The sequence below is a fragment of the Nocardia cyriacigeorgica GUH-2 genome (assembly GCF_000284035.1).
GTDB classification, from domain to species: Bacteria; Actinomycetota; Actinomycetes; order Mycobacteriales; family Mycobacteriaceae; genus Nocardia; species Nocardia cyriacigeorgica_B.
The window spans coordinates 57672-173014 of the sequence record NC_016887.1; the positions used below are offsets into that span (position 1 = coordinate 57672).

106 protein-coding genes and 1 tRNA gene (2 of these 107 cut by a window edge) are annotated in these 115343 nt (G+C 67.8%); 60 read left to right on the forward strand and 47 right to left on the reverse strand.

Translation table 11 applies throughout. The annotated features are described in order from the left end of the window. From gltB to NOCYR_RS00250, 3 genes are all read left to right on the forward strand, one after another. Nucleotides 1-2337: the 3' portion of a glutamate synthase large subunit gene (gene gltB / locus NOCYR_RS00240; protein ID WP_048832469.1), read on the forward strand. The gene continues 2313 nt to the left of window position 1, outside the view; 2337 of the gene's 4650 nt are visible here — the last part of the coding sequence; its start codon lies off the left edge, out of view; it ends in the stop codon at nucleotides 2335-2337. Then, nucleotides 2330-3799 (forward strand): glutamate synthase subunit beta, encoded by a 1470-nt coding sequence (locus tag NOCYR_RS00245; RefSeq protein ID WP_014348349.1) that lies wholly within the window; start codon nucleotides 2330-2332, stop codon nucleotides 3797-3799. Before gltB ends, NOCYR_RS00245 begins: the two co-directional genes overlap by 8 nt. Nucleotides 3800-3906: 107 nt before the next feature. Next, nucleotides 3907-4143, forward strand: a complete 237-nt coding sequence (locus NOCYR_RS00250) for a FitA-like ribbon-helix-helix domain-containing protein (protein ID WP_048833813.1) — start codon at nucleotides 3907-3909, stop codon at nucleotides 4141-4143. A gap of 73 nt (nucleotides 4144-4216) precedes the next feature. Here the strand turns inward: NOCYR_RS00250 and NOCYR_RS00255 are convergent, their stop codons facing one another. Continuing rightward, nucleotides 4217-4912, reverse strand: a complete 696-nt coding sequence (locus tag NOCYR_RS00255) for a hypothetical protein (protein ID WP_231856006.1) — start codon at nucleotides 4910-4912, stop codon at nucleotides 4217-4219. Nucleotides 4913-5330: 418 nt separating this feature from the next. On the opposite strand from NOCYR_RS00255, the gene NOCYR_RS00260 reads away from it, so the two are divergent. From NOCYR_RS00260 to NOCYR_RS00290, 8 genes are all read left to right on the forward strand, one after another. Then, on the forward strand, nucleotides 5331-6095 hold the full coding sequence (locus NOCYR_RS00260; RefSeq protein WP_148280484.1) for a hypothetical protein: 765 nt from the start codon (nucleotides 5331-5333) through the stop codon (nucleotides 6093-6095). Next, nucleotides 6096-6410 (forward strand): hypothetical protein, encoded by a 315-nt coding sequence (locus tag NOCYR_RS30095; RefSeq protein WP_014348353.1) that lies wholly within the window; start codon nucleotides 6096-6098, stop codon nucleotides 6408-6410. It begins immediately after the preceding gene. Nucleotides 6411-6423: 13 nt separating this feature from the next. Next, on the forward strand, nucleotides 6424-7317 hold the full coding sequence (locus NOCYR_RS00265) for a hypothetical protein (RefSeq protein ID WP_014348354.1): 894 nt from the start codon (nucleotides 6424-6426) through the stop codon (nucleotides 7315-7317). Nucleotides 7318-7517: 200 nt separating this feature from the next. Continuing rightward, complete coding sequence (locus NOCYR_RS00270) at nucleotides 7518-7883, forward strand: hypothetical protein (protein ID WP_148280485.1); 366 nt, start codon at nucleotides 7518-7520, stop codon at nucleotides 7881-7883. Between the two features lie 207 nt (nucleotides 7884-8090). Continuing rightward, nucleotides 8091-8717, forward strand: a complete 627-nt coding sequence (locus tag NOCYR_RS00275; RefSeq protein ID WP_148280486.1) for a DUF3558 domain-containing protein — start codon at nucleotides 8091-8093, stop codon at nucleotides 8715-8717. A gap of 48 nt (nucleotides 8718-8765) precedes the next feature. Next, nucleotides 8766-9257: a hypothetical protein gene (locus tag NOCYR_RS00280; protein ID WP_014348357.1), complete on the forward strand. Its 492-nt coding sequence runs from the start codon at nucleotides 8766-8768 to the stop codon at nucleotides 9255-9257. Between the two features lie 13 nt (nucleotides 9258-9270). Beyond that, entirely contained in the window at nucleotides 9271-10521 is a 1251-nt protein-coding gene (locus NOCYR_RS29560) for a hypothetical protein (RefSeq protein WP_014348358.1), read from the forward strand. An 87-nt stretch (nucleotides 10522-10608) separates the two neighbouring features. Next, nucleotides 10609-11364 (forward strand): ESX secretion-associated protein EspG, encoded by a 756-nt coding sequence (locus NOCYR_RS00290; protein WP_081505256.1) that lies wholly within the window; start codon nucleotides 10609-10611, stop codon nucleotides 11362-11364. A 32-nt stretch (nucleotides 11365-11396) separates the two neighbouring features. On the opposite strand, the gene NOCYR_RS00295 is transcribed toward NOCYR_RS00290, so the two are convergent. Together NOCYR_RS00295 and NOCYR_RS00300 are read right to left on the reverse strand one after the other, a co-directional pair. Beyond that, nucleotides 11397-11615 (reverse strand): hypothetical protein, encoded by a 219-nt coding sequence (locus NOCYR_RS00295; protein WP_048832477.1) that lies wholly within the window; start codon nucleotides 11613-11615, stop codon nucleotides 11397-11399. Nucleotides 11616-11658: 43 nt separating this feature from the next. Next, a complete protein-coding gene (locus tag NOCYR_RS00300; protein ID WP_014348360.1) occupies nucleotides 11659-12138 on the reverse strand; it encodes a hypothetical protein in 480 nt (159 codons plus the stop codon). Between the two features lie 267 nt (nucleotides 12139-12405). On the opposite strand from NOCYR_RS00300, the gene NOCYR_RS00305 reads away from it, so the two are divergent. Further along, the gene (locus tag NOCYR_RS00305; protein ID WP_048832479.1) at nucleotides 12406-13287 is read left to right on the forward strand and encodes a helix-turn-helix domain-containing protein; all 882 of its coding nucleotides are present in this window, start codon (nucleotides 12406-12408) and stop codon (nucleotides 13285-13287) included. Further along, on the forward strand, nucleotides 13284-13496 hold the full coding sequence (locus NOCYR_RS00310; RefSeq protein ID WP_014348362.1) for a DUF397 domain-containing protein: 213 nt from the start codon (nucleotides 13284-13286) through the stop codon (nucleotides 13494-13496). The genes NOCYR_RS00305 and NOCYR_RS00310 overlap by 4 nt, the downstream gene beginning before the upstream one ends. Before the next feature lie 90 nt (nucleotides 13497-13586). On the opposite strand, the gene NOCYR_RS00315 is transcribed toward NOCYR_RS00310, so the two are convergent. Beyond that, the gene (locus NOCYR_RS00315; protein WP_014348363.1) at nucleotides 13587-14252 is read right to left on the reverse strand and encodes a hypothetical protein; all 666 of its coding nucleotides are present in this window, start codon (nucleotides 14250-14252) and stop codon (nucleotides 13587-13589) included. A 543-nt stretch (nucleotides 14253-14795) separates the two neighbouring features. Between NOCYR_RS00315 and NOCYR_RS30965 the strand changes: the two genes are divergently transcribed. From NOCYR_RS30965 to NOCYR_RS00340, 4 genes are all read left to right on the forward strand, one after another. Beyond that, entirely contained in the window at nucleotides 14796-15089 is a 294-nt protein-coding gene (locus NOCYR_RS30965; RefSeq protein WP_048832482.1) for a ribbon-helix-helix protein, CopG family, read from the forward strand. Next, nucleotides 15086-15505: a type II toxin-antitoxin system VapC family toxin gene (locus tag NOCYR_RS00330; RefSeq protein WP_014348364.1), complete on the forward strand. Its 420-nt coding sequence runs from the start codon at nucleotides 15086-15088 to the stop codon at nucleotides 15503-15505. Before NOCYR_RS30965 ends, NOCYR_RS00330 begins: the two co-directional genes overlap by 4 nt. 86 nt (nucleotides 15506-15591) lie before the next feature. Further along, nucleotides 15592-16203, forward strand: a complete 612-nt coding sequence (locus NOCYR_RS00335) for a histidine phosphatase family protein (protein ID WP_048833814.1) — start codon at nucleotides 15592-15594, stop codon at nucleotides 16201-16203. Between the two features lie 257 nt (nucleotides 16204-16460). Continuing rightward, a complete protein-coding gene (locus tag NOCYR_RS00340; RefSeq protein WP_048832484.1) occupies nucleotides 16461-16787 on the forward strand; it encodes a hypothetical protein in 327 nt (108 codons plus the stop codon). A 127-nt stretch (nucleotides 16788-16914) separates the two neighbouring features. On the opposite strand, the gene NOCYR_RS00345 is transcribed toward NOCYR_RS00340, so the two are convergent. The 3 genes from NOCYR_RS00345 to lysX form a co-directional block, all read right to left on the reverse strand. After that, nucleotides 16915-17817: a cutinase family protein gene (locus tag NOCYR_RS00345; RefSeq protein WP_048832486.1), complete on the reverse strand. Its 903-nt coding sequence runs from the start codon at nucleotides 17815-17817 to the stop codon at nucleotides 16915-16917. A 289-nt stretch (nucleotides 17818-18106) separates the two neighbouring features. Continuing rightward, nucleotides 18107-18466, reverse strand: coding sequence for a hypothetical protein (locus NOCYR_RS30100; protein WP_014348367.1), 360 nt, complete (start codon nucleotides 18464-18466; stop codon nucleotides 18107-18109). A gap of 108 nt (nucleotides 18467-18574) precedes the next feature. Next, nucleotides 18575-21898 (reverse strand): bifunctional lysylphosphatidylglycerol synthetase/lysine--tRNA ligase LysX, encoded by a 3324-nt coding sequence (lysX, locus tag NOCYR_RS00355; protein WP_048832489.1) that lies wholly within the window; start codon nucleotides 21896-21898, stop codon nucleotides 18575-18577. Between the two features lie 148 nt (nucleotides 21899-22046). Between lysX and NOCYR_RS00360 the strand changes: the two genes are divergently transcribed. Beyond that, complete coding sequence (locus tag NOCYR_RS00360; RefSeq protein WP_014348369.1) at nucleotides 22047-22265, forward strand: RNA-binding S4 domain-containing protein; 219 nt, start codon at nucleotides 22047-22049, stop codon at nucleotides 22263-22265. Between the two features lie 9 nt (nucleotides 22266-22274). On the opposite strand, the gene rraA is transcribed toward NOCYR_RS00360, so the two are convergent. The 8 genes from rraA to NOCYR_RS00400 form a co-directional block, all read right to left on the reverse strand. Then, nucleotides 22275-22763 carry a ribonuclease E activity regulator RraA gene (rraA, locus tag NOCYR_RS00365; RefSeq protein ID WP_014348370.1) on the reverse strand — a complete coding sequence of 163 codons (489 nt, stop codon included), beginning with the start codon at nucleotides 22761-22763 and terminating at the stop codon, nucleotides 22275-22277. A gap of 82 nt (nucleotides 22764-22845) precedes the next feature. After that, nucleotides 22846-23211, reverse strand: a complete 366-nt coding sequence (locus NOCYR_RS00370) for a DUF5313 family protein (RefSeq protein WP_014348371.1) — start codon at nucleotides 23209-23211, stop codon at nucleotides 22846-22848. Nucleotides 23212-23342: 131 nt separating this feature from the next. Further along, entirely contained in the window at nucleotides 23343-23816 is a 474-nt protein-coding gene (locus NOCYR_RS00375) for an SRPBCC family protein (protein WP_014348372.1), read from the reverse strand. A 34-nt stretch (nucleotides 23817-23850) separates the two neighbouring features. Next, entirely contained in the window at nucleotides 23851-24777 is a 927-nt protein-coding gene (locus NOCYR_RS00380; protein WP_014348373.1) for a copper resistance D family protein, read from the reverse strand. Then, complete coding sequence (locus NOCYR_RS00385; protein ID WP_014348374.1) at nucleotides 24774-25337, reverse strand: copper resistance CopC family protein; 564 nt, start codon at nucleotides 25335-25337, stop codon at nucleotides 24774-24776. The genes NOCYR_RS00380 and NOCYR_RS00385 overlap by 4 nt, the downstream gene beginning before the upstream one ends. Beyond that, the gene (locus tag NOCYR_RS00390; protein WP_014348375.1) at nucleotides 25334-26014 is read right to left on the reverse strand and encodes a YcnI family protein; all 681 of its coding nucleotides are present in this window, start codon (nucleotides 26012-26014) and stop codon (nucleotides 25334-25336) included. The genes NOCYR_RS00385 and NOCYR_RS00390 overlap by 4 nt, the downstream gene beginning before the upstream one ends. A gap of 36 nt (nucleotides 26015-26050) precedes the next feature. Continuing rightward, on the reverse strand, nucleotides 26051-26602 hold the full coding sequence (locus NOCYR_RS00395; protein WP_014348376.1) for a hypothetical protein: 552 nt from the start codon (nucleotides 26600-26602) through the stop codon (nucleotides 26051-26053). A 13-nt stretch (nucleotides 26603-26615) separates the two neighbouring features. Beyond that, on the reverse strand, nucleotides 26616-27248 hold the full coding sequence (locus NOCYR_RS00400) for a DUF6474 family protein (protein ID WP_014348377.1): 633 nt from the start codon (nucleotides 27246-27248) through the stop codon (nucleotides 26616-26618). Between the two features lie 314 nt (nucleotides 27249-27562). On the opposite strand from NOCYR_RS00400, the gene NOCYR_RS00405 reads away from it, so the two are divergent. The 3 genes from NOCYR_RS00405 (at nucleotide 27563) to NOCYR_RS28050 (ending at nucleotide 31989) form a co-directional block, all read left to right on the forward strand. After that, on the forward strand, nucleotides 27563-29200 hold the full coding sequence (locus NOCYR_RS00405) for a TM0106 family RecB-like putative nuclease (RefSeq protein WP_228793158.1): 1638 nt from the start codon (nucleotides 27563-27565) through the stop codon (nucleotides 29198-29200). Next, complete coding sequence (gene htpG / locus NOCYR_RS00410; RefSeq protein WP_014348379.1) at nucleotides 29197-31155, forward strand: molecular chaperone HtpG; 1959 nt, start codon at nucleotides 29197-29199, stop codon at nucleotides 31153-31155. Before NOCYR_RS00405 ends, htpG begins: the two co-directional genes overlap by 4 nt. A 291-nt stretch (nucleotides 31156-31446) precedes the next feature. After that, a complete protein-coding gene (locus NOCYR_RS28050; protein WP_081505258.1) occupies nucleotides 31447-31989 on the forward strand; it encodes a hypothetical protein in 543 nt (180 codons plus the stop codon). 221 nt (nucleotides 31990-32210) lie between these two features. Here NOCYR_RS28050 and NOCYR_RS00425 read toward each other — a convergent pair whose 3' ends face one another. Further along, nucleotides 32211-32978, reverse strand: a complete 768-nt coding sequence (locus tag NOCYR_RS00425) for an SDR family NAD(P)-dependent oxidoreductase (protein ID WP_014348381.1) — start codon at nucleotides 32976-32978, stop codon at nucleotides 32211-32213. Nucleotides 32979-33134: 156 nt separating this feature from the next. Here NOCYR_RS00425 and NOCYR_RS00430 point away from each other — a divergent pair, with 156 nt between their 5' ends. Beyond that, complete coding sequence (locus tag NOCYR_RS00430) at nucleotides 33135-34031, forward strand: SDR family NAD(P)-dependent oxidoreductase (protein WP_048832494.1); 897 nt, start codon at nucleotides 33135-33137, stop codon at nucleotides 34029-34031. Between the two features lie 6 nt (nucleotides 34032-34037). Continuing rightward, entirely contained in the window at nucleotides 34038-34691 is a 654-nt protein-coding gene (locus tag NOCYR_RS00435) for a TetR/AcrR family transcriptional regulator (protein ID WP_014348383.1), read from the forward strand. 55 nt (nucleotides 34692-34746) lie between these two features. Here the strand turns inward: NOCYR_RS00435 and NOCYR_RS00440 are convergent, their stop codons facing one another. From NOCYR_RS00440 to NOCYR_RS00455, 4 genes are all read right to left on the reverse strand, one after another. Next, complete coding sequence (locus NOCYR_RS00440; RefSeq protein WP_014348384.1) at nucleotides 34747-35481, reverse strand: TMEM165/GDT1 family protein; 735 nt, start codon at nucleotides 35479-35481, stop codon at nucleotides 34747-34749. Between the two features lie 293 nt (nucleotides 35482-35774). Next, on the reverse strand, nucleotides 35775-36302 hold the full coding sequence (locus NOCYR_RS00445) for a hypothetical protein (protein ID WP_014348385.1): 528 nt from the start codon (nucleotides 36300-36302) through the stop codon (nucleotides 35775-35777). Between the two features lie 201 nt (nucleotides 36303-36503). Next, nucleotides 36504-37127, reverse strand: a complete 624-nt coding sequence (locus NOCYR_RS00450) for a superoxide dismutase (RefSeq protein WP_014348386.1) — start codon at nucleotides 37125-37127, stop codon at nucleotides 36504-36506. Between the two features lie 343 nt (nucleotides 37128-37470). Beyond that, nucleotides 37471-38082 carry a hypothetical protein gene (locus NOCYR_RS00455; RefSeq protein ID WP_048832496.1) on the reverse strand — a complete coding sequence of 204 codons (612 nt, stop codon included), beginning with the start codon at nucleotides 38080-38082 and terminating at the stop codon, nucleotides 37471-37473. Nucleotides 38083-38555: 473 nt separating this feature from the next. Here NOCYR_RS00455 and NOCYR_RS00460 point away from each other — a divergent pair, with 473 nt between their 5' ends. The 4 genes from NOCYR_RS00460 to NOCYR_RS00475 all read left to right on the forward strand — a co-directional run bounded on the left by NOCYR_RS00460 (nucleotide 38556) and on the right by NOCYR_RS00475 (nucleotide 41889). Next, complete coding sequence (locus NOCYR_RS00460) at nucleotides 38556-38927, forward strand: rhodanese-like domain-containing protein (protein WP_014348388.1); 372 nt, start codon at nucleotides 38556-38558, stop codon at nucleotides 38925-38927. Nucleotides 38928-39045: 118 nt separating this feature from the next. Next, the gene (locus NOCYR_RS00465) at nucleotides 39046-40062 is read left to right on the forward strand and encodes a DUF4328 domain-containing protein (protein WP_014348389.1); all 1017 of its coding nucleotides are present in this window, start codon (nucleotides 39046-39048) and stop codon (nucleotides 40060-40062) included. Beyond that, nucleotides 40059-40826, forward strand: coding sequence for a glycerophosphodiester phosphodiesterase (locus NOCYR_RS00470; protein WP_014348390.1), 768 nt, complete (start codon nucleotides 40059-40061; stop codon nucleotides 40824-40826). The genes NOCYR_RS00465 and NOCYR_RS00470 overlap by 4 nt, the downstream gene beginning before the upstream one ends. 142 nt (nucleotides 40827-40968) lie before the next feature. After that, the gene (locus NOCYR_RS00475; RefSeq protein ID WP_014348391.1) at nucleotides 40969-41889 is read left to right on the forward strand and encodes a DUF5926 family protein; all 921 of its coding nucleotides are present in this window, start codon (nucleotides 40969-40971) and stop codon (nucleotides 41887-41889) included. A gap of 366 nt (nucleotides 41890-42255) precedes the next feature. On the opposite strand, the gene NOCYR_RS00480 is transcribed toward NOCYR_RS00475, so the two are convergent. From NOCYR_RS00480 to NOCYR_RS00500, 5 genes are all read right to left on the reverse strand, one after another. Further along, entirely contained in the window at nucleotides 42256-42804 is a 549-nt protein-coding gene (locus NOCYR_RS00480; RefSeq protein WP_014348392.1) for a ferritin, read from the reverse strand. Between the two features lie 71 nt (nucleotides 42805-42875). Next, a complete protein-coding gene (locus NOCYR_RS00485) occupies nucleotides 42876-43427 on the reverse strand; it encodes a ferritin (RefSeq protein WP_014348393.1) in 552 nt (183 codons plus the stop codon). Between the two features lie 10 nt (nucleotides 43428-43437). Then, on the reverse strand, nucleotides 43438-44670 hold the full coding sequence (locus tag NOCYR_RS00490) for an LCP family protein (protein ID WP_014348394.1): 1233 nt from the start codon (nucleotides 44668-44670) through the stop codon (nucleotides 43438-43440). Nucleotides 44671-45172: 502 nt separating this feature from the next. Next, a complete protein-coding gene (locus tag NOCYR_RS00495) occupies nucleotides 45173-45961 on the reverse strand; it encodes a CPBP family intramembrane glutamic endopeptidase (protein ID WP_014348395.1) in 789 nt (262 codons plus the stop codon). Between the two features lie 38 nt (nucleotides 45962-45999). Further along, nucleotides 46000-46758: a DUF2470 domain-containing protein gene (locus NOCYR_RS00500; RefSeq protein ID WP_014348396.1), complete on the reverse strand. Its 759-nt coding sequence runs from the start codon at nucleotides 46756-46758 to the stop codon at nucleotides 46000-46002. Nucleotides 46759-46872: 114 nt separating this feature from the next. Here NOCYR_RS00500 and NOCYR_RS00505 point away from each other — a divergent pair, with 114 nt between their 5' ends. The 3 genes from NOCYR_RS00505 (at nucleotide 46873) to NOCYR_RS00515 (ending at nucleotide 48922) form a co-directional block, all read left to right on the forward strand. Next, nucleotides 46873-47280, forward strand: coding sequence for a hypothetical protein (locus NOCYR_RS00505; protein WP_014348397.1), 408 nt, complete (start codon nucleotides 46873-46875; stop codon nucleotides 47278-47280). Nucleotides 47281-47348: 68 nt separating this feature from the next. Next, nucleotides 47349-48263, forward strand: a complete 915-nt coding sequence (gene pheA, locus NOCYR_RS00510) for a prephenate dehydratase (protein WP_048832501.1) — start codon at nucleotides 47349-47351, stop codon at nucleotides 48261-48263. Continuing rightward, a complete protein-coding gene (locus NOCYR_RS00515; protein WP_014348399.1) occupies nucleotides 48260-48922 on the forward strand; it encodes a histidine phosphatase family protein in 663 nt (220 codons plus the stop codon). The genes pheA and NOCYR_RS00515 overlap by 4 nt, the downstream gene beginning before the upstream one ends. A gap of 241 nt (nucleotides 48923-49163) precedes the next feature. On the opposite strand, the gene NOCYR_RS00520 is transcribed toward NOCYR_RS00515, so the two are convergent. The 6 genes from NOCYR_RS00520 to NOCYR_RS00545 form a co-directional block, all read right to left on the reverse strand. Then, nucleotides 49164-49994 carry an ESX secretion-associated protein EspG gene (locus NOCYR_RS00520; protein WP_014348400.1) on the reverse strand — a complete coding sequence of 277 codons (831 nt, stop codon included), beginning with the start codon at nucleotides 49992-49994 and terminating at the stop codon, nucleotides 49164-49166. Beyond that, a complete protein-coding gene (locus NOCYR_RS00525; protein ID WP_014348401.1) occupies nucleotides 49991-51157 on the reverse strand; it encodes a PPE domain-containing protein in 1167 nt (388 codons plus the stop codon). Before NOCYR_RS00525 ends, NOCYR_RS00520 begins: the two co-directional genes overlap by 4 nt. Nucleotides 51158-51204: 47 nt before the next feature. Next, on the reverse strand, nucleotides 51205-51537 hold the full coding sequence (locus tag NOCYR_RS00530; RefSeq protein ID WP_014348402.1) for a PE family protein: 333 nt from the start codon (nucleotides 51535-51537) through the stop codon (nucleotides 51205-51207). 172 nt (nucleotides 51538-51709) lie between these two features. After that, a complete protein-coding gene (locus NOCYR_RS00535; protein WP_014348403.1) occupies nucleotides 51710-52060 on the reverse strand; it encodes a metallopeptidase family protein in 351 nt (116 codons plus the stop codon). Between the two features lie 17 nt (nucleotides 52061-52077). Further along, nucleotides 52078-53313, reverse strand: coding sequence for a septum formation family protein (locus NOCYR_RS00540; RefSeq protein WP_014348404.1), 1236 nt, complete (start codon nucleotides 53311-53313; stop codon nucleotides 52078-52080). A 234-nt stretch (nucleotides 53314-53547) separates the two neighbouring features. Further along, complete coding sequence (locus tag NOCYR_RS00545; RefSeq protein ID WP_014348405.1) at nucleotides 53548-55254, reverse strand: aldehyde dehydrogenase family protein; 1707 nt, start codon at nucleotides 55252-55254, stop codon at nucleotides 53548-53550. A 125-nt stretch (nucleotides 55255-55379) separates the two neighbouring features. Between NOCYR_RS00545 and serS the strand changes: the two genes are divergently transcribed. The 5 genes from serS (at nucleotide 55380) to NOCYR_RS00570 (ending at nucleotide 61278) form a co-directional block, all read left to right on the forward strand. After that, a complete protein-coding gene (gene serS, locus NOCYR_RS00550; RefSeq protein ID WP_014348406.1) occupies nucleotides 55380-56642 on the forward strand; it encodes a serine--tRNA ligase in 1263 nt (420 codons plus the stop codon). A gap of 174 nt (nucleotides 56643-56816) precedes the next feature. Further along, nucleotides 56817-58568 (forward strand): putative bifunctional diguanylate cyclase/phosphodiesterase, encoded by a 1752-nt coding sequence (locus NOCYR_RS00555; RefSeq protein WP_231856007.1) that lies wholly within the window; start codon nucleotides 56817-56819, stop codon nucleotides 58566-58568. A gap of 103 nt (nucleotides 58569-58671) precedes the next feature. Then, complete coding sequence (locus tag NOCYR_RS00560) at nucleotides 58672-60012, forward strand: MFS transporter (RefSeq protein ID WP_014348408.1); 1341 nt, start codon at nucleotides 58672-58674, stop codon at nucleotides 60010-60012. Between the two features lie 78 nt (nucleotides 60013-60090). Then, the gene (locus tag NOCYR_RS00565) at nucleotides 60091-60297 is read left to right on the forward strand and encodes a hypothetical protein (protein WP_048832504.1); all 207 of its coding nucleotides are present in this window, start codon (nucleotides 60091-60093) and stop codon (nucleotides 60295-60297) included. Nucleotides 60298-60306: 9 nt separating this feature from the next. Further along, nucleotides 60307-61278: a DMT family transporter gene (locus NOCYR_RS00570; protein WP_014348409.1), complete on the forward strand. Its 972-nt coding sequence runs from the start codon at nucleotides 60307-60309 to the stop codon at nucleotides 61276-61278. Nucleotides 61279-61401: 123 nt separating this feature from the next. On the opposite strand, the gene NOCYR_RS00575 is transcribed toward NOCYR_RS00570, so the two are convergent. Both NOCYR_RS00575 and NOCYR_RS00580 read right to left on the reverse strand, forming a co-directional pair. Beyond that, entirely contained in the window at nucleotides 61402-62940 is a 1539-nt protein-coding gene (locus NOCYR_RS00575; RefSeq protein WP_014348410.1) for a Rieske 2Fe-2S domain-containing protein, read from the reverse strand. Nucleotides 62941-63001: 61 nt separating this feature from the next. Next, nucleotides 63002-63952 (reverse strand): hypothetical protein, encoded by a 951-nt coding sequence (locus tag NOCYR_RS00580; protein ID WP_231856008.1) that lies wholly within the window; start codon nucleotides 63950-63952, stop codon nucleotides 63002-63004. A gap of 99 nt (nucleotides 63953-64051) precedes the next feature. Between NOCYR_RS00580 and NOCYR_RS00585 the strand changes: the two genes are divergently transcribed. Next, entirely contained in the window at nucleotides 64052-64813 is a 762-nt protein-coding gene (locus NOCYR_RS00585; protein ID WP_014348412.1) for a lysophospholipid acyltransferase family protein, read from the forward strand. A 107-nt stretch (nucleotides 64814-64920) separates the two neighbouring features. Beyond that, nucleotides 64921-64993 (forward strand) — tRNA-Gly (locus tag NOCYR_RS00590). 59 nt (nucleotides 64994-65052) lie between these two features. On the opposite strand, the gene NOCYR_RS00595 is transcribed toward NOCYR_RS00590, so the two are convergent. The 6 genes from NOCYR_RS00595 to NOCYR_RS00620 all read right to left on the reverse strand — a co-directional run bounded on the left by NOCYR_RS00595 (nucleotide 65053) and on the right by NOCYR_RS00620 (nucleotide 71715). Then, entirely contained in the window at nucleotides 65053-67305 is a 2253-nt protein-coding gene (locus tag NOCYR_RS00595) for a heavy metal translocating P-type ATPase (RefSeq protein WP_014348413.1), read from the reverse strand. Between the two features lie 69 nt (nucleotides 67306-67374). Beyond that, nucleotides 67375-68307, reverse strand: a complete 933-nt coding sequence (locus NOCYR_RS00600; RefSeq protein WP_014348414.1) for a hypothetical protein — start codon at nucleotides 68305-68307, stop codon at nucleotides 67375-67377. 53 nt (nucleotides 68308-68360) lie between these two features. After that, entirely contained in the window at nucleotides 68361-68564 is a 204-nt protein-coding gene (locus NOCYR_RS00605) for a heavy-metal-associated domain-containing protein (RefSeq protein ID WP_014348415.1), read from the reverse strand. 72 nt (nucleotides 68565-68636) lie between these two features. Next, the gene (locus NOCYR_RS00610) at nucleotides 68637-70055 is read right to left on the reverse strand and encodes an MFS transporter (RefSeq protein ID WP_014348416.1); all 1419 of its coding nucleotides are present in this window, start codon (nucleotides 70053-70055) and stop codon (nucleotides 68637-68639) included. A 173-nt stretch (nucleotides 70056-70228) separates the two neighbouring features. Next, a complete protein-coding gene (locus NOCYR_RS00615) occupies nucleotides 70229-70948 on the reverse strand; it encodes a sterol desaturase family protein (RefSeq protein ID WP_014348417.1) in 720 nt (239 codons plus the stop codon). A 20-nt stretch (nucleotides 70949-70968) separates the two neighbouring features. After that, nucleotides 70969-71715 (reverse strand): FadR/GntR family transcriptional regulator, encoded by a 747-nt coding sequence (locus tag NOCYR_RS00620; protein WP_048832507.1) that lies wholly within the window; start codon nucleotides 71713-71715, stop codon nucleotides 70969-70971. Between the two features lie 129 nt (nucleotides 71716-71844). On the opposite strand from NOCYR_RS00620, the gene NOCYR_RS00625 reads away from it, so the two are divergent. Then, nucleotides 71845-72762, forward strand: a complete 918-nt coding sequence (locus NOCYR_RS00625) for a GNAT family N-acetyltransferase (RefSeq protein ID WP_014348419.1) — start codon at nucleotides 71845-71847, stop codon at nucleotides 72760-72762. Nucleotides 72763-72838: 76 nt separating this feature from the next. On the opposite strand, the gene NOCYR_RS00630 is transcribed toward NOCYR_RS00625, so the two are convergent. Genes NOCYR_RS00630 through NOCYR_RS00655 form a run of 6 tightly spaced genes read right to left on the reverse strand, consistent with a single transcriptional unit; the run spans nucleotide 72839 to nucleotide 80698 of the window. Next, a complete protein-coding gene (locus NOCYR_RS00630) occupies nucleotides 72839-73507 on the reverse strand; it encodes a hypothetical protein (protein WP_014348420.1) in 669 nt (222 codons plus the stop codon). After that, nucleotides 73504-75183, reverse strand: coding sequence for an ABC transporter family substrate-binding protein (locus NOCYR_RS00635; protein ID WP_014348421.1), 1680 nt, complete (start codon nucleotides 75181-75183; stop codon nucleotides 73504-73506). Before NOCYR_RS00635 ends, NOCYR_RS00630 begins: the two co-directional genes overlap by 4 nt. A gap of 47 nt (nucleotides 75184-75230) precedes the next feature. After that, entirely contained in the window at nucleotides 75231-76907 is a 1677-nt protein-coding gene (locus NOCYR_RS00640) for an ABC transporter family substrate-binding protein (RefSeq protein ID WP_048832509.1), read from the reverse strand. A gap of 10 nt (nucleotides 76908-76917) precedes the next feature. Next, nucleotides 76918-78804, reverse strand: a complete 1887-nt coding sequence (locus tag NOCYR_RS00645) for an ABC transporter ATP-binding protein (protein WP_014348423.1) — start codon at nucleotides 78802-78804, stop codon at nucleotides 76918-76920. After that, nucleotides 78801-79724: an ABC transporter permease gene (locus NOCYR_RS00650; RefSeq protein ID WP_014348424.1), complete on the reverse strand. Its 924-nt coding sequence runs from the start codon at nucleotides 79722-79724 to the stop codon at nucleotides 78801-78803. The genes NOCYR_RS00645 and NOCYR_RS00650 overlap by 4 nt, the downstream gene beginning before the upstream one ends. Beyond that, nucleotides 79721-80698 (reverse strand): ABC transporter permease, encoded by a 978-nt coding sequence (locus tag NOCYR_RS00655; protein WP_014348425.1) that lies wholly within the window; start codon nucleotides 80696-80698, stop codon nucleotides 79721-79723. The genes NOCYR_RS00650 and NOCYR_RS00655 overlap by 4 nt, the downstream gene beginning before the upstream one ends. A gap of 173 nt (nucleotides 80699-80871) precedes the next feature. Here NOCYR_RS00655 and NOCYR_RS00660 point away from each other — a divergent pair, with 173 nt between their 5' ends. Beyond that, complete coding sequence (locus NOCYR_RS00660; protein ID WP_014348426.1) at nucleotides 80872-81711, forward strand: Cof-type HAD-IIB family hydrolase; 840 nt, start codon at nucleotides 80872-80874, stop codon at nucleotides 81709-81711. Between the two features lie 259 nt (nucleotides 81712-81970). Here the strand turns inward: NOCYR_RS00660 and NOCYR_RS00665 are convergent, their stop codons facing one another. Then, a complete protein-coding gene (locus NOCYR_RS00665) occupies nucleotides 81971-84226 on the reverse strand; it encodes an N-acetylmuramoyl-L-alanine amidase (protein ID WP_014348427.1) in 2256 nt (751 codons plus the stop codon). A 216-nt stretch (nucleotides 84227-84442) separates the two neighbouring features. Between NOCYR_RS00665 and NOCYR_RS00670 the strand changes: the two genes are divergently transcribed. From NOCYR_RS00670 to NOCYR_RS00765, 20 genes are all read left to right on the forward strand, one after another. After that, complete coding sequence (locus NOCYR_RS00670; RefSeq protein ID WP_228798305.1) at nucleotides 84443-86068, forward strand: SpoIID/LytB domain-containing protein; 1626 nt, start codon at nucleotides 84443-84445, stop codon at nucleotides 86066-86068. 84 nt (nucleotides 86069-86152) lie between these two features. Next, nucleotides 86153-86926, forward strand: a complete 774-nt coding sequence (locus tag NOCYR_RS00675) for a MerR family transcriptional regulator (protein ID WP_014348429.1) — start codon at nucleotides 86153-86155, stop codon at nucleotides 86924-86926. A gap of 129 nt (nucleotides 86927-87055) precedes the next feature. After that, a complete protein-coding gene (locus tag NOCYR_RS00680) occupies nucleotides 87056-87703 on the forward strand; it encodes a hypothetical protein (RefSeq protein WP_014348430.1) in 648 nt (215 codons plus the stop codon). Between the two features lie 160 nt (nucleotides 87704-87863). After that, nucleotides 87864-88517 carry a hypothetical protein gene (locus tag NOCYR_RS00685; RefSeq protein WP_014348431.1) on the forward strand — a complete coding sequence of 218 codons (654 nt, stop codon included), beginning with the start codon at nucleotides 87864-87866 and terminating at the stop codon, nucleotides 88515-88517. A gap of 118 nt (nucleotides 88518-88635) precedes the next feature. Beyond that, a complete protein-coding gene (locus tag NOCYR_RS00690; RefSeq protein WP_148280490.1) occupies nucleotides 88636-89220 on the forward strand; it encodes a hypothetical protein in 585 nt (194 codons plus the stop codon). A 93-nt stretch (nucleotides 89221-89313) separates the two neighbouring features. Beyond that, nucleotides 89314-90543, forward strand: a complete 1230-nt coding sequence (gene glf, locus NOCYR_RS00695) for a UDP-galactopyranose mutase (protein WP_014348433.1) — start codon at nucleotides 89314-89316, stop codon at nucleotides 90541-90543. Nucleotides 90544-90585: 42 nt separating this feature from the next. Further along, nucleotides 90586-92520, forward strand: a complete 1935-nt coding sequence (locus tag NOCYR_RS00700; RefSeq protein WP_014348434.1) for a glycosyltransferase — start codon at nucleotides 90586-90588, stop codon at nucleotides 92518-92520. Between the two features lie 5 nt (nucleotides 92521-92525). Beyond that, nucleotides 92526-93167 carry a phosphatase PAP2 family protein gene (locus NOCYR_RS00705; protein WP_014348435.1) on the forward strand — a complete coding sequence of 214 codons (642 nt, stop codon included), beginning with the start codon at nucleotides 92526-92528 and terminating at the stop codon, nucleotides 93165-93167. 63 nt (nucleotides 93168-93230) lie between these two features. Next, nucleotides 93231-94163 (forward strand): decaprenyl-phosphate phosphoribosyltransferase, encoded by a 933-nt coding sequence (locus tag NOCYR_RS00710; RefSeq protein ID WP_048832514.1) that lies wholly within the window; start codon nucleotides 93231-93233, stop codon nucleotides 94161-94163. A 4-nt stretch (nucleotides 94164-94167) separates the two neighbouring features. Further along, nucleotides 94168-96120, forward strand: a complete 1953-nt coding sequence (gene zomB, locus NOCYR_RS00715; RefSeq protein WP_014348437.1) for a flagellar motor control protein ZomB — start codon at nucleotides 94168-94170, stop codon at nucleotides 96118-96120. A gap of 184 nt (nucleotides 96121-96304) precedes the next feature. Next, nucleotides 96305-97396, forward strand: a complete 1092-nt coding sequence (locus NOCYR_RS00720) for an alpha/beta hydrolase (protein ID WP_374760478.1) — start codon at nucleotides 96305-96307, stop codon at nucleotides 97394-97396. Between the two features lie 297 nt (nucleotides 97397-97693). Continuing rightward, nucleotides 97694-98746, forward strand: coding sequence for an alpha/beta hydrolase (locus tag NOCYR_RS00725; RefSeq protein WP_081505261.1), 1053 nt, complete (start codon nucleotides 97694-97696; stop codon nucleotides 98744-98746). A 555-nt stretch (nucleotides 98747-99301) separates the two neighbouring features. After that, a complete protein-coding gene (locus NOCYR_RS00730; protein WP_014348440.1) occupies nucleotides 99302-100336 on the forward strand; it encodes an alpha/beta hydrolase in 1035 nt (344 codons plus the stop codon). Between the two features lie 218 nt (nucleotides 100337-100554). Beyond that, the gene (locus tag NOCYR_RS00735; RefSeq protein ID WP_014348441.1) at nucleotides 100555-102432 is read left to right on the forward strand and encodes an alpha/beta hydrolase-fold protein; all 1878 of its coding nucleotides are present in this window, start codon (nucleotides 100555-100557) and stop codon (nucleotides 102430-102432) included. A gap of 194 nt (nucleotides 102433-102626) precedes the next feature. After that, the gene (locus NOCYR_RS00740) at nucleotides 102627-103172 is read left to right on the forward strand and encodes a DUF732 domain-containing protein (RefSeq protein ID WP_014348442.1); all 546 of its coding nucleotides are present in this window, start codon (nucleotides 102627-102629) and stop codon (nucleotides 103170-103172) included. Further along, nucleotides 103169-104158 (forward strand): cutinase family protein, encoded by a 990-nt coding sequence (locus tag NOCYR_RS00745; protein WP_419538281.1) that lies wholly within the window; start codon nucleotides 103169-103171, stop codon nucleotides 104156-104158. The genes NOCYR_RS00740 and NOCYR_RS00745 overlap by 4 nt, the downstream gene beginning before the upstream one ends. 132 nt (nucleotides 104159-104290) lie before the next feature. After that, nucleotides 104291-105310 (forward strand): LLM class F420-dependent oxidoreductase, encoded by a 1020-nt coding sequence (locus NOCYR_RS00750; RefSeq protein ID WP_014348444.1) that lies wholly within the window; start codon nucleotides 104291-104293, stop codon nucleotides 105308-105310. Between the two features lie 194 nt (nucleotides 105311-105504). Further along, nucleotides 105505-107421 carry a long-chain-fatty-acid--AMP ligase FadD32 gene (gene fadD32, locus NOCYR_RS00755; protein WP_014348445.1) on the forward strand — a complete coding sequence of 639 codons (1917 nt, stop codon included), beginning with the start codon at nucleotides 105505-105507 and terminating at the stop codon, nucleotides 107419-107421. Between the two features lie 222 nt (nucleotides 107422-107643). After that, nucleotides 107644-112890, forward strand: coding sequence for a polyketide synthase Pks13 (gene pks13, locus NOCYR_RS00760; RefSeq protein WP_014348446.1), 5247 nt, complete (start codon nucleotides 107644-107646; stop codon nucleotides 112888-112890). Next, nucleotides 112887-114431, forward strand: coding sequence for an acyl-CoA carboxylase subunit beta (locus NOCYR_RS00765; RefSeq protein ID WP_014348447.1), 1545 nt, complete (start codon nucleotides 112887-112889; stop codon nucleotides 114429-114431). The genes pks13 and NOCYR_RS00765 overlap by 4 nt, the downstream gene beginning before the upstream one ends. 70 nt (nucleotides 114432-114501) lie before the next feature. Here the strand turns inward: NOCYR_RS00765 and NOCYR_RS00770 are convergent, their stop codons facing one another. Continuing rightward, on the reverse strand, nucleotides 114502-114999 hold the full coding sequence (locus NOCYR_RS00770; protein WP_014348448.1) for a peptidylprolyl isomerase: 498 nt from the start codon (nucleotides 114997-114999) through the stop codon (nucleotides 114502-114504). 97 nt (nucleotides 115000-115096) lie between these two features. Between NOCYR_RS00770 and NOCYR_RS00775 the strand changes: the two genes are divergently transcribed. Beyond that, nucleotides 115097-115343, forward strand: the start of a protein-coding gene (locus NOCYR_RS00775) for an arabinosyltransferase domain-containing protein (RefSeq protein WP_081505262.1). The gene runs 3092 nt beyond the window's last position; the window shows 247 of its 3339 coding nt (coding positions 1-247); the start codon lies at nucleotides 115097-115099; the stop codon falls past the right edge of the window.

A 115343-nucleotide genomic window follows, 5' to 3' on the forward strand; every position in this document is an offset into this window, starting at 1 on the left:
TTCCAGGTCATCGGCCTGGACCAGGGTCTGGTCGACGAGTACTTCACCGGGCTGCGCTCGCACCTGGGCGGTATCGGCCTCGACGACATCGCCGACGAGGTCGCGGCCCGGCACCGGATCGCGTTCCTGGAGAACCGCACCGAGCGCGCGCACCGCGAGCTCGAGGTGGGCGGTGAGTACCAGTGGCGGCGCGAGGGTGAGTACCACCTGTTCAACCCGGACACCGTGTTCAAGCTGCAGCACTCCACCCGCACCGGGCAGTACTCGATCTTCAAGGAGTACACCAAGCTGGTCGACGACCAGTCCGAGCGGCTGGCCTCGCTGCGCGGCCTGTTCAAGTTCAAGTCCGGTGAGCGCGCGCCGATCTCGATCGACGAGGTCGAGCCGGCCAGCGAGATCGTCAAGCGGTTCTCCACCGGCGCGATGAGCTACGGCTCCATCTCCGCCGAATCGCACGAGACCCTCGCCATCGCGATGAACCGGCTCGGTGGCCGCTCCAACTCCGGTGAGGGCGGCGAGCATCCGGCTCGCTTCGAGGTGGAGGAGAACGGCGACTGGCGCCGCAGCGCGATCAAGCAGGTCGCCTCGGGTCGCTTCGGTGTCACCGCGCACTACCTGAGCAACTGCACCGACATCCAGATCAAGATGGCCCAGGGTGCCAAGCCCGGTGAGGGCGGTCAGCTGCCCGCGCACAAGGTGTACCCGTGGGTCGCCGAGGTGCGGCATTCGACGCCGGGCGTCGGCTTGATCTCGCCGCCGCCGCACCACGACATCTACTCGATCGAGGATCTGGCCCAGCTGATCCACGACCTGAAGAACGCGAACCCGCAGGCGCGGATTCACGTGAAACTCGTCGCGGAGCCTGGCGTCGGCACCGTCGCCGCGGGTGTGTCCAAGGCGCACGCCGACGTGGTGCTGATCTCCGGCCACGACGGTGGTACCGGTGCCTCGCCGCTGACCTCGCTCAAGCACGCGGGCGGTCCCTGGGAGCTCGGCCTGGCCGAGACCCAGCAGACGCTGCTGCTCAACGGTCTGCGCGACCGCATCGTGGTGCAGGTCGACGGCCAGATGAAGACCGGCCGCGACGTGATGATCGCCGCGCTGCTCGGCGCCGAGGAGTACGGCTTCGCCACCGCGCCGCTGGTGGTCTCCGGCTGCATCATGATGCGGGTGTGCCACCTCGACACCTGCCCCGTCGGTGTGGCCACGCAGAACCCGATCCTGCGTCAGCGCTTCACCGGTAAGCCCGAATTCGTCGAGAACTTCTTCATGTTCATCGCCGAAGAAGTGCGCGAACTGCTCGCCTCGCTGGGCTTCCGCACCCTGGACGAGGCCATCGGCCGGGTCGACCTGCTCGACACCAGCAAGGCCAAGCAGCACTGGAAGGCCAGCAAGCTGGACCTGTCGCCGATCCTCGACGACGTCGAGACCGCGTTCATGTACCAGGACCGCCGCTGCACCAAGACCCAGGACCACGGGCTGGACAAGGCGCTGGACAACGAGCTCATCGCCCAGTCGGCCGATGCGCTCGAGCGCGGCAAGCCGGTCAAGTTCGAAACCAAGATCACCAACGTCAACCGGACGGTCGGCACCATGCTCGGCCACGAGGTGACCAAGCTCTACGGTGGCGCCGGCCTGCCCGACGACACCATCGACATCACCTTCACCGGTTCGGCGGGCAACAGCTTCGGCGCGTTCGTCCCGGCCGGTATCACCCTGCGGGTGCAGGGCGATGCCAACGACTACGTCGGCAAGGGCCTGTCCGGCGGCCACATCGTGGTCCGCCCTGCGCCCACCGCGCCGCCGGAGTTCGTGGCCGAGGAGAACATCATCGCGGGCAACGTGATCCTGTTCGGCGCCACCAGCGGCCAGGCGTTCATCAACGGCATCGTCGGTGAGCGGTTCGCGGTGCGCAACTCGGGTGCCACCGCGGTGGTCGAGGGCGTCGGCGACCACGGTTGTGAGTACATGACCGGCGGTAAGGTCGTCATCCTCGGTGAGACCGGCCGCAACTTCGGCGCCGGCATGTCGGGTGGTGTGGCGTTCGTCTACAACCCGAACGGCACCTTCGAAGCGAAGGTGAACCCGGACCAGGCCGATGCGATCGAGCCGCTGTCCGGCGACGACTTCACCTGGCTGCGCGACATCATCACGCAGCACCGCGATCAGACCGGATCGGCTGTGGCCGAACGCATTCTGAGTGACTGGTCGCAGCAGGTGAACCACTTTGTGAAGGTTATGCCACGCGAATACAAGAAGGTGCTGCTCGCTATCTCCGAGGCTGAGAAGAGCGGCAAGGACGTGGACGAGGCAATTATGGAGGCTGCTCGTGGGTGACGCGCAGGGATTTTTGAAGCACACCTCGCGTGAGCTGCCCAAGCGGCGTCCGGTGCCGCTGCGGCTGATGGACTGGAAAGAGGTCTACGAGGAGAACTTCTCCCACCAGACCCTCCAGCGTCAGGCCAGCCGGTGCATGGACTGCGGTATTCCGTTCTGTCACAACGGTTGTCCGCTGGGCAACCTGATTCCGGAATGGAACGACCTGGTCTACAAGGACCGCTGGCGCGACGGCATCGACCGGCTGCACGCGACCAACAACTTCCCGGAATTCACCGGGCGGTTGTGCCCGGCGCCGTGTGAGGCGTCGTGCGTGCTCGGGATCAACCAGGACCCGGTGACCATCAAGCAGGTCGAGGTCGAGATCATCGAGAACGCCTTCGACGAGGGCTGGGTCGCCCCGGTGTACCCGACCCGGCTCACCGGTAAGAAGGTCGCCGTCGTCGGTTCCGGCCCGGCCGGCCTGGCCGCCGCCCAGCAGCTGACCCGCGCCGGTCACACCGTGACCGTGTTCGAGCGGGCCGACCGCATCGGTGGTCTGCTGCGCTACGGCATCCCGGAATTCAAGATGGAGAAGCGCTTCATCGACCGCCGCCTGGCGCAGATGGAAGCCGAAGGCACCATCTTCAAGACCGGGGTGAATGTCGGTGTCGACATCACCGCCGACGAACTGCGCGAGCGGTTCGACGCGATCGTGCTGGCCGGCGGCGCCACCCAGGCCCGTGACCTGCCGATCCCCGGCCGTGAACTCGACGGCATCCACCAGGCGATGGAGTTCCTGCCCTGGGCCAACCGGGTACAGCACGGCGATCCGGTCACCGACGCCGAAGGCCTGCCGCCGATCCACGCGCGCGGCAAGAAGGTCGTCATCATCGGCGGTGGCGACACCGGCGCCGACTGCCTCGGCACCTCGCACCGTCAGGGCGCCGAAAGCGTGCACCAGTTCGAGATCATGCCGCGTCCGCCGGAGGAGCGCGCCAGCTCCACCCCGTGGCCGACCTACCCGCTCATGTACCGGGTGTCCTCGGCGCACGAAGAGGGCGGCGAGCGGGTGTTCTCGGTGAACACCGAACGTTTCGTCGGCAAGAACGGCAAGGTCACCGGCCTCGAGGCGCATGAGGTCAAGATGGTCAACGGCCGTTTCGAGAAGGTCGAAGGCACCGACTTCACCCTCGAAGCCGACCTGGTGCTGCTGGCCATGGGCTTCGTCGGCCCCGAGAAGCCGGGCCTGCTCACCGACCTCGGCGTCGGCTACGACCAGCGCGGCAACGTCCAGCGCGACAAGAACTGGGCCACCAACATCCCCGGCGTCTACGTCGCCGGCGATATGGGCCGCGGCCAGTCGCTGATCGTGTGGGCCATCGCCGAAGGCCGCGCCGCCGCGTCCGCGGTGGACAAGTTCCTGGAGGGGGAGACCGCCCTCCCGGCGCCCATCACCCCGACGATGGTCGCCCAGCGCTGAGCTGATCAACCCGAAAGGCGTTGCACCGGAGCTATTCCGGTGCAACGCCTTTTGTCGTATCTGTACATCGTTGCCAGCACGATGTGCTCGCCCGCACACTGTTCGCCATGTCCATGTCGATCCAGATCTACGACGTTCCGGAGCCGGTCTACGACGCGATCGCCGCGCGTGCGGCCGCCCGCGGCCAGTCGATGCAGGACTACTTGCGAGCATTGCTAGAGCGCGAATTCCGCGCGCGCCGAAACGACGATGCATGGGAGACGATGACCGGCCACCGCAGCCTTGGCGTCGATGCGCACGAGATAACCGCGCAGATCCGTGCCGGGCGCGACAGCGCCGAGTAGCCCTCCTTGGAAGCGCAAAGGGTGCGCAGGCGACTTCCGCCTGCGCACCCCTTTATGGTGCTACCTGCTCAGATCAGGGCTGGCCGGTGGCGAAGGCGATCAGCGCGTCCAGGAACGGCTGGCCACCCATCACGTATCCGCCGATCACCGCACCCGCCGGAATGGTGATGATCCACAGGAACGGGACGAAGCAGCCGATCAGAGCGCCGATGGCGATGCCGGGCAGGTTCTTGTTGACCTGCTCCATGAGCCGGTCGTAGGAGCTGATGTCCTTCAGCTCCGCGACGTCCTTCAGCTTCGCGCTGTCCTCGGGCGTCATCGTGGCGGCCAGCGTCACGCTGCGGCCGTCCGCGCTGATCTCCTCGTCGACCGTGATCGGCAGCCCGGCGACCTCCGAACGCAGCGCCACCTGATCGACGGTCGCGCCGGAGTCCGACTTCAGCACCACGGCAGAACCATCCGAGGTCAGCTCGAACTTGCCGCTGTCGACCGACCAGGTGATGGTCTTGTCAGCAGGAGAAACGGTGGTGTTGTAGTTGATTCCGCTCACAACACCGGAAGTCGCGTCCCCCGAAGTCACCACGGCCGGATCATTCGCCACAGCGGGCTGACCATTGGCGGTAGCCGCGGTAATCCCCACCGCGGTGACAGCCATGAAAACGGCAGCAGTGATCTTTCCGAACTTCATTCTTTGAATTCCCTCCGCTTTGTCCGATCCCCTTGAACGGACACCCAGTGACCTTATCGTGTGTAATTCGTTGTGTTGCAAGTGGGTTGGGATATCAGCGAATCGGCTGATTGCTGACTACCCGTGATCGTGCGACGATTCTGGACCTGCTGATCGAATCACCAGCGGTTACAGCGCAATTCACGGATTCGCCCGGAGTGTGCTGGTATCCGTCGCTCGGGGCTGCCCGACGGGGAGATCGTGGGCGATGGATTACGAGTTCCGGTACCCCAGCGTCGCGGGCGCATCCTGACCGGATGCGACGACATCACGTCGAGGAGTCGCGAGAGGCGCAACGACCGCGAGCCCTGCTCAGGTTGACAAATCACCCTAATCTCGCGAGGGTGATGTGCGACGTTGTGGCAGCGGGCGGTCGAAGAGGTATGCGCGGGGGATGGATGCAGATTCCAGACGATGAGGTCCGGCGCCTAGTCGGCCGCAATTCTCGTGAGGTCCGGTGATGGCAGTCCAAGGTTTTTACAATCATTATGACGATCCAGATGAGTTCTGGGATGAAGAGCCGCTCCAACCACTCGACCGCTCGCCCAGAGATCCTGGTTCCGCAGCGATTTCGCTAACTCCGGTGGCAGCGCCGACTCCGGCGTCGAACCCAACTCCCAAACCACCGCGTGATGCGATGTCGCCCGGGTCTTCCTTCGTCACAATGCATCTCGACAACGGATTGCTCCCGGTCCGCGTGGAGCTCAGCCGCCAGTGGAGTCGCTATGTGGAGCCGCAAGATTCCGGGCTCGAGTTGATGCGTGCCTATCAGAACGCAATCGCCCAGCGGATAGCAGAACGATGCGCTACGTCGAGGACTATTCCGACATTGCAGTCCATCTCTGACGGCGCGGTTCCGCCGAGAAGGACCATGCTGATGGTGTTGCTGGAGACCGATAGCTGGGAACAGTACCAGGCGACGACCAGTGCATTGGTGGGCAGAGCCGAGTATCGGGCACACAGCAACGCAATGATCTACGGTGAGCCGGCCGTAGTAATCACCGCCGATAGAGTCCGTCTGGCATCCATCACAGTCCGGCAAGACTGGGCACAGCGGGTCATGCCCGAAGATATCGCCGACCAGATCTTGTGGTGCGCCGAGCAGATTCGTTCTATGCGTCCCAACCTGCGAGCTACCAAAGATTACTCCAGGTACTCCGATGAGGATCTCGAATTCAATCTCGCGCGACACAGTCAGCGACTGTTCGAAGACAGGATCATCTAGATGGCGACACCAAGTTCCGATCAAATTTATGCCGCTCTGGAACAGATGCGGGCTACCGCCAATTTGTGGGAAGTGGCAGCGTCGCACCTTGACAGCGCACTTTCCAAGACTGAGCTGGTGAAGTTCACGAATATTGAGGCAGGCGTTTTCGCTCTATCGTACAACAAGTATTCTCCGACGCCTACGTATGTGGGCGACCGAGCGCGGGAAGGCGCTGCGGCATGCCGGGAAGTCGCGGCGACTCTTCGAGACGTCGCAAATGTTTACGAAGAGGAAGACCGTCGCGGTGAGCACGCACTGCGCGGACTTTACTGACTAAGGGGGAGTAGTGGCGGTACCCGAGAATACGTTACCAGATCTAAATGCCAATATTGATGCGATTCAGAACAACAAGATCGAGATCGATGGACTTCCGCAGAAAGCCAACGATTCGTACGGAGAGTTGGTCAAGTGGATTCGAATCGGCGGCCACATAAGCTCAGGATTGAATCCTTTCGCGCACTGGGGTGTCGAAGAACTGGTCGACGAGATGTGGGAGAATCGGGATAAGGTCACCGAGTCTCTGAAAAGGATCATCGACAAGCTTGCCGAGCTTATAAAAGGTATCGGTGTACCGATTACCTTCATCAACTTTGCCGACGATTGGCGTAATATCGCTGGTGAGTTCACGCATGCCGGAAACGCATTCGGGGCGACTTCGTTGAAGTCTGACTGGCAGGGTATCGCAGCGGACCGTTACCGTGACATGCGCGATATTCAAGAAAAGGCATTCACGGCGATGCCGAAACTGTGCGAACAAGTGGCGCTGAGTCTCGAACAGGTCGCGGTCGATACCCTTGATCTGTATATCGCGATTGCAAAGAACACGCTGGACCTTGTTCACAATACAAAGCAAGCTCTGGCCGATATTGCGGAGAAGGGGCCGCTGGCCATCCTCGAGGCCGGCAACTTGGTTGAGGTTGTTCAAGGATTGGAGACCTTTATCTTCGACAATGTAACTAAAGTCGCGGAAACCGCGCAAAAACAGATGATCGAAGGTAATAGAATTGCGCAGGCCACTTCGGTGCAGGATGGAATTCCGAATAATAAGTGGCCGCCAGCGGTGACAAATCGGGTGGTCGATAATGGTGTAGTTGTCAACCCGGGTGAAGAGTACAGTGACGGCACCGTGACTGACGGGAATAATAAATGGTCGGTGAAGACCGATGTGGTGACCCAATGAGGAGGTTGCTGAAGCATCTCATCGTCGGGGCGATGGTTCCCGCATTGGCGGCTTGCTCTGGGGCAAGTATAGGAAACTCCGATTTGACGCCAGAACCCAGTGTGGCTACGTCGACTACAAGCAGCATTGCGCGGATTGATCGCACGGTGCGGGACCTTTGTAAACCGTTGCTCGAGTTTTTCGAAAATGAGTTGCGTCTGGTGAACGTGAAGTTCGGGCCAGAGGATAACCTGAATGCACCGTATGGAACATTCGGTTCCTGTTCAATAGTCGGTAGAGAGTCGCAGAATGGTTTCGCGCAGGTGTATGAGGGGGGTGGTCAGGAGGCATCATTCCTCGAGTCGGTGGGATTCAAGCGAATGGGTGGATACTCGGCGGATGTCTGGTTGCTGGATAAACGTCCTCGCAGGATCGAGGTATCAGTCCGTGTCGGGGACTGGATAGGCTCATTGAGGATTCACGCTGAATTGGCGTATACGGCTACTGGAAAACTAGACATCACCGATAAGATCGTCGACGACTCGGTGGAATTCATGATAAGGATCACACGCGAAATTCAGCAATGAGATCATTTCAAGCGCGGTGATTCGATTAACCCGCACTGCGCAGGTGGGCCTGCCCAGAAAAACATCCCTATGACAAGGTCTCATAGAGCACGGTAATTGTGCGGGATAGTGGTTGTCGCCGCGGGTTGTCGGGGAGCTATGGAGGCCGGTAGGGTTGCGGTAATCGCAGGGGGCGGGGGAGCCGGTCCGGTCTCGGCGAAAGTGTGGATGCTGGCGCCGGAGGATCTTGTGGTGATTGCACGGGCTGTTCGGGTGGGGTTGCTCGGGGTCGGGGCGGTGCTTGTTGCTGCGGGGTGTTCCTCGGCTACCGATGGGCAGGCTACGCCGGAAGGGGCTTCGGGGCAGGGGGCGGCGGCTGCGTCGACCACACCGTCGTTAGCGGCGGAGGCGCCGTCGGGGTTTGATCCCTGTACTGATATTCCGGCGTCGATCATCAAAGAAGAGGACATGCGGGCGGATTCGCCCGAGCATGGGAACGCCGACTACGACGGGTCACGCGGGATCAAGTGGCGTGGATGCGGATGGGCAGTGCCCGACGGTTACGCGGTTGGCATCACGACGACCAACTTGACTGTCGACATGGTTCGCGACAACAAAGAGTTCACGGTCCGCTGGGAGGACAGGATAGGTGGACGGCGGGCAGTCGCCATCAACACGGCTGACGAGAAGGATCCTCGGGCAAGCTGCACTCTGAATGTCGAGATGAAGGGTGGGAGCTTGGAGTTCTCGATGGACAACCCCGCGTCGCGGGATAAGACCGGGCACATGGACACATGTGAATTGGCTCGTGGCTTGGCGGAGAAGGTGGTGCCGCATGTGCCTGACGATGCCTGATCGGGATCGAACAATCATTCAGATACGGTGGTTCGAGGGGAGGAAGCGATGAGTGGTGACGAGCCGCCGCGGCCGCTGGAGGGTTTGATCACCGAGGTTAGGGAGGGCCGGTTGTCGGTGAACTTCGGTGCTGGTTCCCCAGATGCGGTGCGGGTCAACGCCGAGGAGTTCGTCTATATCGACCGCGACTGCGAGGGATTCAAGCTCCTCATTCAACAGCTTCAGCGCACAGCCCGAGAGGTTGCCCAGCGCGAGAAGTGGGATCTGGGTGAGGCACATCCGGATCTGGGTTCGGCTCGAACCCTGGTGTCCCGCTACCGGTCCAAGGCCGAGGGCGCCGAGGACAAGAACAGCGTCCACGAAATCCTCGAGGAGCACTACCGCATCGTCGAAGACATCCAGACCCTCCACCGCGAGATCGCACAGCGCTACCTCGAGACCGACGAGGGTTTCGCGTCGAGGTACAACGAGCTGACGGCGACGCTGCCGCCACCTGGGCCGCTGACGTTGCCGCCCGGTCCGAACGTCTTCGGCGGGTAAGAGCAGGCGCGAGATGACCATTCAGAACGAGGGCTCGAAGATCACGGATGCGACCAAGGAGAAGCCTGAGGGCTTTTCGCATTCGGAGATCGTTGACGCGTTCAACCCGCTGGCTCCCGGCGACAATGCTCAGCGTGCGGCTGATCAGCTCGGCGATATCGCAGCGAAATGGACCGATGGCGTGACGGTGTTCGCGGCGCGGATCCGGCGATCGAGTGCGGCGGCCTGGGATGGGCCTGCGGCAGAGAAGTCCAGAGAGGCCATCGGCAACTACGCGACGCGGGCCGAGGACTTCACCGATGCGCTCAACGCGCTGGCGGTGCGGGTCGACGGCACGGTGACCGCGATCTTGCGGACACAGCGGAATCTGCCGGAAGTGATCGAGAAGAAGTCGCCCTGGAATCCGCGGTCGTGGCCGATCGTGGGATCGAACAACGAGGATAAGCGCAACGATGCCGAAGCCTCGGCGCGTCAGGTGATGGGTGATGAGTACGTGACGCCGTTCGTGCAGGCCGACTCGCAGATTCCGGTGCTGCCGGTGCCGGTGAGCCCGACGGCACCATTGCACGGCCCGATCGAACCGGGTGAGGTCAAGCCGGGCGGCGAGAACGGTGGCGGCGGTACCGGTGGTGGCGGTACTGGTGGCGGTGGCGGCACCGGCGGCGGTACCGGCGAAACTGGCGAGCCGGAAGAACCGACCGAGGAAGGTACCGGCGAGGAGATCCCCGAACAGCAGGGTTCGGGCGAAGACCAGTCGAGCTGGGGCGACGACTCGACCAGCGGGCAGGATACGACGCCGAGCGCGGCGACCACCCCTGCCGGTGCCGAAACACCGAGCACAGTGCCCAGTTCCACCACACCGGCCGGGACGGTCCCCGGCTCGTCCGGTGGCGGCGCTGGAACTGGAATCGGTGCAGGTGGTGGCGCCGGTGGCACGGGCGGTGGCGTCGGAGGCGGTGGTGTGGCGGCACCGGGCCGCAGTATTGCTGGCACGCCCGGCGCGGGCGCTGTTCCCGGCATGGGTGCGGCCGGCCCAGCCGCTGCTGCGGCGGCCGCCGGACGCGCGGGTATGCCGGGGATGATGTCGCCGGGTGCGGCCGGTCGAGGCGGGCAAGGGCAGGACGACGAGGAACACAAACTGCCCGACTACCTGGTCAACGCCGAGAATGCCGCTGAACTGCTGGGCGAACAACCGCGAACCGTCCCAGGTGGCGTGATCGGCGGGGACATCCCGGCTGCCCGGCCCCCGGAACAGTCCGGGTAGCACGCATCACCCAGTTGCCCGCACCCGGTGCGGGCCGATGCCGCGCGCACCGGGCACGATCGACCAGAAGACGAGGGACGAGTACTCATGACCGAATGGACTTGGGATCCAGATGATTTCGCCGCGCTATGGTATCGCGACGGAATCGATCGATTCCCGCGTCCATTGCACTATCAGAGCAAGTACAAGACGGTGGGACCGTTCGAGGAACATGCGGCGCGGGTGCGGTCGCGGCTCGATCGGGACGAACTGGAACTGATCCGGCTCGCCTTCCGCACTCTCATCGACTCCGAGCTGCGCATTCACATCCTGGGCAGCTCGACTGCGACCGACCGTGGTGGAGTGCGTGAATACCGGATCGTCGGTGCCCGCGCCGGGCAACACGCAATGGTGCTCGCGCAAGCCGCGATCGACGGCGTCGACGGGCCGATCCGGGGTCGGCTGTTCCGCGCCGAACAGCTGCCGAACCGGCTCGTGGCCCTGCTCCCACGATGCGATCCGGGCCGCGCCGAGCCCGGCACGTTCCACATCCGGGACCTGGAGGACCGGGAGCAGGGATTCACCCACCGCGGGCCGCGCGAGCAGTACGAACGTGTGGCGTTGCGGCCGGCCGACGGCGGTGGGAACGCCGGACTGCTGGTCGGGTCGATCCTGGACCGCCCGGCGCCCTGGTACGCCATGCAGTGGTACGACATCACGAACGACGGTCGTTACCTGGAACATCGCACCCGCGAACATATTTCGGTGCGGCCTGCCACGGGTCAAGGCATCGCCGCGTGTTTCAGCGAATGGATCGACAAGGCTCTCGCCCGTATCCGCGACGAAGACGGCGAACGCTGGTAGCGGAAGGCAGTTCCGTCTGCATGACTGCGCGATCACGGCCCGAGATACAGAGACTCGCACGGGAGGCGCGGCGCATCTGACGTGCCGTTGGAAATCACCGCTACCGCATCGGGGTGGTAACGGGAGCGCCACTCCAGGATGAAGCGATGGGCCGCGGTGCGGCAGGCAATGTACTCGAAGCGCCGGCCGTGCAGGAAGATACTGAGCCGCAGGTCCGGTTCGGCTGGGCGCGGCGATTCCGCTGCGGTCACCCCGGCACACCCTTTTGTTCCGGTCGAAGGAGTTCGCTGGTGCTCACGACCGACGACCTCCCCACCCCGCGTGCGCGCCGGCGCACGCTCGAATCGACGCGACAATCGCCTGGCCGGACGGGCGGAAGGCGCAGCGCGGCGGCTGAATCCAGCGTCGAAAGCGCGCGCCGCGATCGGTCGGGGACGGTAGGGCGATGGTGCCGCCGGTGCGAACCACCGATACGTCGATGCGGAACAATTCGGCGAACAACGCTGTCTCATCCGGAAGGTCCGGCCGAACCAGATATGACCAGCGGTTCGACCGCAGATGCGAAATGATCGGACCGGTTTCCGCTCCGCGATTACGCAGGTGGACGCGCACGCGCTGACCCAGATGCGCGGGCATCATCACGGCCCAGACATGGTCGGCAGGCATGACGATGCGCCCGATCTCGGGCGGATCGATGGTGGCCGGCAGATCGCAGACCTTCCGGTAGAACAGGCAGCGGGTGAAGGGCGTATCACCGAACGGAACATGCTCCATCGCAGCACCTTTGGTGAGTTCGAGTGGATTGGGTGCGCCCGGTCCCGGTGGTGAGGAAGGGGCACCGGGAAGGAGTCGTGCACGGGGGCTCGTAGGGGCGGCTCCTGCTCCGGGCGCGAAACCAGAACAGCAGGCCCACGACTGGGTCGTAAAGCCAAAATGGGTTTCTCATCAGGAATTGGTCAAACGGCCTGCGCTGGACTCTCCGAGGTGGGACAGTTGCTGTCAGCTTCGACCCAGGCGTCATCCGAATCAGAGGAAGGCAGCATGTCAGAAACGGGCAGCACACTCCCACGTCGGCAGCTCGGGCGGTACCTGCGCGACCTGCGGACACAAACGGGTATGACCATCCCGCAGGTAGCGAAGCTGATCGAACGAAGCCCCAGCACCCTCCAGAGACTGGAAAAGGGCGAATCCGGGCGTATCCGGATGGTTGACATCCGGGAGCTGTGCAAGGTCCTGGACGCGGACGAAACGATGACCGCCGCGCTTATCGGGCTGGCACAGCAAGCCAACGTCAAGTGCTGGTGGCATGAGTTCGGAAACCTGATCCCCAACGACTTCGACGTCTATTTGGGCCTCGAGTCCGCTGCGGTGCAGTTGAACTCGTACTCGCCGGATGCGGTTATCGGACTGCTACAGCATCCTGACTACGCGCGCGTGCTCATTCGTGCTGTTCATCCGGATATCAGCGCAGAAGAGCTGGACCAACGGATCTACCTGAAGCAGCGACGGCAGACTTTGATTACGCGCAAACGTGGAGCCGCGAGGCCCGAGGTCGTCCTGGGGGAGGCAGCACTTCGTCGCGTTGTCGGCAGCGGGAAGGTCATGGCCCGGCAGTTGAAGCATCTCGCGGATATCGGAACCCTGCCCAATGTCTCGATCAGGGTGTTGCCGTTCTCGGCGGGAATTCCGCTGGGTGATCCGCTCGGATTGTTCACGATCTTGAGTTTCGGGACCGACGCGAAGGGACAAGACGTCGAACCTCCAGTCGTGTACCTGGAGAACTTCACCGGCGATATGTACCTGGAGAAGCCGGCCGATGTTCAGCGCTACTATGAGGCGCATAAAGCACTCCAGCACGCGGCGCTGGACGAGAAGGCGAGTAGGGACCTGTTTCGGCAGGTAGCGAGGGAGCACTGCGCGTGACCGATGAGAACGACCCAGACCTAGCCGGCGCCCAGTGGTTCACGAGCACACGTACGTCCGGCGGGAAGGACTGCGTCGAGGTCGCTCATCTGCGCAACGGCCTGGTCGGCGTCCGCGACTCCAAGAACCCCACCGGTCCGGCCCTCGTTTTCACGCCGAGCCAATGGGATGCGTTCACCGCTGTCGTATCCAACGGGGAATTCGTCTGATTCCTGAACCACACAGGGCGTTGCACCGGCTTTGCGCCGTGCAACGCCCTGCGTGATCAGCTGCCCGCGAAGGGGCGGCGTAGTAATGGGTTACGGAATGAGCTGCGGGTTCAGGGTGACTGCGGCCGCCCCGATGCCGGCGCCGACCAATCCGCCGATCCCCGCGGCGGGCAGTCCGGCGATGCCCGCGCCGATCGCGGCACCGATGGCCACACCGGCAATGGCGCCGACGGCGATCGACGGAGCGGCGATCGCGGCCTCGGCCGCCAAGCCCGCGATGAAGATCGGAACGTCGATGATGCAGCCGGTGGTCACGCAGCCGACCAGCGAGCTGATCAGCACACCGGCGGCGACCGTGCCGATTCCGATCAGGAAGCCGGCGCCCGCACCGATGACACCACCGACCACAGCGCCGGGGACCGCGCCGACGACTGCCGCCGGGATCCCGGCCGCCGCCGCTCCGATTCCGGCTCCGGCCAGCGCACCCTGAGTCACCTTGTCCGGAGTGGCGACCGGGGCTGCGATGGAAATGACCGCCTCTTCCGGAGTTGCGACGCTCCGGAAGGACACCGGTCGGTTATCGACCCTGACATTGTTCTGCTCATCGACGGTTACCGTGTGCCCGTCGATCGTCATGGTCCGATCGTCGATGAAGACGATCTGATGCCCGTCGTAGGACGCGGTGCGCTCGACCGCGGCCGGCGCCGCGACAGGAGCCGCCGACGCGACATCCGCGACGGTGACAGCGACAGCCAACGGGAGCGCACAGGCGACAAGCGCTCGGCTGAAGATTCTGGTGGTGCGACGAAGAGCCACATTCCCCCCTCGGTAATGACATTTCATTAGGACGTGATCATTGAATATCAGCGGAAATCGGCCAGGCAAATATCGTGACGCGACCGACTGTGCGGCAAGTATGTGATGCAGTGCATATGCTCGAGGTCCGCGGGCAGTGACGCCGCGAAGCATTCGAGGAGTGGTCGCCGGTGTGGCGGCATTCGTCATGGTGTCGACTGTCGCGGGGTGCTCATCGGATGAGGATGAGGCTCGCAGCCTGGTCGAATGCCGGCGTCGTCTTCCCAGATGAGATCGACGTCCTATGGACGTGGACCGATAACGCCTTTCGTGAGGCGTCCTCGGCGGTAGTCGTCGATATTCCCGCCGACTCGGTCGGTGAATTCGCGCGGCTGTCCGGTCTCAGCCGGTTCGGGCCCGGAGTTCCTTGGTGATCGCGGATCGCCGCACGCTGAGGTGGCAAACGGCTGAGTGTTGAGTGATACCAGGTGATACCATTTTCGTATGGCTATGACCCTGCGGTTGTCGGATGAGCAGGCTGCGGCGCTGCGGCGCCGCGCCGAGGCCGAGCACACGTCGATGCAGCAAGTCGCTTTGGCGGCGATCGACAACTATGTCAATCAGCCGACTGGGCAGGGTCGGCGCCGGGCCGTTCCAGTGGACGAGCTACTGGCCGCATTCGGGGATCTACCACCGATGAATCTCGATCGGTTCCGGGCAGACCAAGACGAGCACATTGATGACACGGCTCGATTCGATGCGTACCTGCGGGGACAGGACGTCGGTGAATCCGAGTGACTGCACGCCATCTGCGTGGTCTCGCTGACACCAACATCCTGATCTATCTCGAGCGCCTGCCACGGGAGAGCCTTCCCGGTGAACTGCTCACCAGCGCTGTCACGTTGGCAGAGCTGTCTGCGGGTGTACACCAGACCGACGACGCCCTCGAGCGGGCACAGCGTATCGTCCGATTGCAGCGGACCGAGGCGATGTTCGACCCTCTTCCGTTCGATGCGGTTGCGGCGCGTCATTACGGGCTGATTGCTGCCGGCGTCATCGCGAACGGCCGAAAGCCACGGCGCCGTGAAGCGGATTTGATGATCGCAGCGGTAGCCGCCGCCCATCGGCTTCCGCTCTTCACGACCAATCCGGACGATTTCAAGGGCGCCGACGCCACGATTACAGTCGTCGCGGTACCACGCCCACAGGATTAGCGACCTGGTGGCCGACCGCGGCGCCCACCGGCGGGCTCGGTCGTGCCCGCTTCGCGCCGCAGATCCCCATGCGGCACAGTATGGGTGTGCAGTTGATTCTGGTTCGTCATGCCCAGCCCGTTCGGATCGAGCAGGTGGAGGGGGCGGCGGATCCTGGGCTGGCGGGGGTTGGGGTGGAGCAGGCGGAGCGGGTGCCTGCGGCGTTGGGGCATCACCGGGTCGCTCGGGTGGTGAGTAGTCCGCAGCGGCGGGCTCGGGAGACGGCGGGGCCGACGGCGGCGAAGCTGGGGCTCGAGGTGGAGGTGCTGGACGGGCTGGCCGAATACGACCGGGACCTGCCCGCCTATATTCCGATCGAGGACGCCAAGGTGGAGTTCCGGGCGGAATACGATCGGATCAAGGCGGGGCATCTGCCGTCGGTGATCGATGAGCCGGCGTTCAAGTCGCGGGTGCTCGACACGATCACCGATATCGCGGTGCGCGCCGACCACACCGACACCGTGGTCGCGTTCGCACACGGTGGGGTGATCAATATCCTGCTCCAGGACATTCTCGGCCTGGCACGGCCGTTGACCTTCCCGATCGATTACTGCTCGATCACTCGAATCCTGTTCTCCCGCACCGGGCGGCGCACGGCGGCGACGATCAACGAGAACGGGCACGTCTGGGAATTGTTGCCGCGCAATATAAGCGCCTGAACGGTTCTCCGGTCCGGCGACCGATCCTGTCCGAGAATCTATTCGCCCACCTCTGAGCGACAACCGGCGCGACTGTCGCTCGGAGCCGGGCCGAACACGACATCAGCCGACTGGCCGGGCCGATGTTCGGCGAGCGGCACCGCGCCCGATTCCCAGCAGACTGCCAGCTCGGTCCCACCGCCGTCCCAGCGACGGCGACTTTCCTGGAATCCGTGCACCGCACACGCGGTACATGTTCCGGGAGAAAGGGATCGACCTTGCAATCCACGAAACTGTCTTCGGCTCGGCGGATCGGCCTGCGGGTCGCGGTAGCGGGTGCGCTCGCCGCGGTACCGGTGGCGGCGGTGGCGGCTACCGCGTCGGCGCAGGCGCCTGCCGCGGCCACCACACAGGTCGCCGCCCCCGCCGCGGCGAGCGCCGATGAGGTGAGTCGTCCCGGGCTGCACCTCGGGGAGCACCACGACGGTGAGCGTCGCCTGTACCTGGAGGACCACCGTCCCGATGGGCCCGGCCCGGTCGGCCCCGGCCCGCGCATCCTGCATCGAGTCCTGCCGGGCGGCACCGGCTCCTTCGGCAGCAGTTAGCGGACGCGGCCGGGCATAACGCACCGACAGCGCGCGGCTGTGCGGCCCGCTGCGTCCGGCCCGCAAACGACTACGGCCACCCTTCCCGGTAACTACCGGGTGGGTGGCCGTAGTCGGAAAATCCTGATCAGGCCATGCGCGCGAACCAGTTGTGCATCCAGGAGATGGCGGTCTGCCCGCCGCCCACCTGGTAGGTGCCGTAGCTGGTGTGGGCGTGCGAGCCGTAGAAGTCCTCCAGCTCCTTGATCCGCTGCTGGTTGGCCGATTCGGAGAGCTGGGCCTGCAACGTCGGGATGCCGCCGTGGGCCATCAGGTCGTTGATGATGGCACCGGCTTCGAGCTGGTAGCGCCACATGTTGGCGGGGTTGGCGTCGGAGCTCTGCGCCAGGAAGCCGGCGAAGCGGGTGACGAAATCATCCGAGGCGGTCGCGCAGTAGAGGTCGTCGACGGCGCAGATGGTGCGCACCCGGTCGTGGATCCAGCCGAAGCCGCCGACTCGCGGCCCGCCGCCGCCCGCGCCGCCCGCGTGCGGGCCGACCTGGATGTCGTTGGGCGAACGCCGCGGGTCCGAGATCAGGCCGACGCCGGCGATGCGGCTCGGCGGCACCACACCGACTCCGGTGCCGATCTCCGCGGCGAGATCGCCTGCGGCGTCGGCGCCCTGGCTGTAGCCGAGCAGGCCGATCTTGGTGGCACCGCACCGCTGCGCCATCGCGCCGACGAGGCCGCGCGCCTTGTCGGTGGCTTCGCGCTTGGACGCGCCGTAGACGTCGCCTTCCCAGGGGAACGCGGTGGCGGCGTAGGTGACGTAATCGACCTTGGTCTCCGAGCCGAGCCCGTTCGTCACGCCGGACAGCATGCCGGGCTGTGGCTTCTTGTCGTGGCCGGTTTCCCAGGTTCCGGGGATCGCCACCACGTACAGACTCGGGCATCCGGGCGCCGCCGTTGCCACGGCGTTACCTCCGACAACCAACCCGGATGCGATCGCCACGCACGCGCCGAGTGCCGCGGCAACCTTCTTGAACTGCATACTGCTCCAGTCAACCCATCGCCCCTGTTGAGGGCGTTCCCGTACACGCTGTCGCTACGATGCTGAACTCGGCGGATGTCGCACCGGTGCACATGAAATGAACACCATTCCATCTGCCGAGTGCGCACACCCGGATAACATCCGGGGCCCCGACGCACACACCGCGAATAACAATAGGGCTACAGCCGAATCGCCGCCAACCGAATGCGATCGGATGTCCGGTTTCCTCTAACCGACGGTGCCGCGCCGCCGGTCGAGACGCCTTCGCCCCCCGCGCACGCGGAAGAGCTCAGTGATTCTGCGGCGGGTGCTGGCCACCCTGCGGCGGGTAGGGGTTCTGCCCCTGCTGCGGGAACTGCTGTTGCGGCGGGTACGGGTTGTTCGGGTCCTGCGGGAACTGCCCCTGCGGCGGGATCTGGCCCTGCGGCGGCTGGTTGTTCTTCTTGCGCTTCATGAGCAGCACGACGGCCACGACGATGGCGAGGATGGCGACGACGCAGATGAGCCCGATGATCACGCCACCCTTGCCCTTTTTGCCCTTCTTGCTCCTCGCGGCTTCCAGATCGATGGCCGAGGCCAACACATCCTGGCTCGCCCAGGCCGAGGGGTCGAGGTTGGTGGCGCTGGTCAGCAGGTCGAGGTAGTACAACGAGGTCCCCTATCCGAATAATGTCGGCCGCCTCCTCCTGGCGAGCCGGATCCTCCACACTATTGCCCGGGGGCCGCGCGCGCGAAACATCCACCGGAAGAGACCGATTCAACGCGGTTTGACCAGCGGGAACGGCAGCGTCTCGCGGATGCTGCGGCCGGTGATCAGCATGACGATGCGGTCGACGCCCATACCGAGTCCGCCGGTGGGCGGCATGGCGTGTTCGAGGGCTTGCAGGAAGTCTTCATCGAGCTCCATTGCCTCCGGGTCGCCGCCCGCCGCCAGCATGGACTGTTCGGTGAGCCGGCGCCGTTGTTCGACCGGGTCGGTGAGTTCGCTGTAGGCGGTGCCCAATTCGACGCCCCAGGCCACCAGGTCCCAGCGTTCGGCGACGCCGGCGATGCGGCGGTGGCTGCGGGTCAGCGGGGAGACGGAGGTGGGGAAGTCGATGTAGAAGGTGGGTTCCGCGGTGCGGTCCTCGACCAGGTGCTCGTACATCTCCAGCACGATCTGGCCCGCGTCCCAGGCGTGCTGGTACGGGATGGCGTTGGCGTCGCACAACTCTCGCAGCCGGGTCACGTCGGTGCGCGGGGTGATCTCGGTGCCGATGGCCTGCGAGATGGCTCCGTGCACGGTCTTGACCGGCCATTCACCGGAGATGTCCACGGCCTCGAAGGTGCCGTCGCCTTTGGGCCGCATGGCGACCATCGCGCCGTTGGCGGCCAGCGCCGCGTTCTGGATCAGCTGACGGCACAGGTGCATCATCCGCTCGTAATCGCTGTGCGCCTCGTAGGCCTCCAGAATGGTGAACTCCGGGTTGTGGCTGAAGTCCACGCCCTCGTTGCGGAAGGTGCGGCCCAACTCGAACACCTTCTCCACCCCGCCCACGCACAGCCGTTTCAGGTACAGCTCGGGGGCGATGCGCAGGTACAGGTCCAGGTCGTAGGCGTCGATGTGGGTGCGGAACGGGGTGGCGTTGGCACCGCCGTGCACCTGCTGCAGGATCGGCGTCTCGACCTCGATGTAGCCCCAGTCGGTGAGCGAATCCCGCAGCGACCGCACCACCGCACTGCGCTTGGCCAGCACATCGCGGGTCTCCGGGTTGATCATCATGTCGACGTAGCGCTGGCGGACCCGCGCCTCCGGATCGGCCAGGCCCTTCCACTTGTCCGGCAGCGGGTGTAGGCATTTGCCCAGCATCCGCCAGTCCGCGACCAGCAGCGACAGCTCACCGCGCCGGCTGCGCCCGATCCGTCCGCTGACCTCGATCAGATCGCCGAGGTCGAAGAACTCATTGAACTCCGCGCACCGCTTGGCGCCGAGGCGTTCCCGGTCGAGCACCAGCTGGATGTCGTCGGACCAGTCGCGCACCACCGCGAACACCACGCCGCCGTAGTCGCGGATGCGCAGCAGGCGACCGCACACGCGCACCGTGGTCCCGCGCGGTGACCGGCGTGCCGCCGCGACGGTGTGCGTCGGCGGATACGCCACCGGGTAGGCGTCGATGCCGGTGGCGGCCAGTCGATCCAGCTTGTTCATCCGCACCCGCACCTGCTCGGGCCTGCGGGCCAGCTGGAGTTCGGCCTCGGATTCGGGCGGTTCGGGCGGGCTGCCGTCGGCGTGCAGGCCGGTGATGGCCGGCGGGACGGCGCTGTGGCGTCCGGTGTGGGTGGCGGGGTCGGGTTCGGCGCCGAACCGCGGCAGGAAGCCTTCGGCCAGGCCGCTGGCCATCGCCACCCGCGGCAGCTGCCTGCGCTCCTCGAACAGGAAGAACCGCGGCACCCAGATCGGCTGATACTTCACATTCGACCGGTACAGCGCCTCGAGCTGCCACCACCGGGAGAAGAACAGCAGCACCCCGCGCCAGGCCCGCAGGATCGGCCCGGCGCCGATGCGCCCGCCCTCCTCGAACACCGAACGAAACACCGCGAAGTTCAGCGAGATCCTGGTGATGCCGTACTGGTCGGAGGTGAGCGCGAGCTGGGAGATCATCAACTCCATCACGCCGTTGGGGCCGAGCGGGTCGCGTCGCATCAACTCCAGCGACACTCCGGTGCGGCCCCACGGCACCATCGACAGCATGGCCAGCACCCGGTCGTCGGAGTCGACGGCCTCCACCAGCAGGCAGTCGCCGTCGAGCGGGTCGCCGAGGCGGCCCAGCGCCATCGAGAAGCCGCGCTCGTTCTCGGTGTCGCGCCAGGCCTCGGCCCGTGCCACGATCTGCCTGAATTCGTCGGCGGGGATATCGCTGTGGCGCCGGATCCGCACTCCCATGCCTTGCCTGCGCAACCGGTTGACGGCTTGGCGGACCGGCTTCATCTCGGCGCCGGCCAGGGAGAAGTTCCTGGTGTCGAGCACGGCCTCGTCGCCGAGTCGGAGCACCGACAGCCCGGCCCTGCGGTAGGCGGTCGCTCCGAGTTCGCTCGCGCCCATCACCGCGGGCGCCCAGCCGAATTGGTCGGCCAGCCGCAGCCAGGCGTCGATCGCCTGCGGCCACGCTTCCTTGATGCCGATCGGGTCGCCGCTGGCCAGGCAGACGCCGAGTTCCACCCGGTAGGTGATGGCGGCCTTACCGCTCGGCGCGAACACCACCGCCTTGTCGCGGCGGGTGGCGAAATAGCCGAGCGAATCCTCCACATCGGAGCGGGCCAGCAGTCCGCGCAGCGCGGATTCGTCGAGCCCGGTCATGGCGTTGTCGGCGCGCTGGGAGCGCAGCAGCACCATGAAGGCACTGAGCAGCGCGACCGCCCCGAACAGGCCGAGCAGGAAGTTCACGAAATGGTGTGGCGAACCGTCGAACTGTTCGTTCTCCACCAGGATCGCGCCGGTCACCCGGTACACCGCCCACAGCGGGCGCTGCGCCCCCGCGGGCAGCGAGCCGGGGAACATCTCCACCAGGCCCCAGCCGAGCAGGCAGCCGAGGGCCGCCCCGCCCACCAAGGCCAGCAGGGCTTTTCGGCCCGCACCGCGGCGGACCCGGGTGTAGAACTCGGGCCAGGCGGCGATGAGCACACCGATCACCGCCACATGCACCACCGCCGCGACCAGAGCGTGCACATCGCGATCGGCGATGAAGGTCAGGACGTTGTCGAGCACCCAGGTCACCAGGTAGATGACCAGCAACCACCATGCGATGCGTTTACGCCCGGCCGTCGCGGCCGCCAGCAGTCCGACCACCAGCGCCCACACCAGGCTGGTGTCGGGGGCGTCGAAGTAGTAGTCGTCGATGTAGTGGCGGGGTGCGTGGGTGAGGTAGCGCAGTGCGGGCGACAGGCTCCACAGCAGACAGGCCACCGCGAACACACCGAGCACCAGCCCGGTGTAATGCGGGACCTCGGACAGCCGCCCGCGCCCACGATGCGGTACCGGCGCAGCGGGTCTGCTCGCGGATAGCTCGGTGGTCGTGCGTAGGTCGTCTGGCGCGGAAGTCACCGATCCAGTGTGACCGTTGGGGTGGATTTGCCGGTCGTTTGTCACGGCGTGTTCGCGACCCCTTTGCGACGTCACAGAAATGGCCGAACAGTGCCGGATGCTGGGCCGCTGCGGTGTCCGGCGGCCCGGGGGAGTAAGTATTTAGATCATGTCGGAACCAGTCGATGTGCCGATCGATGACGATGCCATTCGGCTCGGCCAGTTTCTCAAATTGGCCAATCTGATCGATTCCGGTTCGGAAGCCAAGACGGTGATCGCCGCGGGTCTGGTGCGGGTGAACGACGAGGTCGAACTACGACGCGGACGGCAGTTGCACGTCGGCGATGTGGTCGCCCTCGCCGGTCACCAGGCACGGGTCGCGGGGTAACCGAGTCTTTCAGTCCTCGGCGCGCACCACGACGCCGTCGTGATCGCTGTAGAGCATGTCGCCGGGGACGAAGGTGACCCCGCCGAACTCCACCGGCACGTCCTTGTCGCCGGAGCCGGTCTGGGTGCTCTTGCGCGGGTTGGTGCCCAGCGCCTTGATGCCGATGTCGAGGGTGCGCAGGATCGCCGAATCGCGCACCGCGCCGTTGACGATGACGCCGGCCCAGCCGTTGTCCACGCCGCGCCCGGCGATGATGTCGCCGACCAGGGCGGTGTGCACGCTGGCGCCGCCGTCCACGACGAGCACCTTGCCCTCGCCCGGTTCGCTCAGCGTCTGCTTGACCAGCAGATTGTCCTGGAAGCAGCGGATGGTGGTGATCCGGCCGGAGAATGCCGCGCGGCCGCCGAACTGGATGAATTGGGTATCACAGCTGCGAATCTCGGGGCCGATCTCGTCGGCCAGGTCCGCGGTTGCCACAACATCTGTCGGTTCGGTCATGGCCCTCAGCTTAAAGGTGGCCGAGTTTCACCCCGAACGGACCGCTCGGTCTGGAGCCGGTTCGTTCCAGGGGGCATGACAGTTATCGGTGTCCGTAGCGCAGTTCGTACATCTCGCGATCGTGCTCGGAGATCTTGCCGTGATCGACCAGGCCCGGATCGAGCCCGTGCTGCACCAGCCGGTACCGGCGCCACACATAGCTGAGCGCGACGGTGAAGATGATCAGCGGCACGATCATCATCACGATCAGCCCGATTTTGAGCGGCAGCGGCCCGGGGAACAGCAGCACCAGCGCGAAGAACGGGATGATCGGCCCGATGAACCTGACGAGGTAGCGTTCCATGGCCCCGTGCCCGACCAGGTCGTGGATCACCCACTCGTGCAGGTCCGCGGGGAGTTCGCGGCCCAGATCATAGGCGATGCGCTGCCTGAAGGTGGGTTTCTTCATGCCTCAAGGCTATGCCTGTGGGTGAAGTCACCGCCAGGGGTGAAAAGCGGGTTTGTGCAGGCAATTCATAATTCCCGACCGGCTCGTTCGGCGGGTCGGCCGCGTCTGATACGCGACCGACCGGCCGGCGTTCATTCGGTGCCGTTGGCGGCGTCGCGGGTGCGGTGGAATTCTTCGATCTGCTTGGTGAGGTTCTCGGTGCTGTGCTTGACCGCGATCTTCACGAACGGCTCGATGGTCTTGCCGAGCGCCTTCCCGGCCAGCCCGCCGCCGACCCGGTAATCGACGATGGCGTCGACGGTGCATTTCTCGGCGCCCTTGGCGTGGAACAGGAAGGTCGACTCGACCTCGAAACCCTTGATCGACTTCACGCCGATGGCGAAGTTCTCTTCCCAGCGCACGATTTCGATCCTGGAATTCAGCGACACCGGACCGAGCTTGATATGGCCGTCGAAGGTCGCACCGAGACCTTCGGTCTGCGTACCCACCGGCGTGAACTCTTCGACCTCGCGCAGAAAGCGCGGCAGGTTGCGGTAATCGTTCACGTAGGCGAATGCGGTCGCGGCCGAGGCGTCGCAGTCGGCGACGATCTTCACTTCGGTCATGGCGCAACTGTAACCGGGGGTTCGCGTCGTTCCGTCATGCCGTGACCGCCAGCGTCGCCGCCAGTCCGAACGCCGACGCCATCACCACCACCTCGACGGTGGCGCGGCGCAGCGAGGCCGCGGCGCTCATCCGGTGCTCGGCGGCCCGGCCCACCCAGTCACGGCGCCACCACCAGCCGAGCGCCAGCAGCACGGCCAGGATCAGTGTTTTGGCCAGCAGCACTCGCCCGTACCCGGTCTGCACCAGCGGCCCGAGACCGCCGACCCGGACCAATCCGTTCACCAGACCCGTCACCGCGACGACCGCCACCAGCGGCAGCGCCACCGCGGAATAGCGCGGCAACGCCCGCGCCCACTCACCGCGCGACCGCACCACCAGCGCCAGCCCGATCAGCAGGCCGAGCCAGGCACCCGCGGCCAGGGCGTGCACCGCCGCCAGCACCGAGCCGAACGGTTGTTGCGACATGTGCCCGGTGATCGGCCGCAGCGTCAACGCCACCGCGGCGAAGACCAGCACCAGATCCGGCGACGCGGTCTCCGGACGCCGGAACGCCAACGCCGCATAACAGGCGATGGCGCCGGTGCCGAGCAGGATCGCGATACCGACCTGGCCGCCGCTGAGTTCGGTGAGGAAGGTGCCGAACCGCCCGGCGTCCAACGCACCGACCGGTACCCCGACGACGTCGGCGGCCTCGAACACCAGCACCACGAACTCGGTGCCGCACCAGATCCCGGCGATCACCGCCAGCAACCGCCAGGGCGGGACCAACCGCTGCTGTATCCGCGGCAGCGCCGCCAATCCGAGCACCGTGGCCCCGGCCAGATCGGCGAGCACGCGCACCGCGCTCTCGGCGGTGACCGCGGTCAGCGCCCAGGCCGCCAGCACACCGAGCAGCCCGGACGGGACGACCAGCAGCAGCGCCGGACGGCGGTCGCGGCCGCCGGTCGTCCGATCGATCACCGGCCGCTCTTACCGCTGCCCTTGCCGAACAGGCCCGTCCCGAACAACGCGAAGGCCAGTCCGCCGCCGAACAGCACGATCGCGCCGACGATGAACACCCAGATCGGGATGCCGCCGGAATCGCCTTCGCCGGCGTCCGCCGCACCCAGTGCGGGACCGGGGGTTCCGTTGCCCGGGGTGGTGAGGGTGAAGGTGAGTTTGCCCTCCACCGGGTGGCCGTCGGCGGAGGTGACCCGGTAGCCCACCCGGTAGGTGCCGGCCGGTCCGAGCTCGCCCACCGCGACGCTCACCGTCTTCCCGTCGACCACCGGATCGCCCTTGGACCACAGGTGGTCATCGGGGCCGACGACGGTCAGCGAGGGGAAGTTGGGCTGCAGGTTCTCGTTGAATGTGATGGTGACCCGCTCGGGTCCGGCGTCGAGAGTGGCACCGTCCTCGGGGGAGGTGCCGACCACCGCCGAATGCGCAGCGGCCGGCCCGGCGACGGTGGCGCCGACGCCCAGACACAACGCACCGGCGAGCAGGGCGAGCAGCAGCGCGCGCAGGTTCCGGCCGGTCATGACTGCCGTCCCCGGATGACCGAGCCGACGCCGAGGCCGAGCCCGAGCAGCCCCGCGGCCAGACCGAGACCGCCGAGCCAGCGCGCGGTGGTATCGGTGCCGGAATCATCGGATTCGGCTGCCGCGCTCTGCGTTTCCCCGCTCTGGTTCTCGCTGTCCACGCCGTGCGTGCCGTGTCCGTCGCCGGTGGCGGCGGCCAGGCTGAGCGTCGGGGCGGGGTTGGCGACCAGGCCCTGGTCAGCCGGCTGATTCCAGTCGACGACCTTGCCGTCGCTGTAGGTCTGCTTGGTCGGGAAGCTCACCGAATCCTGTTGCGGCAGTGGGCCGAGCGCCACCGCGAACTGCTGGAACTGGCCGGGGCCGACGCCCGGGTTGCCCGGGTCGGCGGTCCAGGTCACCGCGGTGACCTGGGATTTGTCATTGCGATCGACCTTGGCCGTCCAGCCGGGGATCGGCTCGGTCATGGCGACCGCCAGATTCGGCACGGTGACGGTGATCGCGGTGGTGGCGGCGGTGTCGGACTCGGTCGGTACCCGGAAGGTGGCCACTGCCATGGAGCCTTGCTTCGCGCCGGGCGCGTCGACGGTGACGTGGGCGTTCGCGACACCGCTCGCCAGCGCGAGCAGCCCGCCACCGAGCGCCACCGTGCACAGGGCACGCGAAATGAACGTCTTCATGAAGGTAATGCTTTCTCTCCGAGATGAATTGGTGCGTCAGGCCGGGCGCGCCGCCGGTGGGGCGCGCGGGCCGGCGGCACCGTTCGGAGAGCGGCCGAGCAGCTTCGACGTCGAGACGCCGGCGTCGAGCGGCCGGTACAGCGCGGGCGTGCGGGGTGCCGCCACCGCGATCCGCAGCGCCGCCGATACCGCGCGATAGAGCCGTTCGGCGAGCGGGATCAGCGCGGCGCAGACGACGGTTGCGATGAAGTGCGCCAGCAACATCGGGCCCGACGGCAGATACCCGCCGAGCAGTTCACCGGCCAGCGGAGCGGTAGTCGACGAGGCGTGCTCGTGACCGTAGAGCCCGGTAAGGGCGAAATGCCCGGCTACCTGACCCGCGACCAGCAGGGCGAGCACCGGCCCGCGACCCATCGGCCGCAGCCCGGTGGCCAGGCCGGTCACGGCGGCGGCGATCAGAACCAGCGCCAGCTCCGCCGAGGACGGATACCCGCCACCGGCGAGCCCGTGCGCGGCCACCGCGAGCGCACCGGCCGACGCGCCGACCAGGAAGCCGCGCGGGCTACCGGAGGTCGGGCGTCGGTCCATCGGAGCGGGTGGATCAGCGCACGCCGAGGCGGGCCAGCACGTCGGATTCGATGCCGGTCAGTTCGGTGGCGATGGAGTTGTGCACGGCGCGGCGGCGCTGGGCGGGCATCTGGTCGGCGGTGCGCACGGCGGCGGTGAGGGCTTCCAGGCGGTTGCGGGTGGCCGCGACGAATTTGTCGGCCTCGCCGTTGTTGCCGCCGACCTTGTCGAGCGCGGCCTCGGTATTGGCGATCCTGGCGTGCAGCCGGGCGCCGTGGCCGGTGTACTCACCGAGCTGTTCGACGCCGATGCCGAGCTGATGGGCCTTGCGGTTGTCGAGCTGACCGCGCACGAAGGTGGCCCCGCGGTAGGCCAGCGGGGCCAGCACCGGCACCAGGATCCGGGCCACGCCGATGTACTTCTTCACCTGACCCACGCTGAACGGATCGCGCTCGGCCTTGGCCGCGGCCTTCAGCGCCGCCTTCTCCTCCGCCTGCAGGGCGGCGATCTGGGCCTTGGCGACCTTCTTCTGGGTGCGGTTTTCCGCGCGACGCTGTTTGCGATCGTTCTTGGCGGCGAGCTTGGCCTCCAGGGCCGCCTTGTGCTTGAGGGCTTTCGCCTCGGCCCGGCGGCTCGGGCGCCGCTTACGCTTCGTGAACAACCCCATCGATGGCCCTCCGTCATGCTGGTTCGCCCTGGCGGCTCGGCCCGTGAGGTGCCTGTCCGCCCATGTCACACGGTTTGCCGACACCCTATCCGGTCGCGCCCGCTCGCTGCGAGGGCGCGGGTGCGAACAGCGGGGGCCGGGAGACGATTCGCGGTTGTGTCGGGGGTAGGGACCATACTGCTTACGTGCATCCGGGCAGGGTCGATCGAGAGGGTCGCGAGTTGGACGAGGGAACCGAACAGGATCGGTCCGTCGCCGCCGCGCCCGCGTTTCTCGATGCCAGGGCGCTGATCGGGTGCAGGCACCGGCTCAATATGAACGCCGCCCAGCCCGAGCTGATCGCCGGCTTCCGCGAGGATCCGGGCGTTCAGCAGCGCCGCGAGGCCGCGGTCGCGCATCGGCAGCGGGTGCGCGACGCCCTGGTCGGCGCCCGCCCGGAACAGTGGGTGGTGATCGACCCCGAGCTGCGCGCGGCGGAGCGGGCCGAATCCACCATGCGCGCCTGCGCGGCCGGTGCGCTGTGCATCTGGGGCGGGCTGCTGCCGCAGGAACCCGATACCGGCCGCCGCGGCGGCGCGGAGATCCTGCTGCGCGATCTGGACCGGGGCGGCTACATCCCGGTGATCGTGGTCAACCACAAGGTCACCGATCCCCGTCAGCCGGAACCGGCCGAATTCCACCCCACCACCTCCGATCTGTATCACTGGGATCCGCAGCCGGACCCGCATCGCAAGCTGCGTCAGCAGCCGCGCGATCAGCAGCGCCTGGCCCACCTCTACCGCATGCTGCAACGGCACGGCCTGGCCAGTCCGGCCGTGGTCGGCGGGGTGATCGGCTACCACTTCGACCGCATCCTGGTGCACGACCTCACCCAGATACTCGCCGATTACGACCGCCGCTACGCCGACCGGATCGCGGTGGTGCGCGGTGAGCTGCCCACGGTGCCGTCGAAGGTGCCCGAGTGCAGGCAGTGCCCGTGGTGGAATCGCGGCGGGGCCGACGGGCGCGGCTGCGAGGGCTGGTTGATCGACCACCGAGACGTCAGCCTGGTGGCGCCGGGCTCACGCGCCGACGTGCTGCGCGGGCACGGCGTGCAGACCATCGACGATCTGGCCGCCTGGTCCGGGCCCGAACCCGAGGACTGGCAGCACGGCCCGTTCGACGAAGCCGTGGTCACCGCGCGTGCCTGGATCGCCGGCGCGCCGCTGGTGCGCCGGTTCGACCAGGTGCGGGTGCGCCGCGCCGATGTGGAGGTCGACGTCGACCTGGAGAGCTTCCAGGAATTCGGCGCCTATCTGTGGGGCACCCTGCTCGACGGGGTGTACCGCCCGTTCGTCACCTGGGATCCGCTGCCCACCGAGGACGAGGGCCGCTCCTTCGGCGAATTCTGGACCTGGCTGATGCGGGTGCGCGCCGAGGCCGCCGCCGCAGGGAAAACCTTTGCCGCCTACTGCTATTCGCGCACCGCCGAGGACAAATGGCTCTACGAGTCGGCGCGCCGGTTCGCCGGGCAGCCGGGTGTGCCGACGGTCGAGCAGGTGCGCGCCTTCGTCGATTCGCCGCAGTGGGTCGACATGTTCCAGGCCGTCACCGAGCAGTTCATCTGCCCGAACGGCAAGGGCCTCAAGAAGATCGCGCCGGTGGCCGGCTTCGCCTGGCGCGACGCCGAGGCCAATGGTGAGGCCTCGATGAGTTGGTACCGGCTGGCGGTCGGCTACGACGGCGAACCCGATCTCACCCAGCGCACCCGGCTGCTGGAGTACAACGAAGACGACGTGCGCGCCACCATGGTGCTGCGCGAATGGATGTGCCCGCGGGTGCCCGGCCCGCATCGCGCCGAGCTGGAGGTCCCCGCGCTGTCCGATTTCGGCCAGGTGGCCGACCTCGCGCAGGTGGGGGACCGCTCGCGGGCGTCGGAGGCGATCGGCGGCGGCGGTACCATTTCGGCGTGACAGAGCACGTCGAACAACTCGAGTTCCAGGCCGAAACCCATCAGCTGCTCGAGCTGATGATCCACTCGGTCTACTCCAACAAAGACACGTTCCTGCGGGAGCTGATCTCGAACGCTTCCGACGCGCTGGACAAGCTGCGGCTGGAGTCCTACAAGGACAAGGACCTGCACGTCGACACCTCCGACCTGCATATCGAGCTGGAGGTCGACAAGGACGCGCGGGTCCTCACGGTCAAGGACAACGGCATCGGCATGTCGCGCGCCGAGGTGGTGGACCTGATCGGCACGCTCGCCAAGTCGGGCACCGCCCAGCTGCGCAAACAACTCAGCGAGGCCAAATCCGAGGCCGCCGCCGAGGAGCTGATCGGCCAGTTCGGCATCGGCTTCTACTCCACCTTCATGGTCGCCGACAAGGTCACCCTGACCACCCGTCGCGCCGGGGAGACCGAGGCCACCCGCTGGACCGCCGAGGCGGGCAGCTCCAGCTACACCATCGAAACCGTCGACGACGCCCCGCAGGGCACCGCGGTGACGCTGCACCTCAAGCCCGCCGACGAAGACGATCACCTCTTCGATTACACCCAGGAGTGGAAGCTCCGCGACATCGTCAAGAAGTACTCCGACTTCATCGCCTGGCCCATCCGCATGCAGGTGGAGCGCACCGTCACCGAGGGTGAGGGCGAGGACAAACACGAGAAGACGATCGTCGAAGAGCAGACCCTCAACTCCATGAAGGCGCTGTGGACCCGCCCCAAGAGCGAGGTCAGCGACGAGGAGTACAAGGAGTTCTACAAGCACGTCAGCCACGCCTGGGACGAGCCGCTCGAGACCATCCCGCTCAAGGCCGAAGGCACCTTCGAATACCAGGCGCTGCTGTTCATTCCGTCGACGGCGCCGTTCGACCTGTTCACCCGCGAGCACAAGCGCGGCGTGCAGCTCTACGTGAAGCGGGTGTTCATCATGGACAACTGCGAAGAGCTGATGCCGGAATACCTGCGCTTCGTCAAGGGTGTGGTGGACGCGCAGGATCTGTCGCTCAACGTCTCGCGCGAGATCCTGCAGCAGGACCGCCAGATCCAGATGATCCGCAAGCGCCTGGTCAAGAAGGTGCTGTCCACGGTCAAGGACATCCAGGGCGCCGAGGAGCAGGACAAGTACCAGACCTTCTGGCGGGAGTTCGGCCGCGTCCTCAAGGAGGGCCTGCTGTCGGACTTCGACAACCGCGACACCATCCTGTCGGTGTCGTCGTTCGCCTCGACGTACTCCGATTCCGAGCTCACCACGCTCGCGCAGTACGTGGAGCGGATGAAGGACGGCCAGGACGCCATCTACTACATGACCGGCGAATCCCGTCAGCAGGTGGAGAGCTCGCCGCATCTGGAGGCGTTCCAGGCCAAGGGTCTCGAGGTGCTGATCCTGACCGACCCGGTCGACGAGATGTGGGTCGGCTCGGTGCCGGAGTTCGACGGCAAGCCGTTCAAATCCATCGCCAAGGGCGAGGTGGATCTGGAGACCGAAGAGGAGAAGAAGGAGTCCGAGCAGCTGCGTGAGCAGCAGGACAAGGACTTCGCCGAGCTGCTGAGCTGGCTGGGCAAGACCCTCGAGGACAACGTCAAGGAGGTGCGCCTGACCAACCGGCTCACCACCTCACCGGCCTGCCTGGTGGGCGATGTCTTCGACTTCACTCCGATGCTGGAGCGGATGTACCGGGCCTCGGGCCAGGTGCTGCCGGAGACCAAGCGCATCCTCGAGCTGAACCCGACCCACCCGCTGGTGACCGGTCTGCGCGAGGCCTACGACTCGCGCAAACAGGACGCCGACGAAGGCAAGGTGCCCGAGCTCACCGAAACCGCCGAACTGCTGTACGGCACCGCCGTGCTGGCCGAGGGCGGCGAGCTGAAGGATCCGGCGAAGTTCGCCCACATCCTCACCGATCGGCTCACCCGCACGCTCTGAGCCGCCGGCCGGGGTTCGAGGTGATCGGTCCCCGGCCCGCAGTTGATCTGTCGCCGGCGAGGGCGACCGATCGCTCGAGCGAGCTGACCGGACGAGGGCGAGGACGGCACGCACCGTCCTCGCCCTCCGCGCAAACCTCCGGTTACCCAGTGCCGCTTGGGAAATGAACGCCGCGTGCCCGTTGGTAAGGGGTTAGGCGTCCCAGCTGTGTGCTGCTATGTGTAATAGCCCAGCGCGGACGTCGATTGATCCGGCTGGAGTGCGCAGCGCACTCCGGACAGGAGATCGACCATGCCGACCACGATGTCACGCGGGCGCAGCATACGTCTCGCAGTCGCGCGGACCGCCGTGCTGGGAGCCGTCGCGCTGGCGCCCGCGGTGGCGGCGGCGTCCGCATATGCCACGCCGACCGACCCGACAACTACCGCGCCGACCACCACGACCGCGCCGACCACAACGGCGCCGGCACCGACCACTGCGCCGACCACGACGGTGCCGACGACCACCACGTCGACGCCGGAGCACAAGCCGCCGAAGTCCTGCCCGGACGGCGGGTTCGATATGGGCACGGGTTGCCCACCGGCCCAGACCGACCCCTACGGTCCCGACGGATATGACGTGCACGGCTACGACCGCTTCGGCTATGACCGATCCGGTTACGACCGTTCGGGTTACGACGCCTTCGGCCGGGACCGCTTCGGCTACGACCGCCGCGGCATCGGCCGTGACGGATACACCCGCGAGGGTTGCGCCGCCGACGGCAAGGATCGCCCCGATGCCGACCGCGCGGTGTGCGATCGGTGGCGGCGTCCGCCTACCGGCAGCGCGGGTTAGGAGTTAGCGGCCTGCCGGGGCCGCGCCCCGCATGTCTCCGCTGCGCGCCCCGCCGCCTCCGCTGCAACACCGGAACGCCGGACACCGGCCGCGCTTCGGGCCCGATCCATCGACGCAGAACCGCTGCACGCGCACGCAAAACGCCCGCCGACCCGCGGTGGGGCGGGCGGGCGTCGAGTGCCGGGCAGCGCGGAACCCTGCCGGGCCGTGCTAGCGCGAAATTACCGCGGCGCCATGCGCAGCGCGCCGTCCATGCGGATGGTCTCGCCGTTGAGGTAGTCGTGCTCGACGATGTACTGCGACAGCTGCGCGTACTCGTCCGGGCGGCCCAGCCGCGACGGGAACGGCACGCCGGCCTCGAGGCCCTTGCGGTACTCCTCGGTGACACCGGCCAGCATCGGGGTGTCGATGATGCCGGGGGCGATGGTGTTGACCCGGATGCCGAACTGGGCCAGGTCACGCGCGGCCGGCACGGTCATGCCGTGCACGCCGCCCTTGGAGGCCGAGTAGGCGATCTGGCCGATCTGGCCCTCGAACGCGGCGACCGAGGCGGTGTTGATGACGACGCCGCGCTGGCCGTAGTCGTCGACCGGGTCGGTCTTGGCGATGGCGTCGGCGGCCAGGCGCATCACGTTGAAGGTGCCGAGCAGGTTGACCGTGATGACGGTGCGGAACAGCTCCAGGTCGTGCGGGCCGTTCTTGGACAGGATGCGACCGGCCCAGCCGACACCGGCGCAGTTGACCACGATGCGCAGCGGAGCACCCGATTCGACGACCTTCGCGACGGCGGCGCTGACCTCGTCGTTGCTGGTCACATCGGCCGGAAGGAGGGTGACACCGGCGGGCACGTTGTCGCCGGCCCGCTCGATCGACTGCGGCACGTCGAGTCCGAAGACGGTGGCGCCCAGTTCGGCGAAACGCTTGGCGGTGGCGGCGCCGAGGCCGGACGCGCCTCCGGTGACAATGGCGGCGGAACCCGAAATCTCCACGATGGTCCTCTCGTTCGTGACAAGCCAGTTGGCCCTTCGTCAATTTGCACCCTAACGGGTCGCCGGTGAGGCGCGGATCACCACTCCCTGGCGCCGGGGCCGCCACGTCACCAGAATTTACGAACATTGATGTTCGCAGATGGTACGGTCGGCCGCATGACATCGAGATGTGGTGGATCGGTCGACGGCCGCCGGGTGCTGATCACCGGTGCGGCCCGCGGCATCGGAGCCGCGCTGGCCAGGCAGTTGTCCGCGCACGGAGCCAAGGTGGCGCTGCTCGGACTGGAACCGGAGTTGCTCGCGCAGGTGGCAGGTGATTGCGGCGAGGCGCCGTGGCGCTACTGCGATGTGAGCGACCGCGCACAGGTCGACGCCGCGGTCGAGGCTGTCGTGGGTGAGCTGGGTGGGCTCGATGTGGTGGTCGCCAATGCCGGTGTGGCCAAACAACTGCCGCTGATCGGCGGGGATCCGCTGGTGATGGAGCAGACGCTGGCGGTCAACGTCCTCGGCGTGTACTACACCGTGCGCGCGGCGGGCCCGCACATCTCCCATCCCGAGGGGTACGCGCTGGTGGTGTCCTCACTGGCGGCGGCGGTGCACCTGCCGCTGCTGGGCGCCTACAACGCGTCCAAGGCCGGCGTCGAAGCGCTCGGCGACACCCTGCGTCACGAATTGCGCCACACCGGAGCGAAAGTCGGCGTCGCCTACTTCGCCGAACTCGATACCGATATGACCTCGCGCGGCTTCGGCACCGAGGCCGCGCGCTCGCTGCTCGGCCGCGCCACCGTCTCGGGTGTGGCACCGCTGGGCCCGGCCATCGACGCCGTCGAACGGGCCATCGCGCGCCGCCGTCGTCAGGTGGTTTCGCCCTGGTGGGTGCGGTTCGTCGTCCCGTTCCGGCCGATCGCGCAGCGGGTCACCGAACTGGCCCTGCGGCGCGGGGTCGGGCAGGCGCTGGCCATCGCGCGCACCGAAGCGGCACCCTTCACGACCGAGCAGCCGGAGCGAACCAGCAGAATGGGTCAGCACCCGCCCGACCGAACACCGGAGTAGCCACCCATGACCGACCCGGCCACCAGTCTCCGCCGGCTTCCCCGTGGCCGGCACGGTCTGCCCCGGGAACACGTCGTCGCCTCGCAGCGTGAGCGGATTCTGCAAGCCATGGGGGAGGCCATGGCCGACAACGGTTATGTCGGAACGTCGGTCGCGGCAATCCTGAAGAAGGCCGGGGTGTCGCGGGAGACCTTCTACGAGCAATTCCGTTCCAAGGAAGACTGTTTCGAGGCCGCCTACCAGCGCGCCGTCGAGCTGCTACTCGACCGGATCGCCGAGACCGACGCTCCCACTGCCGATTTCGGCGACGATCCCGTCGAACGGATGCGCCGCCTGTTCGGCACCTACCTCCAGCACCTGGCCGATGACCCGGCCAGTGCCCGGCTGTTCCTGGTGGAGGTCTACGCCGTCGGCGCCAAGGCCGTCGCCCGGCGGATCGAGCTTCAGGACCTGTTCGTGGATCGGATCGCCGAGGTGCTCGACGCCCGTACCCCCGAACAACGCTTCGCCTGCCGCACCCTCGCCGCGGCGGTCGGTGCGATGGTGACCGGCAAGATCGCGACCGACGATGTGGCCGGGCTGCTCGCATTGCGGGAACCCCTGGTGGAGCTCGTCGTGCGGGGCGGGGAGCTGTACGGGCAGGCGCTGGCGCGCGGGTGATACCCGGCTGTATCCCGGGCCGTGCCACCTACCTCAGCGGCGGCGCGGCCGGGCTTCAGCGCAGTTCCTCAGCAGGCTGCTCGGATCCTTCCCGCGCCACGATGTGGTCGGTGACCGCTGCCCGACGCCGGCGCAGGAAGTAGAACACCACACCCGCGAGGACCGGCACGACGATCGCGACCGCGGCACCCGGCAGCGTGCCGAGGCTCGGCCAGGCAACGCCGGTGAGTGTCAGTGAGCCGAAGAACAGGAACAGCAGACCCGAGCCGATGCCGATGGCGTGTTCGGGCAGATGCTTGCCGACCAGGATGCCGGCCGCGATGGCGAGGGCGTCGGCGGCGACCATGCCGATGGTCGAACCCAGCCAGACGCCGGCCCAGTCGTAGTCGGTGGCCAGGGCGGCGGTGGCGAACATGGTGCGGTCGCCGAGTTCGGCGAGCAGGAAGGCCGACAGCACCACGAAGAACGGGGCGGCCGTGCCGAACCGCGAGACCTTCGGGGTCTCCTCTTCCTCGCCGGCCGGATCGAGGTGTTCGCGCAGCGTCCACACGCCGACGCCGAGGAAGGTGAGCGCGGCGACCAGCGCGATGGCCGTGGTGGGCAGCGCGGCGCCGAGGAAATGGCCGACCGCGACGGAGATGACGTGCACCGCGGCGGTGGCGGTGGCGATCCCGCCGAGCACCACCCACCAGCGATAGCGCAGCGCGAACGTCAGCGCCATCAGCTGGGACTTGTCACCGAGTTCGGCGAGAAAGACGATGCCGATACTCAGCAATACGGTGGCGATCATATGGCGTGTTCTCCCGGGGTCCGGCCAGTCGGCCGGAAAACGGGACGCCTCCGGCCGACAACGAAAAGGTTGTCTCGGCCGAAGGTCTCGCCCACCGGAGGGATTCCGGTTCACGCAGCCGGACCCGCGCCGCGGTGGGCGGTGGATCAGTATGTCGACTACGCGATTGGGGGCTACTCCCCTTCGCTGTGGCCGACTCTACCCGCACCGGCATCGCGACGGCAACTCACTGTTGTCGAAATCGCAATGCGCACAATAAGTTTGGCGATCCGCGCGGCAGGTTTCGGGTTCCCTTACGCGGCCAGCAGCATAGCCAGAACCGCGGTATCGGGATCGCTGATCGGATCCAGCCCGACCCGGCTGACCAGCGAGGTCACCGTTCCGTCCAGCTCGGCCTCGGCCCACGCGGCCCGGTGTTCCAGACCCAGATGCGGTATGCCGGGCAGCAGCACACAACCCGAGGCGGCGCCGCTGCATTCGGGCAGCGACGGGTTGGTTTCCGACGGCGGATGCAGCATCAGCAGGGCTGCGGGCACATGCTCGGCAAACTTCCCCGGCGTCACCGCGGACTCGCCGAGCACCGGTCCTTCGGCCACCACCATCCCGACGGTGCCCGGCTCGGGATCATCGGGCAGATCCTCGCGCGCGCCGAAGACCGTCGACGTGGACAGCAGCCCCGGCAGGCTGGCCACCCGCACCGCGAGCACCAGCAGTTGCGCCCATTCCTTGGTGGTGTCGGGCCAGCGCCCGGAAATGACGAACCCGCGGAGCGATCCGCGCGCCTGGAACGGCGTGACACCGATCTGACCTTCACTGCGCATGAGGCCTCCCGTCATGGAACCGGGGGCGGCATTGCCCGTCCTCGAACTGTGGACTTGAAGAATGAACCCGATGTCATCTGGCACACAAGTACCAAAGAGTGCTAGCACGCCCAGGCGACGGCCTGCAGAAGGCTTCTCACCAGCTCAAACGCAAAGGGGCCGCGACACCAGCGGTGTCGCGGCCCCGGGCGCGTCGGGGATTTACCCGAAGATAAGGCCCTTGCCCTGGTTGACGGCCTTCGCGAAGCGGTCCTGCACGTCGGCCCAGTTGACGACGTTCCAGAACGCGGTCACGTAGTCGGCCTTGACGTTCTTGTACTGCAGGTAGAAGGCGTGCTCCCACATGTCGACCTGGAGCAGCGGGATGATGCCCAGCGGCACGTTGGCCTGCTGGTCGTAGAGCTGGAAGGTCAGCAGCTTCTGGCCGAGGGTGTCGTAACCGAGCACCGCCCAGCCCGAGCCCTGCAGGCCGTTGGCCGCGGCGGTGAACTGCGCGCGGAACTTGTCGAACGAACCGAACTGGTCGTCGATGGCCGCGGCCAGCTCGCCGACCGGCTTGTCGCCACCGTTGGGGGACAGGTTCTTCCACCAGATGGAGTGGTTGACGTGTCCGCCGAGGTGGAACGCGAGGTTCTTCTCGTGCAGGAAGATCGCGCTGTGATCGCCGGCCTCACGGGCGGCTTCCAGCTTCTCCAGTGCCGTGTTGGCACCGGCGACGTAGGCGGCGTGGTGCTTGGAATGGTGCAGCTCGTTGATCTGCCCGGAGATGTGGGGTTCCAGGGCGCTGTAGTCGTAATCCAGATCCGGCAGCGTGTACTCAGCCACGATGTCCCTTCCTTGTCGGGCCGCGCACTCGCGAACCTCGCGAGCGCTCTCGACCATCATTCGTACACCCGATCGGTTCCAACTTGCCCCGATGCCCCGGCATTCCGGTGACGGTGCTCACTCGGACGGCCCGGGCGCATGGACGTCACAGGCATCGGCGACGGAAAGAACCGCACTCGTAGCATCGAACCATGTCCGGGATGGACTAACTAGTCGGCAGGTTCGCGCTTGTGGATAGCGAATGCGGCATGGCAGGTACCGGGACAGGTCGAACCACTCGTCGTGGCGGATACCCGATCCCGTGACGGCAAACGCGTGGTTCCGAGTGATCCTCGGCGCCCGCTCAGAGCGGAGGTGCGATCCCCGGCCGCCGGGTGCGCGGATCGCCCACATCGTGCGCCTCCCACCAGCGCTTACCGCCGGCGATGAATTCCGGCAGCGGGATCTGCTTGCCGCTGGGATCGTTGATGGTGATGCCGTCGAACCAGACGCGGACGTCGAGTTCACGCGGATCGAGGCCCTCCTCCTGGGAGAACTCGAGCACATGCGGTGAGACACGCTGGTCGATCATGGTGTCGAAGCTCAGCAGCTCACTCCACAGCGACCAGCTGCTGTCGTCGATGTCGATGAACTCCCAGCCGTGCAGTCGGCCGCCGCCGAAGCTGGTGATGGCATCGCCGAGCCCGGCCAGCTCCAGCGGCAGCACGGTGGGTTCGACGTCGTCCCAGCGGTGGATGCGCAGCGAGGCGGCCACCCGGCTGACGCCGTGGAAGGTCATCCGGATCTTGCTTTCGGCAGGGGTGGACTCCTGCGCGGGCAGTGTGAGTACTTCGAGGTCGAGTTCGAGTCGGCCGGCGTCGGCATCGATGGCGAGGCCCAGACAGGCGGCCTCCCTCAGTGCGATGTCGATTCCGGCGGTGTCCAATCCGTCAAGTAGCCCCCTGCTCGAGTTCATAGCGCCAGGCTACCGAGAACGCCGCCCAGATCGGCGCATTTCAAGTTTTCACCCGAGTTGTCATTTTTATGGAACCGAATCCGGGCCGCTTCCGTCCAAGTAGATATCGGGAGCTTCGACGGCGCAGCTCCCGAAGAGGCGGCGGATGACCGCTCCGGGATGGCTGGAGGGGAGTCCCGGATCGGTCGTTCGCAACCGCCAGGCCCGGATTTCCCAGTTGAAGCCGCGATAGCGTCATCCTGTGGGCGGTGCGCTCACCGATAGCTGACGCCTGTGGATCAGGTTGTGGAATCTGTGGATAACTACACCGACTTATCCACATCCCCCCAGAAATCGGGGCATCGGTCGGTAGCGCACGGGGCATAACCTACGCGGACCCCGCTGCGCCCGGCGTGTTCGAGGCATCCGGTGTTCACATCGGTGGCGGGCACGGAAGTCCGCGATCGTACGGTACGCATGGCAGGATCGAACACGTGACGAGCTCCGAGGTCCCGGCGGTACCGCTGAACGAGGTACCGGGCGAATTCGACGACAGTGTGCGCGCTGCCGCGGAGAAGGCCAACGCGATCCTGCTCGACGTGCGTGAGCCCGACGAGTGGGCGCTCGGCCACGCGCCCGGTGCGATCCACATCCCGGTCGACGACATCCCCGCCCGGCTCGACGAGCTGGACTACGACGCCCAGCTCTACGTCATCTGCCGGCAGGGCGGCCGGTCCTTCGAGGCGGTCAAATACCTGACCCACGTCGGATTCGACGCCGTGTTCGTCGCAGGCGGCATGGTCGAGTGGCAGCGCACGGGCCGTCCGCTGGTCGGCGAGGGCGAGCACGAGCCCAAGATCTACTGACGACGAAGAGCGAGGTGCGACGGCATTGAGTACGGTGGTGCAACCCTGTGCACGCTGCGGCGCGCGCTGGGCCGTACAGCAGACGGCGCCGATGCACTGGTGCCCGCGATGCCGTGGCGTGCTGCTCTCGCCGGGGCCGATCGACGCGCCCGCCGAACGCCGCAATTACCGGTGGGTCGCCCGTAGGCCCGATCACCGTCCGCGCGGTTCGGTCGCATCCGGGCATGCCGGGCCGACCCCGACTCCGCGCTACACCGAGATACCGCGCTGGGGTCTGCGCGATGAACCCGCACCAGAACCCGTCCGCGCGCGTCCGCCGCTGAGTGTGCTCGCGGGCTGGCTGCCCGCCCTGCTGATCGCGACGGCGCTGATGTTCGCCATCGCGGCCGGCTCCGAACTGGGCCGTTATCTGCTGCTGCTGCGCAACCGCACCTACCTGATCGATCCACTGCTGCTGAAGTTCTCCGACGCGCTGGTCAACGCCTCCGCGCTGTTCGCCGCCGTGCTCGCGCTGCTGGCCGCCATCGCCGCGGTCGGCTGGCTGATCCAGGCCCGCCGCGCCGTCTACGACGACCGGGGCCTGCGCGATCCGCGTTCGCCGCGGACGCTGGTGCTCGGCTGTGTGATTCCGGTGGTCAACCTGCTGTGGCCAGGCGTTTTCCTGAGCGAGATGGTGGCCGACCGCGAAGACCCGCGGCCGTTGCGCGCCGTGCGCGTGTGGTGGGCGATCTGGGTGCTCGGTGGCGCCTGTGCGGCCGCGGCGCTGGCCTGGCGCGGCGCCGACTCGCTCCAGGCCGAGGCCGACGGCGTGCTGTTCACCGCGTTCACCGATGCCGTCGCCGCGGGGGTCGCGGTGGCGACGCTGTGGGTGGTCCGGGTCGTGGAGGGCCGCGATCTGCTCGGCCGCGCCCACCTCGCGCACCGCTGGGTGGTGGCCGCGGACCCGGCGGTGCCCGTCATCGAACCGGTGCAGCCGGGATCGGCTACCGTCGCAGCCCGGGCCGAGGCAGCAGGCGGTCGGGCCGATGCCGCGGCCGCGGAGCCCGAAGGCCGGCCCGGTGCCGAGCCAGGGGACCGGCCGAGCACAGAGGCGGCCGATCGTGAGCATCAGGAGCAGGAGGTCGTGGCGAAGTGAGCCAGCCCAATCGCGCACCATTCGTCGTCGCCCATCGCGGCGCGTCCGCCGAACGCCCCGAGCACACCCTCGCCGCCTATGAGCTGGCCCTGCAAGAGGGCGCCGACGGAGTGGAATGCGATGTCCGGCTGACCAGGGACGGTCATCTGGTGTGCGTGCACGACCGCACCGTCGACCGGACGTCCTCGGGCACCGGTCTGGTCAGCGAGCTCACCCTGGACGAGTTGAAGGCGCTGGACTTCGGCGCCGCGGGCGAGCCGGCATCGGTGCTCACCCTGGCCGAACTCATCGGCCTGGTGCTCGACTGGCGCAGCCGCCCGACCAAGCTGTTCATCGAGACCAAACATCCGGTGCGCTACGGCGCGCTGGTGGAGAACAAGCTGCTGGCCGAATTGCAGCGCTTCGGCATCGCCACCCCCGCCTCGGCCGATCACTCTCGGGCCGTGGTCATGTCCTTCGCCGCCACCGCGGTCTGGCGGATCCGCCGGGCCGCGCCGCTGCTGCCCACCGTGCTGCTCGGCGAATCCTCGCGCTACCTGGGCGGCAGCGCAGCCACCACGGTCGGCGCCACCGCCGTCGGCCCCTCGGTGAAGACCCTGCGCGAACACCCCGACCTGGTGGACAAGGCCGCCGCCGCCGGCCGCGCCACCTACTGCTGGACCGTCGACGATCCGGAGGATGTGCGGCTGTGCGCCGATCTGGGCGTCAGCTGGGTGGCGACCAATCACCCGGGGCGGACCAAAGCGCTGCTGGCCACCGCCTGAGCCGGTCAGGGCCCGGAGGCGGTAGCGAAGCGTCACCACGGAGGGCCTCCGGCTCTGGCGCGATCGGCACCGCCTGAGCCGGGCGGGTCAGAGCGCGTGGCGCGCGGAGCAGGCCGCTGTGACCGGTGTAGTTTGACCAGCCGTGGGTAAGAGCAAGCGCAACAGTCCGAAGCCCGGCGGGAACCGGGCCCAGCGTCTGGCCGAACGGCGAGCCGCGCTGGAACAGGCCGCCCAGGCCGTCACGCGCCCGTTCGAGGGTTTGGCCGCCGAGTGCGATCTCGTCGCGTTGCGCGAGTTCGTGCCCTCGGCGACCGCGACCCTGAAGCTATCGCCCGGCGCCGCCGCCGAACGTTCGGTGGTCCTCGCGACGGTGCTGCCCGGTGCGGTCGCCGCGCTGGTGCGCGCCGGTGATGAGCCGACCGGCTATGTCGGCGTGCAGGTGCAGGCCGAGGGGGACAACCCGGCCGCCGATCTCGCCGCCGCGATCCTGTGGACCCAGTCGGCCGAGCCGGGCGAATCGCTGCCCGCCGCTTCGAGTGTCGAGGGCGGACCGACGCTGGCCGACGTCATCGATCCGGGCGCCGCGCTCGAGCTGACGGTGCATCAGGACTTCGACTGGTGGGTGCCCGAGGGCGTGGAGCCCGATCCGCAGGTCGCCGCGACCATCGAGCAGGCCAAGCAGGCGATCATGCCGTCGGACCGGTTGGATCTTGGGGCCGACGCGGTCGGCGCGGCCTGGTGGGTCGACGCCGGCGAGAAGGCGCATCTGCGGTGGGTTCGACCGGAGCCCGAAGACGATCTGATGCTCGCCTTGGCCCGACTGCACGCTTCGGGCGGACTGCATCTGGGTGAGGGTTCGCGATTCGCGGGCTCCTTCCGCACCCACGGGCTGCTGGTGCCGGTATTCGATCTCGATCCCGAGCGGCACGCGGCCGAATGGGCCACGCCCGCGGTCGAGTTCGGTGCCCGGCTGGCCGAGGCGCTGGCCTCGGATGCGCCGATGTCGGCCGAGGAGCGGCGTTCGCGCGACGGGCTGCGTTCGCGGCAGGTCACTCTGCGCTGATCGGTACCGCGCCGCCGATCCGGTTCGGCGCGGGGCGGAAATACGACGACGGCTTCGGTGTCCGGCGATAGGCCGGCCCGGAGCCGTCGCTGTTGGAGCACGAATTCCATCGTAGTAATTTTGTGAAAAACGCTCCTTTCTAATCTTGGCTCCGTTACGTTCTCTGCATCACCGAAAGTTGGTGTAGGTGAGGGAAACCTCACCGACCGATGAGGAAAGTAGGGAAATCATGGACGCCATTCTCGAGCTTGTGACCTCGCTTCTCAGCAGCCTGAGCGCCAGCGCCGGCTGAGCAGTGCGACAAACGGCAGGCCCAGCACGTCGCGAAGTGCTGGGCCTGCCGTCGCTCGATAGCGTTGCCGGTTATTACACCGAACCGCCGGCGGCCGAGGGCGCACCCGAAGTGTTGCTCGGGCCGCTCATTTCGCGGGCGATGAATTCCTCCAGATCGAACAGGTTCGACCCGGCGCGATCGGCGATGGTGAGGAGGGTGTTCATGTTGGCCACCTCCTCGACCTGTTCCTTCAGGAACCACTGCATGAACTGCTCGCCGAGGTAATCGCCCTCTTCGCGAGCGGTGCTGGCCAGCTGGATGATCTGGTCGGTGACGGCCTTCTCCTGGGCCAGTGCCAGGGCGATGGGCTCGCGCGCATTCTCGAAATGCGATTTCGCGGCATCGACTCCACCGAGTTCGATGCTGATATCGCGGTCGAGGAAGTACTGCACGATCATCATCGCGTGGTTACGTTCTTCGACGGCCTGGGCGTAGAAGCGTTTTGCCAACTGCGGCAGGTCGGCATTGTCGAACCAAACCGCAATCGCGATGTATTGATGCTCGGCATTGAATTCATGCCGGATCTGATCGTGAAGCAGGCTGTGGAATTTGCTGCGTGGGGTTTCCGGATGGCTGGACATGACCCAGACGTTATCGCTGGTCAGCGTCCTTGTCATCCAAGTCGACCCTTATTGAGGATAGTGTTTCCTAATTAGTTGCGCACTGTCCCAGCCATTTTGGGCGCCGAGTTGCCCACCGGCGCGATGGTGGTGGGCAGTTCCCGCGCGGCGAATTCCTCGACGTCGAACAGGTTCCCGGCGGCGCGTTCGAACACCGTCAGCAACGTCGTCATGGCGGCGACCTCGTCGAGTTGCTGCTCCAGGAACCACTGCATGAACTGCTCGCCGAGATAGTCGCCCGACGCGCGCGCGACCTTGGCGCACTCGACCGTCTGATCGGTCAGCGTCTGCTCCCGCGCGTGCAGGAAAGCGATTGCCGCATGCGGTGATTCGAAGGTCGGGCGCACCTCGTCGAGGCCGCCGACGGTGACCTCGAGATCGCGGTCGAGCAGATGCTGCACCATGCGCAGCGCATGGCCGCGATGCTCGCCGGAGCGGCCGTAACTATGTCGCGCCAACTGGGGCAGCCGGTTCGACTCGAAGTACACCGCGGCGGCCAGATATTGCTGGGCCGCGGTGAATCCGTGCCGGATCTGATCGCGCAGCAGGGCCGGGAACGACCGGCCGCCATCGATGTCGGACATATGATCGACGTTACTCGCCGCGCAGGTCCTCCGGAATGGGTTGCCCGGCCGCCAGTGCCTCGAAGAACCGGCTCGCATTGGCCTTGTCCCACAGCAGCACATTGCCGCTGGAGGTATCGGTGAACCCGCCGATCGGCACCGTCGTCGCCAGCGTGTCGCCGCGCAGCGCCCAGCCCAGCCGGGCCAGATCCCAGATGTGATCGCCGTTGTCGACGGTCAGCGAGCGCGCGGTATCGCGGGCCATCGGCCACAGCCGGAACGGATTGGCCAGGGTGCTCGCGCTGGTGGCCTTCTCCAGCAAGGCCGACAGGAACAGTCGCTGGTTGTTCATCCGGTCGATATCGGCGAGCGCGGTGGCCCGGGTGCGCACAAAACCCAAGGCCTGCGGACCGTCGAGGGTCTGGCAGCCCGCGGCCAGGTTGATGCCGGCCAGCGGGTCGTCGATGGGTTGCGGCACGCAGACGTCGATGCCGCCGAGCGCGTCGACCACACCGGCGAACCCGGCGAACCCGATCTGCGCGTAGTGGTCGATATGCAGTCCGGTGGCGATCTCCACCGACTGCACCAGCAGCTGCGGGCCGCCGAAAGCGAAGGCGGCGTTGAGCTTGTCCTGCCCGTAGCCGGGGATGCTGACGTAGGAATCGCGCGGCAGGCTCACCAGCGTCGTGCGGCCCGAGGGCGGCACGTGCACCAGGATGATCGTGTCGGTGCGCTCCGGACCCACCTCACCACCGGTGGCCAGCCCCTGCTCCTGATCGGCGGTGAGCCCCGAGCGGCTGTCGGAACCGACCAGCAGCCAGTTCGTTCCGGGCGTGTCGCCCACCCGCTCGGCGTAATCGGCCAGCGCGTCGATGCGGTGCAGGGTGCGGTCGAGCTGGATGATCGCGGTCACGATCAGCAGCGCGAACACCACGAGCAGCACCAGGAACCACCGGAACAGGTGCCGTTTGCGCTTGGGTCGCGGCGGTCGTGGTGCCCGGCCCGCACCGCGCGGCGGGCGGCTCGGCGGCGGTGGCGGGACATCGCGGCGCCTGCGCGGCGGTTCGTCGTCGCGGAACGGGACGGGCCGCTGCGTCGGCGCATGAGTGGCGCGATGCGGGCGTTCGGCCGGGGCGTACGCGGGATCGGGGGAGGCGACCGTTTCGCGCAGCGTGCGGCCGTCCCGCGCGGGTGGGCGGTCGGCGTCGGGTACTTCCGACCAGGCCAGCGGCGCCGCCTGCTCGCGCCCGTCGCGGTGCAGCACCTGGGTCGGTTCGATGTGGCGCGGTGGCTGCGGTCCCGGGCCGCCTCGTCCGTCCTTCCGTAAGCCGGCCGGGTCTCCAGGACGTCGCATGAGCGGCTCACCAGGCCGCGGGCCCGCGTCCGGGCGGTACCCGTCCGGCCCAGGGCGTCGGGACATCCCGGGCCCTGGCCGGTTGGGGTTGGCGCGAGGCGCGTCGGGGCGGTCCGACGTGGGGCGGCGGGTGACGGGCTCGCCGGGCGGATAGCGGCGGTCGACCGGTCGAGGAGCCGGGCCCGGCCTGCGTGGATCCGGCTCGGGCCGCTCGCCCGGTGCCGGGCGTCGACCGGGTTCGCTCGGTGGCCTGCGCATACCCGGTTCGGGCGGACGCGCGCCGGGTCGGCCGGGCGCCTGCGGCGGGACCCGGCGCCTCCGTGGGTCGTCGCCGTTCATCATGTCGAACTGTACTTACCCGTTTCGGTGGCGGTTGTTACCCGGCGGCGCGGCGAAACGCCGGTGTCGCCGCTCACGGCAGCCAGCCGACCCGCCCGCGCAGCACCGTATACCCGATATATGCCACCGCGTCGATGAGCGCGTGTGCGATGACCAGCGGCCAGAGCCGGCCGGTCCGTTGCCAGTAGCGGCCGAAGATCAGGCCCATCACGATATTGCCGAGGCCGCCGCCGAGGCCCTGGTAGAGGTGGTAGCTGCCGCGCAGCAGGGCCGAGGCGAGCAGCGAGCGGTTGTCCGACCAGCCGAGCGCGCGCAACCGGGTGATCAGATACGCCACCACGATGATCTCCTCGGCGGCGGAGTTGGCGCAGGCCGACAGGATCAGCGCGGGCAGCCGCCACCAGTGCTCGTCAAGGGCGCTGGGCACGATCGTCACGCTGACGCCGGCCGCGTGCGCGATCAGATACAACGCGAGCCCCGGCAGCCCGATCACCGCCGCCAGCAGCACACCGTGCAGCGCGTCCGGCCGCCAGCGCGCCCGGGCCAGCCCGATGGCGCGCGGGCCGAGGCCGCTGCGCCAGAGCAGGTAGAGCCCGAGCCCGGCCCATGCCGTCAGCCGCAGCACGCCGAGCAGCTGGAACAGCAGGTCGATGGTGGACTGCGCCGAACGCGAGGCATTGAGCGCAACCGTCTGCTCGTCCACCCCGCCCGGTGCCAGCGCGCTCTCCACCAGCGACAACGCGGCATTGAGCCCGCTCAGCCCGAAGGTGACGCCGAGGACGACCAGGATTTCCAGCCGGATGCCGGCCCGTTCCCGATCGGTCGGCTCGCCGGTCCGTGCCCGGCCGAGATCATCGCGCATGCCGCCGAATCTATTGCCCGCCGGCGCGGGCGGCGTGCTCAGATGCGGCGCAACCCGTTGAGGAAGGGGCAGCCCGCGAGCAGCCGCACCGCCCGGCTCAGCGATTCGACGTCGTCGGCGGGGCTGGCGAAGGGCAGGCGCACGTCGTGGTCGCCGTCCTCGCCTTCCACCCGCAGGGTGAGCCCGTAGCGGTCGATGGCCAGCGGATGGACGTTGCCGCGCTGCAATCGCGGCGGCAGATGCCGGGCCAGTTGCGCGACGACGTCGGCGTGGTCGGCGTCCATATGCTGCAACCAGGCCGATTCCATCGAGCAGAACGGATCGGGCCGGGCCAGCCGCAGCTCTTCCACGCACACCGATTCGGCGCCGGTGGAATCGGCGACCACGGCCGAATTGATCACCAACCGCAGCAGGGTGGCGGTGTGGCCGACGTCGAGCAGCCCCGGATCGGGATTTTCCTTGGCGACCTCGGTGGCCAGCGCCCGCTGCGCCTGCGTGGGCACGGCCCGCACCCAGCCGCGCAGCCACACCAGCGCGCGCACCGGTTCGCGCAGCGGCAGCGGGGCGTGGTCGGTGAGTTCGAGGACGGCGGGCGCGCCCGCGGCACCGGAGGCGGCGGCATGGGCGGCGGCGCTGTCCCGGGGCACGGCGATCACGGCGTCGCCGCATTCGCGCAGATGATGCACCGAGGTGGGGATCGGATCGGTGCCCGGCAGTGCCAGCACCGAATACTCCGCGTGCGCGCAGGCGCTGCGCACCCGCTCGGCGGTCGTCGGTGCGCTGATCGTCTCCGGCATTGAAACCTCCACTGGGTGAACGTGCCCCACTTCACAGATGCGCAATTAGGTTAACCTAACCTAAGCGAATGTGGGTCTCGGTGCAACAGGTGGGCGGTGGGTAAGTTGAATGCCATGAGCAGCGAGCCGGTACTGGTCGCGTTGACGGCGCCCGCACGACGAAGCCTGGTCGACGGCCTGGTCGTCGCGCCCGCCACCGCGCCGGCGGGGCGGATCATCACGCCCGACCTCGAGGTTGCCGAGATCGCCGACATCCTCGCCGAGGCCGCCCACTCCGACACCGGCCTGATCGGCCGCACCGACGACCCACAGCGGGCACTGGCCCTCATCGCGGGCACCGCGGCCGCCCTGTGCGGTGAAGACATCCGCACCGCGCTGACCACCCCCGATGTCGCCTTCCTCACCGGTCTGCAGCCGCAGGCGATCGAGGCGGTGCGCGGCGTGCTGCTGGCCATCGAGGCGCAACGCCCACCGGTGATGACCGGCGCGCTCACCGAGCTGCTGGCTCCGGTCGCCGACTGATAGCCCGCCCGTTCCCGGCCTCGGGAAGTCGGCCGAGCGCGCGGCCTCGCGCAAGTAATCTCGTAGGCGTGCCGCGAATAGCGTATTTCGGGCCGTCCGGAACCTTCACCGAGATGGCCCTCGCCGAACTCGAGAACGCCGGAGCCTTCGACGGGCCGGTCGAGCGGATCGCCGCGCCCAGCCAAGGCGCCGCCCTCGACCTGATCCGCACCGGTGACGTCGACGGCGCCGTGGTGCCGATCGAGAGTTCGGTGGAGGGCTCGATCCCGGCCACCCTCGATTCGCTGGCCGTCGGGCCGCGGCTGCAGATCATCGCCGAAACCGAACTCGAGGTGAGTTTCGCGATCCTGGCCCGCCCCGGCACCCAGCTGAGCGAGGTGCGTTCGGTGGCGGCGTACCCGGTGGCCGCCGCGCAGGTCCGGTTGTGGCTCGAGCGCACTCTGCCCGGCGCCGCCAGTTATGTGTCCGCCTCGAATGCCGCCGCCGCCGAGGACGTGCTGGCCGGCCGCGCCGACGCCGCGGTGTCGACGACGCTCGCCGGGCAGCGGCTCGGCCTGGTGGCGCTGGCCGAGGGCGTCGCCGATCACGAGGACGCGATCACCCGGTTCGTGCTGGTCACCAAGCCCCGGGTGGCGCCGCAGCCCACGGGCGCCGACCGCACCTCGATCGTGCTCGAACTGCCCAACGAGCCGGGGGCGCTGATGCGCGCGTTCGGCGAATTCTCCACCCGCGGCATCGATCTGACTCGAATCGAATCGCGCCCGACCCGCACCGGGATGGGCACGTACCGGTTCTATCTGGACTGTGTCGGCCATATCGACGACACCGCGGTCGCCGAAGCGCTCAAGGCCCTGCACCGCACGGCGCGGATTCGTTTCCTCGGCTCCTGGCCCGCCACCTCGGCCACCGGGACGCCGCCGCCGTCGGATGAGGAGGCCGCGCAGTGGCTGACCCGATTACGAAAGGGGGTTGCCGACCTGTGACCGGCAAGTTGATTCTGGTGCGGCACGGTGAGACCGAAGGCAATGTCGCACGGATGCTCGATACCAGCCTGCCCGGACTGCCGCTGACCGAACGCGGTGCCGCGCAGGCGAAGACCTTCGCGTCGCGGCTGGTGGTACCGCCGCGGCTGCTGCTGTCCTCGCAGGCCCTGCGGGCCCGGCAGACCGCGAGCTTCATCGAAGCCGCCACCGGCATTTCCGCAGGCGTGCTCGACGGCGTGCACGAGGTGCAGGTCGGCGATCTGGAGGGGGAGAGCAGCCAGCAGGCGCACGAACTGTTCCTGCGGGTCTACCGCTCCTGGCACGAGGGCCAGTTGACGCAGCGGCTGCCCGGCGGCGAGTCGGGCCAGGATGTGCTCGACCGGTTCCTGCCCGCGATCAACGAACTGCGCGACGGCTACCTGTTCGATGCCGACGCCGGCGACGTGCTGCTGGTCAACCACGGCGCCGCCATGCGCCTGGTCGCGCGAACACTGACCGGTGTGGCGCCGCCGTTCACCATCGACAACCACCTCGACAACACTGAAACCATCGAGCTGGCCCCGCATCCCGACGGCAGCTGGGAGTGTGTGCGCTGGGGCCGGTTCTCGCCGCCGTTCGGACGTGCGCCGGCGCTGGGTTCCGACGACCCGATGGGGTGAGTTGCCGCCCGACCCGCTGAACGTATCGCGGTCGGCGGCGCGGGCTTCGCCGATCGGGCGGCTTACGGGCACCGCTGCCAGGATGACCTGACGCCGAGCGAGTCGAGCTGGTGCCAGTCCGAGTGCGGGACCGATGCCCTGCCCAACCGCTGCGCGCATCGAACCGGCGCCGTACAGCACCGCACCCGGTCACGATGTGTGACCGGGCGCGGCATTCGATGATTCAGAAAATGCAGCCGGCTCAGACCACCACTGGGTTGTCCGGGAACTTCTCGCGTTCCGGCAGCGAATCGATCAGGTCTTGCAGCGCCGTGCGCAACCGCGCGTTGGTGCCGCTGCTGAACGAGGTCCACTTCACGCCGTCGTCGGACACGCTCGCGGTGGCGATGAAACGGCCTGCGCGCGTGTTGAATACGGCGATGTGGTTGTCGGCGGTCTCGCGGGTGCCGTCGCCGTAGACGACGCCGACGATCTCGGCGTGCGAATCCAGATGCACCAGGGCCGAGGCGAGCGTCTGCGCGTCCCGGGGCGGATTGCCGACCTTGGCGAGGCGGTTGGCGGTGGCCGTCGCATCGCCGAGGTCGTTGAAGATCGGCTCCAATTGCTCTGTCGGGGCGTTCATTCCGGTGAGTTCGAGCGCCTCGGCGGACCCGAGCGCAGACAGCACCGGGCCGGGCAGATCTTCGTCGGCTTCATCGATCACATAGGACTCGGGACCGCGCAACGCGACCGTCACCAGATCGTCGCCCTTCGCCAGGCACATCCGGCTCACCTGACCGGAGACGACCAGTCGCAAGGCGATGGCCCAGTGCGGGCGGTTGAGCCCGCGCAGCCGGTCGGCGAGTTCCGGATGGACCACCTCACCGTCGAGCAGTTCCCGTTCGGCGAGCGAATGGGCGGCCGCGGCCATCGCCGCATCGTGCGCGGTCTCGTTGTCGTAGCGACCGATCGCGTTCAACACGACCGGTACCTCGTCGATTTGCAAAAGCTCCAGCAGGAACTGCATTTCGTCGAGCGACAGCGTGACCGCGCCGAGCGTCGCCGGACCGCGGCCGGCACCCAGAACCGTCATTTGGCGGTTGCGGCGGGGTCGGCGCCGATCACACCGTCGGCGGCGAGGCGGCCGTCGGTGAAGTGGTCGGCCCGCAGGTAATCGGCGGCGTTGTGCTCGGACTCGTCGTCGTCGCTGTTGGCCGCACCACGACCCAGCAGCGGACTGGCGGGACCGGTGGACGCCGGACGAACCGGCGCACCCTCGGTGCGCGCCACGGCGACCTCGGTGACCGGAGCCGCCGCGCCCGCACCACCGCTGACCGGCGGCGCGCCCCAGCCCTCGGGCACCTTGAACGCGCTGTTGCCCGCACCGAGCGAGGCTCCCATGCCGGCGGCGCGGGTGGAGGCACCCGCCGCGGCCGCAGCCCCACCGGCGGCCATGCCGACCGGCGCCATCGAGGCGACGCCGGGCGCACCGGTGCTGGTGGCCGCGGCGATCGCGTTGGCGCCGAGGTTGCCGACGGTGCTCACACCGCTGGTGGCGACCGAACCGGCCACGTTCGCGGCCTGGGTGACCGCGCTGCTGATCGCCGGGTTGTTCACCACCGCGCCCGCGGCCGCGAGGGCGGTCTGCACCGGGTCGCCGTTGCCGCTCTGGAAGGCCTTATCGGCGTTGGAGGCGGCCTCGGCGGAGCCCGCGCCGTTGGCGATCGGCGGCGGGTTGATGAACTCACCGGGGGTGATCACGGTGGCGGTGGTGGCGGCCTCGTAGGTCTCCATCACCAGCGCGGCGCGAATGTCCATGGCGTGCTTGGCGACTTCGGCCGCCTCGAACGCGCCCGACAGCGCGCCGGCCGGGTTGGCCGAAGCCACGACCGCGGTGTTGACCGCGACGATCTCCGGCAGGCTCGGCATCGCCAGCGAGGCGACGGTGTAGGCGGTGGCGTTGGCGGCGGCCTTGGTGCCCATGGTCGCGGCCATCGCGCTCTGCTGGCCGGCCCACGCGGTGAACCCGCCGAGCCGGGCCAGCGCGCCGATACCGTTGATGCTCTGCAGGCCGAGGCCCAGCTCGGCCATCACCCGGGTGACGGTGGCGGTGGCATCCACCCAGGCGCCGGTCAGCGTGCCCCAGGCGGTGGCCGCGGCCGAGATCGGCACGGCGTGCGCGCCCGCGTTGAGCGAGACGGAATTGAATTCGGCCATGCGGGGCAGCCAGAACACCCCGGTGATTCCTGCGGTCATGCGTATTTCTCCCCTTGTGTGAAGCTCGGAGCCGGATCGGCGAGTGGCTAAGCGACGATCGAGTTGAACGGTGCGCCGGTCAGCGTGACGATTCCGGCGGACATGGCGTCTTCGGCCATGTACTGCGCGAGCTGGGTGCGCAGAATCGCGGCGGCATGGTGCAGTTCGAGGATGGCCTGCGCGATCGACCGATCGTGGGTGAGGGCCGCGTGGTTGAAGTGGTTCGCGGCCAGCAGCGACACCTCCTCGGCGCCGGAGGGCAGCACGTGCGTCGCCGGTCCGGCCACTGCGGCCACCCCGGCCAGACGGTCGGCGAGCAGGTCCAGTTCGACAGCAGCGGCGAGGATGAGTTCGGGCGTGACGTGCACGTTGCCAATCATGTCTCGACTCCTTCTAGTGGTAGCTGTTCGGCGGAACCACGAGAATTCCCCCTACGAGTACATTGGACGCGACATCACCACGATCGGTTCCATCGAATCCAGAGTTTCCTTCCGGTCTTACCTGCCGGATGCGAACCCCCATCCACAGGTTCGCATACAGCTCGGGCTAAGACTAGCCCCATCCCAGCTGATGGAGCCGGTCTTCGTCAATCCCGAAATAGTGTGCTATCTCATGGATCACGGTGATCGCCACCTCCTCGACCACCTCTTCTTCGTCGGCGCATATCTCCAGCAGGGCGTCTCGGTAGATGGTGACCGTGTCCGGCAGTGAGCCCCCGTAGTGACTGTCGCGCTCGGTCAACGCGATTCCGTGATAGAGCCCGAGCAGATGTGGATCCTCCGCATTGCGTGCCTCGATCAGCACGACGACATTGTCGATGGCTCGGGCGAGTTCGGGCGGAATGAGATCGAGTGCGTCGGCGACCAGCTCTTCGAAGCGGTCTTCGGACATGGAGACCGGCATGAACGTCCTCGACCCGCCTATCGCGGCTGCGGCGGCAGCGGTGCGGCGCCGGGCAGCGGCGGCGGGGTGTAGCGGCCGTCGCTGGGCGGCGGCACCGGCGCCTGACCGTTGATCAGGATCTCGCCCTTGGCCGATCCGGTGATCGGGGCGAAGCCTTCCCGGTCGGCGCCCTTGCCCACCATGCAGTCGAGTTTGCGGCTGCCCGCCAGCCAGCTGCGCGCGTCGATGTAGTCGAAGAACAGCGTCAAGGTCTTGTTGCGCAGCACATCCGGGCCACCCAGGTACTCGGTGGACAGGCGCGCGCATTCGCCCTCGACGAACTTGTCCTGCTCTTCCTTCGGCGGCGGCGGGCCCTGGAAGCGGGCGCCGAGGTCGACGGTCGCCACGATCTCCACCGCGTGCGGCTGGGTGCAATCGACCGGATCGGTGGGCAGGTTCTGGTTGATGCCCAGGCACACGCCGGGCGCGAACACCTTGGACTGATCGTTGTCGAGCACGCTGCCGCTGGTGGGCAGCGGCGCCGAGGCCGCACCGGTCAACCCGGCGGCCTGAAGTCCGCAGCGCAGCTTGCGATCTCCGCTCTTGGCCCAGCCCTCGGGGCTCGGGTACATCAGGCCGACGACGAAACGTCCGCGCGGATCGAACTTTCCGCCGAGGTACTGCTGGGCGGCGGTGACGCAGTGCTCCTCTTTGAGCTCGGTGAACCGCAGCGAATCGGGGAACCGTGAACCGGGCCCGAATTCCTTGCCCGGGTACTTGCTGAGATCGATATCGGCGGTGACCTCGAACAGGTGCTTGTCGGCGCAGTCGACCTCGACCAGATCCGAGCGGTCGGGCGCGGTCCAGCTGAGGCAATCGCCGCGGGTGGCGGTGCCGAAGGTCTTCTCGGCACCCGCGGGCACGGCGACGGCCGGATTGTGCGCCTCCAGGCCGGAGTCGTTCTCGAAACCGGTGACGAACAGCGTCACCATGGCCGCGGTCACCGCGCCGACAGCGACCGCGAGCAGGCCCCAGCGCAGCTTCGGCGCCGACAATCGCAGCTTGCCGCCCGGCGCTTCGTCGGCCTGTCCGGCCGAGCCCGCCGCGGCCGCCGAACCGCGACCCTGCCGCGGTTTCGACCGGCCGAAGGCGGCGCCGCGCGGACGCCGGCTGGCGGAGCCGCGAGCGGGGCGGCCTGCGGCGGGCCGCGACGGATCACCGTCCCGAGCGGACTCGGGCACCGGCGGGGGCGTGTGCGCGTCATCGGAGGTCATCGCGATCCATCATGGCAGTGTCGTAGGCCACCGTGCCATGAGGATGCCCCGATATGCCCTCCGACCTGGCCGAGACGCCCTGCATCAGGACGACGGATCGGCCGAGTCGGACGGTTCGGGATCTCCTGACCGCGACACCATCATCGAAGAGGCAGCCACCATTGGCACTGCGCACCGGGCGCATCGGCACCGTCGTGCCTCCACCGAGGCTTCGCGATGGGCAGAGCCGGCTGCTCACCCCCGCAGGGCAGACGCGAACAACCCCGGCAGCCGCGCCGGATTCTTCCCCGCGTAGAACTCGGTGAGCTTGCGCCCGGTCGACGCGGCGGTCGCGTTGTCGACGAACCACGGCGGCCTGGGCGAGAGCGCCCACTCCGCGTGCAGCACCGAGCGCGGCGCCGGGCGGAACGGGCCGCGCACCACGGTGCGTTCCACATCGTCGAGCAGCAGCGCGTTGTGCACGATGCCGATGCCGCTCTGCACGTCGTCGAGGGTGTGGCCGGGGTAGGCGCCCCAGGACGCGCGCGGGGTCAGGAACGCCAGCCCGGTCCAGGCATTGATCGCCACGGTGCCGTAACGCAGTCGCTCGACCGCCCGCTCGAAGGCGATGCCGAGGCGTTTGATCGTGACCGGATGCGCGATGAGATTGGCCCCGAGCGTGCCCGTGAGCTCGTCATTGGCGAAGTCGACCGCGTGTTGCAGGAACTCGCCGCCAGCGCCGGGCAACTCGACCACGCCGAGCACCGGCGCGAAATACTCGGTGCGCAGCAGTGCGGTGTCGGTGGCGGGCAGCTGTTCCACCAGCACCCGGCCGGAATCCGGGCCGAGTCGGCGGGCGTCCGGGTAGGCACTCAGCGCGTCGGCGACTCGCGTGTCGCTGCCCGGGTAGTACGCCGGACGCCCCGGTGCCTGCGCCATCGCTTCCCGCAGCGCCGCAAGGAACTGCAGTTTCTGCGGCCAGTCCGCGCTCAGCACCACCGTCTGCGCGGCGACGCAGTTGTAGCCGCCGTTGTGCAGGCGCTGGGTGGCCACGTGCGCGGCCTGAAAGCGCAGATCGGCCTCGGACCATTCGCCGGGCACCACGATGGTCGGCGATACCCCGCCGAGTTCGCTGGTGATGGGCTTGTCCAACAGCGGACGGCGATCGTGGCGGCGTTCGATCGCGTCCGGTCCGGTGCCCCAGACGATCGCGTCGTGGGTCACCGAGCTGCCGGTCATGTGCACGTGCGCGACACCGGGATGACGCACCAGGTAGCCGCCCTCCTCGGCGCCGCCGGTGAGAATGCGCAGCACGCCGAGTTCGACGAGCGGGGCGAAGATCATCTCGAATACCGTGAACAGCGGATCGGTGATCGGATTCAGTTTCAGCGCGACGACCCGGTTGTGCGCGTACAGCTCGTAGAGGGTGTCCAGCGGCGCGATCGACATGATGTTGCCCGCGCCGAGCACTACGCCGACGCCGGCGGTCGCGGCCGGTTCGCGTTGTGCGAGCCCGGCCTTGCGGCGCGCGGTCGCGGCGTCGACGCCCGGACGCAGCCAGACCTCGCCGGAGAATCCGCTGAGCAGCAGTTTGTCGTAGGTGTCATGGGGCAGCACCGGCACCGCGACCCGTCCGCCCGGCGCCGAGGTCAGCTCGATGCCGTCGAGCGGGCTGCGTCCGGCCTCGAGCGCGCTCAGCGTTTCGGCGAGGGCGGTGGTGGCTTGCAGCAGGGTCAGCGGGCCCGACATCCACTCCTCGCCGACCAGCGGGGAATCGGGATCGAGCTGCTTGATGGTGCAGGCGGCGCGCACCCAGTCGGCGGCGAAGCGCGCGGTCCTGGTGTGGATCTGCTCGAGGAGTTCGCGGCGGCGGCGCAGCGGGGTGGCTGCCCAGACCTTTTCCCCCGCGGCCAGCTCGGCCAGTGCGTTGTCGATTGCGGTGTCGTCGAAAGTGGTGGCCACAGCACAACTATGCGCCGGTTCGGCGATCGCGGCCGGGCGAATCCCGATCCGCCGTGCTCACCTGCGCCGTCGTGAACCGATATCCGATTACGCCGCACACCGGCCGCCAACTAGGCTGGTCAGCCATGATCGACCTCCGATTCCTGCGCGAGCATCCCGACGTTGTCCGTGCCTCGCAGCGGGCCCGCGGCGAGGATCCCGCCCTCGTCGACGCGCTGCTCGAGGCCGACGCGGCGCGCCGGGCCGCGGTCGCCACCGCCGACAACCTGCGCGCCGAGCACAAGGCGATGGGCAAGAAGATCGGCAAGGCGAGCAAGGAGGAGCGCCCGGCGCTGCTGGCCGAGGCCTCGGAGATGTCGGCGAAGGTCAAAGAGGCCGAGGCCGCCCAGCACGCCGCCGACGCCGACCTCGATGCGGCGCAGCGGGCCATCTCGAATGTCGTGCAGGAGGGCGCGCCCGCGGGTGGCGAGGACGACTACATCCTGCTCGACACCATCGGTACTCCGCCCGAATTCGATTTCACCCCCAAGGATCACCTGGAACTCGGTGAATCGCTGGGCCTGATCGACATGGAGCGCGGCGCGAAGGTTTCCGGCGCCCGGTTCTACTTCCTCACCGGCTACGGCGCCCTGCTACAGCTGGGCCTGCTGCAGCTGGCGGCTCAGCGCGCGGTGGCCAACGGGTTCACCATGATGATCCCGCCGGTGCTGGTGCGTCCGGAGATCATGGCGGGCACCGGATTCCTCGGCCAGCATTCGGCCGAGGTGTATCACCTGGCCGACGACGACCTGTACCTGGTCGGTACCTCGGAGGTGCCGCTGGCCGGCTACCACTCCGACGAGATCCTCGACCTCAGCGGCGGCGCCAAGCGCTACGCCGGTTGGTCGTCGTGCTTCCGCCGGGAAGCGGGCAGCTACGGCAAGGACACCCGCGGCATCATCCGGGTGCATCAGTTCGACAAGGTCGAGATGTTCGTCTACTGCAAGCCCGAGGACGCCGACGCCGAACATCAGCGGCTGCTGGCCTGGGAACGGGAGATGCTGGCCGCCATCGAGGTGCCCTACCGCATCATCGACGTGGCCGCGGGCGATCTGGGTAGCTCGGCCGCGCGCAAGTTCGACTGCGAGGCCTGGGTGCCGAGCCAGCGGACCTACCGCGAACTCACCTCCACCTCGAACTGCACCACCTTCCAGGCCCGCAGGCTCTCGGTGCGCTACCGCGACGAGAACGGCAAGCCGCAGATCGCCGCGACGCTCAACGGCACCCTGGCCACCACCCGGTGGATCGTGGCCTTGCTGGAGAATCATCAGCAGGCCGACGGGTCGGTGCGGGTACCCGAGGCGCTGGTTCCGTTCGTCGGTACCGACGTGTTGACGGCGCCGAAGTAGCGCCGTGTACGGCCCGACACGCCTGGGCGAGGATGGGTGCGATGTCCGATTCCGGTGATGTGGCAACCGGGGGGTTTGGTGTTGTCTAGGCTGTCGTTCGTGCGAGGAATCGGGTCTCGCGGCGATACCCGAACCCGGGTGCGGGCCGCGTCTGCGTTGGCGACGGCCATGGTCATGTCCAGGACCACCGGGGCCTTCTATGTCATGGGCGGTGCGCTCGGGCTGATCATCACCGCGGTCGCGCCCGGCGACGAGGGCAACCGCCCGCTGGTTGGCAGTGCCGCCGCGGTGGCGTTGCTGCTGGGTATCAGCCTGCTCGGCTGGGGTCCGCGGCTGCCGCACAGCATCCACCACGGCTACGTCGCCATCGCGACGATCCTGGTGACCATAGCCGTCTATGCCTTCCCGAACACCGTCGGTGCGATCACCCTTGCCTCGTTCTATGTGTTCGTCGCCTGCGATGCCGCCTTGTTCTTCGTCTGGCCGCTTGCCATGTCGCATATCGCGCTGGCCATGGCGTTGTGCCTGTGGGTGTTGCCGACCCGCGAGGGTCTGCCGTGGTGGTCGGGTCTGATCCCGGCCGGGGTGACCTTCGGGGTCGGCGTCGTCGTCGGGATTCTGACCCGGATGGCGTCGGAGGCCGATATCGATGTGCTCACCGGTTTGCTGAACCGTCGCGGTTTCGACCGCGCCCTCAATACCGCGATCGAGAACGCCACCCGCTCCGAGGAAGGGCTGGCGCTGGTGCTGGTCGACCTCGACCGGTTCCAGAAGGTCAACGATCATCTCGGGCACCGCGCCGGTGACGCTGTCCTGCAGCGGGTGGCCGACACCTGGGGCAAGCTGCTCGCGCCCGATCAGCGGCTGGCCCGCTACGGCGGCGACGTTTTCGCGCTGCTGCTGCCCGGCACCACCGAACAGGCCGCGATCCTGCTGACCGAACAGTTGCGCGCCGCCGTCACCACCGGCTGTTCGGCCGGTGTGACGTCCTGGCAGCCGGGCGAATCCGGATCGCTGCTGGTCAGCCGCGCCGACGTGGGGCTGTACCGGGCCAAGCAGGCCGGGCGCAACCGCACCGTGCTGGAATCGTCTCGGCAGTTGCCGCTGGCGGTGGAGCTGCGCGAGGCCATCGACCGCGGCGCGCTCGACGTGCACTACCAGCCGATCGTCAGCCTGAGCGAGGGCGGCGGTAAGGCGGTCGGGGTGGAGGCGCTGCTGCGCTGGTCGTCGAGCGCGCAGCCCGATGTCACCACCGAGGGCCTGATCCGGGTGGCCGAGGAATACGACCTCATCTCCGACCTGGACGAGCTGGTGCTGCGCCGGGCCTGCGCCGACGCCGCGCGGTTGCAGGAGACCTTCGCCCAGCTCGATCTCACGCTCAACGTCAACGTCAGCGGGCTGGAGCTGGCCGAAACCGGGTACGCCGACCGCGTCACCGGAATCCTGGAGAGCACCGGCTGGCCCGCCGATCAGCTGGTGCTGGAGGTGACCGAGAGCGAACTGGCCGCCGAATCCCAGACCGCCATCGCGAATCTGCACACCCTGCGCGACCGTGGGGTGCGCATCGCCATCGACGATTTCGGCACCGGCTACTCCTCGCTGAGCCGGTTGGCCGCGCTGCCCAGCGACATCATCAAGGTCGACCAGTCGTTCGTGGCCGCGATCCGCTCCGATTCGCCCGCGCCGCCGCTGCTCGGGGTGATCGCGGCGCTGAGCAAATCGCTGGACCTGCAGGTCATCGCCGAGGGTGTGGAGACCGAATATCAGGCGGCCGTGCTCACCGAGCTGGGTTTCGCGCTGGCGCAGGGCTACCACTACAGCGATTCGCATCCGGTCGCCGAACTGATCAGCGACCTGAACCAGAATCAGGGCCGCGTCGGTCCCGGCGCGGACGCCGATCGCAACGGCTGGGTCCCGCTCGGCTGAAAATCCCTTGACCGCCCGCGCGGCCGAAGGCGATGCTGATCACATGCGTTTACTCGTCTACGGCTGTTGATTCGGCCCCGGCAGGCCTGCCGAACCGATCGGCATGCGTGCGCTGACCGTACGGGCGGTACTGTTCGCCGGTCTCGGTGATTTCTTCCCGCTCTACGCCATCTATGCCCTGCTGTTCGCCGACCACGGCCTGAACGCCGGGCAGATCTCCTCGCTGTTCGCGCTCTGGTCCGCGACGGCGTTCCTGCTGGAAGTGCCCTCGGGTGCGTGGGCCGACACGGTGTCGCGGCGCGGACTGCTCGTGCTGAGCGGCGTGCTGCTCACCACCGGTTTCACGCTGTGGACGGTACTGCCGAGCTACCTCGGCTTCGCCGCCGGATTCGTGGTGTGGGGTGTGTCGGGAGCGCTGCGGTCGGGAACATTCGAGGCGCTGCTCTACGACGAACTCAGCCTGCGCGGCGAACCGTCGGCGTTCCCGCGCATCCTCGGATACACCAGGGCGGGCACCGAAATCGCGGTCCTCATCGCCATCCTCGCCGCAACCCCGCTGTACCTGATCGGCGGATATCCGCTGATCGGCTGGGTGAGTGTGGCGATGGCGGCCGCGCATACCTGCGTCGCGCTCAGCCTTCCCGGTGCACCGAAGGCGGTGTCGGCGGGTGATGTGGAGGAGTTGGAAGAGGACCCGACCAGTGCATCGGTCGCCCCCGCCGCCGGGTCGCCGGCAAAAGCGATCACCCCCGCGCCGCAGCGGACGGCGCCGACGCCATCCGACGGGCCGATCACGCGATATCTGGCCATGCTGCGTTCAGGACTGGCCGAGGCGACGCGGATCAAGAGCGTGCGCAACGGCGTGGTGCTCGGCGCGCTGCTGTACGGCATCACCGCCTTCGACGAGTATTTCGCGCTGGTCGCCGGGGAGGCCGGTGTCGCAACAGCGGTTGTTCCGGTGCTGGTGGCGATCACGGTGGTCGGCTCGCTGATCGGCTCGGTCACGGCAGGACGGACCGAGACGATGCGGGCTCGCACCATGGGAATCGCCGTAGCGGTCGCGGGCGCATTGTTCATCGCCGGTGCCGTGGTCGTCGGGCTGGCAGCGCGCTGGCCTGCGGCACTGTATGTGCTCGCGGGTTCGGGGTTCGTCGCGCTGGGCGTGTCCTACGGCGTGATCTACAACGCGAGCGTCGTCGCGGCGGCCCGATTGCAGGACGCCATCGAAGGCCCGGCGCGGGCGACGGTGACCTCTGTGTCCGGGCTGCTGTCGGAGGTCGTCTCGCTCGCGGCCTTCGGCTTCGTGGCACTGGTGACGGTGTGGTTGTCGATGTCGGCCACCGTCGCGCTGCTCGGCCTCGGCGTGCTCGCGATCGCCGCGGTGACACCGGCCTGGCTGCCGCGCCGGCCCGCACCGTCGAGTTCGACAGGCCATGGCCGGTGATGCGCGGTGACCAGCGCAAACCCCGGCCGCGAGGTCGGTGGCCGACCACGATCGTCACCACCGTGGAGTCGGCCGACCGTGGAGTCGCGGGATTCGGTGACGTCGGCGGTGCTGACGCTCCTCGAGCTGCTGTGGCCTGGCCAGCAGACGATTGCGCAGCTCGGCGTCGAGGCACGGCCGTGGCGGATGATGCCACGCGGGGCCGGTGCCGCCGTGACACCGGCCTGGTTGCGGTGGAGTCGCGCGGCGCACCGGCTGCACGGCGTACCGCTGTCCCGGGGATAGGGTGGCGCGGTGGTGCACAGGCGGCTGGGACTGGGGCTCGGGATGTCCATCGGGGCCGGTGTCGCGGTGCAGGCCAGGATCAACGGTGCGCTGGGGGAGCGGCTGCACGATGGGATCGCCGCCGCGGTGGTCAGTTTCGGCACCGGGCTGCTGGTGCTGGCCGTCGCGTTCGTGTGCTCGCGGACCCTGCGTGACGGTCTCGGCAAGGTGCGCCGGGCGGTGGCGGCGGGCGAGCTGCGGCCCTGGCAGTTGCTCGGCGGGTTGTGCGGTGCGGCGTTCGTCGCCAGTCAGGGACTCACCATCACCGCGCTCGGTGTCACCGCGTTCACGGTGGCCGTGGTGGCGGGTCAGCTGCTGAGCAGCCTGGTCGTGGATCGGCTGGGGCTCGCGCCGAACGGACGCACCCCGGTGACGTTGCGCCGCGTCAGCGCCGCCGCACTCGGCGTCTTCGCCGTTGCCCTCGCCGGACTCGGTAGCTCGCAGGTCAGCGGCGCGCTGTCGGCGCCCGGTGCCATCGCCGAAGTCCCACCGGCGGTGCTGATCCTCGTTCCCGCCCTTGCGGGCATCGGCTTGGCCTGGCAGCAGGCGGTGAACGGTCGCGTCGGCGCGGTCGGTGGCCCGTTCCCCGCGACCGGCATCAACTTCGCCGTCGGTCTCCTCGGCTTGCTGGCCGTCGAGGCGGTGGTGGTGGCAGGCGCCGGACTACCCAGCGAATTCCCCACCGACCCATGGCTTTACCTCGGTGGCGTCATCGGCGTGGTCTTCATCGCGCTCGCCGTTCTGGTCGTTCGTTGGATCGGCGTGCTACTCCTCGGCCTCACCTCGGTCGCGGGCCAACTCCTCGCCTCGGTAGCCCTCGACGTCGCCATCCCCACCGGCGCGGGCCTCTCGATCACCGCCCTCATCGGCTGTGCGCTCACGCTGGCCGCGGTCGGCCTGGCGACCGGCCGCCCAGGCCTTCGCTCGGAACAACGCGGGTGACCGTGCCGGACACAGGCGCTCCGACTCGGCCAGTCCGGATTCGTGCGCGGCCGTCGCGGCACACCCACCCGCGCACCCGAACAGCTCGGGCGATCAGGATGTCCGCCGACCTGGCGATCCGGCTCAGACGAGTTTGCGCGAGCGCAGCTCATGCCCCTTCGAGGTCTTGCAGCGCCCCGATTCCAGGTCCCACTGCCAGCCGTGCAGGTTGCAGGTGAGGGTGTTGCCTTCGACGACGCCGAACTTGGACAGGTCGGCCTTCAGGTGCGGGCAACGGCGCTGCACTTCCCAGCCGTCGAGCTCGGTGGACGCGGAGTCGTCGTGCGCCTCGGCGAACCAGCCGTCGGCGTAGGCGATGCGCTCGTCGGTGAGGCATTTGAAGAACGTGTAGAGGAACTCGTTGTACCCGCCGATGCGCCAGGCCTGGAAGCGGGTGGACAGGAAGATGGTGTTCACCCAGTCCGGCTCGTTGTCGCGCAGCACGGTGCGCACCAGCTCCGGGGCGATGCGGAAGCCGTAGCGGTACTTGCCCTCGCCCTCGATCGGGCCGCGGACCAGGCGCTTCGGGAAGTCGAGCACCACGGTTTCCTCGCCGATCACCAGCCCGACGGGGTAGCCGATGCCATCACAGATCAGATCGCTCTGCGCCATGATCGGCTCGAACAGCGCCTTCAGCGGTTCCAGCAGCGAGCCTTCGCCGGTGGCCCAGGAGGCCTTCTCGGCCGCGAGTACCGGCGCCATCCGCTGGGCCATCCGCTCGATGTAACCGGCCTTGTCGTCGTAGATTTCGGCCGGGTCGAACGGGTGGGTCAGCTCCAGTTCGGCGCCGCGCACATCGGCCACCGATCCGGGGATCATCAGCACGCCGCCGTCATTGCCGTGGATCCGCATCTGCTCCAGGAACACCATCTGATCAGGGAAGATGTTGCCCTCGTCGCCGCGGTCGTCGTTGAGGTAGCGCAGTTCGTCGTCGAGGAAGACCGGCGGGCCGGCCGAGGGCACCACCCAGGTCGCGCCGACCTGCTCGATGTAGCTGCGGGCCCGGTCCATCCCCCGCTGACGCTTCTGCTTGCCGAAGTTGGCCTTGGTCCGGCTGGGGATGTCGTACACCATCGGGTACCAGATTGCGCCCGAGTACTGCAGCAGATGGATGTCGACGTGCCCGAACGCGTCGTGCAACACGTCCATATCCACCGGGCGCGCGTCGTTCATGTTGAAGCAGGTGGTCTCGCCGTCGGAGACGACCAGTCCGGAGTCGCCGATCGGGCCGTCGGCCGGTGCGCGCAGGGCGATGATCATGATGTCCAGCTCGCCGCCGGGCCCGGTCACCGTGTGCTTGACCGAATCCTCGGTCTCGAAGAACTTGTGGAAGCCCAGCTTCTCCAGCTCACGGCGCAGATCCGGGACCGGGTAGTCCGGCAGCAGGACGGTGGCGTCCTTGTTGACGTGCTCGGCCAGATTCTTGGCGTCGAAGTGGTCGCGGTGCAGATGCGAGACGTAGAGGAAGTCGCAGTTGCCGAGGGTGTCCCAGTCGAGCTGGGAATTGTCCGGGAACGGGAACCAGGACCCGAAGTAGGCGGGGTTCACCCAGGGATCGCAGAGAATCGACCCGGCCGTCGTCTGGATATGGAAACCCGCATGTCCGACGCTGGTGATCTGCACGAGCTTGTTCCTCCTGAACCGCGGTGTTTCCGTACTGTCAGCCGGTCGTCCAGGGTAGTCGCTACGGCGAGACGTCTCCGATGCAGTAGCCGTCGGCTCCCTCACGCAAGGTGAAGGTCCGGGTCTGCGTCACACCCGAGGAGTTGGTGACCGGCACCTGAACCGTCACGTATCCGGCCCGCAGCGCCCGCGAACTGATCTGCTGATCGGCGAAGGCGGTGGTACCGGTGAGCCGGCCCGGATTATTGGCCAGCGGCGCCGGGATCGGCGTGCCGGTGCCCTGCGGATCCCAGGTGGCCGGGTTCGCCTTGCAGATCAGTGGGTGAGTGCCTTCCTGGTCGGACGGGTCCAGCGGCTTGCCGATGAGCCGGGCGAGGTAGCGGCGCACGGTATGGCGGGCGTCGGCGTCGTCGTAGCCGGGTTCGGTACCCGCCGCGAAGACCCGGGGGCAGGCGTACCCGGTGGCCACGGCCGCCCGATCCACGGTGACGGTGGTGCCCGCGCCGCGCCAGATGATGACGTCATCGGTGACGTTGCCCGGCTGGGCGAGCGCGGCCAGTACCGGCTGTGGATCGGCATACATTTCGGCCACCGTCAGCGGCGGCAGTGTCCAGCAGGTGCTCTGGAGCTGGGCGATGGTGCTGTTCTCCAGGTCGACGGCCCAGCGCTGCACCGCGGCCGCCGCCTCGGGGACACCGGGCACCGCACCGACCGGGGGAGCGTCGGCGGGGACCGGGGGTGCGGCGGGCGTGGTCGTCATCGGGGGCTGGGACGGGATCGCCGCGGGTGGGGTGGTGGCGGTGACGGAGTCGCTGCCGCCCGCGCCGTCGCCCGGGATCCCGGAGGCCGAATCGCATCCGGCCAGCAGCGCCGCGCCGGCGAGGGCTACGGCTGCGAACGCTGCTCGACGTGTACCGCTGGCCCGATGTGCGCCGCCCGCACCGTGATCGGCGTGCGAGGCGTGACGGATGTCCTGCGATACGGGCTCGGCGCGGTCCACTGCGGAGATCACCTTTCCTCATGCGTGACTGGGGTCGATCACCCTGTGCCTACGGCGCGCACTACCGCCGCACTGCCGGATCGGCCGGGCAGCGACTACGCTAGCGGAATTGTGGAACCCGTCTACCGGACGATCATCGGCCTGGCCCGAACCGTCTTCTTCGTTGAAGGTCTGAAGTTCACCGTCACCGGCGATGAACACATCCCCGCGTCCGGTGGTGCCGTCTTGGCGGTGAACCACACCGGATACATGGACTTCACCTATGCCGGACTGCCGGTGCGCACGCCCAAGCGCTACATCCGGTTCATGGCCAAGAAAGAGGTCTTCGACAACAAGATCTCCGGCCCGATCATGCGCGCGCTCAAGCACATTCCGGTCGATCGGTCCGCCGGCGCCGACTCCTACAAGGCCGCCGTCGAATACCTGCGCCGCGGCGAGCTGGTGGGCGTGTACCCGGAGGCGACGATCAGTCGCAGCTTCGAGATCAAGGAATTCAAGTCCGGCGCTGCCCGCATGGCCATCGAGGCCGATGTGCCGATCATCCCGATCGTCATCTGGGGCGCGCAGCGGGTGTGGACCAAGGGCTTCCCGAAGCGGTTGGGCCGCACCAACACTCCGATCTCCATCGCCGTCGGCGAACCCATCCAGCCGTATGAGCCCGCCGCCGAGCTCACCGCGCAACTGCGCTCGACCATGCAGCGCATGCTGCTCGAGGTGCAGCGCGATTATGAGCACGAGCCCGGCGCCTACTGGGTTCCGGCGCGGCTGGGCGGCAGCGCGCCGACGCTGGAAGAGGCCGACGCCATGGACTCCGCCGAAGCCGCGGAGAAGGCCGCCGCGCGGGCCGCTCGGAAGAACGCCGCACAGCAGTAGCTCGGGGGAACGAATGGGCTGGTGACTAGCCGGTTTGGCAGCCGGCGCCGCTTCCGGCTAAAGTTTGGCGTCGCACGATGGCGGATCAGCCGCCGACGTCGCGACATGCGGATGTAGCGCAGCTGGTAGCGCATCACCTTGCCAAGGTGAGGGTCGCGGGTTCGAATCCCGTCATCCGCTCTTCGCACCGCAACGGGCGGGACGGCCGATCAGCCGTCCCGCCCGTTGCTTGTGTGCTGTTACCGCGCGGTCGAGCGGAAGTTGCGCAACCGCAGGCTGTTGCTCACCACGAACACCGACGAGAACGCCATCGCGGCGCCGGCCAGCATCGGGTTCAGCAGCCCCGCCATGGCCAGCGGGATCGCGGCCACGTTGTAGGCGAAGGCCCAGAACAGGTTGCCCTTGATGGTGGCCAGGGTGCGCCGGGACAGCCGGATCGCGTCGGCGGCGGCGCGCAGATCGCCGCGCACCAGCGTCAGGTCACTGGCCTCGATCGCCACATCGGTGCCGGTGCCCATCGCCAGGCCCAGATCGGTCTGGGCCAGCGCGGCCGCATCGTTGACGCCGTCGCCCACCATGGCGACCACCTTGCCCTCGGCCTGCAACCGCTTGACGGTCTCGACCTTGTCTTGCGGCAGCACCTCCGCGATCACCTCGTCGATGCCCACCTGATCGCCGATCGCGCGGGCCGCGGCGGCATTGTCGCCGGTCAGCATGATCGGGGTCAGGCCGAGCGCGCGCAGCTGGGTGATGGCCTCGGCCGAGGTCGGCTTGACCGCGTCGGCCACCACGAGCACACCGCGCGCCTTACCGTCCCAGCCGATCGCGACCGCGGTCTTGCCCTCGGCCTCGGCCGCCGCCATGGCGCGCTCGAGGTCGGCGCCGAGCTGCTGCGACCAGTCGGCCAGCAGCCGGGCCCGGCCGACGATCACCGCGTGACCGTCCACCACACCCTGCACACCGAGTCCTTCGATATTGGCGAAGCCCTCGACCGGCTTCAGGTCGCCGACCTTCTCCCGCGCGCCCTTGGCGATGGCCTGGGCGATCGGGTGCTCGGAGGAATCCTCCAGCGCGCCGGCCAGGGCCAGCACCTCGTCGGCGTCCTCGCCCTCGGCGGCGACGACGTCGAGCAGCGTCATCTTGCCGGTGGTGACGGTGCCGGTCTTGTCCAGCACGACCGTATCCACGCGGCGGGTCGATTCCAGCACCTCCGGGCCCTTGATCAGGATGCCGAGCTGGGCGCCACGCCCGGTGCCGACCATCAGCGCGGTCGGCGTGGCCAGGCCGAGGGCGCACGGGCAGGCGATGATCAGCACGGCCACCGCCGCGGTGAACGCCGCCGCGACCGCGCCGCCGGTGCCCAGCCAGAACCCCAGGGTCGCCACCGACAGCGCGATGACGATCGGCACGAAGATGCCGGAGATCTTGTCGGCCAGCCGCTGGGCCTGCGCCTTTCCGGTCTGCGCGTCCTCCACCAGCTTGGCCATCTGGGCGAGCTGGGTGTCGGAGCCGATGCGGGTGGCGCGGACCACGATCCGCCCGCCGACGTTGACGGTCGCGCCGACCACGGCGTCGTCGGTGCCGACCTCGACCGGCACCGATTCGCCGGTCAGCATGGACGCGTCCACCGCCGAGGAGCCCTCGACGATCACGCCATCGGTGGCGATCTTCTCACCGGGCCGCACCACGAACCGATCGCCGACGGCCAACTGCTCCACCGGAATCCGCTGCTCCGAACCGCCGCGCAGCACCGAGACCTCCTTGGCCCCGAGCTCGAGCAGTGCGCGCAGGGCGGCACCGGCGCGTCGCTTGGACCTGGCCTCGAAGAAGCGCCCCGCCAGGATGAACGTGGTCACGCCCGCAGCGGCCTCGAGGTAGATGTTGCCGGACCCGTCCATCCGGGAAATGGTGAATTCGAACGGGTGGGTCATCCCCGGCGTCCCGGCGGTGCCCCAGAACAGTGCGTAGATCGACCAGCCGAACGCGGCCAGCGTGCCGACCGACACCAGCGTGTCCATGGTGGCGGTGGCGTGGCGCAGGTTGGTCCAGGCCGCCTTGTGGAACGGCAGCGCGCCCCACACCACGACCGGCGCGGCCAGCGTGAGCGAGAGCCACTGCCAGTTGGTGAACTGCAAGGCCGGGATCATCGCCATGGCGATCACCGGGACGGTGAGCACCAGCGAGACCAGCAGCCGGGTCCGCAGCGAGGCGGTCGGATCCTCCTCGGCCGGTTCCGCCGCGGCCGCCTCCACCTTCGGTGCGGGCAGTGCGGCGGTGTAGCCGGCCTGTTCGACCGTGGCGATCAGCTCATCGGGGGAGATGTCGCCGGTGAAGTCGACGCGGGCCTTCTCGGTCGCGTAATTCACGGTGGCGGTGACACCGTCGAGCTTGTTCAGCTTCTTCTCGATGCGGTTGGCGCAAGACGCGCAGGTCATGCCACCGATCACCAATTCGACCTGCCCGGTGGCGGGTGGTTGTGTCGCGGTGGTCATGGGGCGCTCCGTTTCTGTGGTGCTAGGTAATTGTCGCTCGGTGCGGGCTTGGTGGATTCGGGGGCCGGGTCAGTGGCCGTGGCCGGGTTGTTCGGCGCCGTGGCCCGCTTCGGGTGCAGCGGTCGCCGGGCCCGCGGTCGCGGTGAACTCGGCGGTCCTGACAACACCTTCGTGCTGGAAGTCCAGGAACAGCCGGTAATCGCCGGTGGTCGGGGCGGTCGCAAAGAAGGTGATGCCGGGGCCGGCCGCGGTGACGCCGTCGCCGGGCTCACCCTCGGGGTGCACGTGCAGGTAGGCCAGGTCGGAGGCGCGCAGCGCGACCAGGTGGCCGTAAGCGCCCAGGTAGGGCTGCAGATCGGTGACGGGCTGTCCGTTGCGGCTGACCGACAGGGTGAGCTTCGACGCCTGACCCGGCGTGATCTCGCCGTCCAGCGTGACGGTGTACTCGCCGACCGTGGCGGTGGTGGCCGGGGCGGGCAACGGTTGCGCGTCGTACTGGCCCGCGACCCGCAGATCGGCGCCGAGCGTCAACGCCTCACCGCCCTCGGGGGTGAAGTCGGCGTAGACGCGGTAGTCGCCGGCCCGGGAGAGGTTCAGCGGAACACTCCAGGTGCCCGTCGCGTCGAGCACCGGGTGCACGTGCTGGAAACCGGCCATATCGCGGCGGACCACGATCAGGTGCAGGTCCTTGTCGTGCGAGCGGACGTAGCGGGTGACCGGCGCGCCCTGCTCGTCGAGGATGCGGAAGCGCAACTGGGCCTCGGCGGACGTGGTGGTCGTCGCGTTGTCCAGGGCCAGCGTGTAGCCCGCCTCGGTGGCGACCAGCCCGCCCGGCAGGTCCGCGGCGCCGGACCCGGCGGTACTGCCGGATCCGGCCGCATGCGTGTCGTGCCCGGCCGGTTCGGAGGGCTCCGGACCGACCGTGGCGCCGACACCGAGAGCGATCCCGAAGACCGCCGCGAGGCCGAGGGCGAATCCGGCGAACTTGGTGGTTGTGTTCATCGGGAGGCTCCGTCTTTCTACTGAGTTGGTGCTGTGGATTGCTGTGGATGGATTCAGTCGGCCAGTGCGAAACCGGCCGCGGCGACGGCGTCGGCCAGCGCCTGGCGTTCGACGGGTGCGCCGTCGACGGTGACCGTGCCGCTGTCCAGGTCGACGGCGACGTCGGTGACCCCGGGCAGGGCGCCGACCTTGTCGCGGACCTTGTTGACGCAGCAGCCGCAGGTCATGCCGGTGACGGTCGCGGTGGTGGTGCTCATCGAGTGCTCTCCTTCTCGGTGACGGACGGTCCGTCGAACTTCATACTTACCATACCCCCCTAGGGTAACTTGTCAATCCCGCACGGCCGCTCCCTCCGGCGCCGGAGCGCGCATGGTGACGGCGGTGATGGCGGCGCCGGCGAGCGCGATGGCGGCGGCACCGAGGAAGGCCGCGGAGAAACCGTCGGTCAGTTTCGGCAGGTCACCGAGCTGATCCGCGCCGAACGCGGCGGCGACGGCGGTCATCGCGGCCAGGCCGATCGCCGAGCCCACCTGATAGCTGACATTGACGATGCCCGAGGCCAGCCCGCCTTCTTCGGGACGCGCGGCGGAGATGGCGGTACCCAACGAGGGTATGAATGCCAGCGACATACCGCCCGCGGCCACCAGCGAGGCCGGCAGCACGTCGACCCAGAAATTGCCGGTCGGCCGCACCAGCGACATGATCGCCAGGCCCACGCCGAGGATCAGCAGGCCGGTCACGATCATCGGCTTGGCGCCGAAACGCTGCATCGCCCGCGGTGCGATCACGATCATGCCGAGCATGATCAGCGTCGTCATCGGCAGCAGCGCCGCGCCGGACGGGAACGCGCTGTAGCCGAGCACCTGCTGCAGGTAGAGGTTGAGGAAGAACCACATCGGCACCCAGGCCGCGCCCAGCAGCAACTGTGCGATATTCGCCGCGGCCAGGTTCGGCGCGCGGAAGATGCCCAGGCGCATCAGCGGTTCACTGCTACGCGACTGGAGATAGACGAAGCCGGCGAGCAGGGCGGCCGCGACGGCGAGCACGCCCCAGGTCTGACCCGAAGCCCAGCCGACTTCCGGCGCCTGCACGATCGCGTACACGGCAGCGGCTAGACCCGCGGTGACGGTGATCGCGCCGAGTACATCGACCGAACCCGAACGTGCCGGGGCGGCGGGCATCAGTAGCGGCACGGCGATCAGCGCGAGGATCGCGATCGGCACATTGATGTAGAAAACCCAAGGCCAGCTGATGTATTCGGTGATCACGCCGCCCAGGAAGACGCCTGCCGTGCCGCCGGCGGGCGCTGCCGCACCGTAGACGGCCAGTGCTTTGGTGAGTTCCTGCGGGGAGGACCCGAACAGCATCATCAGCAGGGTCAGCGCCGAGGGCGCGATGAGCGCCGCGCCGCCGCCCTGGATGGCCCGGCCCGCCAGCTCGGTCGCCACATTCCCCGCGGCGCCTGCGATCACCGAGCCGGCCAGCAGCACCACCCAGCCCGCGGCGAAGATCCGCCGCGCGCCGAGCAGGTCCGAGAGCCTGCCGCCCAGCAGCAGCAAACCGCCGAAGGCGATCACGTAGGCGTTGAACACCCAGGTCAGATTTTCCTGGGAGAACCCGAGTTCGGCCTGCATCTTCGGCAGCGCGATCCCGATGATCGAGGTGTCCATGATGACCATGAACTGCGCCGCGGCGATCACCGCCAGCGCCCACCACCGTTTCGTGGTGGATCTGGTCTGCGTAGTCATGACAGTTTCCCTTCCTTCCGGAAGCCGTATCGGCTGCGCAGTACCATACCCCCCTATGGTATCTGTTCGTCAAGATCGGAAGGGAAAAGAAATACGCCGGCACCAGAAAGGTGCCGGCGTTGCGGTGTACTACGGAGGTGGAAACCGCAGGTCGGGCGGTGACTTGTGGGCGATCAGCGCGTCGAGTGCAAGCGCCGCGCGGTCGGGGAGGTCGGCGTGTTCGCCGGGTCGGGCGCCGTACCGAAAAGGCGATCCGCGGTCCCCGAGGTGGTGACGGTGAACCAGTAGTGCTCGTTCTTGTAGTGGTGGTGGCGATGATTGCGCCAGATCGCCCGGTAGAGCGCGTGTTTCGGCTTGTAGTCGGTGTGGATGAGGTAGTGGGTCCACTCGTAGCCGAGGCCGAGGGCGGTGATGGTGAGCAGGAACGTCAGGCCAAGGCCGAGGCGCGGGAAGGCCAGCACCGCCAGGGCCACCAGCACCACGATGAGCACGACGAGCGTCTTCGTGGGGATGAAGATCAGCGGGATATCGCGCGGATCCACGTGGTGCTCACGGTGTTTGCGCGCCAGTTCGCTGTCGATCGGGATCGGGCCGAGTTTGCGTGGGCGCCAATGCAGCACGGTCACATGCACGATCCATTCGAAGACCGGGAAGACCGCCAGCATGACGGCCGGCACCAGCGCGTCGGTGAGCTGCCAGTCGCCGACGACGAAGCGGCCGGTCAGCGCCGCGAGCAAGGTGAGGCCAATCAACCAGGGCGAGGGGTGCCGGATGAACTCGCGGGCCGCCGCGCCGAGGGTGAGTCCGCGGCGCAGCGCGCGTTCATCGCGGCGCACCTTGGCTCGCGCGGCCGCGTCGATCGACGCGGATTCGGAGGGTTGAGCTGTGGTCATGATGATTCCCGATGTAGTCCTCAGTGTCCGTCTAAGACGCTGATCAGAGCGGTGGTCGCCGGCTCGAGCAGGGCTCGTGCGCGTTCGGCGGCCTCGTGCGGCCTGCCCGCCACGATGGCGTCGGCCAGTTCCCGATAGCCCGTCACATTGCCCACCTCGGCGGACATGATCGGGGCCAATGCGGCGAGCGCGGGTTCGTAGGCGGCCCGCAGCATGTTGTTCATCAGCCGGAACACGATCGAATCGGCCGTGTCGACGATGTGATCCCAGAACTCCAGCGCGATCCGCTGCTGCGCGATCGGATCCGATTCGGCCGCGGCGATCGAATCCACCAGGTCCGACAGGGTTTTCGCCAATTCCGTCGGCCGCGCGGCCGACTCTCCGTCCAGCCCGGCAGCGACCCTGGCGGCCGCAAGCTCCGCCACTTTCGGCCCATTGTGCAGCCGCGCCTCCAGAATGCTGCGCGCCACCGCCGGATCCAGCGCCCCCGCCCGCACCAGCAGCCGAGGCAACACCTCCAACCCGGCCCCGCGCCGATAATCCAGCACCGTCGTCGCATCCCCCTGCCGCACCGCCACCAGCCCCGCTGCCGACAACCGCTGCAACGCCTCCCGCACCGCGGGCCGCGACACCCCCAACCGCTCGGCCAACTGCCGCTCACTCGGCAACGCCGTCCCCGGCGCCAGCTCCCCACTCAACACGTCATCGGCGATCTGCTCGAACACATCCGCCGACACCGACCGCTTCACCACCGGTTGCAACGCCATACCCATCACTCTGCGCCGAATAGGTCAGGAGGTCAAGTGGTCAGACCAATTCTGGGAATTTGCTTGGCCCGGTCGCTCGAACGTGGTTTCGTTGGAATGCCCCGCCTGGGGAACCGAAGGGGGGACCACATGTCGACCATCTCCATACGTCCGGCCTGCGCGGATGATCTCGGGTTCATCGGCACACTCCTCGCGCGCAGCTGCACAGTGCGTGCGGAAGGGACCGGCTATCCGCGATGCGATGACGAGAACGAGCTGCTCGCCGAACTCGCGCTGTACGACAACAGGCTCGAAGACCACGTCTTCACCGCGTGCGACGCCGACGGCGCGCCGATCGGAATGGGCGGCTTCCTCGTCTCGGACAGCGACTCGGCCGCCTACCTGATCGGACCACTACTGGATGGCCCATCGCGGACGGTCGACAACGCGCGAGCCGTACTGCGTCTGCTGATGGACCAGCCGATCGCCCCGCCGGCCGTCGCGAGCTACCTCGAGGAAGAGAACGTGGTGCTGGCGCAGGCGCTGCGGGCCTCCGGCTGGGAGCCGGGACCGGCCCAGCTGGAAATGGTGTGTCCACTGCCGGTACCCACCGCGACCGGATCGCCGCTGGCCGATCAGGCCACGCTGCGCCGTCTGCACGACCCAGCGGATCCGGCGTTCCCGGTGCTCGCGAAACTGCTCGCAAGCCACCATCGCTGGTCGTCGGATCCGCTGGAGCGGCTTGGTGACTACCTCGACGACGGGTATCAGGTCGTCGTCATGGAATCGGCCGGGCGGCCTGCCGGCTGCGTCCTCTGGATCCCCGTGCCGGACACGGATTTCGGCAGGCTCGACTATCTCTCGGTCGCCGAGGAGTTTCGCGGCCGCGGCTTCGGGTCGGCGTTGACCAGGCAGGTGCTTGCGGAAGCCGCGGCGGACGGCCGGATCGAGCGAATCTATCTGAGCGTCGACCCGGCGAATGAGATCGCTCGACGCCTCTATCTGGCCTGCGGTTTCGAAGCCGGCACGAGCTCCCGGAAGTATTCGTACCGGCAGCAATCCGGCTGAACGCGGCGCTTCGGTTCGACCTGGTCAGCGCGGGTCGTCGGGCGGTGCGCAACTATTCCGGAGGTATGCGCAGGGCTCAGCTCGGATCGGAGCCGCGGATGGCCGACAGCCAGGTGGCCGTGACGGCGGCGACGCAGGTGGCGGAGGCGAAGGCGGGGATGCCGCCGCCGTCGATGTAGATCCAGAACAGGCCGGCGAAAGGGGCTGCCACGACGGATTGCGCGTCCAACAGAAGCCTGCGCAGCGGGGATGCCGCCGCTCGCGCTTGGGCGAGGCCGTCCGGGTCGGGGCGCGAGGGGTTGTCGATCAGGCGGCCCGGCGGTTCGGTGTCGCGGGCGCGCCCGGACGGGTAGAGCCGGACATCGCCCACCCGGATCGACCGTTCACCGAGTTCGGCGGTCGCCTCCGTCAACGTGATCAGTGCCGGATCGAAATACACCGGCAGCCAGCGAGTCCGACGCCCCTGCGTGAACTCCAACCACGACCGGCTCACCAGCCGATGCTGCTGCCGCACCCGCTTCACCGCGAGCGACTCATTCGCCCCCACCCCACTCCCGAGCCACCCCAGAGCCCGCGCAACACGCACCCCCGAATACCCCCCAATCCCCACCGCGACCGCCGCCAGCGCACTGAGCTGGTCCACATCGGCGAACGGCGCCCACGCGGTGATGACCGCGAGGGCGCCGAACGTGACGGTGAGCGGATAGGCCAGGGGGTGTTCGCTCCGGCCTGATCCGGGGATCACTTCAGGAAGCCAATTTTCGTGTAGTCGAGGGACGCCAGACCCGCAGCTCCGAAATTGGCGAGATCTGCCCGTACGCCGACATTGCCGGCCGACTGGAACAGTGGAATCGAGTGGCCTTCCTGCCAGATCTGCTGGTCGACCTGGTTGGCCAGCTCGATCGCTTTCTTCGGATCCAGCTCGGAGATGGTCTGCTCGATCAGGGCGTTCAGCTCGGGCGAGCCGATGCGGCCGTAGTTGCCCTGCAGATCATCGGGGTTGTACGCATAGATCTGGTTGAGGCTGCCGAAGGGGAAAGGATCGCCGACCCAGACCCAGAATGCGACGTCGAAATCGCCGGGCTGGATGACATCGGTGAAATAGCCGCGACCCGGCTTGGTCTCGATATTCATCTTCACGCCGATCTGGGCGAGATTCTGTTGCATGATCTGCGCGATCTGCACCCAGGTGTCGTCGTTGTACATGATGTTCCGGATTTCGAGCTTGCGCCCGTCTTTTTCTCGGACATCACCATTGAGCTTCCACCCGAGTTCATCGAGCTCACGTGCCGCCGCTTCCGGATCGAACGGCAGGCTGTTGTCCTGGTAGCCCTTCTGGCCCTGCAAGTAGATGTGGTTGTTCAGCGGCTTCGGGTCCTCCACCAGCCCGTTCTGTACCGCTGTCACGATGCCCTGGCGGTCTATGCCTTTGGCGATCGCCACCCGCAGTTTCGGATCTTCGAGAATCGAACCCGGCGCGCCGTTGAAGGTCATATGGGACCAGCTGTTGCCCGGCGCACGCCGAATCACGACGCCGGGCGTATTCCGGGCGGTCTCCATATCATCGCGGGTAGCCAGGCCGACCGCGTCGAGTTCATTGTTCGCCAGCGCGGGCACGAGCGCGGAGCTGTCCAGCACCGAGTAGGTGATGTTGTCGAGGACCGGCTTGTCACCCCACCATTTCGGGTTGTGTCCCAGAACGATCCGGCCCTGACCGCGATCGGTGGATTGCACCATGAACGGGCCGGCGGTCACCTTGATCTCGTCGACAAGGCTGTGATTGAACGCCTCGGGCGTCGCAGTCACCGATTTCGGGAACAAGAACGAATTCCCGGCGAACTGGCCGCGCCAATCGGCGTAGTGCTTGTTGAAGGTGATGATCGCCTGGCGGTCGTCGACGCCGCGTTCGACCTTCTCCACGCGGTCGAAGCCATTGGTGCTCGCGATCAGGAACGACTTGTCCCGTCCGCTCAGAGCATTGGCCTGCGAGGCGATGTCTTCCCAGGTGATGGGTGTGCCGTCGGACCAGACCGCCTTGGGATTGATGGTGTAGACGACCGTCTGCGGGTCGGTTTTGGTCAGCTGGATGTCGGTGAAGTAATCGGTGTTGATCGAAACTTCACCTGCGGCATCGATCTTGTAGGCCCGCGGCATCATCGGGCGCTCGATGGCACCGATGTCGTTCTCGTTGCCGTCATTGGACAGTGCGTTCCAGTTCGCCGGGTAGGCGCTGACCGATAGCCGGAGGTTGCCGCCCGGGCGCAACTCGCTCACATCGTGGGGATTGATGTCGTTGGTAGTGCCGACCTCCGCGACCGCGCCCTCTGGAGCGGCGCTGTCATTCGACGCGCACCCAGCCGCGATCAGGCTGAACGCGAGCAGTGGAACCGCGACTCGTCTGCGCAGCGACCGATTCCTCATGATCTGACCTTCCTGCTCGATCGTGCGTGGTCCGGACGAACGTGCCCTCACTTCAAGAACCCGATCTTCGTGTAGTCATAGGACGCGAGCCCGGGTGCTCCGTAATTGGCGAGGTCCGCGCGGACCGCGACATTACCGGCCGACTGCACCAGTGGAAGGGAGAAACCGATCTCGAACAGCTTGCGATCGATCTCGTTGGCGATATCGATCGCCTTCTTCGGATCGAGTTCGGCCAGCGCCTTGTCGATGAGGTCGTTGATTTCCGGCGAGCCGATGCGCCCGTAATTGCCCTGAAGATCGTTCGGGTCGTAGCGGTAGACCTGCGGCAAATTCTTCAGCGCGAAGACATCGCTGGACCACACCCACTGCCCGGCGTCGAAATCGCCCTTCTGGAACACATCGGTGAACAGACCCTGCCCGGGCCGGGTGTCGATGATGAGCTCGACTCCGATCTGCGCGAGGTTCTGCTGGATGATCTGTGCGATCTGAACCCAGCTCTGCGCGTTGTACATGACATCGCGAATGGTGAGTCGTCGACCGTCTTTCTCCCGGAACTCACCGTTGAGCTTCCAACCCAACGCGTCCAGTTCTCGTGCCGCGGCTTCCGGATCGAATGGCAGGCTGTTGTCCTGATAGCCCATCTGGCCTTGGACATAGACGTGGTTGTTGAGTGGTTCAGGATTCGCCACGAGACCGTTCTGCATGGCGACGGCAATACCCTTGCGGTCGATAGCCTTCGAGATCGCGACCCGCACCCTCGGGTCTTCCAGAATCGAGCCCGGCGCGCCATTGAAGGTCAGGTGTGACCAGCTGTTGCCCGGTGCACGCCGGATTTCCACGCCGGGCGTGCTCTGCGCGGTACGCATATCGTCGATACTGGCTACGCCGACCGCGTCGATCTCATTGTTCTGCAATGCCGGGATCACGGCCTCGCTCGCCAGCACGGTGAAGGTGATGGTATCGAGCTTGGGGGTGTCGCCCCACCATTTCGGATTACGGCCGAGCACGACACGGCCCTGCGCCTTGTCCACGGACTGGATGATGAACGGGCCCGCGGAAAGGCTGAGACCGTCGAGCTGGCTCCTGTTGAATGCCTCGGGCGTGCTGGTCACCGAAGCGGGCAACAGGAATGCCTCACCCGCGAATTGGCCCTGCCAGTCGGCGTAATGCTCCTTGAAGGTGATGATCGCCTGGCGGTCGTCGACACCGCGCTCCACCTTCTCGACCCGGTCGAAACCGAAGGTCATCTTGATCAGGTATTCGGGGTTCTCACCGCTCAGCGCTGCGGCCTGGGATCGCATATCCTCCCAGGTGATCGGCGTCCCGTCCGACCAGACCGCTTCCGGGTTGATGGTGTACACGACCCGCTGCGGATTGGTATCGGTGAGTTCGACGCTGGTGAAGTAATCGGTATTGACCGACAGCTCACCCGAAGCGCTGGTGTGGAACGCGCGCGGCATCAGCGGGCGTTCGACCGCGCTGACTTCGCCGTCCGAGTCGATATGCAGGGCATTCCACTGTTCGGGGAAGGAACTCAGGGCCAACCGGAGATTTCCTCCGTCGCGCAGTTCGGAGACATCCCGCGGGTTGATGTCATTCGACGTGCCGAGCGCAGCGACCTCCGCGCCGGGTGCCGGATCATCCGAACTCGAACATCCGGACAGGACCAGACCGGTCGCGACGGCCGCGATGGCCACACGTATACCGAGGGAGTGGATCCGCACGGCAAACCTCCTATCGGCTTACGACGGGCTCGGGCACCGCGTCGATCAGTGACCGGGTGTACTCGTGTTCAGGGTTGCCGAAGATCTGTTCCGCCGGTCCGGATTCGACGATCTTGCCGCGGTACATGACCGCGATGTCGTGGGCGAGGTTGCGGACCACCGACAGGTCGTGGGAGACGAACAGGTAGGACAGGCCGCGTTCGGCTTGCAGGTCGCGCAGCAGGTTGAGCACGCCGGCCTGGATGGAGACGTCGAGGGAGGAGACCGGTTCGTCGAGGACCAGCAGCTCGGGGTCGAGGGCCAGGGCGCGGGCGATGCTGATGCGTTGCTTCTGGCCGCCGGAGAAGTCGGCGGGGTAGCGGTCGGCGTGTTCGGGTCGCAGGCCGACCTGTTCGAGCAATTGCGGTACCCGGCGGGCGATTTCGGCGCGCGGGCGGCCGTCGATGCGCAGTGGTTCGGCGATGGCGTCGTGGATGGGCAGGCGCGGGTCGAGCGAGGCGGTGGGGTCCTGGAAGACGATCTGCATCTTGCGGCGGATCTCGCGTTTGCGGGCCTTGGTCAGGCTCGCGACGTCGCTGCCGAGGATTTCGATGCTGCCGGCTTCCGGACGCACCAGGTCCAGGATCTGGGTGAGCGTGGTGGATTTCCCGGATCCGGATTCGCCCACCAGCGCCAGCGTGCGGCCCTTGCGAACCTCGAAGCTGATGCCGTCGACGGCACGCACCTCGCCCTTGCGGCGGCGCAACACCACACCGGAGGTGATCGGGAAGGTTTTCACCAGGTCACGCACCCGCAGCACCACTTCGGGTTCGGTGTCGGCGACCCGTTCCGGCTCGGTGATGTCGCGGCGGTAGGCCTCGAACAGCTCCGCCGAACCCACCTCGGAGGTGCGGATGCAGGCGGCGGAATGACCGGGGCCGGTGCGTTCCAGCGGGGGTTCGGCGGCGCGGCATTCGTCGATGGAAACCGGGCAGCGCGGTGCGAACGAGCAGCCCGGCGGCAGCGCGTGCATGGCGGGCGGGGCGCCGACGATCGGGATCAGCGGGGCCCGGGCGGGGCCGTCCATGCGCGGGATCGAGCCGAGCAGACCGACCGTGTACGGCATCCGCGGCGTGGTGAACAGCGCTGTGGTGGCGGCGGTTTCGACGATCTTGCCCGCGTACATCACCGCGACCCGGTCGGCGAGGGTGGCCGCGATACCCATGTCGTGGGTGATCATGATGACGCCGGCGCCGGTGATGTCGCGGGCCTTGCGCAGCAGGTTCAGGATCTGCTTCTGCACGGTGACGTCGAGCGCGGTGGTTGGCTCGTCGCAGATGATCAGCGCCGGATCGTTGGCGATCGCCATGGCGATGACCACGCGCTGGCGCATACCGCCGGAGAACTCGTGCGGGAACGCCTTCGCGCGCATCTCCGGATCCGGGATGCCCACCAGATCGAGCAATTCGACGGCCCGTTTCGCGGCGTCGGCCTTGCTCATCGCACCGTGCGCCAGCAGCGCCTCGGCGATCTGATCGCCCACTCGGTACACCGGCGTCAGGGCCGACAGCGGGTCCTGGAACACCATGCTGATCGAGCTGCCGCGCAGCTTGGACAGCTGCTTGTCGCCGAGCCCGAGCAGCTCCCGTCCACGCAGCCGGATCGAGCCGTTGATCCTGGCCTGTTCCGGCAGCAGCCCCATCACCGCCAGCGAGGACACCGACTTGCCGGAACCGGATTCGCCGACGATCGCGAGCACTTCCCGGTCGTTGACGGTGTAGCTGACCCCGCGCACGGCATCGACGCGGCCTTCCTCGCTGGGGAAGGAGACCCGCAGGTCGCTCACCTCGAGCAGCGGCGCTGTCGAGGACTTCTCCGGCGGGCTCTGCTCGACGGTAGTGGTTTCGCTGCTGCTCATGCCTTCGCCTTAGCCTTCCGCGACCGGGCCCGCTTGGCACTCGGATCGAATGCGTCGCGCAGCCCGTCACCCACCAGATTCGCGCACAACACCGTGATGATCAGCAGACCACCGGCGAACAGGAACAGCCACGGGTAGGTCAGCGCGGACTTGGTGCCCGAAGCGATCAGCGAACCCAGCGAGACGTCGGGGGGCTGCACACCGAAGCCGAGGAAGCTGAGCCCGGTCTCGGCCATGATCGAGGCGCCGACGGTGAGCGTGGTGTCGATGATCAGGATCGAGGCGATATTGGGCACGATATGACTGAGGATCACCGTGCGGGTGGGCGCGCCCATATAGCGTGCGGCCCGGACGAATTCGCGTTCGCGCAGGCTCAGCGTCAACCCGCGCACGATCCGCGCGCTGATCATCCAGCCGAACAGCGCCAGCAGCAGGATCAGCAGCAGAATCGACCCGCTGCCCTTGGTGCGCGGGGCGAACAGCGCGATGATGATGAAGCTCGGCACCACCAGCAGCAGGTCGACGAACCACATGATGGCTTTATCGGTCCAGCCGCCGAGCAGTCCGGCGATGGAACCGGCCAGTGCGGCGATGGTGGTGGAGATGATGGCCACGCAGAAGCCGATGATCAGCGATTTCTGGAGTCCGCGCAGCGTCTGCGCGAGCACGTCCTGGCCGATCTGGGTGGTGCCGAACGGATGCTCCGGGCTCGGCGGTTTCAGCAGCGCGGTGTAGTCGAGCTGCTGATAGTCGTAGGGCAGGAACGGCGGCAGCGCGAAACTGACGATGAACAGCAGCACCAGGATGATCGCGCCGGCGACGGCCGGTTTGTTGCGCAGGAAACGGCGCAGGACCAGCTTGCGCCGCCCGGTGGCCGCGACCTCCGGAGCTCCTTGGACGATGATCTCGGCTTCGGTCAACTCACACGCACCCTGGGATCGAGAATCGCGTACACGATGTCGGACAACAGCCCCGACACCAGCACCACCAAGCCCGCGAACGCCGTCACCGTGACCACGACGTACAGGTCCTGGGCGTTGATCGAATCGACCAGCCATTCGCCCACGCCGTGCCAGCCGAAGATCTTCTCGGTGAAGGTGGCGCCGGTGATGAGGCCGCCGAGGCTGTAGGCGAACAGCGTGGCCATCGGGATCAGCGCGGTGCGCAGGCCGTGTTTGTAGAGGGCCTTGCTGCGGGTCAGGCCCTTGGCGCGGGCGGTGCGGATGAAATCGCTTTGCAGCACGTCGAGCATGGCGTTGCGCTGGTAGCGGCTGTAGCCGGCCATACCGCCGAGGGCCAGCGTCAGCGTGGGCAGCACCAGATGCTGGAGCCGGTCCACCAATTGGGCGCCGAAGCCTTCGATCGTGCTGGCCGAGGTCTCGCCGGTATAGAGGAAGATCTGCTGGCCGGTCAGCGAGTTGATCTCCAGCGCACCGTATTTCAACAGCGTCGCGAGCAGGAACACCGGTGTGGACAGGATCAGCAGCGACACGATCGTGGTGAAATAGTCGCTGAACTTGTACTGCCGGATCGCCCCGGCGGCGCCGATCAGCACACCGAGCACGGTGCCGACGATCGAGCCGATGATCAGCAGCCGCAGCGAGACCCCCACGCGGCGCGGCAATTCCTCACTCACCGGCTGCCCGGCCAGGGTGGTGCCGAAATCTCCTTGCGGGATGCCCTTGATCCAGGTGAGATAGCGCTGCGGGATGGGCTCGTCCAGGTGCAGTTCCTCGGCCTTGGCGTCGATCACCGATTGCGGCGGCCGCGGATTGCGCTGTTCCAGGCTGTCGAGCGGGCGAAAGGTCAGTGACGCGAGGCTGAACGTGAGAAATGAGGCCAGCAGCAACAGCACGACATAGTTGAGCGCACGTCGTAGCAAAAAGCCGGTCATCGGTCCCCTCGAGTCCAGGTGTAGCCCCCGATCATAGGGAGCCACCGGCCACCGCGCGCGCCCGACGGGCTACCAGCGTGTTCATCTTTCGGCCAACTCGAATCCCCGCGGCCCGGCAACCGCTCGGCGCGCCCGGGTGGGCGGCGCGGCGGCGCGCGCGCGAAGACAGCACAATGGAATGGGTGACCCGTGTGCAGCTGCCGAAGCCGGTACTCGTCGCCTCCGATGTGGACGGCACCCTCATCGACCCCGAGGAGCGGGTGACCGCGCGCACCAAAGCCGCCGTCGGCGCCGTGGTCGCCGACGGCGTGCCGTTCGTGCTGGCGACCGGGCGTCCGCCGCGCTGGATCGGCCCGGTGGTGGACGGGCTCGGCTTCGCCCCGCTGTGCGTGTGCGGCAATGGCGCGGTGATCTACGACAGCGCCGCCGACCGCGTCCTGACCAGCTGGACCCTCGATATCGACACCCTCGGCTGGATCGCCGACCTCGCCGAGGAGGCGCTACCCGGCTGCGGCCTGGCGGCCGAACGGGTGGGTGCCAGTGCCCATGACGCGGTGACGCCGCAATTCGTCAGCTCCCCCGAATACGAGCACGCCTGGCTCAACCCCGACGACACCGCCGTCGCCCGGCACGAGGTGATCGACGCACCGGCGATCAAGATGCTGATCCGGCTACCCGGCGCCCGCAGCGGCGACATGCTCGCCGCGCTGGCCCCGCTGGTCGGCGACCGCGCCGACATCACCTACTCCACCGACCACGGGCTGATCGAACTGTCGGCACCCGGCGTCACCAAGGCATCCGGTCTGGTGACCGTCGCCGAACGCCTCGGCGTCGACCCGGCCGCCGCTATCGCCTTCGGCGATATGCCCAACGACATCCCGATGCTCACCCTCGCCGGCCGCGGCGTCGCCATGGCCAACGCCCACCCCGACGCCCTCGCCGCGGCGAACGAAGTGACTACGACCAACGCCGAGGACGGCGTGGCGCGGGTGCTGGAGCGGTGGTGGGTGTGAGCGTTGTCGCGCTCTCAAGCCTGTCACGAACGGCCGCTATCGGCTGATGCACGGAACCCCGGGCCGTCTCGACCGGGACTGCTCGGAGCAGTCCGGCGATGCGGCGCCGGGGTTCGATGTGTCTGGTCAGCGGTTCTGGTGCGCCGGTCAGGGACCGGCGCTGTACGAGGCCGGGACCGGCGTTTCCGGGCCGGAGCTGGTGCCGGGCCCCGGGGAAGTTACTGCCTCCGGGGCAGGGGCAGGTGCTTCCGGGACTCGGCTACGGCGCGGGGGCCGGTGTTTCCGGCGCGGGGGCCGGAGCCGGGGTGGGAACTGCTTCCGGAGCGGGGACAGGTGCCTCCGACCCGGACGGGGCACCCGGGGCCGGTACTTGCGCATCCGCCGGTGCCGGCGCGGGTGTTTGCGTATCCGCCGGTGCGGGAGCCGGTGCCTGTGCCTCCGCCGGAGCGGGTGCCGGTACCTGCGCATCCGCAGGAGCCGGAATCTGGCCCTCGGCCGGGACAGGTGCCGGTGCCATCGGGGCGCCCGGGGCCGGTGCGGGGGAGCCCGGTGCCGACACCTGGTCCGGCTTGTTCATTTCCTCCTGATAGGTGTCGTTGTAGGTCTTCCACACCGTGGTGACGATGCCGGTGACCTGGTTCAGGATCAGCGAGCCGTACTGGAAGTCCTCGCGCAGGCCGTCGGGGACGGGGTAGGAGTTGCCCAGTGGCAGGCCGAGCACGCCCGCGTCGGCGCCGAGTTCGAGGAAGCGGTCCAGGATCTTGCCGACCACCTCGATCGCCTGGCCGTCCGGCGTCGAATACACGTACCCGTTGACGAACTTCGCGTACTGCTGGCCCTGCGCGGCGGGCATCGGCTCGGACGCGGCCTGGCCGAGCGGACCATCGGGGCCGCCCTTCGACGCCCAGTACTTGGCGATGATGTTGTCGTTGACCATCGTCAGCAGCTTGGCGGTTAGGTTGGCCAGCGCGGCCACATCGGACTGCACCTGCCGCGACGGCGGCGTGCTCCCCGACGCGCCGGGCGCGCCTGCGGCGATATCGCGGATCCGGTCCATCATCGCGTAGGCGGCGTCGCCGGGGCAGCTGGTGTTGCCGACGTCGCGGTGGGCGAACACGATCGGCAACCGCACCTCCTCACCCTGCGCGTACGGGGTGTATTCGGTGCCCTCGGAGTACATGGTGGTGTAGCCCTTGGGGTCCAGCCCGGCGACCTTGGTGCGCCAGCCGACGAACCGGCCGACCGCGTTGATCATGGGGGTGGACGGCGTCTCGGACTCGTAGTTGCCCATCATCGCCACGCCGGAGGTGTTCTCGTTGAACCCGCCCGCGTGCGCGCCCTGCACGGCCTTGTCGAGTCCGCCGAAACGGCCCTCGAAGATCTGGCCGTACTTGTCCACCAGCGCGTGGTAGCCGATGTCGCACCAGCCCAGCGTCTGGGCGTGATAGGTGTAGATCGCGCGGACGATGCCCGCCGATTCGGCCTTGCTGTAGTCGTTGCGGCCCGCGGTGTGGTGCACGGTGACACCGCCGAGGCCGTCGTCGTAGGTGGGGGAATCGCAGCGGATGGATTCGTCGGCGCCCCACTGGCTTCGGGTGATCACGGTCGGCCCGCCACCGGGCAGCGCGGCCGCGACATCGTTGAGTGAGCCGTCGATGGCGCCGCGGCCCGGATCGATCAGCACCGCTTTGAGTTCCGGTTGCGGCTGGTCGGCGGGTGCGGCGGCCGGCGTCGGCTGGATCGGGGCGCCGTGATCCTGCGGCGGTGCGGCCGGTGCGGGCTTGCGCGTCACCAGGACCTGCACCGCGGTGGTGTTGCCGACGTAGATGGGTTCGGTGCCCTCGGTGCCGTTCGGCGCGGCATTGTCGGCGGCGCCGGTGTCCAGCGGTTCGGCCTCGTACCAGGGGCCCCAGGTGCCGTCGGGTTGTTTGGCGCGGATCATCGCCTTGGTGTTCAGCAGATCGTCGGCGGTGAGGGCGACGACGCTGAACGGCGTGTCGCGGGAAAGTTCTTTGACTTGCGCGCCGACCTCCGACATCAGCTCCGGCGGCACCGCGCCCGGGGCGAGCGCGGGAGTGTTCGGGTCCGCGACGAGGCCGGGGTCGGCGATGAACTGCGCGCCGGTGGGCATGCGGCCGGGCACGGTCTGGATCTGCGGTGCGGAGGGTTGACTCGCGTCGAACTGGGGTAAGGGAATTTCGCTGGGTAATTGGATGCCGGGCGGTAACGGAAGCCCCGGCGGCACCGGAACCGAGGCGGGCAGCGGAATCCTGCGCAAATCGGAAAGGCGCAGGTCGGGCAGGTTCAGCCCGGTCAATTCACGTAGCGGCAGCACGATATCGGGCGCGGAATTGAGCACTACCTCGGCCAGCTGGGCGGGGACGGCGGCGAGCTGGGTTTCGTTGGCGGTGCGGTAGTCGGAATCGCTGGGCACGAGGGCGGCCAGCGGGGCCGCTACCGCAAGTGTCGTGACAACCGGGAGCACGTAGGAACGTTTCGGTTTGCGGTAGGGCACGAGCTTCTCCCATCGGGTCGAACCAGTGATCCGAGTGCAATCAATGCTTGCGTCGAGATGTCCCAAGGATCACACTAGTCACAAATTTCACATATCTAAACCTCTGGTTGAGGATTATGTGTGCTCGAATGTAGCTCTCGGATCGTGGCCGGTCTAAACGACATGCCGACAGGCGCCGAACCCTGTCCGGTCCTTGGAACCAAGGGGAGTGAACGGATGCCGCAACGAAACGACAGCGCAGGCGCGGATTTCGCGTTACGCGCGAAGAACGCCCTGGCAGTGCCGCATCTACCGCAGTCGATGCGCCGGCGCCGAGGCAAGAAGAGCTCGTTGCTGGTCGTCGGCGCGACAGCCCTGCTCGTCGCCGGTCCACTGGTGCTGTGGACCGGCGACGATGTGTATAGGCCGCTTGCCGGACCGGGCCACGGCCGCGGCATGAGTCAGCACGGCGCCCTGCAGAGCGCGCAAGACGGCTGGACGGCCGAGCGCATCCTCGGCCACTACTACCCGGGCGCCACGCTCGGCGCGGTCGGGCCCACCACCCTCGCCGTCCGGTTGATGGCGCAGGACGATTCGACCCTCGACGCCTATGCCGACGCCGGCGCGCGGGTGGCGGGCCGGATCATCGGCCCCGGCGAGGTCGCCCACCTCACCGCGCTGCCCGACGGCGGCGCGAACGTGGTGGTCACGACCGGTTGCGACGGCGAAGTGCTCTGGCAAACCTCCACCGCGGACCCGTGGATCTACCCCGTCGATCCCGCCCCGGGCCGTCCGGCCGCCGAACACCTGACCCTGTGCGGCGGCGGCGCGTATCGCGGCTCGCTCGGCGTGGCCAGCGAGGACGGCGCCGCGCGCACGGTGAACCGGGTGGACGTGGAGGACTACCTGCTCGGCGTCGTCCCGGCCGAAGTGCAGGCCAACTGGGCCGACAAGGGTGCCGCCGAAGCCCTGCGCGCCCAGGCCATCGCGGCCCGTTCCTACGCGCTGGCCGAAACGCGCTATCCGTACGCGCAGACCTGCGACACCACCGACTGCCAGGTCTATCCCGGTACCGCCAAAGAAGATCCGCGCACCGCGGCCGCCGTGGCCTCGACCGCGGGCATGGTGCTGCTGCGCGACGGGCACGTGCTGCGATCGGAGTACTCCGCCGCGCCCGACGGCGGGCAGCCGGCCGATATCCAGACCTTCGAAGTCGGGCCCACGCCTGCCGAATTGAGCGTCGGCGCACCGCCGTCCGGTCCGGCGCCGCGAACGCGGGCCTCCGACACCGAATCGCCGATCGAGGCCGAATACGCCCGGATCGGCGGTGCGGAGAGTTCGGTGGGCGAACCCATCGGGCCGGAGATGATCCTGCCCGAGAACGCGGGGCTGTACCGGCTGTACAGCAATGGCGTCATCATCTACACGCCGACGCTCGGCGCGCAGGTCGTGGACTTCACGACGTTGCTCGAGCTGGTGCCCGATCTGACCAATTCGGCGCCGGGTAGTGCTGAGCCCGAGGTGCCTGGTGAGGGTGTTGCGCCTGGTGCGACCGAGCCCGGCGTTGCCGTCGAAGGGCAGGGTGGGCCCGGGGCTCCCGGTGCGCCGGGGGATCCGGCAGGAGCGGTGCCGGCAGATCCGGGCGCACCAGTTCCTGGAACTCCGGCCGCGCCTGCGCCGGGTACTCCGGCGGCTCCGGGCGATCCGGCGGCGCCGAGCGCTCCCGCGTCCGGCGAAACCGCGCCCGAGGTGCAGCGAACCCCCGCCGCAGGCACGCCCGAGATCCAACCTCCGGAGGCTGCGGTCTGGGCGGAACTGCCGACCGAGGCCGATGTGTTCGGTAGGCCGCAGGGCGGGGCCTGAACTTTCCCTGAGGCGCAGCTTGACCTTGACGTAACGTCAACTTGCATGCTGGTTGCACCGCCTCGACGGGAAGGAGTTCAGGTCATGGGAGCGGGCACCCGGACCGGTGAATGGTCCATTCAGGATCTGGCCAAGGCGGCCGGTACCACCAGCCGCACGCTGCGCCACTACGGCGAGCTGGGGCTGTTGCCGCCGAGCCGGATCGGGACCAACGGGTACCGCTATTACGACCAGGACTCTCTCGTGCGGTTGCAACGCATCCTGTTGCTGCGAGATCTCGGCCTCGGCCTGCCGGTCATCGCCGATGTGCTCGCCGGTGAGCAGGACACCACCGCTGCACTGCATACGCACCTGGAACTGCTTCGGCAGGAACAGGATCGGATCCGGCGTCGGATCGAGTCGGTGAACTCAACGCTGCGCAAAATGGAAAGAGGTGAAAAGCTCGTGGCAGCAGAAGTTTTCGACGGGTTCGACCACACCCAGTACAAGGACGAGGTCATCGAGCGGTGGGGCAAGGAGGCCTACGAGAGCGGTGACCGCTGGTGGCGCTCGCTGAGCGAGGCCGACAAGGCCGCCTTCCAGCAGACCCAGCTCGATATCGCCGCCGATTTCGGCCGGGCCCGCGCGGCCGGGCTCGAACCCGGCAGCGACGAGGTGCAGGCCATCACCCAGCGTCACTACGAGTGGGTGTCCGGCGGCTACCAGGGCAAGCGCCCCGGCGCCGACCATTTCGCCGGACTCGGCGAGATGTACGTCGCCGACCCGCGTTTCGGTCAGAACTACGACCGGCACGGCGAGGGCACCGCCGAACTCGTCCGTGACGCCATGCGGATCTACGCCGAGCGCAACCTCCGCTAGCTCCGGCTCGACGGCCGGCTGTTTCGACGACGCCCGCATCGGGAAACTCCCGCGTGCGGGCGTCTTCGGCTGGCTCGCTGTCGGGACCACACGGTAGAGTTCCGGCGACATCGAGAGGGGGGAAGTCCCATGAGTTATCCCTATGGTCACCCGGGTCAGGGTCAACCCGGTTACCCCGCGCCGCACGGCTACGGGCCACCGCCCGGCTACGGCGCGCCACCGGCGTACGGACAGCCGCCCGGTTACGGCTACCCGCCCCAGCCGCAGCAATCGGCAAGCGGCGGAACCGGAATCACGGCGGGCATTCTCGCGATGATCTGCGGTGCGCTCTATGTCTGGGGCGTCATCCGGGCGGTGCAGCTGACCAACCAGCTCGGCGCACCCGTGGTGAGCGGGGCCCGCCGGCGCGGCGGTGGCGGCAGCAGCTCCCGCAGCGATGTCGACATCGATTTCGATATCTCGCAGAACTCCGCCGACATCATGCTGTGGCTGACCGGCTTCATCGCCTTCCTGATGCTGCTCGGCGGCCTACTGCTGGTGTGCCGCACCAAGTTCGGCCGCGTCACCGTCATCGTCGCCAGCGTGCTCGCCCTGATCAACTTCGCCTGGGCAGTCAGCGTGATCGGCACCGTCGTCGGCCAGATGTTCATCGACCTGGCCCTGGTAGTAACCATCCTCATCCTGGCCTCCCTAGGCGCCACCGGCCGCTGGATCCGCGCCCCCCGCACCCCCGCCGTCGCCCCCGCCCCGATGTACGGGCACTACCCCTACCGCTGAGCCGCCCCGACCCGTCCATCTTGCTCGCCGCCGTGCACGACAGGTGACCCGAGCACGCCCATCGGGTGGACCTGATGAGCTGCGCTGTGCTGCCACCAGTCCCAATCACCGCGCCCGGAGCCCTGGAGCCGACCGTGCGCGTTCGATCGGAGGAGTTTCGATGAGTTATCCGTCCGGCCATCCCGGTCCGCCCGGCGCGCCGCCGTATCCCGGCTACCAGCCCGCGCCGCATCCCGGCTACCAGTCGGCGCCGCATTCGGCCCCATACGCCGGTTACCAGGCCGCGCCGCATGGTGCGGCGCCGGGTTACTCACCGGCACCCGGTGCACATCCGCCGCCGATCGGAGCGACGGAGGAGTCGAGTCGCGGCACAGTGACGGCAGCGGGCTGGATGGCGATACTGCTCGGCGTGCTGACCGTCATCGCCGGTTGGCTGTGGTTCTACGCGGCCCTGCGTATCGAGGACAGCCTCGACCGGTTGGCCAACGAGGCCGAGCGAGCCGAGATGATGCAGCTGCGGACGATCGGCGCCTTCCAGTTCCTGCTCGCCTTGATGTGGTTCGTCGGCGGTTTCCTGCTGCTGCGTCGCAAGCCCGCCGGCCGGATCATCGTGCTGGTGATGTGCGGCTTCGCCATCCTCGGCGGCTTGGTCGGCATCGTGCTGGGCCTGGCGAGCGGCGCCGTCGTCACCGCGCTCGGTGGCATGGTCAACCTGGTGTTCGCCGTGATCACGCTGTGCCTGGCGTTGTCGGGCGGCAGCCGTCGCGCCCCGGCACCGGGGGTACCGCACGCGCAGTACCCGCCGTACATGTAGGGCAGGCGGTCCTGAGTCGTTGAGCCGTTCCCGCATCGGGCGTGCGACGCGACCGGACGCGGGCTTGGGCGCACCGCCGACTTACCAAGCTCTGCCGAGCAATCATCCGAGGAGTTCGATGAGTCGTCCGTCCGGACATCCACGGCCGCGGGGCGTGCCGCCGCAGCAGAATCAGCCCGGGCAGCATCAGGGGTATCCGACCGCGCCGCCCGGCGGGTACATGGTGGGGCCGCAGGGTGGGCTCCCGATGAACAGCGGGGTGTCGAGCCGCGGCCTGGAGATCGCTGTCGGTTGCTTCGTCGTTTTTCTCGCAGTCCTGGCGGTGGCGGCGGGGCTGTGGCAATTCCATTCGGCCGGGCGGTTGCCTGTCTCCTCGGATCCGCTGATCAGGGAGATCTGGAGGGACTCGGCGGGTCGGCTGCGCACATTCGGGACGACGATGTTCCTGCTCGCTTCGATGGGGTTCATCGGCGGCTACCTGCTGATACGGGGGAAGGTGGAGGTCGGGATCACGCTGATGGTGCTTGTCGGGCTCGGTTGTTTCGGCGGCGGGATGGTCGCGATGGCGCTCGCGGTGATGGGCCATGCTGCGGGCCTCGCGATCATGTGCATCGCCACGGTGATCGTCGGGGTCGTCATGCTCGGGTTGGCAGCCCGGCAGCTGTGGTTGCCGACCGCCCATATGCATCCTCCGCGCAGGTGACGCCCACCCGAACCCCGTGGCAGCACACCCTCCGGATGCGCACCCTGTGACTCGACCCGGGCCGCACGGCGAAGTCCGATACTCTGGGCTCCCGTGACCGTCGCATCGTCCCCCGGTAACTCCGCGTCCTCCGATTCCACCTTCGACCTGATCGTGGTCGGCTCCGGCTTCTTCGGGCTGACCGTTGCCGAACGCACCGCCACGCTGCTCGGTAAGCGGGTGCTGGTGCTCGACCGTCGTCACCACATCGGCGGTAACGCCTATTCGGAGCCGGATCCGGAGACCGGGATCGAGGTGCACAAGTACGGTGCGCACCTGTTCCACACCTCGAACAAGCGGGTCTGGGACTACGTGACCCAGTTCACCGAGTTCACCAACTACCAGCACCGCGTGTTCGCGATGCACAAGGGACAGGCCTACCAGTTCCCGATGGGTCTCGGCCTGATCTCGCAGTTCTTCGGTCGCTACTTCACCCCGGACGAGGCCAAGGCGCTGATCGCCGAGCAGTCCGCCGAGATCGACACCGCCGACGCGCAGAACCTCGAGGAGAAGGCGATCTCGCTGATCGGCCGCCCGCTCTACGAGGCGTTCATCCGCGACTACACCGCCAAGCAGTGGCAGACCGACCCCAAGGAACTGCCCGCGGGCAACATCACCCGGTTGCCGGTGCGCTACACATTCGACAACCGCTACTTCAACGACACCTACGAGGGCCTTCCGAAAGAGGGCTACACCAAGTGGCTGGAGAACATGGCGGCCTCCGACCTCATCGAGGTGCGGCTGAACACCGACTGGTTCGACGTGCGCGAGGAGATCCGGGCAGCGAACCCGGACGCGCCGGTGGTCTACACCGGCCCGCTGGACCGCTACTTCGACTACGCCGAGGGTGAGCTGGGCTGGCGCACCATCGACTTCGAGACCGAGGTCCTGCCCACCGGCGACTACCAGGGCACCTCGGTGATGAACTACAACGACGCGGACGTGCCCTACACCCGCATCATCGAGCCGCGCCATTTCCATCCCGAGCGCGGCTACCCCGAGGACAAGACCGTCATCATGCGCGAGTTCTCCCGCTTCGCGCAGACCGGTGACGAGCCGTACTACCCGATCAACACGCCGGAGGACCGCGCCAAGCTGCTGGCCTACCGTGAGCGTGCCAAGAACGAAACCGCAACGGCCAAGGTCGTTTTCGGTGGCCGCCTGGGTACCTACCAGTACCTCGACATGCATATGGCCATCGGTAGCGCGCTGAGCATGTTCGACAATGTGCTCAGGCCGCATCTGGAATCGGGCGCGCCGCTGGCCGACAGCGAGCAGGCTTAGCCGCCGCCCGCCCGGAACCCACGCTGCGACCACAGGGAACGAATGACCTCGCAACCGATTCTGGAAGAGATGACGACCGAGACCCGAGCCAAGGCGCTGCTGCAACGCATCATCCTGCCGCGGCCGGGTGAACCGCTGGACGTGCGGACCCTCTACCTGGAGGAATCGCCCACCAACGCCCGGCGCGCGCACGCACCGACCCGCACCTCGCTGTCGGTGGGGGCGGAGTCGGAGGTGTCGTTCTGCACCTACTTCAACGCGCTGCCGGCCAGCTACTGGCGCCGGTGGAGCATCCTGAGCTCGGTGGTGCTGCGGCTGGAGCTGGCCGGGCACGGCCGGGTCGACGTCTACCGCTCCAAGGCCGACGGTTCCCGCATCCATGTGCAGGGCCGGGAGTTCGCCGTCGAACCGGGCGCCGATTCGACGTTCGTGGAGTTCGAGACCGAGCTGGCCCCGTTCGAGGACGGCGGCTGGATCTGGTTCGACATCACCACCGACACCGCGGTCACCCTGCTGGCCGGCGGCTGGTACGCGCCGGTCGAGGCGCCCGGTGACGGCAGCATCGCGGTCGGCATGCCGACGTTCAACCGCCCGACCGACGCGGTGAAAACGCTCGAAGCGCTCGGCTCGGATCCGCTGGTGCTCGACCAGATGAAGGCCGTGATCATCCCCGATCAGGGCAACCGCAAGGTCGTCGACGAACCCGGTTTCGCCGAGGCCGCCGCGGTGCTCGGCGACCGGCTGGCCATCCACGATCAGCCCAACCTCGGTGGTTCCGGCGGCTACAGCCGGGTCATGTACGAGGCGCTGAAGACCACCGACGCGCAGTACATCGTCTACATGGACGACGACATCGAGATCGAGCCCGATTCGATCCTGCGCGCGCTGGCCTTCGCCCGGTTCGCCAAATCGCCGATCCTGGTCGGCGGGCAGATGCTCAACCTGCAGGAACGCTCGCATCTGCACACCATGGGCGAGGTCGTCGACCGCGGCATCTTCATGTGGACGGCCGCGCCGAACGTCGAATACGACCACGATTTCTCCAAGTACCCGCTGCGCGACCGGGACAACTCCAAGCTGCTGCACCGGCGCATCGACGTCGACTTCAACGGCTGGTGGACCTGCGTCATCCCGCGGCAGGTGGCCGAGGAGATCGGCCAGCCGCTGCCGTTGTTCCTGAAGTGGGACGACGTCGAATACGGTCTGCGCGCCCGCGCGGCCGGGTACCCGACGGTCACCCTGCCGGGTGCGGCGGTGTGGCATATGGCGTGGAGCGACAAGGACGACGCCATCGACTGGCAGGCCTACTTCCACCTGCGTAACCGCCTGGTCGTCGCGTCGCTGCATTTGCCGGGCGATGGCAAGCCGATGGTGGTGAACACCGTCAAGGCCACCCTCAAGCATCTGCTCTGCCTCGAGTACTCCACGGTCGCGATCCAGAACGAGGCGATCCGCGATTTCCTCGCCGGTCCGGAGGGCCTGTTCGATCTGCTGCCGAGTGCGCTGGGCAAGGTCCACGCGATGCGCAAGGACTACCCGGACGCCGTCGTGCTGCCGTCGTCGACGGAACTGCCGATGGCCAGCCACCACAGCGTCGGCGCGGTCGGCGAGCCCGGCAACCCGCTGGCCAAGGTGGCGCGCCTGGCCAAGGGTGTGGTGCACAACTTCCGCAAGGTCGATCCGGCCAACCACGACACCCCGCAGCTGAACGTGCCGACGCTGGACGCGCGCTGGTTCCTGCTGTCGCAGGTCGACGGCGTCACCGTCACCACCGCCGACGGCCGTGGCGTCGTCTACCGCAAGCGCGATCCGCGCAAGGCCGCCGAGCTGCTCAAGGAAGCGCTGCGGCTGCGTAAGGAACTCACCGCCCGTTTCCCGGAGATGCAGCAGCGCTACCGGGCCGCCCATGCCGAGCTGACCAGTGCGGCGGCGTGGGAGAAGACCTTCGGCATCAGCCAGAACGGAATCCAGAAGTGAACGCGATGAACCCGAGCCTGCCCCTGGTCGACCCGGCCGATGAGGGCTGCGGCGGCGCCTGCGCGTGCAGCGGCGAATACGTCGAGGTCCCGCGCGAGGTCGCGATCATCAACGCGGTGCAGTCCACCATCGGCGCCAACCCGGCCGTGGTGTCGGCCGCCCGCGGCATGTCGCATTTCGGTGAGCACGCCCTCGGCTGGGTCGGTATCGCCGCCGCCGGCTGGCTGGTCGACAAGCCGCGCCGCAGGCAGTGGGCCGGGGTCGCGGTCGGCGCGGTCGGTGCGCACGCGGCCTCGATCGTGATCAAGCGGGTGGTCCGGCGTCCGCGGCCGAACGATCCGTCGGTGCAGGTCAACGTGTCGACGCCGAGCAAGCTGAGCTTCCCGTCCTCGCACGCCACCTCCACCGCCGCCGCTGCGGTGTTGCTCGGCCGATTGACCGGGCTACCCTTGCCTGCGGTGCTCGTCCCGCCGATGGTCTTGTCGCGGGTCGTGCTCGGGGTGCACTATCCCTCCGACGTACTCGCCGGTTCCGCGCTCGGCGCGGCGTCGGCGGCCGCCCTGCTCGGCACCGAGAAGCGGCTGGCTTCGCGACGGGCCCGCAAACCGCGGCACGAGCGACGAGCCCGGAGGAGGCAGCTTGCGTAACCACGGAGGGCGCCGGGAGTGCCGCACATGGATATGACCACGAACGAAAAGGCCTTGGTTGAGATGAGTGAAGAGCCGACCGGCGCCGATCTGGCCGAAGCCGTCGTCAAGGGCCCGCCCAAGACCCTGGCCGGTGGCCTGATCAAGGCCGTTCGGCCGCGTCAGTGGGTCAAGAACGTCCTGGTGCTGGCCGCGCCGCTGGCCGCGGGTCCCGATGTCCTCAGCGATGCCTCGGTGCTCGGGCATGTCGCGATCGCCTTCGTCGTGTTCTGTATGGCGGCCTCCGGCATCTACCTGGTCAACGACTCGATGGACGTCGAGGCCGACCGCGCCCACCCGACCAAGCGCTACCGGCCGATCGCCGCCGGTGTGGTGCCGGTGAACCTGGCCTACCTGCTCGCCGTCGTGCTGCTGGCCGGTTCGATCCTCGGTTCGCTGCTGGCCTCCTGGCAGCTCGCGGTCGTGATGGCGGTCTACATCGGCATCCAGCTCGCCTACTGCTTCGGGCTCAAGCATCAGGCCGTGCTCGACATCTGCATCGTGTCCTCGGGCTTCCTGCTGCGCGCCGTCGCCGGTGGCGCGGCCGCCGATATCGAGCTGTCGCAGTGGTTCCTGCTGGTCATGGCCTTCGGCTCGCTGTTCATGGCGGCCGGTAAGCGCTACGCCGAATTGCAGATCGCGCTGGGCACCGGCGCCAAGATCCGCAAGTCGCTGGAGTACTACACCCCCACGTACCTGCGCTTCGTCTGGACCCTCGCGGCGACCGGCCTGGTGATCTTCTACGGGCTGTGGGCGTTCCAGCAGGGCGAGAAGAACGAAACCATCTGGTACGCGATTTCGATGGTGCCGTTCACCATCGCAGTCCTGCGGTACGCGGTCGACGTCGATGGCGGCGAGGCCGGCGAACCCGAAGAGATCGCACTGGGGGACCGGATCCTCCAGTTCCTCGCAATCGCCTGGATCGGAGCGGTAGGTGTCGCTGTCTATCTCACCTGACGAGATGCTGGTAGCGGGAGCGGAGGGAACCGAATACGCGGACCGGGCGGCTGCCGAGGAGCAGCCCGCCCCGGCCTCGCGTATCGCCCGACTATCCCGGGCCACATTCGTCGGTGGGGTGGTGCTGACCGCCGCACTGTTCGCGATCGGTGGCTGGCAACGTCGCTGGATCGCCGACGACGGCCTGATCGTGCTGCGCACCGTGCGCAATCTGCTCGCGGGCAACGGCCCGGTGTTCAACGCGGGCGAGCGGGTCGAAACCAATACCAGTACCGCGTGGACCTACATCGTCTGGTTCTTCAGCTGGCTCACCCAGGCCCGGCTGGAGTACGTGGTGCTCGGCGTCGCGCTGACGTTGTCGGTGCTGGCGATCGTGTTCGCCATGCTGGGTTCGGCGCGGCTGTGGGGCGGCTCGTCCTCGGCGCTGCTGCTGCCGGCCGGCGCCCTGGCCTACATCGCGGTGCCGCCCGCGCGTGACTATGTGACCTCCGGACTGGAGAGCGGCCTGGTGATCTGCTGGCTCGGCCTGCTGTTCTGGCTGATGGTGCGGTGGAGCCAGGCCGAACAGGTGCGGGTTCCCGGACTGCTCGGGCTGGTGTTCTTGGCCGGTCTGGCGCCGCTGATCCGTCCGGAGATGACGCTGGTCGGCGGCCTGGCGCTGCTGATGATCTTCCTGGCGCCGATGCCCGCCGGACGGCTGCGCCCGAGCCTGCTGCGCGTGCTCATCGTCGCGGTGGCCGGGCTGTTGCCGCTGGGCTACCAGATCTGGCGGATGGGCTATTACGGTCTGCCGTACCCGAATACGGCCGTGGCCAAGGACGCAGGCGGCGCGAAATGGGAGCAGGGCTTCACCTACCTGTGGGATCTGGTCGGGCCGTACTTCCTGTGGGTTCCGCTGCTGATCCTGCTGGCTGCAGGCATCGTGGCGGCGCGCGCCGGACGGGTCGGTGCCGAAAAGGCCGCCGCCGACCGCGATTCCGAGGACGACAAGCCGCGCTGGACGCTCCGGTTCCGGACCTGGCTGCGCTCGCCGGGCGCGGTCGTCGCGCTGATGCTCGGCAGCGGCGTCATCCTCACCATCTACGCCCTGCGCGTCGGCGGCGATTTCATGCACGGCCGGATGCTGCTGTCGCAGCTGTTCTGCCTGCTCGCTCCGGTCATGGTGCTGCCGCTGCGGCTGCCCGAGGCCGGGCTGCGGTCGATCCCGGTGCGTAGCGGTGCCTTCGTGGCGACCTCGCTCGCGCTGGTGGGCACCGTGGTGTGGGCGCTGCTGGCGATGGGCACCACCGCGATCACCACCGGTACCAAGATCAGCTCGTCCGGCATCGTCGACGAACGCGTCTACTACGTGCTCAACACCGGCCACGACCACCCGATCCTGGCCGAGGACTACCTCGACTACGCCCGGATGCGGCCCATGGTCAACGACATCATGGCCAACCCCAACGGCGGTCTGCTGCTGAATTCGCCGTCGTTCATGTTCTGGTACGTGGCGCCGCCGCCGCAGCCCATTCCCGAGGGCGGCGCCGGGCACACCGTCTACTTCCTGAACCTGGGCATGACCAGCATGAACGTCCCGCTGGACGTGCGCGTGATCGACCCGATGGGCCTGGCCTATCCGCTGGCCGCGCACACCGAACGGCTCGAGGACGGCCGCATCGGCCACGACAAGAGCCTGTTCCCGGACTGGGTCATCGTCGACACCGGCATGGTCGATCAGAAGCCGTGGATGCCCTGGTACCTGGACGAGAAGTGGGTGACCCAGGCGCGGGTGGCGATGTCGTGCCCGCAGACCCATGCGCTGCTGCTGTCCTACCGCGGCGAGCTGACATGGGATCGGTTCAAGCACAACCTCCGCAACGCGTTGAACTTCGCGAAGTACCGTATCGAGCGGGTGCCCAAGTACGAGATCCAGCGTTGCGGGTTGGTCGATCCCTACCCCCAGCCGCCGCGCTAGCGCGTTGTCGGCTCGCCGTGCACAAAGCGGCGTGCCTCACTTTGTCTCGTTTTGATAACGCTCTGGCATAGGTCACGGGTTAGGCTGCCGTGGTACCCCGCCGTGCTCTGCCCGAAACGTGGGTCCGGGCACGACGGCACCGAGGAACGCGGCGACCCGCCGCATGACGAAAGGCCGAGAACACATGCGAGGCGTGATCGCGCGCAGAGCGCACGGTGGCCGACCAGGAGTCCGAAGAGCCGGTTCCTGGTTGAAGCGATCGATGCTCCTGTCGCTGGCAGTGCTGCTACCGCTCGGGGCGTCGGTGGCAGGCCCCGGCGCCACGGCGTCGGCGGCATTCAACCCCGCCGGAATCGACTTCTGGGTCGATTCGGAGATGGGGCCGATCAAGTCCCGCGTCTTCCGCGCCGCGGACGGCAACACCAACCGGGTGGTCTACGCCCTGGACGGTATGCGCGCCCGTGGCGACCTGAACGGCTGGGAGATCGAGACCGAGGTCGTCCGTGAGCTGACCAAGTGGAACATCAATGTGGTCATGCCGGTCGGTGGTCCGTCCAGCTTCTACGCCGACTGGAACGGCCCGAGCGATTTCCTCGGCCTCAACACCGGCTCGGCGGGTTCGTCGTCGGGTTCGTCGTCCGGCTCGGCCGCGACCGGCTCCTCCGGCTGGACCGAGACGCTGGGCAAGACCAACACCTACAAGTGGGAAACCTTCCTCACCCAGCACCTGCGCTGGGCGCTGCGGGATCGCCTCGGGTTCAACCCGAACAACAACGGCGTGTTCGGCCTGTCGATGGGCGGTAGTGCCGCGCTGACGCTGGCCGCCTACCACCCGGAGCAGTTCAGCTTCGCCGGCTCCTACTCCGGCTACCTGAACATCTCCGCGCCGGGTATGCGTGAGGCGCTGCGCGTGGCGATGCTGAGCGCCGGTGGTTACAACATCGACGCCATGGCGCCGCCGTGGGGCCCGCAGTGGCTGCGGATGGACCCGTTCGTGTTCGCGCCGCGACTCAAGGCCAACAACACCCGCCTGTGGGTGGCCGCGGGTAGCGGTCTGCCGGGTCCGGCCGACGCCACCGCGCCGCTCGACATCATCCAGGGCATGCCGCTCGAGGCGCTGGCGCTGGTCAACACCCGGGCCTTCCAGGTCCGCATGATGTCGCTGGGCGCCAACAACGTGACCTACAGCTTCCCGCCCGTCGGTGTGCACAACTGGCGTAACTGGGAGTCGGAGGTCTACCGGATGATTCCGGACCTGTCGGCCCACATCGGCTAGAACACGGCTCGATAACCAGGCCGCCCGGCGCAGCACGCGCCGGGCGGCCTGCTTCGTTTCGGTGGACGTCCGCGCCCGTCGTGGCAACGAATGTGCATACGGAAGCCCGCCGGAGTTGTGGGATGGATCACCATCCAGCAACATGGAGGCATTCATTGTCGATTGATACACCAGGAACATGCACACAGGTGGGCGCGTTTCATGATCGTTCGACGCGGTCACCCGGTGTCCGATGAGGAGGCCGGTGTCGTAGCCATACGATTGCTGACCGGCCGTTCAGGCGAAAGGTCTAGTCGAATGCGAAGTGCGCGCAGGCCCGGTAGAACGACACGGTCCGGCTCATGGGTGAAGCGAGCGGCGATAGGTGTCGCCGCGGCGATGCTCGTCCCGATGGGGGTATCCATAGCGGGTCCGGCCGCGCCCGCCTCGGCGGCGTTCAACCCGGCCGGTTTCGATTTCTGGGTCGATTCCGGGATGGGGCCGATCAAATCGCGCATCTTCCGCGCCAAGGACGGCAACACCAACCGCGTCGTCTACGCCCTCGACGGGCTGCGCGCTCCCGAGACGCTGAGCGGCTGGGAGATCGATACCAACGTCGCGCAACTGCTCACCGACTGGAACATCAACGTCGTCATGCCGGTCGGCGGCATGTCCAGCTTCTATGCCGATTGGAATGCGCCGAGCAGTTTCGCGGGCATTCCGCCGGGCACCGGTTCGTCCTCGGGTTCGGGTGCGCTCAACGCGCTCGCCGCGGGCCCCGGTAAGAGCTACCGGTACCAGTGGGAAACCTTCCTGACCCAGAATCTGCGCTGGGCGCTGCGCGACCGGCTCGGGTTCAATCCGAACCGCAATGGCGTATTCGGTTTGTCGATGGGCGGAAGTGCGGCGCTGACGCTGGCCGCCTACCACCCGGACCAGTTCAGTTTCGCCGGCTCCTACTCCGGCTACCTCAACATTTCCGCGCCCGGTATGCGTGAGGCGATCCGGCTGGCCATGCTCGACGCCGGCGGCTACAACGTCGACTCGATGGCGCCGCCGTGGGGCCCGCAGTGGCTGCGGATGGACCCGTTCGTGTTCGCCCCCAGGCTGCGCGACAACAACACCCGCCTGTGGATCTCCGCGGGCAGCGGCCTGCCCGGTCCGGCCGACGGCCCCACCGCGGGCACGGTGAACGGTATGGCGCTCGAGGCGCTGGCCCTGGCCAACACCCGCGCCTTCCAGATCAGGATGGCGACCCTCGGCGCCAACAATGTCGTCTATTCGTTCCCGAACGTCGGCATTCACGCCTGGTCGTACTGGGCCGACGAGGTGGCCCGGATGACGCCGGATCTGTCGGCGCATATCGGCTGACCCGCACATTCCACAGGGCCCTGTCCGCGCACCCACCACGGTGTCCGGGCAGGGCCCGAATTCATGTTGTCCGGCTATTTCCGGCACATTTATCCGGTTATTCCTCGAATCGATGTGCGAAGTGCGAAGTACGCGGGAAAGTTGCCCGGATCGATGTCGCGCGGAGTTCGCTCCGGCCCGTTCATGATCACTTCATCCGGTGTACCGCTGCGTTCGCCGTGCGTTGGTGATCTTGGTGTGCGGGCGTCGATTTGGGATAACGAACAAATAATGAGGTCCGTCGCGACATCAACCCCGGGACACGGTAGTGTCACCGCACGATCACTGATTGTCGCGGACGGATTCGGCCCGCGGTACAACCCGGGTCTTGCTAACGATTCGGGGGTCGAATATCGTCCAGCGAGCATCAGTGTGACCAGATCGTTGTAGCGCCGTCGACGGCTGTACCGGAAGGTCGGGATTCGGGTACAGGCCCCGGCGGCGTCTCGTTGACACAGAACGGGTGTCGCCCGCAGCCGCGGGTGGCTCCACAACAGCAGAAAGAGAGCAGGATTCATGCGTTTCGGCAGGGCGGCCGCCCCGAAGAGGACCACGGGACGGCGAGGCGCGCCTCGCAGTTGGCGTAACCGGATTCTGGCCGTCGGCGCTGCGGCGCTAGCGCTGCCGATCGCCGCGGGTGTGGCTGCTCCGACCGCCGCCATCGCGGCGCCGGTGCACGGTCCCGTGCTGCGGGCCCCCGCCGGTGGTTACGAGGAACTGCTGGTTCCGTCCAGCATGGGTCCGATCAAGGTCCAGGTGCAGTGGGCCGCCCGTGGCGGCAACGCCGCGCTCTACCTGCTCGACGGCCTGCGCGCCCGCGACGACCGCAACGCCTGGTCGTTCGAGACCAACGCGATGCAGCAGTTCGCCAACGACAACATCACCCTGGTGATGCCGGTCGGCGGTCAGTCCAGCTTCTACGCCGACTGGTACGCCCCGTCCAACACCAACGGTCAGAAGACCACCTACAAGTGGGAAACCTTCCTGACCAAGGAGCTGCCGACCTTCCTGGAGCGCTACGGCGTCTCGCGCACCAACAACGTCGTCGCCGGCCTGTCCATGGGTGGTAGCGCCGCCCTGGCCCTGGCCGCCTACCACCGCGATCAGTTCAAGGCCGCCGCGTCCTACTCCGGCTACCTGAACATCTCCGCGCCCGGTATGCGCGAGGCCATCCGCATCGCGATGCTGGACGCCGGCCGCTACAACGTCGACTCGATGGCCGCGCCGTGGAGCCCGGCCTGGCTGCGGATGGACCCGTTCGTGTTCGCGCCGCAGCTGCGCGGCCTGCCGATGTACATTTCGGCGGCCAGCGGCCTGCCCGGCCCGCACGATCACCCGAACTCGGCGATCGGCGTGTTCAACACCGGTAACGCGATGGCCCTCGAGGCGCTGTCGCTGGTGAACACCCGCGCCTTCCAGGCCCGCCTGAGCACCCTGGGCATCCCGGCGCACTTCGACTTCCCGGCTGCCGGTACGCACAGCTGGAAGTACTGGGAGGGCCAGCTGTTCGCCTCCCGCAAGATGTTCCTGGACGCCACCGGCGCCTGGTGATCATCGGTCGCTGACGCATTCCACGGCGCCGCTCGCTTCTCCGGAAGCGGCGGCGCCGTTTTGCTGTTCGTGGCTCGTGTTCGGTTGCGTGGCAAGTGAATACGGCTCAGCAGCGGGTGTGGCCGGAGTGGGTGGCCGATTTCGGCAGGCGAACCAAATGGTTTGCTCTGGGCGCGTCATCCCCGGAACACGGGCCCGACCGGGGTACAAACATCCCTGTGGTAGGTATTTCGCGCGGTAGGCGGGGCAGCGGCGCACGGTTCGGCCGGCAGCCGCGCACGATCCTGCCCGCGCTCGCCACGGGTCTGGTGCTACCGTTCGCGGCCGGACTCGGCGTGGTGCAGGCACCGGCCGCCGACGCCCAGCCCGCGATCACCGCGGCCGCACCGGCGTCGGTGCGCAACGTCATCTGGCTGACCGACCGGCATGTCGAGCTGTGGGTGAACTCGCCCGCCATGGGCGCGCCGATCCAGGTCCGCCTGTTGCTGGCCCGGGATTGGAATACCCGGCCCGACGCGAAGTTCCCGACGCTGTACATGCTCGACGGCCTGCGCGCGACCGAGGAGGTCAGCGGCTGGATCAAGGATGCGGGCGCGGTCGATTTCTTCGCCGACAAGAACGTCACCGTGGTGCTGCCGGTGGGCGGGCAGTCCAGCTTCTACTCCGACTGGCTGGAGCCGAACAACGGCAAGAACTACAAGTGGGAGACCTTCCTGACCAAGGAGTTGCCGCCGCTGCTGGAGAGCCAGTGGCGGGCCACGAATGTGCGTGGCATGGAAGGGCTGTCGATGGGCGGTACCGCCGCCATGTTCCTGGCGGCCCGCAACCCGGATTTCGTCAAGTACGCGGCTTCCTATTCCGGTTTCCTGACCACCACCACGCTGGGCATGCCGCAGGCGATCCAGTTCGCCATGCGCGATGCCGGCGGCTTCGACTCCACCGCGATGTGGGGCCCGCCGACCAGCCCGCTGTGGGAGGAGCACGACCCGTACCTGCTGGCGGAGAAGCTGAAGGGGATCAGCCTCTACGTCTCCAGCGGTTCCGGCGCGACCGGCCCGCACGACGCCCCCAGCGGGGTGATCCCCGGGGTGAGCACCAACCTGGCGGGTACCGGACTGGAGATCCTGTCCCGGCTGACCTCGCAGAATTTCGTCACCAAGCTCGGTGAGCTGAGCATCCCGGTGCAGGTGAACTACCGTGCCTCCGGCACACATTCGTGGCCGTACTGGGATTTCGAGATGCGCCAGTCCTGGCCGCAGGCCGCCGCCGCGCTCGGCGTCGAAGCCGATAAGCCGGCCTGCGAGGTCGGTGGCGCCATCGGCCCGGTGGTGGCCGCCAACGGCTGGCTCGGCGACTGCCTGACCGGCGAGTACGCGGTGAACGGCGGTGTGGCCCAGGACTTCCGGCACGGCCGGGTGTTCTTCTCGAAAGACGGTGGCGCACATCCGGTTGCGGGCATGATCGGCGGCGGCTATCAAGCGGCCGCGGGCCCGGCCGGCGCGCTCGGCCTGCCCACCGGCCCCGAGCGCGGTTTGCCCGACGGTCGCGGCAGATTGCAGACCTTCCAACATGGTTCGCTGTATTGGAGCCCGCAGACCGGGGCGCAGGTGGTGCGCGGGGCGATCCTGGAGGAGTGGGGCAGGCAGGGCTTCGAGGGTGGTCCGGCCGGTTATCCGACCGGCCCGGAGATCAAGACGCCCAACCGTGACGGCGCCGTGCAGGGCTTCGAAGGCGGGCCCATGTATTTCAGCCCCGCCACCGGCGCGCACCGCGTGGAGGGCCTGATCCTCGGCAAGTACGCCGAGATGGGTTTCGAGAACAGCTGGCTCGGGTTCCCGGCCGCGCCGGAGCTGCCGCTGAAGGACCTCGGCCGCTACAGCCGGTTCGAGGGCGGCAACATCTACTGGAGCCCGCTGTCGGGTGCCTGGGCGGTGCGCAACGGGCCGATCATGGAGGCCTGGCGCGAGACCGGCTACGAGAACGGCCGTCTCGGCTACCCGATCAGCGACGAGTTCGCCATCCCCGGCGGGTTGCAGCAGAACTTCCAGACCGGCTTCATCACCATCCGTGACGGCAAGGCGCAAGTGCATCCCTGATCGCGTACGACGCCGGCCGAGGATGTCCGTGCATCGGCTGCTGTGTCATGTGCCACACTTCCGAGCCGAGCAGCCGTATCCCGGACTGGGTATTACCCTCGGTGTTCGCCCCCCGGAAAACCTGAGAGGTTTGCGGCCCGAGACACCGAGGCCGCAAACCCCGCCGCGCCAGCGGCCAAAGACGAAGGACTTTCATGTATCGGACCCGTGGCAAGGTAGTCGGCGTTGCGGTGGCGATCGCCGCATCCGGGTTGCTCGCCGCTTGCGGTGACAACGATTCGACGGCGTCGAGCACGCCGACGCTGACCCCCTCCACGTCGGCCAGTGCGGCGTCGTCCGGCGCCACCTCGGCCGCGCCCGCGCCCGCGCCGGAGGGTGAGCAGGCTCCGCCCGCGCAGCCGAGTCCGGAGGACTCCCCGGCGCCCGCGCCGCAGGAGCGTCCGGCGCCGGTCCCGGCCGAGGATATTCCGGCCCCCGAGACCGCCGACCTCGGCGACAAGGAGAAGACGTTCATCGCCGAGCTGAACAAGCAGGGCGTGAACCCGTCCAACCCGCAGGACGCGATCACCATCGGCAACTACATCTGCGGTGCCGTGGCGGCGGGTAAGCCCGATTCCGAGATCGCCATCTACGCCAACGCGATGGCGGGCGCCGATCCGGCGTTCGACCCGGCCAAGATGCCCGTCGAGCAGGCCGGGAAGATCTACATCGACGTCGCGAAGCAGACGTACTGTCAGTGAGCGCGCGTCGCGGTTCGAGATCCCGCCGGTCCAGGCCGGTGGGCTGCCTGGTGCTGCTCGCCCTCGCGGTGCTGGTGGTCATCGTGGTGGTGCTGGCCTGGTACTTGCTCGCCGGTCGGCTGAAGGAACCGGAGCCGGGTCCCAAGCCGCCCGAGGAGCGGCCGACCAGCCAGCCGGCCAGTTGCCCGGATGTGCAGATGATCGCGGTGCCGGGCACCTGGGAGTCGGCCAGTAACGACGATCCGTACAACCCGACGGCCAATCCGGCCTCGCTGATGTTGAACGTCACCGGTCCGTTGCGCGAACAGTTCCCGGCCGAGCGGGTCGACATCTACACCGTGCCCTACGTCGCGCAGTTCTCGAACCCGATCGCGTTCCCGCCGGACGGCCAGCAGTCCTACAACAACAGCCGTTCCGAGGGCACCCGCCGGATGGTCGACATGCTCACCGACCGGCATGCCGAATGCCCGCTGACCACGTATGTGTTCGCCGGCTTCTCCCAGGGCGCGGTGATCGCCGGAGATATCGCGGCCCAGGTCGGCGCGGGTAACGGCCCGATTCCGCAGGATCTGCTGCTCGGCGTCACCCTGATCGCGGACGGCCGCCGCACCGGTGAGTCCGGACCGCCGAACGCGATTCCGATCGGTCCCGTGCCGCCCGGTGTGGGCGCGGAGGTCGCGCTGGCCGGGCTCAACGTCCCGGGCATCACCATGACCGGACCGCGGCCGGGCGGGTTCGGCGCGGTCGCCGATCGCACCTACACCATCTGCGCGCCCACCGACCTGATCTGCGACGCTCCACGGGACGCGCTGCGCCCGACGAACATCGTGGGCAGCCTCACCACCCTGATCGGTGCGATCGGCAATCCGGTGCACGCGCTCTACAACGGTTTTGTGGTCGATCCCAATGGCGCCACCGCCACCCAGTGGACCGCGAACTGGGCAAGTGGCCTGATCGAGGCGGCTCCGCGGCCGCCGCATTCGTGAGGTCGGCAGAACTTCGGACGGCGCGGTCCAACCCCACCGTCACGCTGTAAAGTGCGCTGATGATCGCGAGCCCGCCCCGTTCCCGGCGGCGGGTGCGCGCAGGCAATTTCCGATAGCCAGGAGCATGAGTTCATGACTGAAGCCGCCGCACCGGCTGGTGAGTTGAGCGCGCTGGGTTCGCCACTGCGTCCGTTCCGCTTCGCGGCTGCGGGCGAGGGAAACAAGCAAGAGGGCGGTGCCCGCAAGTTCATTCAGACGGCGCAGCAGGCCGAGGAGTACGGCTTCGACACCTTCGTCGTGCCCGACCACCTCGGCGACCAGATCGGCCCGATCGCCGCGCTGGGCGCGCTGACCCAGGCCACCGAACGGATCCGGCTCGGCACCTCGGTGCTGGCCAACGGTTTCCGCAACCCGGTGGTGCTGGCCAAGGACCTGGCCACCATCGACGTGCTGTCCAAGGGCAGGCTCGAGGTGGGGCTCGGCGCGGGCTGGAAGCAGGACGAGTTCCTCGCCGCCGGGCTCGAATACGATTCGCCCGGTATCCGCCTTGCCAAACTGGACGAGGCGCTGACCATTCTCGACGTGCTGCTGCGCGGTCAGGAATGCACCTTCCAGGGCAAGTACTACCAGGTCAACGGCATCAAGGGCACCCCGCGTCCGCGGCAGGGCCCGCGTCCGCCGCTGTGCACCGGCGGTGGTGGCCCGAAGATGCTGCGCCTGGCCGCCAAGCACGCCGACATCATCTCCGTCGTTCCGGTCACCACCAAGAACGGCAAGGGTCTGCTTTCCGGTATCACCATGGAAAAGACCATCGAGAAGGTGAACCTGATCAAGGAAGCCGCCGGTGAGCGCTTCGATCAGATCGAGCTGAACTGGGCCATCACCGCGATCGTCATCACCGACGACCGGGAGAAGACCGCCGAGATGGCGCTGTCGGCGATCGACCGGGGCCTGCACCCCGACCTCGAGGTCGACGTGAAGCTCACCGTCGAGGAGATCTTGAACTCGCCGTACGTGGCCATCGGTTCGTTCGAGGAAATCGCCGAACAGATCCGCCGGGTGCGCCAACTCACAGGGATGTCGTACGTGGGCGTGTTCCCCACCCAGATGGACGCGTTCGCCCCCGTGATTCCCTTGCTGCGGGACGAGTGAGTGGCTCTTCTCTGTAACATGTCTCTGGTTTGAGAACATCTAGCCGATAGGCGGTCACCGCGCAGACCGCAACAAAAATCTGCAGGGCCGGCTCGGTTGATACCCGAGCTCCCGCGGGCGAAAGCGAGTCGGGGCCTCACAGGTAACAGCGGCGAATGTCGTCGTCTGGCTGCGTGTGCCTCGGAGGAGAAGGAATGGACGAGACTTTCGACGATTACCTGGACGAAAACGGGAACATCACAATTCCCGAAGATCGCACCCTGGTCGATCACGTCGAGAAGCACACACGCAATGACGCGAACACGCTCGCGTACCGCTACATCGATTACTCGCGTGAGCGAGACGGTGAGGTGCACGAGCTGACGTGGCAGCAATTCGGGGTGCGGCTGCGCGCGGTGGCCGCCCGTCTGCAGCAGGTGACCAACCCGGGCGACCGGGTCGCGATCCTGGCGCCGCAGGGTCTGGACTACGTGGTTTCCTTCTTCGCCGCCATCTATGCCGGCACCATCTCGGTGCCGCTGTTCGACCCCGACGAGCCCGGCCACACCGACCGCCTGCACGCGGTGCTCGGCGACTGCGAACCGTCGGCCATCCTCACCGCGAGCTCCTCCGCGGCCGGGGTGCGCCAGTTCTTCCGTTCGCTGCCCGCCGCTCAGCGCCCGCGCATCATCGCCGTCGACGCCATTCCCGACAGCGTCGGGGAGAGCTGGGTGCGCCCGGACATCGCCGTCGACGACATCGCCTACCTGCAGTACACCTCGGGTTCGACCCGGGTCCCGGCCGGCGTGGAGATCACCCACCGCGCCGTCGGCACCAACCTGCTGCAGATGGTCGACGCGATCAACCTGGACTGGAACTCGCGCGGTGTCACCTGGCTGCCGCTGTTCCACGACATGGGCCTGCTGACGGTGATCCTGCCCGCGGTCGGCGGCAAGTACATCACCATCATGTCGCCGAGCGCGTTCGTGCGCCGTCCGTACCGCTGGATCAAGGAACTGGCCGCGGTCTCCGACGGCGCGGGCACCTTCGCGGCCGCGCCGAACTTCGCCTTCGAGCACGCCGCCGCGCGTGGCCTGCCGAAGAACGGTGAATCGCTGGACCTGTCCAACGTCATCGGCCTGATCAACGGCAGCGAGCCGGTCACCACCTCCTCGATGAAGAAGTTCAACGAGGCGTTCGCGCCGTACGGTCTGCCCAAGACCGCGATCAAGCCCTGCTACGGCATGGCCGAGGCGACGCTGTTCGTCTCCGCGACCAAGGCCGAGGACGAGGCCAAGGTCACCTACGTCGACCGCGACGAGCTCAATGCCGGTCGCATGGTCAAGGTGGATCCCAGCGCACCCAACGCCATCGCGCAGGTGTCCTGCGGTTATGTCGCGCTGTCGCAGTGGGCCGTGATCGTGGATCCGGAGACCGTCGAATCCGACGGTGGCGGGCACGAACTGCCCGACGGCCGGGTCGGTGAGATCTGGCTGCACGGCAACAACATGGGCATCGGCTACTGGGGCCGCCCGGACGAGACCGCGGCGACCTTCCAGAACAAGCTCACCCAGCGTCAGGAGTCGGGCAGCCACGCCGAGGGCGCCCCGGCCGACGGCAACTGGATGCGCACCGGCGACTACGGCGTCTACTTCGACGGCGAGCTCTACATCACCGGCCGCGTCAAGGACCTGGTGATCGTCGACGGCCGCAACCACTACCCGCAGGACCTCGAGTACTCCGCGCAGGAGGCGAGCAAGGCGCTGCGCCCCGGCTTCATCGCCGCGTTCTCGGTTCCGGCCAACCAGCTGCCCGCCGAGGTGTTCGAGCAGGGCAGCCATTCCGGGCTGAAGTTCGACGCCGACGACGCCTCCGAACAGCTCGTCATCGTCGCCGAGCGTGGCCCGGGCGCGGGCAAGGCCGATCCGCAGCCGATCGCCGACGCGGTGCGCGCGGCCATCTCGCAGCGCCACGGCGTCACCGTGCGCGATGTGCTGCTGGTACCTGCGGGTTCGATTCCCCGTACTTCCAGCGGCAAGATCGCTCGCCGCGCCTGCAAGGCCGAGTACATCGGCGGCACGTTGCGGGGCGGCTATACCCAGCAAGCCTTCCCGGACGCCCCGGAGGAGTGAGTTCCCGGCCCGTCGCGGTGCATGCCGCGGCGGGCCGAATGCCCTGCCTGCTTTTCGGTAGCCGCGCGCTGAAACAGTGGCCGGGCCGTCGACCGATATGGCTGTTCGAGAGACTTCGTGTTCGACCCCGGTGATGCCCCGCCAGGTGGGCGTCGCCACGAGATGGGCGACGGTGCCCATTCGCCGCCGCGCCGCGCGCGCTTACAGGTAGCTTGAGGATTGATGGCTGAGAACGAGGGCATGGCTCCCGAGACGACCGACAACCACCACGTCGATCCCGGCGCGGAGGCCGAAACGGCTGCCCCCGCCGCGGCACCGGCCAACCCGGATATCTCCGTCGCCGAACTGCGCGAATGGCTGCGCAAGTGGGTCGCCGACGCGACCGGCCAGCCGCTCGAGCAGATCACCGTAGACCGTCCCATGGAAGAGTTCGGACTGGCCTCACGCGATGCGCTCGCGCTCGGTGGTGACATCGAGGAGCTCACCGGCGTGGTGCTCAACGCCACGGTGGTCTACCAGCATCCGACGATCGCCTCGCTGGCCGACGTCATCGTCAACGGTGAGCCGGAGCTGCCCGCCGAGGCACCCGACGAGCTGTCCTACACCGCCGGGTACGCCCCGGGTGAGGCGCACGATATCGCCATCGTCGGCCTGTCCACCCGGCTGCCGGGTGCGGGCGATACCCCCGAATCCACCTGGGAATTCCTGATGAACCGCGGCGACGCGATCCGGGAGCTGCCGGAAGGCCGCTGGTCGGAGTTCCTCAGCGAACCGGCGGTGGCGCAGGCCGTCGCCGAGGGCAACACCTTGGGCGGTTACCTGGATCAGGATGTCGTCAAGGGCTTCGACGCCGAGTTCTTCGCGATGTCGCCGGTCGAGGTCGAGCGCGTCGATCCGCAGCAGCGGTTGATGATGGAGCTCACCTGGGAAGCGCTCGAGCACGCCCGGATTCCGGCCAGTGAACTCAAGGGCACCCCGGTAGGCCTGTTCATCGGTTCCTCGACCAGCGATTTCCAGATGATCGCCGCGCTCGGCCTGGCCGATCCGGATCCGACGCTGCCGGCCTCCGCCGAGGCGTACGCCATCATGGGCAGCTCCAACGGCATCATCGCCAACCGCGTGTCCTACTTCTACGACTTCCGCGGCCCCTCGGTCACCGTGGACACCGCGTGCTCGTCCACGCTGGTCGCACTGCATCAGGCGGTGCGCGCGCTGCGCGAGGGTGAGGCCGATCTGGCGCTGGCCGGCGGTGTGAACATGCTGCTGATGCCGATGACGACGCTCGGCTTCGCCCCCGGCACCTCGAAGGACGGCCACATCAAGGCCTTCTCCGCCGACGCCGACGGCATGGTGCGCTCCGAGGGTGCGGGCCTGGTCGTGCTCAAGCGGCTGGTCGACGCCGAACGCGACGGCGACCACATCTACGCGGTGGTCAAGGGTTCGGCGATCAACAACGACGGCCGCTCCAACGGCCTGCTCGCGCCGAACCCGGACGCCCAGGCCGACGTGCTGCGCCGCGCCTACCGCGACGCCGGCATCGCGCCGTCCACCGTCGACTACATCGAGGCGCACGGCACCGGCACCCCGATCGGCGATCCGATCGAGGCCGAGGCGCTCGGTCGGGTGGTCGGTCGCGGCCGCGACGCCGACAAGCCCGCGCTGCTCGGTTCGGTCAAGACCAATTTCGGTCACCTGGAGTCGGGTGCGGGTGTGCCCGCGCTGGCCAAGGTGGTCATGGCGTTCCAGCACAATGTGCTGCCGCCCAATATCAACTTCTCCGCTCCGAGCCCGTTCATCCCGTTTGAGCAGGCCCGGCTGAAGGTGGTCGACGAGCCCACCGAGTTCCCGCGCTACAGCGGCGTCGCGACCGTCGGTATCTCCGGGTTCGGTTTCGGTGGCACCAACGCGCACGTGGTGTTGCAGGAGTATGTGCCCAAGGAAGCCGCTGCCGGGACCGCCGGCGCGGATGCCGATGCCGAGTCCACCGATGTGGTGGCCGAGGCCGAGAACATCGTCGCCGAATCCGCAGCGGAAACCGTTGCGGCGCAGGCCGAATGGTCGGCCGACCGGGAAGAGCCGCTGCCGGTGATCCTGCCGGTGTCGGGCTATCTGCCCTCGCGTCGTCGTCGTGCGGCCGCCGAGCTGGCCGATTGGCTCGAAGGCGCCGGTAAGGACGTTCCGCTCGAAGATGTCGCTCGCTCGCTGGCCAAGCGCAGCCACTGGCGTTCGCGCGGTGTGGTGCTGGCCAAGAACCACGAGGAGGCCGTCGCCGGTCTGCGCGCCATCGCGGCGGGCAAGCCGGGCACCGGTGTGTTCACCGCCGACGCCCCCGCCATCAACGGCCCGATGTGGGTGTTCGCCGGTTTCGGCGCTCAGCACCGCAAGATGGGTAAACAGCTCTACCAAGAGAATTCGATCTTCCGCCGCACCGTCGACGAGGTCGACGAGCTGGTGCAGGACGAGGCCGGCTACTCGATCCGGGAGATGATTCTCGACGACGCGCAGGACTACAACGTCGGTACCTCGCAGGTCGGCATCTTCACCATCCAGCTCGGCCTGGCCGCGCTGCTGCGCGCGCACGGCGCCGAACCCGCCGCGGTCGTCGGCCACTCCATGGGTGAGGTCGCCGGCGCCTACATCTCCGGTGGTCTGCCGCTGGAAGACGCGGTGCGCGTGATCTGCGCCCGCTCGCGCCTGATGGGCGAGGGCGAGCAGATGATCAGCGACGACGACGTGCGCAATATGGCGCTGGTCGAGCTGAGCGCCGACGACGTCGCCGAGCTGCTCACCGAGTTCCCCGACGTCGAGGTGGCGGTGTACGCCGCGCCGACCAACACCGTCATCGGCGGTCCGCAGGCCCAGGTGGCCCAGATCGTCGCGCGGGTGGAGGAGTCCGGCAAGTTCGCCCGGGTGCTGCAGACCCGCGGCGCGGGCCACACCTCGCAGATGGATCCGCTGCTCGGCGAGCTGGCCGCGGAGCTGGCCGGTATCGAGCCGACCAAGCTGACGGTGGGCCTGTACTCGACCGTCGACAAGGAGCAGTACTACCGCCCCGGTCACGACCCGATCCACAACGAGGACTACTGGGTCAAGAACATGCGCCACAGCGTGTACTTCACCAATGCGGTGAAGCTCGCGGTGGATTCCGGCATCACCACCTTCCTGGAGCTGGCGCCGAACTCGGTGGCGTTGATGCAGGTGCTCGGCACCACCTTCGCGGCCGGACTGCACGACGCGCAGCTGATCCCGACGCTCAAGCGCAAGGAAGACGAATCCGCCGGCGTGATCTCGGCGCTGGCCCAGCTGTATGTGCACGGCCACGCCGTCGACCTGCCCTCGCTGCTGCCCGCAGGCCCCTACGCCGACATCCCGCGCACCGCGTTCGTGCGCAAGGAGTACTGGCCCAAGGCCACCATGTCCACCGGCGGCAGCGGCCGGGTGCCCGGCTCGCATGTCGCGCTGCCCGACGGCAGGCACGTGTGGGAGGTGCAGGCCGGCGCCGTCACCGAGCTGGCCGCGTTGGTGCAGGCCTCGGCCGCCCAGGTGCTCAGCGACGTCTCGCTCGGCGCCACCATCGCGCACAGCGCGCCGCCGGCCTCCGGCACGCTGACCACCACCCTGACCCCGCATCCCGGCGGTGCGTCGGTGCAGGTGCACGCGCGCGAGGGCGCCGGGTTCCGGTTGCTGTTCGACGCCGTCGTCACCTCCGGTGCCGCGCTGCCCGAACCCGCTGCCGCGCCCGCCGTCGCGGCCGCGCCGGTCGAGGCCGCCGCGAGCACCGAGCTCGAGGTCAGCGAATCCTTCGGCGACCGTTGGGATCCCAATGGTTCGCAGACCGTGGAGGAGCGGCTCGCGCTGATCGTCGCCGAGTCGATGGGTTACGCGGTCGAGGATCTGCCGATGGAGATCCCGCTGATGGAACTCGGCCTGGATTCGCTGATGGCCATGCGGATCAAGAACCGGGTCGAATACGAATTCGATATCCCGCAGCTGCAGATCCAGGCCGTGCGCGACGCCAGCCTGCACGAGGTCGGCAAGGTGCTGCGCTACGCCATCGAACACCGCGACGAGGTGCAGGCCATCGCCGAACGCCAGGCCGCGGGCGAAGACGTCACCGTGGATGAGGGCTTCGTCGCCGCCGCGCGCGCCGCACTGGAAGCCGGGGAGGACCCGGCCGCAGCGGTGCAGGCGGCCGCCGGTGCGCCGGCGAAGACCGACGCCGAGGACACGACGGTCGAGGCCGAGGCGGAAAAGATTGTGGCCGAGGCGGAATCGGCGGCTGCGGCTCCGAAGGCCGAACCCGCGCCCGCCGCGAAGGCTGCCCCTGCCGCCAAGACCGAGGCGGCCCCCGCCGCGATCTTCGGCGGCCAGGCCGAGACCGAAGACGACGTCCCCCCGCGTGACGCCGCCGAACGCCTCACCTTCGCCACCTGGGCCGTCGTCACCGGCAAGTCCGCCAAGGGCATCTTCAACACCCTGCCGATCCTCGACGAGGACACCGCCGAGAAGCTGGCCGCGCGCCTGACCGATCGGGTCGGCGCGGAGGTCACCGTCGACGATGTGCTCGACTCCGAGACCATCGAAGAGCTGGCCGACGTGGTGCGCCGATTGCAGGACAGCGGCGCCGACGTGGACGGGTTCATCCGCCCGCTGCGCCCGCGCGCCGAGGGTTCGAATGCCGTGCCGGTGTTCGTGTTCCATCCCTCCGGCGGCAATACGCTGGTGTACGAGCCGCTGCTGAAGAAGCTGCCCGAGACCACGCCGATGTATGGCCTCGAGCGCGTCGACGGCGATATCGACGAGCGTGCCCGCCAGTACGTGCCCGAACTGCGCAAGATCCAGGGTGACGGCCCGTTTGTGCTCTACGGCTGGTCGCTGGGTGCGGTGCTGGCCATGGCGGTGGCCAAGATCCTGCGTTCGGAGGGCGCCGATGTGCGCATCGTCGGCCTGATCGACCTGGCCATCCCCGCCGAGGACGAGGACAACAGCCCCGAAGAGCGGGTGCGCCGGATGGAGCGCTACCAGCGGTTCGCCCAGAAGACCTACGGCGTGCAGGGCGAATTGGATCGCGACCAGCTGCTCGAGCTGGCCAACGCATCCGACGAAGAGCAGATCACGATGGTGTCCGATCTCGTCAAGCTGACCGGAGCCAAGATCCCCGGCGGTGTGCTCGAACACCAGCGCACCTCGTGGATCGAGAGTCGAGCCCTCCAGAAGGTCCGCCCGACCCGCTACGAGGGTGATGTGGTGCTCTACCTCGCCGACCGCTACCACGACGGCATGCTCGAGCTGGAGCCGCGATTCGCCGACCGGCTGCCCAACGGTGGCTGGGACGAGTACGTGCCCAACCTCGAGGTCATCCACATCCCCGGCGACCACCTGCAGATCATCGACGAGCCGCGCATCGGCAAGATCGGCGCGGACCTGACCGCGAAGCTCGCGGAAATCGAGGCGAAAGGGGCCAAGTGAGCACTACTGCCGAGAAACTCGCCGACCTGCGCAAACGCCTCGAGCTGGCGCAGGAGCCGGCGGGTGAAGCGGGGGTGGCCAAGCGGGCGAAGAAGGGCATTCCTTCCGCCCGCGACCGGATCAACATGCTGCTCGATCCGGGCACCTTCGTGGAAGTCGGTGCGCTGGTGCGCAAACCGGGCGATCCGGAGGCTCTCTACGGCGACGGCGTTGTCACCGGGCACGGCCTGGTCGACGGACGTCCGGTCGCGGTGTTCTCGCACGATCAGACCGTCTACGGCGGTTCGGTCGGTGAGATGTTCGGCCGCAAGGTCGCCGGGATCATGGAGTACGCCAACAAGGTGGGCTGCCCGGTGGTCGGCATCAACGACTCCGGCGGCGCCCGGGTGCAGGAGGCGGTGACCTCGCTGGCCTGGTACGCCGAACTCGGCCGCCGCCAGGAACCGCTGTCGGGTCTGGTGCCGCAGATCTCCATGATTCTCGGCAAATGCGCCGGTGGTGCGGTGTACGCCCCGATCAACACCGATGTGGTGGTGGCGACCGAAGAGGCGTACATGTTCGTCACCGGCCCCAAGGTGATCCGCGAGGTCACCGGCGAGGACGTCAGCCTCGAGGAGCTCGGCGGCGCCAACAGCCAGGCCCAGTACGGCAATATCCACCACGTCGCCGAGGACGAGAAGGCGGCGTTCCAGTGGGTGCGCGACTATCTCGGCTATCTGCCCACCTCCTGCCAGGAGGAGCCGCCGATCGTGAACCCGGGTCTGGAACCGGAGATCACCGACACCGACCTGGAACTGAACGGCATCGTGCCGGATTCCGACAATGCCGGCTACGACATGCACGAGATCCTGCTGCGGATCTTCGACGACGGCGAATTCCACGAGGTCGGCGCCACCGCGGGCCGCAATATCATCACCGGCTTCGCCCGGGTCGACGGCCGCAGCGTCGGCGTGGTGGCCAACCAGCCCATGGTCTACGCCGGTGCGCTCGACGCCCGCGCCTCGGACAAGGCGGCCCATTTCGTGCGGCTGTGCGACGCGTTCGAGATCCCGCTGGTGTTCGTGGTCGACACTCCCGGCTTCCTGCCGGGTGTGGAGCAGGAGAAGATCGGCGTCATCAAACGCGGTGGCCGGTTCCTGTTCTCCTTCGTGGAGGCGACCGTGCCCAAGGTGACCGTGGTGATCCGCAAGTCCTACGGCGGCGGGTACGCGGTGATGGGTTCCAAGCAGCTCGGCGCCGACGTCAACCTGGCCTGGCCGACCGCGCGGATCGCGGTGATGGGCGCGGAGAGCGCCGTCAGCCTGATCGGCGGCAAGCAGATCGCGGCCGCGCCGGAGGATCAGCGCCCGGCGATCCGCCAGCAGATGATCGACTTCTACAACGCCACCGTCGCCACACCGTGGGTGGCGGCCGAACGCGGCTACATCGACGCCGTCATCGAGCCGTCGGCCACCCGGCTGGAACTGCGCAAGGCGTTGCAGCTGCTGCGTGACAAGACCATCCTGCGCAGCCCGCGCAAGCACCACCTGCTGCCGCTGTAGAACTCAGGACAGCGATCGGGCCGCATCCGGCTGGGATGCGGCCCGCGTCGCGTTGTCGGGTCAGCTGTGATCAGGCAACTTTCGCGGATTCGATCACGACGTTCTCCGACGGAACATCCTGGTGGACGCCGTGCGACGAGGTCGACACGGCGGCGATCTTGTCGACCACCTCGGTGCCCTCGGTGACGGTGCCGAACACCGCGTAACCCCAGCCCTGGCCGGCCGGCTGGGTGTGGTTGAGGAAGTCGTTGTCGGCGACGTTGATGAAGAACTGCGCGGTCGCCGAGTGCGGGTCGTTGGTGCGCGCCATGGCGACGGTGTAGCGGTCGTTCTTGAGACCGTTGCCCGCCTCGTTCTGGATCGGGGCCTTGGTCGGCTTCTGCTTCATCTCGCCGTCGAAGCCGCCGCCCTGGATCATGAAGCCGGGGATGACGCGGTGGAAGATGGTGCCGTCGTAGTGCCCGGCGTTCACGTACTCCAGGAAGTTCTTCACCGTGTTCGGCGCCTTGGCGTCGTCCAGCTCCAGCCCGATGGTTCCGTAGTTCGTCTCGAGATTCACCTTTGTCATACCCCACAGCTTTCCACTAGCCCCACCGGTCGACGGTAATTCGGGTGTCGTTTCTTCCGAATCCGCGTTCTGCTAATACACCGGCGCCGCACGGGCAATGTCCTACTGGACACGCCAGGTGGATGGTCGCGCTCTAGACTTCCCAACCGTGTCAGATGCAGTCGCTGTTTTGCCGGAGACGCCGCCCGCACCGCAGGTCGCTCCGCGCGATTTCCGGACCGCGCGGCTCATCGCGCTGGTCGCGGGTGTGCTCGGTGCCCTTTTCGCGCTGGCCACGCCGTTCTTACCGGTGACGCAGACGACGGCGACGCTGAGCTGGCCGCAGCACGGCAGCCTCGACAACG

Coding starts and splice junctions, on each gene's coding strand:
- NOCYR_RS00250 (WP_048833813.1), top strand. CDS start 3,907: ATGTCCATGTCGATCCAGATCTACGACGTTCCGGAGCCGGTCTACGAC.
- NOCYR_RS00260 (WP_148280484.1), top strand. CDS start 5,331: ATGGCAGTCCAAGGTTTTTACAATCATTATGACGATCCAGATGAGTTC.
- NOCYR_RS30095 (WP_014348353.1), top strand. CDS start 6,096: ATGGCGACACCAAGTTCCGATCAAATTTATGCCGCTCTGGAACAGATG.
- NOCYR_RS00275 (WP_148280486.1), top strand. CDS start 8,091: ATGCTGGCGCCGGAGGATCTTGTGGTGATTGCACGGGCTGTTCGGGTG.
- NOCYR_RS00280 (WP_014348357.1), top strand. CDS start 8,766: ATGAGTGGTGACGAGCCGCCGCGGCCGCTGGAGGGTTTGATCACCGAG.
- NOCYR_RS29560 (WP_014348358.1), top strand. CDS start 9,271: ATGACCATTCAGAACGAGGGCTCGAAGATCACGGATGCGACCAAGGAG.
- NOCYR_RS00290 (WP_081505256.1), top strand. CDS start 10,609: ATGACCGAATGGACTTGGGATCCAGATGATTTCGCCGCGCTATGGTAT.
- NOCYR_RS00300 (WP_014348360.1), bottom strand. CDS start 12,138: ATGGAGCATGTTCCGTTCGGTGATACGCCCTTCACCCGCTGCCTGTTC.
- NOCYR_RS00305 (WP_048832479.1), top strand. CDS start 12,406: ATGTCAGAAACGGGCAGCACACTCCCACGTCGGCAGCTCGGGCGGTAC.
- NOCYR_RS30965 (WP_048832482.1), top strand. CDS start 14,796: ATGGCTATGACCCTGCGGTTGTCGGATGAGCAGGCTGCGGCGCTGCGG.
- NOCYR_RS00345 (WP_048832486.1), bottom strand. CDS start 17,817: ATGCAGTTCAAGAAGGTTGCCGCGGCACTCGGCGCGTGCGTGGCGATC.
- NOCYR_RS00360 (WP_014348369.1), top strand. CDS start 22,047: ATGTCGGAACCAGTCGATGTGCCGATCGATGACGATGCCATTCGGCTC.
- rraA (WP_014348370.1), bottom strand. CDS start 22,763: ATGACCGAACCGACAGATGTTGTGGCAACCGCGGACCTGGCCGACGAG.
- NOCYR_RS00370 (WP_014348371.1), bottom strand. CDS start 23,211: ATGAAGAAACCCACCTTCAGGCAGCGCATCGCCTATGATCTGGGCCGC.
- NOCYR_RS00375 (WP_014348372.1), bottom strand. CDS start 23,816: ATGACCGAAGTGAAGATCGTCGCCGACTGCGACGCCTCGGCCGCGACC.
- NOCYR_RS00385 (WP_014348374.1), bottom strand. CDS start 25,337: ATGACCGGCCGGAACCTGCGCGCGCTGCTGCTCGCCCTGCTCGCCGGT.
- NOCYR_RS00390 (WP_014348375.1), bottom strand. CDS start 26,014: ATGAAGACGTTCATTTCGCGTGCCCTGTGCACGGTGGCGCTCGGTGGC.
- NOCYR_RS00395 (WP_014348376.1), bottom strand. CDS start 26,602: ATGGACCGACGCCCGACCTCCGGTAGCCCGCGCGGCTTCCTGGTCGGC.
- NOCYR_RS00400 (WP_014348377.1), bottom strand. CDS start 27,248: ATGGGGTTGTTCACGAAGCGTAAGCGGCGCCCGAGCCGCCGGGCCGAG.
- NOCYR_RS00405 (WP_228793158.1), top strand. CDS start 27,563: ATGAACGCCGCCCAGCCCGAGCTGATCGCCGGCTTCCGCGAGGATCCG.
- NOCYR_RS28050 (WP_081505258.1), top strand. CDS start 31,447: ATGCCGACCACGATGTCACGCGGGCGCAGCATACGTCTCGCAGTCGCG.
- NOCYR_RS00430 (WP_048832494.1), top strand. CDS start 33,135: ATGACATCGAGATGTGGTGGATCGGTCGACGGCCGCCGGGTGCTGATC.
- NOCYR_RS00435 (WP_014348383.1), top strand. CDS start 34,038: ATGACCGACCCGGCCACCAGTCTCCGCCGGCTTCCCCGTGGCCGGCAC.
- NOCYR_RS00440 (WP_014348384.1), bottom strand. CDS start 35,481: ATGATCGCCACCGTATTGCTGAGTATCGGCATCGTCTTTCTCGCCGAA.
- NOCYR_RS00445 (WP_014348385.1), bottom strand. CDS start 36,302: ATGCGCAGTGAAGGTCAGATCGGTGTCACGCCGTTCCAGGCGCGCGGA.
- NOCYR_RS00455 (WP_048832496.1), bottom strand. CDS start 38,082: ATGAACTCGAGCAGGGGGCTACTTGACGGATTGGACACCGCCGGAATC.
- NOCYR_RS00480 (WP_014348392.1), bottom strand. CDS start 42,804: ATGTCCAGCCATCCGGAAACCCCACGCAGCAAATTCCACAGCCTGCTT.
- NOCYR_RS00485 (WP_014348393.1), bottom strand. CDS start 43,427: ATGTCCGACATCGATGGCGGCCGGTCGTTCCCGGCCCTGCTGCGCGAT.
- NOCYR_RS00495 (WP_014348395.1), bottom strand. CDS start 45,961: ATGCGCGATGATCTCGGCCGGGCACGGACCGGCGAGCCGACCGATCGG.
- NOCYR_RS00500 (WP_014348396.1), bottom strand. CDS start 46,758: ATGCCGGAGACGATCAGCGCACCGACGACCGCCGAGCGGGTGCGCAGC.
- NOCYR_RS00505 (WP_014348397.1), top strand. CDS start 46,873: ATGAGCAGCGAGCCGGTACTGGTCGCGTTGACGGCGCCCGCACGACGA.
- NOCYR_RS00520 (WP_014348400.1), bottom strand. CDS start 49,994: ATGACGGTTCTGGGTGCCGGCCGCGGTCCGGCGACGCTCGGCGCGGTC.
- NOCYR_RS00525 (WP_014348401.1), bottom strand. CDS start 51,157: ATGACCGCAGGAATCACCGGGGTGTTCTGGCTGCCCCGCATGGCCGAA.
- NOCYR_RS00530 (WP_014348402.1), bottom strand. CDS start 51,537: ATGATTGGCAACGTGCACGTCACGCCCGAACTCATCCTCGCCGCTGCT.
- NOCYR_RS00535 (WP_014348403.1), bottom strand. CDS start 52,060: ATGCCGGTCTCCATGTCCGAAGACCGCTTCGAAGAGCTGGTCGCCGAC.
- NOCYR_RS00540 (WP_014348404.1), bottom strand. CDS start 53,313: ATGACCTCCGATGACGCGCACACGCCCCCGCCGGTGCCCGAGTCCGCT.
- serS (WP_014348406.1), top strand. CDS start 55,380: ATGATCGACCTCCGATTCCTGCGCGAGCATCCCGACGTTGTCCGTGCC.
- NOCYR_RS00555 (WP_231856007.1), top strand. CDS start 56,817: ATGTCCAGGACCACCGGGGCCTTCTATGTCATGGGCGGTGCGCTCGGG.
- NOCYR_RS00560 (WP_014348408.1), top strand. CDS start 58,672: ATGCGTGCGCTGACCGTACGGGCGGTACTGTTCGCCGGTCTCGGTGAT.
- NOCYR_RS00595 (WP_014348413.1), bottom strand. CDS start 67,305: ATGACCACCGCGACACAACCACCCGCCACCGGGCAGGTCGAATTGGTG.
- NOCYR_RS00600 (WP_014348414.1), bottom strand. CDS start 68,307: ATGAACACAACCACCAAGTTCGCCGGATTCGCCCTCGGCCTCGCGGCG.
- NOCYR_RS00605 (WP_014348415.1), bottom strand. CDS start 68,564: ATGAGCACCACCACCGCGACCGTCACCGGCATGACCTGCGGCTGCTGC.
- NOCYR_RS00610 (WP_014348416.1), bottom strand. CDS start 70,055: ATGACTACGCAGACCAGATCCACCACGAAACGGTGGTGGGCGCTGGCG.
- NOCYR_RS00615 (WP_014348417.1), bottom strand. CDS start 70,948: ATGACCACAGCTCAACCCTCCGAATCCGCGTCGATCGACGCGGCCGCG.
- NOCYR_RS00620 (WP_048832507.1), bottom strand. CDS start 71,715: ATGGCGTTGCAACCGGTGGTGAAGCGGTCGGTGTCGGCGGATGTGTTC.
- NOCYR_RS00625 (WP_014348419.1), top strand. CDS start 71,845: ATGTCGACCATCTCCATACGTCCGGCCTGCGCGGATGATCTCGGGTTC.
- NOCYR_RS00635 (WP_014348421.1), bottom strand. CDS start 75,183: ATGAGGAATCGGTCGCTGCGCAGACGAGTCGCGGTTCCACTGCTCGCG.
- NOCYR_RS00645 (WP_014348423.1), bottom strand. CDS start 78,804: ATGAGCAGCAGCGAAACCACTACCGTCGAGCAGAGCCCGCCGGAGAAG.
- NOCYR_RS00655 (WP_014348425.1), bottom strand. CDS start 80,698: ATGACCGGCTTTTTGCTACGACGTGCGCTCAACTATGTCGTGCTGTTG.
- NOCYR_RS00660 (WP_014348426.1), top strand. CDS start 80,872: ATGGAATGGGTGACCCGTGTGCAGCTGCCGAAGCCGGTACTCGTCGCC.
- NOCYR_RS00670 (WP_228798305.1), top strand. CDS start 84,443: ATGCCGCAACGAAACGACAGCGCAGGCGCGGATTTCGCGTTACGCGCG.
- NOCYR_RS00675 (WP_014348429.1), top strand. CDS start 86,153: ATGGGAGCGGGCACCCGGACCGGTGAATGGTCCATTCAGGATCTGGCC.
- NOCYR_RS00680 (WP_014348430.1), top strand. CDS start 87,056: ATGAGTTATCCCTATGGTCACCCGGGTCAGGGTCAACCCGGTTACCCC.
- NOCYR_RS00685 (WP_014348431.1), top strand. CDS start 87,864: ATGAGTTATCCGTCCGGCCATCCCGGTCCGCCCGGCGCGCCGCCGTAT.
- NOCYR_RS00690 (WP_148280490.1), top strand. CDS start 88,636: ATGAGTCGTCCGTCCGGACATCCACGGCCGCGGGGCGTGCCGCCGCAG.
- NOCYR_RS00700 (WP_014348434.1), top strand. CDS start 90,586: ATGACCTCGCAACCGATTCTGGAAGAGATGACGACCGAGACCCGAGCC.
- NOCYR_RS00705 (WP_014348435.1), top strand. CDS start 92,526: ATGAACCCGAGCCTGCCCCTGGTCGACCCGGCCGATGAGGGCTGCGGC.
- NOCYR_RS00710 (WP_048832514.1), top strand. CDS start 93,231: ATGAGTGAAGAGCCGACCGGCGCCGATCTGGCCGAAGCCGTCGTCAAG.
- zomB (WP_014348437.1), top strand. CDS start 94,168: ATGCTGGTAGCGGGAGCGGAGGGAACCGAATACGCGGACCGGGCGGCT.
- NOCYR_RS00720 (WP_374760478.1), top strand. CDS start 96,305: ATGCGAGGCGTGATCGCGCGCAGAGCGCACGGTGGCCGACCAGGAGTC.
- NOCYR_RS00725 (WP_081505261.1), top strand. CDS start 97,694: ATGCGAAGTGCGCGCAGGCCCGGTAGAACGACACGGTCCGGCTCATGG.
- NOCYR_RS00730 (WP_014348440.1), top strand. CDS start 99,302: ATGCGTTTCGGCAGGGCGGCCGCCCCGAAGAGGACCACGGGACGGCGA.
- NOCYR_RS00740 (WP_014348442.1), top strand. CDS start 102,627: ATGTATCGGACCCGTGGCAAGGTAGTCGGCGTTGCGGTGGCGATCGCC.
- NOCYR_RS00750 (WP_014348444.1), top strand. CDS start 104,291: ATGACTGAAGCCGCCGCACCGGCTGGTGAGTTGAGCGCGCTGGGTTCG.
- fadD32 (WP_014348445.1), top strand. CDS start 105,505: ATGGACGAGACTTTCGACGATTACCTGGACGAAAACGGGAACATCACA.
- pks13 (WP_014348446.1), top strand. CDS start 107,644: ATGGCTGAGAACGAGGGCATGGCTCCCGAGACGACCGACAACCACCAC.
- NOCYR_RS00770 (WP_014348448.1), bottom strand. CDS start 114,999: ATGACAAAGGTGAATCTCGAGACGAACTACGGAACCATCGGGCTGGAG.